The sequence below is a fragment of the Pseudarthrobacter sp. MM222 genome (assembly GCF_947090775.1).
GTDB lineage: Bacteria > Actinomycetota > Actinomycetes > Actinomycetales > Micrococcaceae > Arthrobacter.
In genome coordinates this window covers 1,034,755-1,148,982 of record NZ_OX352321.1, presented here as the reverse complement: position 1 = coordinate 1,148,982, position 114,228 = coordinate 1,034,755, and the positions used below count along the sequence as shown (strand labels likewise).

Genomic DNA, 114,228 nt, shown 5'->3' with positions numbered 1-114,228 from the left:
TCTCAACAGTCCTAACTTACCCGAGGTGGCCGGATTGCCGCCTACCGGCGTCGGCAGCCGCGGATTCCATGACTCCGGCGCGCTGTGACAAGAATTGACAAAGTGCTTTACTAGTTCGTCAATTTGACGTAGTTTCATTCCCATCGCAGCGGCCAACCCTTGGCGCCGCCCCGCTTTCCACCGGTTAGGACAACCATGAGAACACCCAAGACTCTGGCCACCAGCCTTCTCGCCCTCTCGGCCGCAGCCCTGCTTGCGCTGAGCGCTGCCGGAGCGGCCACCGCCGCCCCGGCGCCCGGGAAGGCACCGACCGAAACGTCGGGCGTCACGAGCCATACCGTCACCGAGACCGGTGCGGCCGACTACTGGACTGAAGAACGGATGCGCAACGCGATCCCGGGCGACATCCTGGCCGGCAAGGCCATGCAGCGCGCCAACAATTCCAAGGCGGCCCTGAACCGTCCGGTTGAAGCGGGCGCGCCGAGCAGGATCGAAGCGGCGGGGACGAGCACTGCGGCCGGCGCTGCGGCGGCGGCCCCGGCGGCGGGGGCGGCGCCGGGGCTTCAGGCGCCGGACGTCCAGACCAGGGCCAACGCCAGCGAATCCCCCGTCCCGCGCATCGGCAAGGTTTTCTTCACGCTCGGCGGCGCCAACTACGTCTGCTCGGGCAACTCGGTTTCCGCCGGAAACAAGAGCACCGTCTCCACGGCCGGGCACTGCGTCAACGAAGGCCCCGGCGCGTTCGCCACGAAGTTCACCTTTGTCCCGGCCTACCTCAACGGCTCCGCTCCCTACGGCAAGTGGACCGCCCGGGCCCTGTACGCCCCCACCCAGTGGAGCTCGTCCGGGAACATGCAGTACGACACCGGGTTCGCGGTGATGTCCACGCTCAACGGCCAGTATCTGTCCGACGTCGTGGGGTCCTCGGGCCTGCAGTTCAACGCGGCCCGCGGCCTGAGCTACAAGGCATACGGCTATCCGGCGGCTGCGCCATTCAACGGCGAGTCCCTTAAGAGCTGCAGCGGCACCGCCACGAACGATCCCTACAACCCGCAGTTCAACTCCCAGGGCATCCCCTGCAACATGACCGGCGGTTCCTCCGGCGGCCCCTGGTTCATCGGCACCAGCTCCTCGGGCTACCAGAACTCCGTGAACAGCTACGGGTACGGCAGCAACTCCACCACGATGTACGGCCCGTACTGGGGCTCGGTCATCCAGTCGACCTACACGTCGGCTGCCGCTTCCTAGCCCAGCCGGACCAGCGCACGACGGCGGCCGCCCCCATCCCGGGCGGCCGCCGTTCGTGTGCGCCCGCCCATCCGCCTGACCTTCCCCCGCCACTGGACATGCCCCCGCTCGCCTCCCGCACCACTGGACATGCCCTCCCGCCGCCTCCCGCACCACTGGACATGCCCTCCCGCCGCCTCCCGCACCACTGGACATGCCCTCCCGCCGCCTCCCGCACCGCTGGGCATGCCACACGCTCGTCCCTTGGAGTGGACATACTCCCCATATGTCCACTCATCGCCCCGAAGAATGAGGATGCCCCCTCGAGCGCGGACGCCAAAGTGCCCGTAATTAGCGCACAGAAACTTTGCATAATTGCCAGATCTCGGTAATCTACGTGATTAGGTAAGCCTAACTTCGGCTTCCACGAGCCGAGGTGCACTACCAAAATGACCGCAAATTACCTGATTGGCCTCCGCGAGGGCCTGGAGGCGACGCTGATCGTCGTCCTGCTGATGGCCTACCTGGTCAAGAGCGGCCGCTCCCATCTGCTCCCCGAGCTGTGGGCCGGCGTCGGCATCGCTGTCGCTGCGTCGTTCGGCTTCGGCGCGCTGCTCAGCTTCGGGCCGCGCGGACTGACCTTCGAGGCGCAGGAGGCAATCGGCGGCAGCTTGTCCGTCCTGGCCGTCGGCCTGGTCACCTGGATGGTCTTCTGGATGGCCCGGACTGCACGGACCCTGGGCAGCGAACTCCGTTCCCGCGTGGACCAGCAGGCTGGCCGATCCGGATGGGGACTGGCCCTGGTCGGCGCCGTGGCCGTGGGCCGCGAAGGCCTCGAGACCGCCCTCTTTCTCTGGGCCGCGGCGCAATCCGCGGGCTCCTCCAGTTCGCCCCTGATCGGGGCGCTGCTGGGGATGGCCACCGCGGTAGCGTTCGGCTGCTTGCTGCACCGCGGTGTCCTGACGATCAACCTCGGGAAATTCTTCACCTGGAGCGGCGCCGCACTGATCGTCATTGCCGGCGGCGTGCTGGCCTACGCCATCCACGATTTCCAGGAGGCCGGCATCCTGCCGGGCCTGCACAACCTGGCCTTTGACGTCTCAGCAGCAGTACCGCCGTCGTCCTGGTACGGCACGCTGCTCAAGGGCACCCTGAACTTCTCCCCCGCCACGACGTGGCTTGAGGCGGCCGCCTGGCTGCTGTACGTCCCGCCGGTGGTGTTTTTCTACCTCCGTTCCAACCGCCGCAGCCACCCCGCGGCGGCTACCCCGGAGCTCATCGGCACCGTTGCCGCCGGCTCCTAAAGCACTCCCCCACTACCCGCAACGCACCCCCGAAGGAATCCCCGTGCCCAATTTCCCCAAGACCACCCGCTTCCGATCCCTGCTGGCGGCCGCCTTCCTGCCGCTGACACTCGCCGCCTGCACGGACAACAGCGCCCCGGCCGCCACCGGGCCCATCAAAGTCTCCAGCACCAACGATGCCTGCACCCTCTCGAGCGGGACCACCAAGAGCGGCAACCTCACCTTCGCCATCCAGAACGAAGGCAACCAGGTCACGGAGTTCTACCTGCTGGCCGAAGACGGACTGCGGATCATCGGCGAAGTCGAGAACATCGGACCCGGCCTGACCCGCAACCTGGTAGTCACGGCGCCGGCCGGAAAATACACGACGGCGTGCAAGCCCGGCATGCAGGGCGACGGCATCCGCGCCGCCTTCGAGGTCACCGAGTCCGGCGAGAAACCCGCCGACGACACCAACGTCCAAGCCCTCGCGGACAAGGGCACGGCCCAGTACCTGTCCTACGTCAAGGACCAGACCGAGCAGCTCCTCGCCGGCACCAAGGACTTCGCCACGGCGTACGCCGCCGGTGACACGGCAAAGGCCCGCGAACTCTACGCCGCAACCCGTATGCACTGGGAGCGGATCGAGCCCATCGCGGAGTCCTTCGGCGACCTTGACCCGAAGCTGGACGCCCGCGAGGCGGACCTTGCCCCGGACGAAGAGTGGACTGGCTGGCACCGGGCCGAGAAGGACCTCTTCCCGCCGGCGGGTTTTGCCGCCCTGACGGCGCCCGAGCGTGAGAAGCTTGCCGCGCAGCTGGTCGCCGACACCGAGGATCTGGCCACCCGCACCCGCACCGTGGAACTCTCGGCGGACAATCTGGGTAACGGGGCCAAGGAGCTGCTCGACGAAGTAGCCACCGGCAAGGTCACCGGCGAGGAGGAGATCTGGTCCCACACGGACCTCTGGGACTTCCAGGCCAACGTCGACGGCGCACGGATCGCTTTCGAGAACCTCAAGCCCGTGCTCGAGCAGAAGAACCCCGGGCTCGCCACGTCCCTCGACGAAAAGTTCGCCGCCCTGCAGGCCGAGCTCAAGCAGCACACCCGCGGCGAGGGCTTCGTGTACTACAACGAGCTGAGCCCGGAGCAGGTCCAGAAGCTCGCCGCCCTGGTGGATGCACTGGGCGAGCCGCTGTCCAACCTCACCGCCGCCGTCGTCCTGTGAGCGGATGCCCTTTCGGCGGCGGCCAGCAGGACGCCCAGCCCGGCAGCCAGCCGGGCGCCCAGCCCGGCGCTGAGCCGGGCGTCGCCCATCAGCCCGACGCCGGCGCTGCGGCTTACGCTACCGGTGACGCTCCGGCGTCGCGCCTTTCCCGCCGGGGACTGCTGTCCCTGGCCGGCGTCGGCGGCGCCGGAGCCGTGGCCGGCATCGCCGCCGGGCTGCTCAGCCACGACGCACTGGCGGCCGCGGCGGCCCCCGCCCAGGTCGAGGGCGATGTCGTGCCGTTCCACGGACCGATCCAGGCCGGCATCATCACCGCCGCGCAGGACCGCCTGCACATGGCCGCTTTCGATGTCATCACCGAGGACCGCGCCACGCTCATCCAGCTCCTGAAGGACTGGACGGCAGCCGCCGAGGCCATGACCCAGGGCCGCGAAACCGGAGCCACCGGCGCCGCGGACGGGCCCTACGACGCTCCACCGGAAGACACTGGCGAGGCCCTGGGGCTTAGCGCCGGGAAGCTCACTGTGACCTTCGGGTTCGGGGCCAGCCTGTTCGAAAAGGACGGCAAGGCGCGCTTCGGCCTGGCGGGCCGTCGTCCTGACGCCCTGATCGAACTGCCGCATTTCCCCGGAGATGACCTCCAGGCCAACCGCAGCGGCGGCGACATCATTGTCCAGGCCTGCGCCGACGACCCCCAGGTTGCGGTCCACGCGATCCGCAACCTGGCCAGGATCGGCTTTGGCCGGGTCCGGGTCCGCTGGTCCCAGCTGGGCTTCGGCCGGACGTCTTCCACGTCCCGGAACCAGCAGACGCCCCGAAACCTCTTCGGCTTCAAGGACGGCACCAACAACCTCAAGGCCGAAGACACTACGTTGCTGAACCAGCATGTCTGGGCCGGGCCGGGTTCCCGCCCGGAGGAAGCATGGATGCAGGGCGGCAGCTACCTGGTGGCGCGCCGCATCCGCATGCACATCGAGATTTGGGACCGCACCTCACTGCGGGAACAGGAGCAGCTGATCGGGCGGACCAAGTCCGAGGGCTCGCCGCTGTCCGGCGGCAAGGAATTCACAGCGCCGGACTTCTCCCTCCAAGGCAAGGACGGCGAACCGCTGATCGGCATGGATTCGCATGTGCGGCTCGCCCACGCGGACCAGAACGACGGCGTGCGGATGCTCCGCCGCGGATACAACTACACCGACGGTTCCGACGGGCTCGGGCACCTCGACGCCGGCCTGTTCTTCGTGGCCTTCGTCAAGGATCCCCGCACGCACTATGTCCCCATGCAGATGGCCATGGCCAAGCAGGACACTCTGGCTCTGGAGTACCTCAAGCACACCGGTTCGGCCCTGGCCGCGGTACCCCCTGGCGTTGAGCCCGGCGGGTTCGTCGGCGAAGGCCTCTTCCAGTGATGGCGGGCCCGGGGTGAGCGCCCCCGCGGTGCGCCCGGCACTGTCCCGGCCCGGTGTTCTGATGCCCGTCCTCTCGTTGGCGGCAACAGCTGCGTGGGGCGCGTCCGTGGCGGTGGGCTCGGCGCTCACGTTCGACCCCGGCGTCCACAGGTTGGCCCTGGCCGCCCACGTCCTGGCCATGGTGCTGGCGTTCGGTTCGGTGATCGTGGTCGACTGGGTCGGGTTTCTCTGGCTGATCGGCAAGCGCAGGCTGCACGACACCAGCCGCCTGGAATCAGCGGCCGCCCCGCTGATCTGGATCGGCCTGGCAGGCCTGCTGTTCACCGGCGCCTTCATCCACCCTGACATCACCAGTTCGGCCACACAGCTGAAGATGTGCTGCGTCCTGGGCCTGATGCTGAACGGAATCTCGCTGATCCCGGTCATGCGGCGCCTGCATGCCCTGCCGGATGGCACCAATTTCAAGGAAGTGTGCGGCAACCTGCGCGCACGCCTCCTGGTGGCATTGGTGCTGTCGCAGGCGTTCTGGTGGACGGCCATCATTGTCGGCTTTGCAAACAGCATGAGCCGGCGCTAGGACTGGCGTTGGATGTCCCCCGGCTGGAGGCGGTGACAGGGGTTCCGCGTTCCAGAGAAAGATCTTGTCCATTCGAGTTAGGTTACGTTTCCCTATTAAGGTGCGTCAGTGATTGAACCAACTTTGGCGGGTGTCTCATTCGCCGCCGGCCTGGCCGCGTTCGGAGGCCGGACCGCCGTTCGCGTTGACGGCGGGTCGGTAACGTACCGCGAACTGGCTGACCAGGTTGACGCCACCGCCCGTGCCTTCGGGCCCGTGCGGCGTCTGGTGGCCCTGGAAGCGGACAATTCCCTGCCCTCGCTCGTCGTGTATCTGGCTGCACTGTCCTCCGGTCATCCCTTGCTAATCCTGCCTGCGGGTGGAGGGCAGGCCTCGGAGTCGCTCGTTGCCGCCTACGATCCCGATATTGTCGCCCGCGCGGTGGGTGGTGAGTCGGTGCTGGAGATACGACGGGACGGGACGCGCCACGAACTGCATCCGGAACTGGCGCTCCTGTTGAGCACCTCCGGTTCCACGGGCGCTCCCAAACTCGTGCGGCTCTCTGCCGACTCCGTCCAGGCCAACGCGGGCGCAATCGCCGAGTACTTGCAGTTGCGCCCCGACGATAAGGCCGCAACCACACTTTCCTTGTCCTATTGCTATGGAATGTCGGTGGTGAACAGCCACCTCTCGGTCGGAGCATCGGTTGCGCTCACCGACCTCTCCGTTGTGGACCCCTGCTTCTGGGAGCTTGTCCGCAACGAGGGCGCGACGTCGTTCGCAGCCGTACCGTACACGTTTGACCTGCTGGAGCGGGTGGGATTCGAGAGCATGGAGTTGCCGAGCCTGCGGTACATCACGCAGGCGGGAGGCCGGCTGGAACCGGAAAGGGTGCGCGCCTACGCACAGTTGGGGCGGCGCCGGGGCTGGGACCTGTTTGTCATGTACGGGCAGACCGAAGCAACGGCCCGAATGGCCTACCTGCCGCCCGACCTCGCCGCGGAACATCCACAGGCCATAGGCGTGCCCATCCCGGGCGGCGCGTTCAGACTCGCCCCGGTCCCGGGGCTCGATGATTGCGAACTGGTCTACAGCGGGCCCAACGTGATGCTGGGCTACGCCGAACGCCCGGAAGACCTCGCCCTGGGGCGCACAGTAACGGAACTTCACACCGGGGATCTTGCAAGGGGCACGGCTGATGGCCTGTACGAAATCGTCGGGCGGCGGAGCCGTTTCGTGAAAATCGTCGGGCTCCGGGTTGACCTCGGACAGGTGGAGCGGATCCTTGCGGGCCTAGGCGTTCCCGCGGCGGCGGCCGGCGCGGATGGCCATGTGGTCGCCGCTGTCGAGGGGGGCCATGACCTTCCCCTGATCGCCAAGACGCTTGCCCAGGACCTGGGTGTCCCGCGCGGTGCCGTCCAGCTCCGCTCCGTGACGGCCATCCCGCGTTTGAGCAGCGGAAAGCCGAACTATCCCGCCGTCCTGGCCCTGGGCGTGGAAGACAAGCACGCTCAGGAAAAGGCCGACGACCCCGATACACCCGGAGCTTCGGAGGATGCGCGGAGCATCTTCGCCGACGTGCTCGAACGCGACGACGTCACCGGGACGGACACGTTCGTGTCCCTGGGCGGAGACTCGCTGTCCTATGTCGCGGCATCGGTCCGGCTTGAACGCGCGCTGGGCGACCTTCCGCGCGGATGGCACCTGATGCCCGTCTGCGAGCTCACCGCCCCTGGAGGTACGCCGGACTTAACGGGCGGTGGGGCCCCCGTTCCGGCCGGAGGGTCGCTCCGGAAATGGCGCCAGCGGTTGCTCGCACCGATGGAAACCGGGATCGTGCTGCGCGCCGTGGCCATCTTCTTCATCATTTCCACCCACGTCGGGTGGTTCTCCTGGGAGGGCACGGCCCACGTGCTGATGGCCGTCGCCGGATTCAACTTCGCCCGCTTCCAGCTGAGCGGCCCGCCCCGGGCGCGGCTGGGACGGCAACTGCGCAGCATCGCCCGGATCGTGGTGCCAAGCGTTGCTGTGATTGGCTTGGCTTTCGCCGTGACCGACACCTACAGCTGGGCCAACGTTTTCCTGCTCAACTCCCTGCTCGGTCCCGAGGGGTGGAACGACTTCTCCCGCTTCTGGTTCGTGGAGATGCTGGTACACATCCTGCTCGGCGTCGCTGCCCTCCTGGCGATACCGGCGGCCGACCGCGCCCAGCGCCGGTGGCCGTTGGCCTTCCCGCTTGTCCTTTTCGGGGCGGACCTGCTGCTGCGCTTCCGCATCATTGACCTCCCCTACCCGGGGCAAGGCCCGGTGCTGTGGCTTTTCGCCCTTGGCTGGGCGGCAGCCGCGGTACGCAACGTGTGGCAGCGGGCCGCCGTGACGGCACTGGCCCTGCTGACCATCCCCGGGGCGTTCGACGACGAATACCGCAGTGCCACAATCCTGGCCGGATTCCTCATCCTGCTCTGGCTGCCAACGGTGTTCGTGCCCCGCGTGGTGCACCGGCTCACGGGCCTCCTGGCCAGTTCATCCCTCTATGCCTACGTGACGCATTGGCTGGTGTATCCGCTGTTCGATCAGGCCGGCAAAGGCTTGGCGGTCGCGGCGTCCCTGGCGGTCGGCATCGCCTACTGGCTGGTGGCTAGCCGTGCAATGAGCGCGGCCGAGCGCCTGCTTCGGGCCCGGCGGCGCAAAGCCGCCTCCGGGCTCCCGGCTTCGTCGCCCGATCTTGGTTAAAGCCCGACGGCGGCCGGGCCGCCACACGCGGCCGGGCCAGAGGCAGCCTCCGCCGAGGCCGCCACGGGATTCTTCAGCGGCGCTGCCTCGCCAAAGACGAACAGGTAGGTCACGCACGGACCAGGGCACGATTTCCCGGGCTGCGACAGACAGGGTGGACCACTCATGCGCGCCCGATCCCCAGCCGCCACTGGACATGTCCTCCGTTCAGCGCAGGGAATGGACATATGCCCATTCTGCCCACTCGCCACCACGAAAAATGGACATGCCCCCCGGGAACGGGAGGGCATGTCCATTCTTAGTGAGCGCGGAGCCCCTGATGAAGCAGCAGCCCCTAGTGGAAGAAGTGGCGTGCTCCGGTGAAGTACATCGTGATGCCGGCGGCGTTGGCTGCGGCAACGACTTCCTCGTCCCGGACGGATCCGCCGGGCTGGACCACGGCACGGACGCCGGCGTCGATCAGGATCTGCAAGCCGTCGGCAAACGGGAAGAACGCGTCCGATGCCGCCACGGCACCGCGGGCGCGCTCGGGGGCCCCGCTCGCGTCGGCGCCGGAAGCTCCGCCGGCGGCATCGACGTCGGAGGTCACCGTGACGCCCAGCGAGTTGGCGCGCTCCACGGCGAGCTTGCAGGAGTCCAGCCGGTTGACCTGGCCCATGCCGATGCCGACAGCCGCGCCGTCGGAGGCCAGCAGGATGGCGTTGGACTTGGCCGCGCGGCACGCGGTCCAGGCGAAGGCGAGATCCGCCAAAGTGGCCTCATCCGCCGCCGAACCCGCGGCGAGGGTCCAGTTGGCCGGGTTGTCACCGTCGGCGTCGACCCTGTCAGTCACCTGGACCAGCACGCCGCCGGAGACCTGGCGGATCTCGGACGGGTAGCGGCCGTAGCCCTCGGGCAGCGCGAGCAGGCGGATGTTCTTCTTCTTGGACAGGATTTCCACGGCCTCGTCCTCGAAGCCGGGGGCGATGACGACCTCCGTGAAGATGTCCGCCACGGTCCTGGCCATCCCGGCGGTCACTGTGCGGTTGGCCGCGATCACGCCGCCGAACGCGGAGACAGGGTCGCAGGCGTGCGCCTTGGCGTGGGCGTCGGCGATCGGGTCGGCGGCCGAGGCGGAGCCCACCGCCACGCCGCAGGGGTTGGCGTGCTTGATGATGGCCACGGCCGGCTCGGCGAAGTCGAAAGCGGCGCGCAGGGCCGCATCGGCGTCGACGAAGTTGTTGTAGCTCATGGCCTTGCCGTGCAGCTGGTCCGCCTGCGCGATGCCTGCCGGCGCGGCCTTGTCCACGTAGAGTGCAGCCTGCTGGTGCGGGTTTTCGCCGTAGCGAAGCACCTCGGAGCGCTCCAAGGAGAGACCGGCGTAGGCGGGCCAGTCGATCACGCCGTCGCCGTCCTCATCGAGGAACTGGCTCGCGGTCCAGGTCGCCACGGCGTTGTCGTACGCAGCGGTGTGCGCGAAGGCCTTCGCGGCGAGCCGGCGTCGGGTCTTCAGGTCAAAACCGCCGGACGCGGCGGCAGCAACGACGTCGTGGTAGGAGGACGGGTCCACCACGATCGCGACGGCGGCGTGGTTCTTCGCGGCCGAGCGCACCATCGCGGGGCCGCCGATGTCGATCTGCTCGACGACGTCGTCCTGCGCGGCGCCGGACTTCACGGTCTCGACGAAGGGGTAGAGGTTCACGACGACGAGGTCGAACGGCTCGATGTCCATCGACTGCAGGGTTTCCATGTGCGCCCGGACGCGGCGGTCCGCGAGGATCCCGCCGTGCACGCGCGGGTGCAGCGTCTTGACGCGGCCATCGAGCATCTCGGGCGAGCCTGTGACTTCCTCGACCTCCTGGACCGGGATCCCCGCAGCGGCGATCTTCTTGGCGGTGGAGCCGGTGGAGACGATCTTGACGCCGGCCGCGTGCAGGCCCGTGGCGAGCTCCTCCAGACCGGTTTTGTCGTAGACCGAGATGAGGGCCCGGCGGATGGGAACACGGTCGATGGATTCACGGTCAAGCTGCGTAAAGCTCACAAAAGTCTCCGTCTTAGATCGCGGCGCGGCCGCGGGTGGTGGGGATGCGGCCAGTTTATCGCGTCCCGGCTCCGGGGCTTCCCGCGCGCCGGAGTGTGAAGCGCTCACCGGGGGCCGGCGACTCAACGTAGAGTTTTCTCAGGAGGCTTTGATGAACACATACACAACTGTGCCCAGCGGCGAACAGGTGGTGCAGGAACTGCCCTGGCGCTGGAAAGTGCAGGGACGGATCTTCCTGATCGGCGGCCTCGGCTTCATGTTCGACGCCTGGGACGTGACGCTCAACGGCATCCTCATCCCGCTGCTCTCCTCACACTGGCAGCTCAGCCCGGGCGAGGCCGCCTGGATCGGCGCCTCCAACCTCATCGGCATGGCCCTGGGCGCCTTCATCTGGGGCACCATTGCGGACACCATCGGACGCAAAAAGGCCTTCACGGCCACCTTGCTGATCTTCTCGGTCTTCACCGTGCTGGGTGCCTTCTCCCCCGATTTCCTCTGGTTCTGCATGTTCCGCTTCCTGGCCGGCTTCGGCCTGGGCGGCTGCATCCCGGTGGACTACGCGCTGGTGGGCGAGTTCACACCCCGCAAGCAGCGCGGCCGGGTCCTGACGGCTATGGACGGCTGGTGGCCGATCGGCGCGGCCCTGTGCGGCTTCGTCTCCGCCGGCCTTATCGCTGCCTTCGCGGACTGGCGCCTGACCATGCTCGTGATGGTGCTGCCGGCCCTGCTGGTGTTCTGGGTGCGGCGCAGCGTCCCCGAGTCGCCGCTGTTTTTGATCCGGAAGGGCCGCCGCGAGGAGGCCGCCAAGGTGATCGACGACCTGGTCGACGCCACCGGCGCCGAGCCGCGCGCCTACAGCCTGCCGGAGGCCCAGGACGCCCCGCGGCTTTCCGCCGGGAGCGCGTGGACGCAGCTGAGCCTGCTGTGGAAGTTCAACTGGAAGATTACGACGGCGGCCTGGTCCCTGTTCTTCAGCATCCTGCTGGTCTACTACCTGTCGCTGACCTGGATGCCGCGGATCCTGATCGGCGCCGGCTTCGCGGAGTACAAGGCCTTCCTCACCACCGCCTCGATGGCCGCCGTCGGGCTCCTCGGCGTCGTGGTGGCGGCCCTGCTGGTGGAGCGCGTCGGCCGGAAATGGATCCTGGCGATCACCGGCCCGCTGTCCGCCCTGACCCTGGTGATCGTGGCGATCGTGGTGGATATCCCGACGGCGGCCGTGTTCTGGCTGCTGGTGTTCGGCTTCGTGGTGCAGGTGGCCATCCCCGTGCTCTACGCCTACGTGTCCGAGCTGTACCCGACGGAACTGCGCGGCTCGGGCTTCGGCTGGGCCTCGACGTTTTCCCGGCTCGGCGCCGGCTTCGGTCCGCTGATCTTTGCCGCGTTCCTGTGGCCCGAACTGGGACTTGCGACGTCGTTCGCCCTGGCCGGCGGGCTGGTGCTGGTCTCCGTGCTGTGGATGGCCTTCTTCTCCCCCGAAACCAAGCAGCGCCGGCTCGAATAGGGTCCCCTCACCCGCAAGAGATGAGTGTGGCGCGGACCGGAACGGACGACGGCGCCCCTCAGCTTCGTTGCTGAGGGGCGCCGTCGAGTTTGTGGCGGACCAAGGAACTACTGGATGCAGGTGACGTAAACCGTCATCGTCCCTGCGCTCCTTTGCGTAACAGTCCAGCCCGTGGGCGTCGTCCCGCTCATCACCGGCTGACTCGACATCGCGTTATTGTTGTTGCCAGTCAGGCTGTAGCCGCCCGAGACGGCGGTCTTGCCTCCGGTACAGGACGCCGTCACCGTAAGGCCGGGTCCGGTCGCGGTGACCACAGAGACACTCGTCGACGCGGCCGCACCGGTGGCTCCGGTTGCCCCGGTTGCCCCGGTTGCCCCGGTCGTGCCGACCTCTCCCGCGGGTCCCGCCGGCCCGACGGCGCCCGCGGCACCGGTCTCGCCGGTTGCTCCCATGGCCCCGGTAGCCCCGGTCTCTCCAGTGAGACCGGTAAGCCCCATCAGACCCTGTGGTCCCGTGGCACCGGTCTCGCCGGTATCACCCTTGTCACCCTTCTCCCCCTGGATTCCCTGAGCACCGGTCTCGCCGGTATCACCCTTGTCACCCTTCTCCCCCTGGATTCCCTGAGCGCCGGTCGCCCCGTCGGCCCCGGCGGGCCCCATGGCCCCGGTCTCACCCGTGAGACCGGTAAGCCCCATCAGACCCATCAGACCCTGTGGCCCCGTGGCACCGGTCTCGCCGGTATCACCCTTGTCACCCTTGTCACCCTTTTCGCCCGTCAGACCCATCAGGCCCTGGATGCCCTGGGCGCCCTCGGCACCATCGGCACCCGCCGGCCCCATGGCGCCGGTAGCGCCGGTAGCCCCGGTGTCGCCTTTAACCCCGGGGAGGCCCTGGATCCCCTGGGTGTTCCAGGAGACCGCTGTCTCCTTCTTGGTGTCGCAGGAGCCGCCGGGCGACAGGAGCCGCAGCGCACCGCCATTGTTGATGTTGTAGCAAGCCTTGATCTCGCCGGCGGCCGTGGTGGACACGGCGTAGGCAGCGGTAGCGGCACCCGTTCCGAGCACGAGCACCGCGGTGAGACAAAGGACTTTGGGACTGGTTTTGGCAAGGCTGAACCGAGACACGAGGAACCCTTCTGAAAGCGTAAAAGGAAACTAGGAGGGCGTCAGCCTATGTGCCGGTTTTCAGTTCACCCAGCGCTTTTGCGAGGGACAGATACCCGACTTCTCAGAGGTTGTACGTGTCTTTTGATAGTGAGTACTCGGTTTAAAGGGGCATTACGTGCTTGCCCCAGAGTGGGGGCTAGCTGGGTGAGGCTGCGGCCTTCTGACCCGCGGCGAGCGAGGCCAGGGTGGAGACGAGCAGCCGGCGCTCCACCACCTTGATGCGCTCGTGCAGCGACTCCTCGGACTCGCCGTCGCCGATCGCCACCGCCTCCTGCGCGATGATGGGGCCGGTGTCCACGCCAGCGTCGGCCCAGTGCACCGTGCAGCCGGTGACTTTCACGCCGTAGGCAAGGGCATCGCGCACCCCGTGGGCGCCGGGGAAGGACGGCAGCAGCGCCGGGTGGGTGTTGAGGTATTTGCCGCCGAAGGCGTCGATGAAGTCCGCACTGACAATCCGCATGAACCCCGAGGAGACGACGACGTCCGGCTGGTACGCGGCCACGGCTTCGGTGAGCGCTGCGTTCCAGGCCGCCCGGTCCGGGTAGGCCTTGAAGTCCACCACGAAGGTCGGAATGCCGGCCGCGGCCGAGCGCTCCACCCCGTAGGTCCCCGGCCGGTCCGCACCCACCGCGGCGATGTCGACGTCCAGCCTGCCCTCTTTTACGGCGTCAATGACGGACTGGAGGTTGGAGCCGGTGCCGGAAACGAGGACTACGATGCGCATTGTCCTAGCTTATGGGGCCGCTCGCGTAGGCTGGAAAACATGAATCCCCCGAACGACTCCGACACCGGCCAGCGGAGCCAGCAGCCGCTCAGCGACGCGGCCAAAGACTCACTGGTGAAGACACACAATCTGTTCCGCACCTTCATCGTCGTGGTCCTGGGATCGTTCTTCGTGTACCAGCTGGACATCGACTACCTCTGGCTGAGCGCCATCCTGACCGCGGCCTCCATCGTGCTCGGCATTATGGTGCTGGTCCGGGCCGTGAAGCTCAAGGAGTCCCGGCTCGTGCTGATCGGCGCGATCTGCGGACTGGTGGTCGCGGCTGTGCAGGTGCTGCTGGTCGTGTCCTCGGCGTTGTTCTTCAGCCAGGTGCGGGACTACCAGCAGTGCGCCCGCCAGGCCCTCACCCAGCAGGCCGCCTCCCAGTGCCGGACCCAGCTGGAAAAGTCGATGCCGGTGCAGCTGCGCTAGCTTAGCGGCGGGCCAGCCGCGCCCGCCAGACCCCCTCAGTTGGCGGCGGGTTCCAGGTCCGCTTCGCGCAGTTTCTGCTGGCGTTCCAGCCAGGGTCCCGCCGCGTAACCGATGACGACGCCGATCCCCACTTCCGCGGCCACGAACAGCGCCGTCCGGAGCGGGTCCGGGCCGATCTCGGTCAGCCGCCCGATGCCGGCGGAGCCCCGGGCCAGCCAGGCCAGTCCCGCGGCGAGCAGCCCGGCAACGCTGCCGATCATGACGCCCAGGACGACGGTCGAGACCGCAGCCGTGAACCAGCGGGCATGGATCTTGATCGACAACCATTCGTCGAAGTGGTTTTCGCCCTCGCGCAGGAACCACCAGCCGGCCAGGATTCCGGCGAGCACCGGCACCACGAGGGCCGCAAAGCCCAAGTCCAGCGAACCGGCGGGCAGGGCCGCGAAGACCGGGATGGAGGGCAGCGGACCGACGGCAGTGCCCAGCGCGCCCGCCTGCGAACCCACCCCCAGCGCGAACCCCGCGCCGGAGATCCAGGCCAGGGCGAACACCACGAGGTTGGGCAGGAAGCCGAGCTGCGCGATGGTGAGCACCGCGCCTCCCATGGCGCCGGCGTCGAGCGCTTCATAGACGGCGACGATCAGGTTCCAGTGGATGAAGAGGTCGACGGCGAGCATGAGCGCGGACATCGCCAGGCTCGCCATCAGCGCCACGTAGCCGGCCTTGACCACGGAGCCGAGGTAGGAACCGGCCCAGCGCGAGTGCTGGCTGGTCCGGGAGAGCCAGGCCACCGCGTCGACGCCGATCAGCCGGCTCCAGGAGCCGGCCTCCCGGCGGGCGCCGACCACCATCCCGAGCGCGAACGGGACCAGCGGGGCGAGGGCAGCAGACCAAAGGCTGATGCCGACGTCGGACGTGCGGCAGACGAAGCCCGTGGTCAGGCCGAACCCGGCGTAGGCGAGCCAGGAGCCCAGCAGCGCCTGCCAGAGCTGGTCCGTGTACGAGGCCCGGGCCAGGCGGCGGCCCGCACGCCACGCCAGCAGGAACGGAATAAGCGTCAGCCCCAGCGGGATCAGCGAGAGGACGCCGGATTCCGGACGGGCCGCGGCGCCGGATCCCACGGTGTCCAAGAGCAGCGGAACGCCATGGATCAGGAGCCAGGCCTGGCCGGCGAGACGGGCCAGGACATCGGCGCCGCCGTTCTGGAAACCGGCGGTGGCCCACACCGCAATGATCGGTGCGACCACCACGAGGGCCGAGATGACCGCAGCCTGTGCGGACTCGAGGGCTCCCTGCAGCCACAAGGGCATCGGAAGTCCACGTTCTCCGGTCTGATCAGCGCGCAGTTTCATCGTGTTCCATGGTGCCACGCGAGGTCGTCCGGGACCGTTGCGACAGGCTCAAACGGCCGGATTTCCGCCCTGTGACGTTGGACGTTGGCGGAGCTTTTTCCGGGGGGCCGCCGTAAAATTGTAATGTCCGCAATCAGTGGTTGGAGGCAGAAATGACAACCGCATCTCCACATGCACACGGCGTTCACTTCGGACGGACAGATGTTCAGAATGTCGGCATGGGTGTGGGTATTGTCCTGATAATCGTGGGCATCCTGGGGTTCATCCCGGGCATCACCACGCAGTACAGCGAACTGAGGTTCTTCGGGCCCGATTCCAGGGCCATGTTCCTGGGCCTGTTCCAGGTGTCGATGTTGCTGAACATCGTCCAACTGGTAATCGGTGCCACCGGCGTTGGCATGTCCCGGAACGCCATGGGTGCAAGGAACTTCCTCATGGGCTTCGGCCTGCTGTACATCGTCCTTAGCATTTACGGGCTTATTGTCGGCGTGGGGTCGGCTGCTAACTTCCTGTCGCTGAACACCATGGACAACTGGACCCTGATGGTGCTGGGCATCGTGATGATTGGCGCCGGTTGGCTGATGGCAAGGCATCTGGCTGACGACGCAAGGACCCGGTAATGCAAACAACCGGGATAAAGGGAGCCGCGAATGAGTAACGTTTCATAGCAATCTGAAAATTCGTACTACCTGCTGGTGTAGTTGTTCCGCGGAAACGCAGCGGCTGCACCAGCTTCCTTATGTCCTGAGCCTCTATGTCAGTGGGAGCCGCAGGATGCGCGCAGTACCAGCTCGGCGGGGAAGATTTTGGTTTGGGCGTCCTGTCCGGGATCCGGAGTTAGGAGAGCGTCCAGGGCGGCCTGCGCCAAGTCCTTTAAGGGTTGGGCGACAGTGCTGAGCCGGGGCCAGGTGTATTCAGATTCGGGCGGCCGTCGAACGAGAACACACGCACCGCCTTCTCGGAACAGCCGGGGCGGATCGCCGTCCCCGAACTGGACCCGGAGCGGGACTACCGGGTGAAAGCAATCTTCCCGGCCCCGGCCGATGCAGACTACGCGCACACCTTCACGCAGGTCCGCCCCCGGCCTGGCTGGCGGACGGTGCCGCCGCCAACGGGCGGTTCCTTGCCGAGGTCGGACTGCCCATGCCCGCCCTCAACCCGGAACACGCTGCTTCAGATTCTGCGACCATGGCCAGGACGTTAAAGAGGAGTCGACCCACCGGATCGTTCGGATCGTGGACGGAGCCGCCAATGCTGAGCTTGACTTCGCGGAGGGTGAGCTCGTCCTCAATGTCTTTAGCGTCACGCAGCGACCGGCCTGCGGGCACTCGCCCCCGTGCCGGCCCCTCAGTCTCCTATTCGGCTTCCGGGATCATGCGGAGCCCCGCCGCCACCAGTCGTCGCAACATCTCTGGTGGGACGCCGTCATGCGCACGGAGAGCGAGTCCCTCGGAGATCATGTTGATGGCGTGCGCGAGTGCGAGAGTGTCAGTGCCCGCGGGGATCTGCCCGTCTCGGATACCGAACTCGAGTTTGCCTTGAAAACGGCGAACCCCGTCATCGCCGATAGCTGCAAGTGCGCGCGCGACGTCGCTGTCGCGGTCCTCCAAGCTCACTGCGGACTGGACGACGAGACATCCGAGATGGGTCCCCGGGACCGATATCACGCCCACGAAGTCGTTGAAGAATCGACGGAATGCATCTACGACCTGCGGTTCTTGACCGAAGGCGTCCCACACTGGATCCCAGAAGGTCCGCTCGTAGTGGTCAACGACGTCTATGAACAGCTGTGCTTTGCTGCCGAACGCCGAATACAGGCTCGGCGGGTTGATCCCGATGCCCGCGCACAGCTGGCTCACCGAGGTCCCCTCGTAGCCGTGCACCCAGAACATGTCCATTGCGGCCTCAAGTGCCTGCTTCTCGTCGAAGCCCCGGCGTCGCCCGCGCGTGGGGTCTCGCGGCTTAGCGGTGGACATAGGTTCCTCCCGGAGTTGACCACTTACTGTAGTGACCACTACAGTAACATTTGTAGCGACCGCTACAGAATACGACTGAACGCAAGGAGTGAAGGTGTCCGAGAAGACCTACGTCCAGGAATACAACGCAGTGCTGGAGACCCTGTCCAAGTACATTGAGGGCTGCGCAAAAGCCGACGGCTCGATCATGCGGCCTGCCTTCCACGCTGACGCGGTGATGTTCACGACCGCCGACTCCGCGGTGACCCGCGTGTCCGCGCACAATGCACTGTTCGACGGGATTGACAACGACTTCAAGCCATCGAACCCGAACTCCGCGGTCGTGACCGTGGACATCGTGGGCGATGTGGCCAGTGCGCGGGTCGATACCGACGACCTCGACGGGTTCCGCTTCAGCGACTTCTTCCACCTGCTCAAGGCGAACGGTGAGTGGCAGATCGTGGCGAAGACGTTCTACACGCACTCCACCCCCGCGGGCTGACGCCCGCCGGCATCGGGGCGGCCTCTTCGTGCCGCCCCGATGTCCTCCTCGTTCCCGACGGGAAATGAAGAATGAGGGCTGCGCTTGACGTGGAACCCACTCGGTAGCCCTCCCCCAAAAAAAGCATTACCAACACAACATGACCGTGCTGTCGGCATCCGCCATGTCTGACACACGCTCAATCCATCAGCCTGTCACTGGCCCTTTTAAGGAGCTTTCTTGTCTACAACACTTCTCGAGTCCTACACGATCCGCGGGGTGTCCTTCCGGAACCGCATCGCCATGTCGCCGATGTGCATGCACTCCGCGACGGCCGAGGGATTCGCCACCGACTTCCACGTCATGCACTACGGATCCCGCGCCCTCGGCGGTGCGGGCCTGGTCATGACCGAGACCGCAGCGGTCACTCCCAACGGCCCGATCGGCCCTGGCGACCTCGGGATCTGGGATGACACGCACATCCCGAACCTCCGCCGCATCGTGGACGCCGTCCACCTGGTCGGCGGCCGGATGGGTGTGCAGATCGGCCACGCCGGCCGACAGCTCGGTCTCCCCGAGCTGACTGCCGTCGCTCCCTCCGCGATCGCGTGGGGACCGGGCTCCCGCATCCCGGAGGAACTCACTCAGGAGGGTATTGCGGAGATCGTCGAGGCGTTCCGTACCGCCGCCGTGCGCGCGACGGAGGCAGGGTTCGACGTCATCGAGGTGCACGCCGCCCACGGCTTCCTGTTGAACGAATTCCTCTCCCCGATCTCGAACAAGCGCACCGACGAGTATGGAGGCGATCATGCCGGACGGTACCGCATCGTCCGTGAAGTCCTCGACGCCGTCCGCGGCGTCTGGAGCGGGCCGCTCTTCGTGCGCATCTCCTCGACCGACTACGTCGAGGGCGGCAACACCCCGCAGGACTTCGTGATCTTCGGCACTTGGATGAAGGAGCAGGGCGTGGACCTCATCGACGCCTCCTCCGGCGGCACCGCGCCCGTCAAGGTGTCCTCGTTCCCGGGATTCCAGGTTCCCGCTGCGGAGCTCATCCGTCGGGAGGTCGGTATTCTCACCGGCGCCGTCGGCCGCATCGAGACCGGCCAGCAGGCCGAGGACATCCTCCGCAATGGACGCGCCGACCTCGTGTTCATCGGCCGCGAGATGCTCAAGGACCCGTTCTGGGCACGCACCGCCGCCGACGACCTCCGGCAGCCGATCCAAGCTCCGGCCCAGTACACCCGGTACGGCTCTGCGTGGCAGCGCACCCAGCCTCCGCTGCCCGCGGCCCCGCTCGACGAAACGGTCGCTGCGTAAGATTCACACCGCTCGTGCGGCCCGCCCGGGGGGAAATCGAACATGGTGAAGCACGCTTGACCGGCGAACTCCCCGGGTGCGGCACTGAAATGAAGCGCCACGGAATCCCGGGATCTAGGCCGCCGTGAGACGGTGTTCCGACGGTAGCCATGCTTCTTCACTCCTGCTTTCGGCATCGGGGTCGGTGAGCTGCCCGGCAGGACTCTCCCCCAAAGAGGTCCTGCCGGGCGGTCTGGGTCAGCTCCTAGAGCTCGATGCGCTGTACTTGGTATCGGGATAGCCTCGCAACGCATACCGGGCTCGACTTTAATTGCTGGAATTTTTGGCCATTTGATGGCAAGGGCCATTAGGCGTTCAATTTGGCCAAATCCAGGGCATTTTCGATGTGGATGAGCCGGCGATGACCGTTGAGGGGAAGGATCCAGACAATCTTTCCGTCATCCGTTTTGTCGTCGACGCTTCCCTCGAAGAGTACTTTGCCGCCGGTACCGACCTTGACGAGTTCGTCGCGGTCAAAGTGCTGCCACGGGCCGGCGACTCCTAGTCATTTCTGTTGTCTTCCTGAAGCGGTGGCCGAGGGGCAGCCGCTTCGGCGTGTTGCGAGGGTGAGAGCGAAGAGGGCACCCCCCGGCTGATACGACGCAGCTTAGTTCGGTGACAGCCTCTTTGAGATCGAGTGGCAGCACGAGTCCCGGCACAAGGCCGCCGAGGACAGCGCCGGTGATGGACGTGCTCACAGCCTCAGGCACGGGGGCTTGTCGCCGCGGTGCACTGAAACGCAGAGAGAGGACAGAAATTCAACGCCGAAGCCGCAGAAGTTTATGCCCTCAGATACGAGGCGCCGTTAAGATCGATGACTGCACCGGTGGCCCACATTGCCTCGGTGGACGCAAGGAAATATACGGCCGCAGCTATCTCCTCAGGTGTAGCCACACGACCGAGTGGGCTTTGACTCAGAATATCGGCGGCCTCGGCCCCTGCGAGTCGCCCGCTGTTCCTCTCAGTGGCGACGAACCCGGGTGCCACAGTAGTAACGGCAACATTGTGGGGGGCGAGGGCCACGGCCATGGACTGCCCCATGGAGTGCAGCGCCGCTTTGCTTGCGCCGTACGCCGGATGCTCCGGTTCGCCGCGAGACGCTCCTCTGGAGCCAATGTTTATGATGCGGCCTCCGTCGCCTTGAAGAATCATCTGTTGAGCAGCGCAGTAGGTAATGTTGGCGGCCCCTGTCAGGTTGACTTCCAGCATGGCTTTCCACGAGTTTTGCCAGTCCTCGAAGCTGACCTTTTCAATGGGGTGGGCGACCATGGGAGCCGCTGCGCAGTTAACGAGAACGTCTACGCGGCCAAGTTGCTTTACGGTCTCGGCCACCAGTTCCTGAATCTGCCGGGGATCCCGGAGGTCGGCGCTGAACAACCCATGTCCCTGGCCGGGCAGGTGTTGGACGGCGTCCTGGGCGGCAGCGTGGCTTTGGCCGTAATGCAGCATCACGATGTCGCCGGAACGCGCGAACTTGTCGGCTACTGCTTTTCCAATGCCGCGCGCGGCACCGGTGACGAGAATGGCTCTGGACAGGGGAATCAACTCATTTCTGACTGGACAATTCGAGTGCTTTGGGCGTGAAATGCCTTGTTCGGGGACTTCTCCGCGCATTACCGCCCACGATCATCTTGGCGGTATACACCTCCGCGCGTTTTATCAGAGTTTTGTGCGCGACCGCCAAAGCCACCGTTTCGGCGGCGTCCGCCTGCGAAGTCGCTGTCCGCAGGTGGTGCAGGCAGGATCGATTAGACCCAGGTCTAGGTTCGGGAGGCCGGCAGCACCGACTCCTCTGCTTCCTGCACGACCAGAACCGTTTCTGGTCCGGGGAGAGCAGCTGTCTTCCGACCGTTACGGATTCTCTTCTCCACGACGGTGGCGAGCCTTGAGAGTGCGAGGTTGATTGAAATCATAACTGCGGCGATTACGAGCAAGGCCGGGATGTAGTTGGCGTAGGCTGAACCGGCCTGGATACCCTGTCGGACGGCCTCGACGTAGGTGATTTGGTAGCCCAGCGCGGTGTCCTTGAGTGCTACGACCAACTGGGCCACGAGTGGTGGGAGCATGGCGGTGATAGCTTGCGGGAGAAGGATGAGCCTGGTCGTTTGGCCGCCACCCAAACCGAGGGCCATGGCGGCCTCCTGCTGCCCGCGGGGCAAAGCGCGTATCCCGGCTCGTACGATTTCCGCAATGACTGCGCCGTTGCTAAGGGTCAAGCCGGTAACGACAGCTGCCAATGCGAGGTTCTCTGAGGGGAATAGGGAGTTGTTGGCAAAGAGCTGGAAGCAAAAGATCATCAGGATAAGCAGTGGAATCGCCCTGAAGAACTCGATAAACGCTCCAGAGATGTAGCGGAGCGCCCGATTTGAGGCCAGGCGTCCGACGCCGAGCAGTATTCCAAGCACCATGGCCAGCACTACGGACAGGGCGGCGGCCTGCAGAGTCCCGAGGATGCCGGGAAGTAGGTAGGTTCGCCACATGTCGGCCGTGATGAAGGGCTGCCATTTATCGGCCGAGAGCTGCCCTTTCTCATTGAGAGCCGCCATGACCCAGAGCACGCCGGCGGTGATAGCCAATAGACTGACCGCGCTGACGATGAGGTTTACCGCGCGCCCGCGGGGTCCAGGCAGGTCGTAAAGGGTCCTTATTGCGGGGGCTGCGCTCATCGGCGTATCTCCAGTTTCTTGCTGAGGTACCCAAAGACGGCACCTGTCGGAATCGTCAAAATCATGAACCCCAGGGCGAAGATCAGGCCGACGATGATCAGAGCCGAGGTGTTCTCGATGACTTCCTTCATCAAAAGGGAGGCTTCGGCGACGCCGATGACCGAGGCAACTGTCGTGTTCTTGGTCAGGGCTATAAGTACACTGCCCAGGGGGCCCACGACCGAGCGGAACGCCTGAGGAAGGATGACGTGCGTCAGGCCTTGAGTGAAGCTAAGACCCAGCGATCGGCCGGCCTCCGATTGTCCGACCGGGATGGTGTTGACCCCCGCCCGCAGAGCCTCACACACGAAGGTAGCGGTATAAAGCACGAAGGAGAGAACCGCGAGCCTGAAGGAACTGTCTGTGATGGAAGTGGTTGATTTCGGGTCGACCAACGTGATCCCCAGCTGCTGGGCTAGTCCGAAGGAGGCAAAGAGCACCACGAGCGTCAGAGGGGTGTTTCTGACTATGTTGACGTATCCGGTGGCAAGAGTCCTGAGGGCCCAAACCGGTGAGACCCGCATGGCGGCGAGCAACGTTCCGAAGATGAGGGCGCCGAGGGCAGAGAGAACTGTCAGCTGGATGGTGGTGGCGAAAGCCTTAAGCAGCTGGGGGCTGTATTCGCTGAGGATTTCCATAATGGTCCGCGTTCGGCGTTGCCGTTAGTACCTGTCGACGGCAGGTGCAGCCGGCATGGCGTAGCCCGATGGTCCCAGGTTGGACTTGAATGCCGCTTCCCAAGCGCCGTCCTTGACCATGGCTTCAATGGCATCGTTTATCTTTCCGCGGCCCGATGAGTCATCCTTCTTCAGACCGATGCCATAGTTTTCCTTGCTGAACGGCTTACCGACGACCTTGAGCTTTCCTTGGTTGACCGAAGCATAACCGGCAAGCTGGATGTCATCGGTGGTCATCGCGTCGACGGCCCCGCTCTTCAGGGCTTCCACACAGGCGGAGGGTGTGTCGTATTCCTGCAGCTGGGCATCTTTGCTGTAGTTCTTCTTGATGTTCTGAGCTGGTGTTGAACCCGTCACGGAACATAGCTTCTTTCCGCCATTCAGCGACTCGGGTCCCGTGATGTCAGTGTTGTCCGCCCGGACCAGCAATGACTGGCCTGCAAGGAAGTACGGTCCGGCGAACGCAATCCGTTCCTTGCGAGCATCATTGATGCTGTACGTGTTTACGATGTAGTCAACCTGGCCGTTCTGGATCAGATTCTCCCGCTGGGCTGGCGGCGCTTCCTTCCAGGTGATGGCCGATTCCTGGACGCCCAGTTTGCCGGCCACGTATTTGGCGATATCGACGTCGAAACCCCGGAGCGTTCCGTCGGGGTTCTTCATTCCGAGTCCCGGCCGGTCGAAGGAAATTCCGATGGTCAGTTTTCCGGCCTTGGCGCTTGCTTCTAAGCCCTTGGCTTCAGCGGCGGCCGAGCCGCATCCGGTGGCAGACAGCGTAAGCAGGACGGCCGCGGAAGACATGGCGGCGAACGATTTGAAATTCATGGTGGTCTCGTTTCAAGTGTGGTGGGAAAGGCTAGTGGCTAAGAATTTTGCCGAGAAAATCTCTTGCCCTGGCTGTGGACGGCGTGGAGAAAAATTCTTCGGGCGTCGTGTCCTCGAGGATCTGCCCGTCGGCCATGAAGACAACCCTGTCAGCGGCCCGGCGGGCGAAGCCCATCTCGTGAGTGACCACCAGCATCGTCATGCCGCCTTTAGCCAGCGACGTCATGACTTCCAGAACCTCGGTGACCATTTCCGGGTCAAGGGCCGAGGTTGGTTCATCGAACAACATGACCTTGGGTTCCATCGCGAGTGCACGGGCGATCGCCACTCGCTGCTGCTGTCCCCCGGAGAGCTGGGCGGGCAATTTATCTGCCTGGTTGGCGATACCGACCCGGTCCAGCAGCTCCATGCCCTTGGCACGCGCTACGGCTTTGGGGAGCTTCCGGACCTTCTGCGGTGCCAACATGACATTTTCGATAATTGTCTTGTGGGCAAAGAGGTTGAATGACTGAAAGACCATGCCAACGTCGGCCCGATACCGGGTCAGGGCTTTACCCTCGTCAGGCAGGCGGCGCCCGTCGACAGAAATCGTTCCGGAATCCTTGACTTCAAGGCGGTTGATCGTGCGGCACAGGGTGGACTTTCCGGACCCTGATGGACCCAGAATGACAACCACCTGCCCACGGCCGACCTCAAGGTTGACGTCACGCAGGACATGAAGGGGACCGAAGTGCTTGTTCACACTTCGCAGCGAAATCATGGCGTCAGCATCTCTGTCTAGCCCGCCCGCTACCTCGTTGTGGATTTCCATAACTACCGTTCGTTTCTGTGAGACGCAGGCAGCCATGCACCGCCACTGCGTGGTGGCAACAGCGCCTATGTTCTAGGTTAGGAATGTTAACATTTGTACTAGATGAAGAAAGATGATGCAAGTCACAATTTGTTTAGATGCCCGCGGGGTCCGTCAGGGGGCCGCGGTTGCCGCCGGCGTGGTGTCCCCGGAACCTCGGCGGCAACCCTTGGACCGGCTCAGCTGCCCTCGGCTGCGGCGTCGCTGGAGAGAGCAGCATTGTCCATATCGGCTTTCAGACGCGTGAAAGCGGTTTCGATGTGAGTTCGCACCAGCTCCTCGGCCTGGTCCGCCCTTTTGTCCCTGACGACCCGGTACATATCCCAGTGTTCCGGACCGATCAGATCACGATAATCGTCATGTCCGTGCTGGCGGTTCAGAAGCAAGAGGGCGATCTGGGAGCGCATACCAAGCCAGACGTTCGTCAGCCGTTCGTGGCCGCCACAGGCATAGACCGCGTCGTGGAAGGCCAGGTCCGCCTCCAGCATCCTTTTCCGATCGCCGCCTTGCGTAGCGCGTTCGATGTCCTCGGCACACGCCTTGAGAACTTCGAGATCTGCGTCGGTGCGGTTTTCGATGAGGCGCTGCACGGCGAGCAGTTCCGTGATGTAGCGCAGCGAATAAATCTCATCAAGGTCTTTCCGAGTGAAAACAGTGACTCTCGAACCGCGATGCCAGTCCCCCTGCAGTAGCCCTTCCTGGCGCAGCAGCACGATAGCGTCCCGGACAGGCCCGCGGCTCACCGAGAGCGAAGCAGCCAGGTCCACTTCGTTGAGCCGCACCCCGGGAGCTATTTCCCCGGCCAGAATCGCGGCCCGTAGCCGATCGGCGACGTCCTGGGCCATGCCCCGGCGCTTTAGGGGAGCACGCAGCGCTTTGCTCTTGACATTTCCATCCATACCAGATTCCATAATGTTAACATTCTTACAGCTTGAGGTTCGGGCCGCTAGTGCGGGTTATCCCAACTTATCCCACCGACTTCGACCCCACAGCAGAGTGCAGTGACTCAGCGCCCCCACATCCATCCCGGAAGGCAAGTCGTCTGTTCCCGCCGCGGCCAGCCGTCCTCCGGAAGAGTCACGCCGCTGTTACTTCCACCTACATCCCAAGAGCGAGAGAGACACCGTGAACGCCCTCAAGAACCTGCAACTCCCCAAAACCGACCTGTATATCGGTGGAGACTGGGTTTCGGCCTCCTCCGGCGCCGCCATCAAGGTGGTCAACCCAGCCACTGAAGAGGTCATAGGCGAGGTGTCCGACGCCGGCGTCAGCGACGGCTTGCTCGCCCTGGACGCCGCCGCAGCTGCGCAAACCTCGTGGGCGGCTACCCCAGCTCGTGAACGGGCTGACGTACTACGCTCCGCCTATGAGGCAATACTGGCCAGGCGAAACGAATTTGCAGCCATAATCGTCGCCGAAATGGGCAAACCATGGGCAGAAGCCCAAGGCGAAGTCGACTATGGCGCCGGGTTTTTCCGCTGGTTCGCGGAGTCTGCCGGCCGACTGCACACAGAAGGCCAATTCGGCGTGGAACCCGGCGGTGAATACCGCATCGCGGTGTCAAAGCGTCCCGTCGGTCCGTGTCTTCTCATCACTCCCTGGAATTTCCCATTGGCGATGGGGGCGCGAAAAATAGCCCCCGCGCTGGCGGCTGGATGCACCGTCGTCCTGAAACCCGCGGCACAAACCCCGTTGACCAGCCTGCTGCTCGCCGAGGTACTCCATGATTGTGGCGTCCCTGCCGGCGTAGTGAACGTCGTTACCACCAGCGACTCCCCTGCGGTCGTGTCCGCGATCATGGAAGATCGCAGGTTGAAGAAGGTGTCCTTCACAGGATCGACCCAGGTGGGACAGATCCTCCTGCGGCAGGCTGCAGATAGCGTGCTCAACACCTCCATGGAGCTGGGAGGAAACGGACCACTCATCGTCTTTGATGACGCCGACCTCGACCAGGCACTCGAGGGTGCCATGGTGGCCAAACTCAGGAACGGAGGCGAATCCTGCGTGGCAGCCAATAGGATCTTCGTCCATCGGCCCATTGCGGCAGAGTTCATTCGCCGGTTTACCGCCAAGATGCGTCAAGTCGTCATGGGTGATGGCAGCAATCCAACGTCGGGACTGGGACCGCTAATTGACGGTAAGCAGCTCGCGAAGGTCAGCTCCCTTGTCGATGACGCTGTAAACAAGGGCGCAGTCTGCGCCCTGGGCGGCAACATCGCTGACAGGGCCGGCTACTTCTACGAACCCACCGTCATTCACGGCATCCCGTCCGACGCCGATATCCGCACAGAGGAAATCTTCGGACCTGTCGCAGCAATCTATGAATTTGATACCGAAGACGAAGCTGTCGACGAAGCCAACAACACTCCCTACGGCCTTGCCTCCTACGTATTCACTCGGGACGTCAACCGGGCACTCCGCGTGGCCGATGCCCTCGAAACAGGCATGACCGGCATCAACCGGGGAATTGTGAGCAACCCTTCGGCACCGTTTGGTGGCGTGAAGGCTTCCGGTCTGGGCCGGGAAGGTGGCACCGAGGGCCTCGACGCCTACCTCGAAACCAAGTACACCGGCATCCAGATCTAGCAGGCAGACCATGACCATAAACACTGCATTCTCCCCACCAGTAGGCAGCCGGGAGTCTGGCGCCCCTCTGGAAGCGGCCCACCAACAGCTCGCCGAAGCCATAGAACTGCTCGGATACTCTGCCGGCCAGCACGCCATGCTTCGGGCACCCCGCCGCGAAATGACCGTGAGCATCCCCCTGCGTCGGGACACCGGGGACATTGAGCTGCTCACCGGGCACCGCGTCCAGCACAACATCTCCCGCGGCCCGGCCAAAGGCGGCATCCGCTACCACCGCGGCGTCGATCTGGATGAAATCCGCGCCCTCGCCATGTGGATGACCTGGAAATGTGCCCTCATTGATGTTCCCTACGGAGGCGCCAAGGGAGGAATCCGGATCGATACGGCCCTGTACTCCCAACCCGAGCTCGAACGGCTCACCCGTCGCTTTACCAGTGAAATCATGCCGATCCTCGGACCGGAAAAGGACATTCCGGCACCCGATATCGGCACCGACGAGCAAACCATGGCCTGGATCATGGACACCTACTCCGTCAACAAGGGACACACCATCCCCGCCGTGGTCACCGGCAAACCTATCAGCATTGGTGGGTCATTGGGGCGGGCGTCAGCTACCTCTCGAGGTGTTGTCCACTGTGCGCTTGCCGCCATGGAGGACCAGAAAATCCGGGCGTCCGGCAGTTCCGCATCCGTCCAGGGTTTCGGAAAAGTCGGTGCGGGCGCGGCGGAGTTTCTGAGTGACGCGGGACTGAAAATCCAGTACGTGAGCGACCAACACGGCGCCCTTCACGCCAGTGGGGGCATAGATGTCCAGCTGCTCGATGACCACGTCAAGCTGACCGGCAGCGTGGTGGGTTTCCGCGGCGCCGAACCGGTCCCACACGATGCAGTCCTGGAAGCAGACGTGGATGTCCTCGTCCCCGCAGCGCTGGAAGGCGTCATCACGGCGGATAACGCAGCCGACATAAAGGCGCGCATAGTCGTGGAGGGCGCCAACGGCCCCACCACTGTTCTCGCGGACCAAATGCTCGCAGATAAGGGAACGCTTGTCGTTCCCGACATCCTGGCCAACGCCGGAGGCGTCCTCGTTTCGTACTTCGAGTGGGTCCAGGGCAACCAGGCCTACTGGTGGACCGAGGACGAAGTTGAGGAGAAACTCGCAGCCCGGATGACTTCGGCATACCGGGAAGTTTCTGCATATGCCAAGGACCGCCGGCTCAGCATGCGCTCTGCCGCCACCGCACTGGCTGTCCACCGCGTGGCCGAAGCGCATACGCTCCGCGGTCTCTACCCCTAAGTCTGGGAAAATCCCCGGATCTCAACAGACGCCGATCGTCCCGCCCAACAGGCCCCAACCAAAGTTTCATTACTGGAGTCCCCACATGAGTACAGCCACCACCAGTCTCGGCCGCCCCGCCGAGCGGTTGAGTAAGATCAAGCCATCCCCCATCCGACAGATATTCGACAAAGCCGCCGCGCTCGACGCTGCCGGCGAGAAAGTCTTCCACTTCGAAATCGGGCGTCCTGATTTCGACACCCCGGACGTAGTGAAAGCTGCCACCGCCGCGTCGCTGGACCGCGGTGAGGTTCACTACGGTCCAAACGCCGGTACACCCGACCTTCGCGCGGCGATCGCCGAGTATCTTCGGTCCCGCCGCAACACCGAGTATGACCCTGACACCGAAGTCATAGTGACCATCGGCGCCAATGAAGCGGTCTTCCTTGCGCTGATGGCATTCTGCGGTCCCGGCGACGAAGTGATCGTCCCCGTCCCGGCATGGGCCCACTACCAGTCCTGCGTTCGTCTCGCCGGGGCAACCCCTGTGCCGGTCCCGCTGAACGCCGCCGATAACTTCAGCCTGGACCTGGACGCTATCGCGGCTGCCGTGACTGAACGCACCCGCATGGTCATTATTTGCACCCCCAACAACCCCACCGGCGGCGTGGCTTCGCACAGCGAAATCGAGAAACTCGCCCAGATCCTCGAACCAACTGATGCGCTCCTAATGTCCGATGAGATATACGCCGACCTCGTCTACGAAGACATCGAGCACGTCTCCCCCGCCGCTATCGGCAACCTCCGGCGGCGGACGCTTGTCATCGGGGGGTTTGCCAAAGCCTTTGCCATGGACGGCTGGCGGCTCGGATGGCTCGCGGGACCCCGCGAGCTGATCACGCCGGCCCTGCGCGTCCGCCAATACACCACTGTCTGCCCGCCAACCTTTCTCCAGCCCGGCGCGGCCACCGCACTCCGCGCGGCACGCGGGGACGCCGAAGACATGCGCCGGGAATTTGAAGACCGCCGCCGCGCGGGCCTGAAAATCCTTTCCGCTGTGGCAGGAATCTCCGTGAGTAAACCGGACGGGGCCTTCTACTTCTACGTTACCTACCCTCCGGCACTGGCAGAACCCGCTGAAGAACTGGCCATGCGGCTGCTCGAGACCGAACGCGTCGCCGTCGTCCCTGGCACCGCGTTCGACCCCGAAGGCGGAACGCATGCCATCCGAATTTCCTACGCCTGCAACATCGATGACCTGACAGAGGGCCTCAAGCGCATCGCACGGACCCTCACGCCCACCCAGCCCGAAGGAGCAAAGCAGTGACAACCATTACCCAGGACCGCCACCAGGAGGTGATCAATGCCATCACCTCACTCTCCCCGGACGGTATTGCTTACGTTCCCAGTGCCAGCATCGCGCCCATCATCAACGGACTCTTGGAGGCCGGCCGCGCCGACGGAGGACCCAATGTCTTTCCCGTCTCCCGCGAAGAAGAAGCAGTTGGAGTTGTCGGAGCGTACCCGTTCGCCGACAAATTCGGTGTCATCGTGATGCAGGACAACGGCTTCGGAAACGCACTCACCGCACTCACGACCATGGCCGTGTCGTACCACTTGCCCATGCTGATCGTCGCCAACACGCGCGGCGGCCTCGGCGAGTACAACTCCATGATTCACAGCATCTCCGAGCCCGTCCCGGAAATCCTCCGCTCATCCGCCATCCCGGTCTTCCGCATTGACCGTCGGAACTCGGCGAAGGATTGGGGCGCAACCGTCCACGAAGCCGGCCAGCACGCCCGCATGACCTTTCGGCCCGTCGTCGTGCTCATGGAATTCTTTGACCACACCGATGCAAAGGCAAAAGCATGAAACGCATTGAAGCACTCCGCACCATCGTCGCCGCCACTCCGGATCTTCCCGTGGTCGCCACCTGCGCAGCCACGAGCCGTGAACTAGCCTCGGTCGAAGACCGCGACAACCACCTCTACCTGCTCGACGCTATGGGCCTGGCCGTCTCAGTCGCCACAGGTATCGCCCAAGCTGTCAACGGCACAGCCGTGACGCGGTCTGTCGTGATCGAGGGCGACGGTTCGCTGCTGATGAACCCCGGCGCAGCCCTCACAGCCGGCTATCTGCAGCCGGAAAACCTCGTCGTCGTCCTCCTTGACAACGGGGTCTACGCCTCAACGGCAAGCATCCCCACCCACGCGCAAAAGCTTGACCTCGGGCGCATCGCAGAGTCAGTGGATCTAAAAGTTCTACGCGCCAGCACACCTTCTGAACTGAGCGACGCCCTGCAGAAGTCGCTCACCGAACCCGGGCCCTGGTTCATCCACACCCGCACGGAACCCGGCAACGAACCGGGGACGAAACTCCTTCTCATTGACCCGGTGGTCCACGGTGACCGGTTCCGCCGCTGGCTCACCGGCCGCATGGGACAAGCCGCCTAAAGCAAGGACCGGCATGTGCCATCTGCCCGGGCTAATCCAGCATGCCCGCAGCGGCTCAACCGATTGACCAAGGGACCGGGCCCGCACCAGTTGGCCCGGTCCCTCCCCTGCACCTATGGTGCGAGGGGACGCCGTCGACGCCGACACACCGACATTTCAGGGTCGGACCCCAAAGGATGGTACGGTGATTGTCGTAGTACGTTAGTTATCGTACTACGCAATAATCTTCAAGAAGGGACAACATCTGTGGGTGTTCTTGATCCAATTACGTTGAGGGGGCTGACCGTACCCAACCGGGCATGGATGTCGCCAATGTGCACGTACAGCGCCAATCCGGAACCAGAACGGGCGGGCCGGCCGACGGACTTCCATCTGGGGCACTACGTTGCCCGTGCAGCCGGTGGAGCCGGACTGGTAATGATCGAAGCGACAGGTGTCTCCCCGGAGGGCCGGATTTCGCCTTATGACCTCGGGCTCTGGAGCAACGACCAGACCGAAGACTTCCGGCGTCTCGCATCCGCCATTTCGGCCGCCGGCGCTGTGCCCGCGATTCAGCTGGCACACGCAGGCCGCAAGGCCTCAGTAGACCGTCCGTGGCGGGGCGGCGCGCCACTGGCAAAGGACGCCCTGGGCTGGCCGTCCGTCGGGCCGAGCGGTGTCGCCTTTCCCGGCTACCCTGCCCCGCATGAACTGACGCAGGCAGATATATCGGACGTCGTGGAGGCATTTTCCCAGGCAGCACGGCGCGCCCGTAGCGCAGGATTCGAGGTGGCAGAAGTTCACGCGGCACACGGCTATCTACTGCACTCGTTCCTCTCCCCCGTTTCCAATCTCCGGACCGACGAATACGGCGGCTCACTCGAGAATCGTGCCCGGCTGGTCCTGGAAGTCGTTGATGCAGTCCGCCGAGTGTGGGCAGACGACCGGCCCGTCTTCCTCCGGGTTTCCACCACCGACTGGATCGCAGAGAACCCCGCCGACAACCGGTCATCCTGGACCATTGAGGACACCGTGAAGCTTGCCACCTGGGCCACCGAGCATGGTATCGACCTGGTCGATTGCTCCTCGGGCGGAACGGACTCGGTCCCCATTCCCCGCGACCGGGACTACCAGACAAAGTACGCACGCCGAGTACGCACCGAGGCCGGAATCACGGTCGGAGCAGTTGGCCGCATCGCCGACCCCGCTTACGCGGCAGAACTGGTCGAGACGGGCTCCGCCGACGCACTCTTTATCGGACGGGCATTGCTGCGCGACCCATCGTGGGTCAACAACGCCGCCAGCCAGTTCGGGGCGACACCACGCTTCATCGAGCAATACGACTACGCGCTCTAGGAGGGCCACCAACATGAAAATATTCATCATCGGAGCCGGCGGAGGAATCGGGAGCCGTTTGAGCCGGATCCTCTCCACTGGCGGAACCCAGGTCAGCGGCATGTTCCGCAACCCTCGCCAGGCTGATGCCGTCAGTGCCACCGGCGCAACACCCGTCGTTGGTGACCTCATCGCTGACTCGGTCGGAGAACTGGCCGAAAAGTTCCGCGGACATGACGCCATTGTTTTCTCCGCCGGCGCTCACGGAACGGGCATGGACCAGACCACCGCCATTGACGGGCGCGGGCTGGAAAAAGCAGCAGACGCTGCCGCTAGCGCTGGCGTAAGCCGTTTCGTTCTGATCTCGGCCTTCCCCGAGTCCGGCCGGGAAAAGGAGCCCGTCGAGAGCTTCGAACACTACATGCGCACCAAAAAGACCGCCGACGTCTACCTGACCCACACCGACCTGGACTGGCTCATTGTTCGTCCCGGCATCCTGCGCGACGAACCCGGCACCGGCCGCGTTTCGGCCGGGCTGGCCATAGAACACGGCGACGTGTTCCGGGACGATGTCGCGGAGTTCATTGCTGCCGCCGTTAGCGAACCCCTACTGACGAGGCTGATCGTCGAACTAACGAGCGGCGACACGCCTATTGACGCCGCTGTCTCCCGCCTTGCAACAAGCACTGCCCCTCACCGCGCCTGACGACGGCGACGCCAGCAACCAAAGGAAGTCACTGCTGGAGATCAGCTTCGGCGCGAACCTCAGAGCGAACTACAGCCGGGTCCACCTCTTCGCGGCCCGGCTCGTGCCGCGCAGCCAGCCCGTTTCACCGCATCCCTTAGTATGATTAGCGACGTATAAAGAAGCCGTCGGAGAGAACTAGATGCGAACCCTCGACCACCCCAGCATGCAAGACGTACAGCTCGACACTGTACTGGCTGCCCTGTCCGATCCAATCCGTCGACGAATCGTCGCGCAGCTGGCAGACGGACACGACGACCAGGCGTGCATCGCATTCGAACTCCCCGTCAGCAAATCGACCTCGACACATCACTTCCGCGTTCTACGTGAAGCGGGCATAATCGACCAGCACTATCGCGGGACTTCGATCCTCAACACGCTCCGCACAGAGGAACTGGCGCAACGCTTCCCGGGCCTGCTGGACGCGGTCATAGCGGCCCATCACGCATACGCGTGACGGGCCCGGTATAGGGCAGCGCCATCCGCCAGCCAGTTCGACAATGATGGCTGTCAGGCGGGTTGGTTGCGCGTTAGAAACGCAAGAGCGAGTACGGCAGGCTGGGCAGGTTTCCCGCCGTCCAGGGCCGTTCCGATTTTTCCTCCGGAACCTGACCACGGCCGTCGCGGATGACAACCACCACCGTGCCGACAACGCCGAACAGAACCACCGCTGCCAGGATGATCAGAAGGACTGCAATTGATCCAGTCATGTCCAACACCTCTGAGTTAATTTTACCGCCGTTCACTCCTGCGAGAATGGCCAGATGACAGCCATCATCCTGGGGTGGAACCCGGAAAACTGGGACCGCTGGAACTACCCGGCAGCGGCCGGCGAGGTCCGGGCCGGCGGCCTGATCGTCGAGCGCTGGGGCGTTGGCCAGCAGCCGAGCAATCCAGCCGGAGCCGACGCCTGGCTGGTCCTCCAGGGGAGCCACGCCGGCGGGCTGATCGGACACGGCGTGGTCGTCTCGGAGCACCCCGAGCCCGTTAAACTGCCCGAGCCCGGACAGACCGGACCCCAGGAGCTAAGCGTATTGGTTGCGTTCGACGCCCTGCTCCCCCTCGGCGAACAGGTCCCCGTTCAGGTTCTTCACGACGCCGCCCCGCGGATCCCCTGGGACGACCTTCCAGGCTCCGGGCTGCGCGTCGCCCCGGCAGAGGAACCCACCATCCGCGGCCTCTGGGGCGAGTTCGGACCCCGGCCCGGACCGGACCCTACCCGGCCGGTCCCAGGCACCTACCCGCAGGACGCCGTCACCCGGGCTCTGGTGAACCGCTACGAAGAGGACGAGGAAGCCCGGCGGGCCTGCCTTGCACGCCATGGCACCAGCTGCGCGGCTTGCGGGTTCTCGTTCGAGCAGAAGTATGGCGAGGCCGGGACCGACTTCATCCAGGTCCACCACATCGTCCCGGTGGCCCAGCTTGGCAGCGGCTACCAGCTGGATCCCATCACAGACCTTGTGCCGCTCTGCGCCAACTGCCACGCCATGGCGCACCTGGGCGTCGGCACTCCGCGGACGGTGGCGGAGCTGCGCCGAATCATCGGCGAGGCCGGCTACCTGCGCGGCAGCACCATTTCCCCCGAGGAACTCGAAGCCCAGCGCGAGGCACGGCGGATCCTGGGGACGTAGCGGGCGCGCCGCAGCTAACCACCGCCCACTCCGACACGAAGCCCCCACCAGCGGCGGACCAAAATTCCCCCGCCCCGCTATGGACTTCCCGACAATTACCGACTCAGACTGTCTACAACAGCTGACTTGGCGGCCCCGCATTCCGCACTCAAGTCCGGCCGGGTTTCATCAGCGGCATCGTTGGGGGCTTTGCCGCAGACCTTTTCCAGCATCGTGAAAGGACCTGTTAATGCCGGACGTTTCAGCATTCATGCCGCTCATCACCACCCTCGTCGGGGCGATCCTCGTCATCGCCGTCATCTGGATTGCCACCAAGCTGATGTGGAAAGTGGCCGAACCCAACGAGGCGCTCATCATTTCGGGGCTGACGCGGGGCACCCTTGATACCCGGGCGGGCATGGACTTCAAGATCGTTACCGGCAAGGGCGCATTGGTCCTGCCCGGGCTGCAGACAGTCAGGACCTTGTCCCTGACCCTCAATGAAACCGAACTCAAGGTTTCCTGCGTGACGTCCCAGGGCATCCAGGTGATCGTCGAGGGCGTGGTCATTTACAAGATCGGAGATGCGCCGCCCTTCATAGCCAACGCCGCGCGCCGGTTCCTCGGACAGCAGGCCAAAATGGAAAGCCAGGTCTACAACGTCTTCGAAGGCCACCTGCGCTCGATCATCGGCAGCATGACCATGGAAGAAATCATCCGCGAGCGCGACAAGCTCGGCTCGCAGGTCCGCAGTGCCAGCGGGGTCGAGATGGAAAAGCTCGGCCTGGTGGTGGATTCGCTGCAGATCAAGGACCTGCAGGATCCCACCGGCTACATCCAGAACATCGCCAAGCCGCATATTGCCCAGGTCAAGATGGAGGCCCGCATCGCCGAAGCCACCCGGAACCGGGAAGCGGCGGAAAAGGAAGCCGAGGCGGAGGCGCTGATCGCAGATGCCCAAAGCATCTCGGCGATCCGGCAATCCGTGGCGCAGGCGAATGCCGAGCGGGCCAAGGCCAACGCCGCCCAGGCCGGCCCCCTCGCCGACGCAACCGCCCGCCAGCAGGTGGTGGTCCAGGAGACGGAGGTGGCCAAGCTCGAGGCGGACCGGGAGGAGCAGAAACTGCAGACCACCATCCGCAAACCCGCGGACGCGAAGGCCTACGCCAAGCGCACCGATGCCGAAGGCCAGAAGTCGGCCGACATCAGCGCCGCCGAAGCGCTGGCCCGGCGCACGGAACTCGAAGCGCAGGTGAACGCCCGGCGGACCGAGCTCCAGGCCCAGGCCAACGCAACGGCGGCGGCCGCGGCTGCCGGCGCCACCCGCGTCACCGGCGAAGCCGAGGCTGCGGCCACCAAGGCGCGCGGCGATGCTGCCGCCTCGGCCATCAAGGCCAAGGCCCTGGCCGAGGCGGACGGCATCAAGGCCCGCGCCGAAGCCCTGGGCACCAACCAGGACGCCGTGATTTCCCAGCAGCTGGCGGAGAACATGCCGGCCATCATCGCGGCCGCAGCCGAGCCGTTCTCGCATGTGGGTCAGATGACGGTGCTGAATGGCGGCGAAGGCGTCAACCGGATGCTGGGCGGGATCCTTGCCCAGGTGGGCGATTACCTCCCGGCCCTTCGATCGGCTCTGAAGAACGGCAGGGAGGATTCCAAGCGGCCACCAAAGGCTCCAGATGCATAGGGACGTTGACCGGAGCCTCACCGGCAAGATCGCAAGGGTCACCGGACGGATCGGACCGGGCACCATCGGCGAAGTCATGTTGCCGTACCGGGGTGGCACCAGCGCGTTCCACGCCCATCCCTTTGACAGGACCAGTGTCTACGCGGTGGGCGAGGAGGTCCTGGTGATCTACTACGAGCCGCCGCAAACCGTCTACGTTGACGAGCTCCCGGACGTGCTCAAGAAGGACTAGTTGTACTTACGAGGCCAATCGCTCACGTGCTTTGTGATCAGAGCCGGTCGGTTCAACGCCGCGTTGGGGCTGGTTGATCTCGGCCCACACCGCATCGAGGGAGAGCCCGAGGACATCTGCGATCGCAGCGATGGTCGGGAAGGAAGGGGTGGCTACGCGGCCCGTCTCGATCTTCCGGAGGGTCTCCGGTGAAACACGGGCATCGAGCGCGATGTCGAGCATCGAGCGCTCTCCCCTGGCGCGACGCAACATGGCACCGAGGCGCTGTCCGCGCTCGACTTCTGCGAATGTAAGCGGCAATCTGACCATAGCTCCGATTATACCGGGATAATATGGCCGGTATAGTTATTGGAATTTGTGAGAAGGGCGCCGCATGATCGAGATCCTGAACCCCACCGAACTGTCCCGGGCAAAAGAGACCGGTGCCGTCGTCGCTGACATCCTGCAGACGCTGAAGAGCCGAAGCACGGTCGGCACCAACCTCCTGGACCTTGACCGGTGGGCCGAGACCATGATCGTCGAGGCTGGAGCGCGGTCCTGCTACGTCGACTACGAGCCCTCCTTCGGACGCGGGCCGTTCGGACACTACATCTGCACAGCCGTCAACGACGCTGTGCTCCACGGACTGCCGTACGACTACACGCTTGCCGACGGCGACCTGCTGACTCTCGATCTCGCCGTCTCGAAGCGCGGAGTTGCAGCAGACTCTGCGATCAGCTTTATCGTGGGCGAGTCTAAGCCCCCGGAGAGCGTCGCGATGATCAGCGCCACCGAGCGCGCATTGAGCGCAGGGATAGCCGCTGCCGGACCGGGGGCCCGCATCGGCGACATCTCCCATGCCATCGGCTCGGTCCTCAGCGAGGCGGGTTATCCGATCAACACCGAGTTCGGGGGTCATGGCATCGGATCGACGATGCACCAGGACCCGCACGTTCCAAACACCGGACGGCCAGGCCGTGGCTACAAACTGCGCCCCGGGTTGCTGCTCGCACTGGAGCCATGGGTCATGGCGGACACTGCTGAACTCATCACCGACGCCGACGGGTGGACGCTCCGAAGTGCGACAGGCTGCCGGACAGCACACAGTGAGCACACAATCGCTATCACCAACGACGGAGCCGAAATCCTTACCTTGCCGAGGCAGGCGCACTCGTAAGCCCGGAGCCTGACCGATCAGTGAGTTCGCGCCTCGCTCAGGTCTCTTGGTCCACGGTGAAGCGGTGGATCAGCCGTTATCTCGCTGGCGAGTCCATGAAATATCGATCGTCGCAGCCCGGCAAGCGTTCATGCATAGCGCCGGGGCCCGCCGTCGCGCCACTTGGTTGGTAGCGTCGTCGCGGCGCAGTTGCACAGCGCGGTCGCAGGTGACCTCTATGATTTCCTCTGGGGAGGAACGTCCATGGAATATCGGTCTCAAATACACGCTCAGGTGGCCGCGTGACCGCGGCACAGCACCCGGGCGCGCACGCTTCCGCAGGTACAGCGCGCGACTCCGGCAGCGACGGCCCGGCAATCAGCCCGGGAAACAGCCCGGCAACCAGCCTTGCGCCGTCCTCCCAGGCCGTGCTCGAGTCCTGCCCGGACGCGCTCCTGGTGGTCTGCGAAGACGGCACCATCCGCATGGTCAACGCCGCCACGGAACGCATGCTCGGCTACACCCGCGAGGAGCTCGTGGGCCAGGACCACCGGATCCTGGTGGCAGAAGGCTTCCGCAGCGGTTTTCAGCGGTTGCTCTTCGCTCTCCGCCGGGACCCCGACGGCGGCCCCCTCCCCCCGGTGGAGGCCTACGGGCTGCGACGGGACGGCTCGGAATTCCAGGCGGAGATCACCTGCGCGCTCGTGTCCCCCGGCGCAGGCAGAACCGCAGCAGGCCCTGAGGACGCCGACGCCAACTCCGGCATCTGCATGGCGGCCCTGATTCGGGATACCTCGCACCGGCTCGAAGCAGACACGGAATTGCGCGCGGCGATGTCGCTGTTGACGGCCACGCTCGAATCCACCGCGGACGGCATCCTCGTGGTCAGCGCCGATGGTCAGATCGCGGGCGTCAACAACCAGTTCACCGCCATGTGGGGTATCCCCCGGGAACTGCTGGCCACCCGGGACGACGACGCCGTGCTGGCCTTCGTCCTGGACCAACTGGTGGATCCCGCCCAGTTCATCGAAAAGGTCACCGCCCTCTACGCGGACCCTGGCGCGGAAAGCCATGACGTCCTGGACTTTCGCGACGGCAGGACCTTTGAACGCTACTCCCGCCCGCAACTCGTCGCCGATGAGGTGGTGGGGCGGGTCTGGAGTTTCCGGGACGTCACCCCGGCCAGGATCGCCCAGGACCAGATCAACCAGGCCATGGCGGATCTCGCCGAGCAGGCCGCGCAGCTCAAGGACCTTGCCTTCAAGGACCCGCTGACCAGGCTCTCCAACCGGCAGCTGTTCAACGACCGCCTCGCCGGCGCGCTGCAGGGGCCGCACGGCACCGCCGTCGACGTTTTGTTGCTGGACCTGGACGACTTCAAGGAAGTCAACGACATTCATGGCCACCACGCCGGTGACCAGATGCTGATTGAGGTGGGCCGGCGGCTGCGCGCCTGCGTCAGCCCGGACGACGTCGTAGCACGGCTGGGTGGCGACGAATTCGTCGTCCTGCTGGTCGGCTCAACCGATCCCGAGGCCACCGCCGAGCGGATCGTCTCAGCCCTGAAAGTCCCGCTGTGGATTGACGGGACCATGCTGCGGCCCAGCCTCAGCCTGGGGCTGGCCTCCATCACTGAGGACGCCGTGGACGCGTCCGAGCTGTTGCGCCGGGCCGACGTCGCCATGTACGCGGCCAAGACCGCGGGTAAGAACCGGTACCTGCGGTTCCGCCCGGAGATGATGGCGGCCCTCGTGGAGCGCACCGAGATGGAAGCCGGGCTGCGGCTCGCCGTCGACAGCGGCGAGATCGCGGTGTACTACCAGCCGATCCTCTCGGCAGCGCACGGCGCCGTCGTCACGGTCGAGGCCCTGGCCCGCTGGGAGCGGGACGGCGAACTCGTGCCGCCGCAGCAGTTCATCCCCGTGGCGGAACGCAGCGGCCTGATCATCGAGATCGGCACCGAGGTATTGCTCACGGGCTGCACGGAGATGAAGTCCTGGCTCGCAGAGGACCCGGTCCGGTCGCTGGCCGTCAACGTCTCCGGGGTGCAGCTGCAGCACGGCGACTTCGCCGAGCTGGTGCTGGCCGTCACGGAGTCCTGCGGCGTCGACCCCCGCCAGCTGGTCCTGGAGGTCACCGAAAGCGTGTTCTTCGCCGACGACTGCCACGTGATCCAGCAACTGGTAGCCTTCCGGAAGGCCGGCGTCCGGGTGGCCCTGGACGACTTCGGGACCGGCTATTCCTCGCTGGGCAGGCTCCAGGACCTCCCGGTGGACACCCTGAAGATCGACCAGTCCTTTGTCTCCATGATCCACACCGGTGCCGAGAAGCTGCCGATCCTCACATCGATGATCAGCATGGCCCGCGGCCTGGGCCTGACGGTCACGGCGGAAGGCGTGGAGACCGAGCAGCAGGCCAAATACCTGCTGCGGCTGGAGTGCGACTCCCTGCAGGGGTTCCTGTTTTCCCGCCCCGAGCCGAGGCCCCTGCTGGAGTCGGCCATCGGCCGGTCGGCCGCCGCATTCAGCACCCTGCGCCGGGACCGGGTCTCCGGCAACCGGTAAACCGCCCGTGCTCCGACTGGAATCTGTCCAGCCGCCGCGAAAAAGCCGGGCAGAGGTGCTGGACACAGGGCTGGGGAACTCTATGATCAGTGGTACGCAGTGCCCACGGTGTCGCCGCTGGGATTCATCTACCTGAGTTGGAACAACCGTCGCTATGGGAGCCGGAATCGCCGTGGGAACTGGGTTCGAAGAGACCCTGCTTGAGCAGGGTCCAGATGCCTTCTTGCTGCTCACCGCAGACGGCACCATCGCGTACGTCAACGCCGCCGCGGAGGCCCTCTTCGGTTACCCCCGGGAGCAACTGCTGGGCGTCCAGCACACCATCCTGCTCTCGGAGGACGAACGCGGCGGATTCCTGCGCATCTTCGGCCGGTTAGGCCGCGGCGGCCAGGCCGCCAAGCGGCCCTTCCGTGCGGCAGGCCGCCGTCGGGACGGCATCGAAATCGCTTTGGAGATCACCTGCTCCCTCGTGACGTTCAACGCCGGCGCGGCCATGGCGGTCGCCGTCCGGGACGCGGACCATCGGAACGACGCCGATTCCGGGCGGCGCCTGGCCGTTTCGCTCCTGGACGCTACGCTGGAAACCACCGCCGACGGGATCGTGGTGGTCTCCTGCGAGGGGCAGATCACTGGAATTAACGACCAGTACCTGAAGATGTGGGGCATGCCGGCGGAGCTGGTTGCAGCCGAGGACCCGATGGTCCTGATCAGGTTCATCGCCGGGCAGCTGGCCCACCCCGAGTACTTCCTGGACAAGGTCTCCACGCTGTACGCCGACCGGTCGCTGCAGAGCCATGACGTGCTGGAATTCAAGGACGGCCGCACGGTGGAGCTGTACTCGCGCCCGCAGAAGGTCGCCGACACCATCATCGGCCGGATCTGGAACTTCCGGGACATCACCTCCCGGCAACGCGCCCAGGACCAGGCCCGCCACGCCATGGAAGAACTCGCCGAGCAGGCGGACAAGCTCAAGGAGCTCGCCTTCCAGGATCCACTGACCGGCCTTGCCAACCGGATGCTGTTCAACGAACGGGCGGCCGCGGCGCTGCTCACGCCCGAGCCCGTGCATGTGCTGCTGCTGGACCTTGACGACTTCAAGGAAATCAATGACGTGCTCGGCCACCATGCCGGTGACGAGATGCTGGTCGAGATCGCCCGGCGGCTGCAGAGCTGCGTGGGCCCGCATGGCACCGTCGCGCGGCTCGGCGGTGACGAGTTCGTGGTGCTGCTGGTCGGCTGCCGGGACTCCGACGCCGTCGCGCAGCGTGTGGTGAGCGCTTTGAACGCCCCGGTCTCGATCGAGGGCACCCTGATCCGGCCGGGCCTGAGCCTGGGCGTGGCGTCGCGGAACGACGGGTCAATGTCCTCCTCGGAACTGCTCCGGCAGGCGGACCTGGCGATGTACGCCGCCAAGGAGGCCGGGAAGAACTGCTACGTGCACTTCCAGCCCGCGATGCTCGCGGCGCTGCTGGAACGCACCCAGCTGACGGCCGGGCTGCGGCGCGCCGTGGAGCTGGGCCAGATCACCGTGCACTACCAGCCCGTCATCTCCGCGGAGCGGCTCGACGTCGTCCAGTTCGAGGCGCTGGCCCGCTGGGACTGGGGCGGCCAGCTGATGTCCCCGGACGACTTCATCCAGACCGCCGAGCGCAGCGGCCTGATCCGGGACATCGGCGCCGAGGTGCTGCGGCGCGCCTGCTCCGAGCTGCAGCCCTGGCTGGCGGCGGATTCCTTCCGGAGCCTCGCCGTCAACGTCTCCGGCGTGCAGCTGCAACACCGCGACTTCGCCGAACGGGTCCTGGACATTGCGGCCTGGAGCCGCGTTGATCCGCACCAGCTGGTGCTGGAAGTAACGGAGAGCGTATTTTTCGACGCCGACACGCACGTCATTTCCCAGCTCTCCAGCCTGCGCGCGGCCGGGGTCAGGGTGGCGCTGGACGACTTCGGGACCGGGTACTCGTCGCTGGGCCGGCTGCAGGATCTGCCGGTGGACGTCGTCAAGATCGACAAGTCGTTTGTGTCCATGCTGCGCACCGGGGTGGAGAAGCTCCCCATCCTGACCTCGATGATCCACATGGCCCGCAGCCTCGGCCTGAAGGTCACGGCCGAAGGCATCGAGACGCCGGCACAAGCGCGCTACCTGATGGAGCACGGGTGCGATGCCCTGCAGGGCTACCTGTTCTCCCGGCCGGTGCCCGCATCCGAGCGGCAAAACGCGGTGCGGAAGTCGGCCGCGGCCATCGCCGCAATGGACGGCATCCCGCTCCCGGGGTAGCGACTTATTCGCCCTCCACCTGCACCGGAACATGCCGAGGTGTCCCGCACCACATATGATGCTGGAAGCGCAGCCCACGGTGTCCTTCATGTGGTCCCTGCAACTCTTAATCTGACGCTTGGGGGCAGGCAAACATCTTGGAATCTGGATTCGCACAAATTCTGCTGGAACACAGTCCGGATGCGCTGCTGCTGCTCGCTCCGGACGGATCCATTTCCTTCCTGAATGCTGCCGCGGAGGAACTCTTCGGCTACTCCCGCGCCCAGCTGCTGGGCGCCGATTCCAGCCTGCTGCTGGCTGAGGCCTCGCGCGAAGACTTCCATGGTGTGCTTGCCGGCCTGGGCGGCACCGCCGCCCGCACCCGCCAGCCCTTCGCCGGCTCCGGCCGCCGCGCGGACGGTACCGTGGTCCCCGTCGAGATCACCTGCTCGGTGCTCCCCGCCGCGGCGGACGCCGCCCTTCCTGCCGGGACCAACGCCGCCGACGGCGCACCACCCGCCACCCCATCCGGGCCCACCGTTGCGGTCTCGGTCCGCGGCGCCGGGCACCGGCAGCTTTCCTCGTCCGGCAGTCCGCAAAGCCGCGCCGCCGCACCAGCGGACGCCGCTGTGCCTGCCACCACCCAGCACCGCCGTCGTACGCCTGCGGGGTTAGCTGCGGGGTCAGCTGCCGCTCCGGCGGTTTCCGCGGCCTATGCCGACCGCGATGACCAGCTGCGCGCCGGGGCGCTGCGGGACCAGCTGACCGCGTTGCCCAACGGGACGCTGTTCAACGAACGCCTGGCCGCCGCGCTGCGCCGCCCGGACCCCGTGGATGTGCTGCTGCTGAACGTCGATGACCTCAAGAGCCTCAACGACATGCTGGGCCGTTCGTCCGCCGACGAGCTGCTGGTGGAGGTCGCCAGCAGGCTGCGCAACTGTGTCCGGCCTCACGACACCGTGGCCCGCCTCGGCGGCGACGAGTTTGTGGTGCTGCTGACCGAATGCCTCAACGCGGACGCCGTGGCCCGGCGGATCGCGGATTCGCTGCTCGAGCCGATGCGCGTCGCAGGGACCCTGGTCCGGCCGGGGGTGAGCATGGGGCTGGCCTCAAAGACCGCGGAGACCCTGGACGGGGCGGAGCTGCTGCGCCAGGCCGACGCGGCGCTGGCGGCGGCGAAGGCCGGGGGTCAACCCAACTGGCTGAGGTTCCGGCCGGAGATGCTGAACACCGCGGCCCACCGGACCGGCGGCGAAACCGGGTTGCGGCGGGCGGTGGAACTGGGACAGATCTCGGTCCACTACCAGCCTGTGGTGTCGCCTGGGCTCGGCGCGGTGGTGCAGTTCGAGGCGTTCGCGCGCTGGGAACGGCACGGGACGGTGATTCCGCCCAACCAGTTCCTGCCGGTGGCGGAGCAGAGCGGGCTGATCCGGGAAATCGGGGACGAGGTCCTGCGCCGTGCCTGCGCCGAGATCCGCCCGTGGCTCGCCGGGGACGCCGCCTACAGCGTCGCCGTGAATGTCTCGGGCCTGCAGTTCCAGAACCGTGATTTCGCCACGGATGTGCTCGCCATTGTGGCGTCCGCCGGCGTGGATGCCCGCCAGCTCACGCTCGAACTGACCGAAAGTGCCTTCTTCGACGCCGACTCGGACGTGCTGCGGCAGCTCCGCCAGCTGCGCGAGGCGGGCGTCCGGATTGCGATGGACGACTTCGGCACCGGCTATGCCTCGCTGGGCCGGCTCAAGGAGCTGCCGCTGGACGTGGTCAAGATCGACCGGTCCTTCGTGGCAATGATCAGGACCGGCCAGGAGCAGCTGCCGTTCTTCAACACCATGGTCAACGCCGCGCACGCCCTTGGCCTGCGGGTCACGGCCGAGGGCATCGAGACCCCAGCGCAGGCAAAGTACTTGATGGACCGGGGCTGCGACTCCCTGCAGGGCTACCTGTTCGCCAAGCCGGCCCCGGCCAGCGATCTGGCCGGGACCATGGAAAGCGCGCTCACGGCCATCGACAAGGTGGACGCCGCCCGCTAGCTTCTTCGGAGAATCTGCGTTCTCCCCAGGGCCTTTCCCAGCCACGAGCCTAAGCGTGCAGGACGAGCCTGGATTCCCGGCGGCAGCTCCCGGTCCAGGTCCCAGGACTTCACTCCGAACTCCTCCCAAATGCCGAGGAGCTCCTCGGAACGGTTGCCGTTCCTGTACTCGGCCTCCTCCGGGTAGACCGGCAAAGCGTCGAGGAAGACAACATGCCGGCCATCCTGTAGCCGCAGTTCCGGGATCAGGTCATCCGGGCGTTCTGTGAGTATCCAGCCGGTGAACTTCCGCCCCCTGATGACCTTCCAGTCCCCACTGATGAAGGAGCCGTGCTGCGGCACCCCGTTGCTCTTCCGGATGCTCATGGCCGCATCGGCAAAGGCCTCCAGCACCGCCGAGTCGCCAGATTTCACGCCGACGAAAAGCTCGACGGCGTGCTGCCGTGCCCCGGGTCCGTGGTTGCTGGCCCCTGCCGAAGCGTAAAAGTGGACGCCAAGGCGGCTGGAGCCTTTGGGCCACTCGAAGACGCCGATGGAATCCCCGGACCGTGTGTGTAGGTCGTGATACACCGGCTCGCCGGTCACCATTCTTTTGTAGTGCTCACGGAGCTCGTCAACGACCATGCTGAACCCCCTCTGCAATTCCCTGGCATTGCACGACGACGCGTTCTGGCTGCCGGGCGTCATCCCCCCAGATACTGATGGGGACGTCCCGGGACCTGGTGCGGAAACGGGCGATGCTGTCGAGGTAGACGGTATGGATGTCCACGAGCCGCCGGCTGGAGTGAAGCACTCCCTGGTGGAGCAGGGCCAGAGCCGGGTCGTCGGGCGGATTCTTTCCGATGCGGAGCAGGACGTCACCTTCGGCAACGTGCTGGACCGCCTGGGCCCAGACGCTGGCGGTGGACCAGAAATTGGCGATCCCGTCGATGTCGGGGATCTCCGCCTGCTTGTAGTCCTCTGCGATGAGCAGCATCAGGGCATTGGGGAAGGCGACGCTGCCCTCGTAGATGTAGCTCATTTCGTACGTCCGCACATGGGTCGATTCTGCCCCATCGCAACCGCAGAAGCGGTGAGCCGTGCGGCGGTTTCTTCAGCGGCCCGGCCAACGGGGCGCAACTTCTTTGGGAAGCACCGGCGGGGCCGAGTCACATGGAGTTACGCCGGGGAATCCAGCTTGTCGAGATCCTGCGCCACCATCGCCTCGCTGCGGTCCCACAGCTCCCGGGCCAGCTCGGCGTCGTACGCCTGCTTGTTGGCCTTCGCGAGGGCCCGCTTGGCGTAGTACGCGCCGGAGACCCAGTCCTGCCCGGGCGTCGCGGTAGCGAGCCACACCAGCGTGTCCGCGCCCTGCTCCGGGCTCAACAGGAAGCGGTTGAGGAAGGTCTTATACGCGTGCCGCATCGGGCTCGTCGACTCCGCCGAGAAGTTGGTGGCCACCACGCCGGGGTGGAAGGCCGCCGTCGTGATTCCCACGGCGCCGTAGCGGTGGTTCAGCTCGGTGGTGAACAGAATGTTCGCGAGCTTGCCGGTGCCGTAGGCACGGTTGGTGGAGTAGTTCTGCGCGGAGTCCAGGTCGTCGAGGTCCAGCTTGCCGAAGCCGTTGGCCGCGCTGGCGGTGTTGATGACGGTGGCGTTGCTGGTGGTGAGCACGTCCATCAGCTCGGTGGTGAGCAGGAACGGCGCCAGGTGGTTGACCTGGAAGGTCTTCTCGTGGCCGTCCACGGTGAGCTGCCGGGGGCCCATGATCCCGCCGGCGTTGTTGGCCAGGACGTCGATCCGCGGGTACTTCTCCTTCAGCTGCCGCGCGAGCTCGCGCACCTGTGCCAGCTCCGCGAAATCGGCAACGAAGTAGTCCGCACCGATTTCCTTCGCAAGCGATTCGGTCTTCTCGGCGGAACGCCCGACGACCACCACCCGCTCCCCCTCCTGGCTCAAGGTCCGCGCGGCGGACGCGCCGATGCCGTCGCTGGCTCCGGTGATAACGATGGTCCGAGCGGTCATGAAATGTCCCTTTGATTGGAAGCGGCTGCCGCACGTACAACGGCGACCGGCCGGGTAATGTTCCCCTGGCCGGCCGCCGTTGCTTGCGGACTTAGCTGAGTCAGATGCGCAGCGGCGTCCGGAAACTCAGCGCGGTCCCGGCGTTGAGCAATTTCGGTCCGATGGCCAGCATTTCTTCAGTGGTCCGGAGCAGGGAGTAATGATTGTAGTTGCCCGAGATTACGGTGCCCGGGATCACGGTCGGTGCCACTATGAAATTGGGTATCGGGGTATCCTCGTCGAAGACCACGAAGATTGCCATTCGCTTGGACAGGTAGCTGGGACTGTTCAGGATGACCGGCAGCCATTGGGAGAGCCAGGTGTCGCCGGTGGCGATGCTGCAGTCATGCATGTTGTTGCAATCACTGGGCACCACCACAGAGAAATTCGGCAATGTGTTGTTGGTGAGATCGCTCTTCAGGTGGCCCGCGCTGGTGTTGCCCAAGGGCACGTTATTGATCGCACAGGCGGCCCTGTCCCCCGGCCCCTGGTAGTAGATCTCAGGGTTGTGCCGCTCCGCATAAGGATAGGACGCGGACAGGAAGCAATTTGAGGGCATGTCCTCCATATAGCTCTTATAGGACTGCCCCACAGACCGCACTTGCCGGAAGATGTTGTTGGCCGTAATGGTTGGCAGGCCCGATGGGCTGGAATTCGTGGTGACGCCTTGCGTGCTGCCCGAGGTCATGGCTATATAGTTCGGCAGCGAAGGCAGCCCGGTGCCGGCGTCAGTCCAGCTGGAGACCGATGCGCACTGGTTCGCCTTGGTGGTCATGTAAGGCGCGTTGGGGCTCCCGATGACCTGGGAATAGGTCTTGTTCTCAAAGATCACCCACATGACATGGTCGTATTTCGCGGGCGGGACGGTCGCCGTACCGCACGGGTTTGCGCCGGGGGGCGGCGGCGGCGGTGGCGGCGGAGGAGGAGGCGGCGGTGGCGTCGTACTGGTGGTCACTGTCAATAGGGGCCGTTGACTGGTTACCGAGGTCTCCTTCGAGCTGTAAATCACGCCGTCGGAGGATGTGGTGCTGATGCGGAAGGAGTACGTCCCGTCGCGCTTGATCACGCTGAAGAGGTCAAACTCCACAAAGGTGTTGTCGGCAACAGCGCCGCGGGAAGCCACAATGGGCGTCTCCGCGACCGGCGCGTTGTTGAATGTGATTGTGTTCTCACTCCAGGTGGTGTTCAGCACTCTGCGGAATTGACCGCCCGAAGAGGAGGGATCCGTAGCGAATAACCTGAGCTTGGCGCCGGTCACGGTGCTTCCCGCAGTGCCGGTCACCGTGAACTTGAGAAAAATCTGTTCCACCGGCGAGTTATCAGCCTTAAGGCCTATCGCCGTGCGGAAGTTCGTGGTGGGACTATCGCGCTTGACTACGGCATCCGCCGTAGTTGAAAAGGTCAAGGTGGCTGCCTGGGCCGGGCCGGCAATGAGAGAAATAGTGGCGGCTACGAGGAAAAAGATTGAGGTCAGGGAAAACCATCGGTGCAACGATGGCGTGCGGCTAAGCCGATGCTTTTTGGCACCGCTTTTCCCCACGGCAAATCCAGATTTGAGGCTCATCTCAGGACTCCTATTCGGTCCGATCGACGCACTCTAAGCCATAAAGGCTGATAGGAATCCAAACCCTAGCGTGCGAAATAGAGCCTCACAATGCCCGACGCCGAAATAGATTGCCGGGTTAAAGGTATTCCCAAGGTTCTATCGACCATTCGCTGGGCCAGACGAAGGGCCCAAGGGGGTGTTAAATGGCTCAGGCCCCGACGTTTGTGTCGGGGCCTGAGGCTTAATGTTTGTCCGGCGGTGACCTACTCTCCCACACCCTCCCGGGTGCAGTACCATCGGCGCTGTGGGTCTTAGCTTCCGGGTTCGGGATGGGACCGGGCGTTTCCCCCACGCTATGACCGCCGTAACCCTGTTACCCGTCCCCCGGGCGCCTGGGCGTCGGGGGTGGGAAATCTTTGTGGTTACAACATGTGCTCCCGCCCGGTTGGGGGCGGGGGTGGTGTTGTTATTCAGTTGTGGTTTCTTGTTCCCGTGGCAACAAAGCCGGCGGGACCGGGTTTGTTGGTTGGGAACCACATAGTGGACGCAAGCAGTCTTGTTTCTTTGTACCACCCCTTTGGTGCGAACCCCTTTTGAACGGGTTCGCGGGGTGGTGTGTGGTGTAAGTTATCGGCCTATTAGTACCGGTCAGCTTCACGAGTCGTTAGTCCTCGCTTCCACATCCGGCCTATCAACCCAGTGGTCTGGCTGGGGGCCTCTCACACACAAGGTGTATGGAAATCTCATCTCGAAGCGAGCTTCCCGCTTAGATGCTTTCAGCGGTTATCCCATCCGAACGTAGCTAATCAGCGGTGCACTTGGCAGTACAACTGACACACCAGAGGTTCGTCCGTCCCGGTCCTCTCGTACTAAGGACAGCCCTTCTCAAATTTCCTGCGCGCGCAGCGGATAGGGACCGAACTGTCTCACGACGTTCTAAACCCAGCTCGCGTACCGCTTTAATGGGCGAACAGCCCAACCCTTGGGACCTACTCCAGCCCCAGGATGCGACGAGCCGACATCGAGGTGCCAAACCATGCCGTCGATATGGACTCTTGGGCAAGATCAGCCTGTTATCCCCGAGGTACCTTTTATCCGTTGAGCGACGGCCATTCCACAATGTACCGCCGGATCACTAGTCCCGACTTTCGTCCCTGCTCGAGATGTCTCTCTCACAGTCAAGCTCCCTTGTGCACTTACACTCGACACCTGATTGCCAACCAGGCTGAGGGAACCTTTGGGCGCCTCCGTTACTTTTTAGGAGGCAACCGCCCCAGTTAAACTACCCATCAGGCACTGTCCCTGACCCGGATTACGGGCCGAAGTTAGATGTCCAAAGTGACCAGAGTGGTATTTCAACGATGACTCCACCCGAACTGGCGTCCGGGCTTCAACGTCTCCCACCTATCCTACACAAGCCACTCCGAACACCAATACCAAACTATAGTAAAGGTCTCGGGGTCTTTCCGTCCTGCTGCGCGTAACGAGCATCTTTACTCGTACTGCAATTTCGCCGAGTTTATGGTTGAGACAGCGGGGAAGTCGTTACTCCATTCGTGCAGGTCGGAACTTACCCGACAAGGAATTTCGCTACCTTAGGATGGTTATAGTTACCACCGCCGTTTACTGGGGCTTGAATTCTCAGCTTCGCCTTGCGGCTAACCGGTCCTCTTAACCTTCCAGCACCGGGCAGGAGTCAGTCCGTATACATCGTCTTGCGACTTCGCACGGACCTGTGTTTTTAGTAAACAGTCGCTTCCCCCTGGTCTCTGCGGCCCCTGCACGCTCCGGACAGCTTGTGTCCATCACGATGGGGGCCCCCCTTCTCCCGAAGTTACGGGGGCATTTTGCCGAGTTCCTTAACCATAATTCTCTCGATCGCCTTAGTATTCTCTACCTGATCACCTGTGTCGGTTTGGGGTACGGGCGGCTAAAACCTCGCGTCGATGCTTTTCTCGGCAGCATAGGATCACCAAATCCCCCCATACGGGGGTCCCATCGGGTCTCAGGCATCATGAACGGCGGATTTGCCTACCGTTCGCCCTACATCCTTAGACCGGGACAACCATCGCCCGGCTTGGCTACCTTCCTGCGTCACACCTGTTAATACGCTTGCCTCCCAGGATCAGGTCCCGCGCTCCACCAAAACCCTTCCACCACAAGGGCGGTCGGGCAGGTCTCGGGCGGTTAGTATCCCCTGTTCAGCATGGGCGGTTTTTCGCCGGTACGGGAATATCAACCCGTTGTCCATCGACTACGCCTGTCGGCCTCGCCTTAGGTCCCGACTTACCCAGGGCAGATTAGCTTGACCCTGGAACCCTTGATCATTCGGCGGACGGGTTTCTCACCCGTCTTTCGCTACTCATGCCTGCATTCTCACTCGTGTAGGCTCCACCGCTGGTTTACACCGCGACTTCACTGCCCACACGACGCTCCCCTACCACTCCAGACGCCTGAACCACGAAGGCTAGGCTACTGTCTGAAATCCACAACTTCGGCGGTGTACTTGAGCCCCGCTACATTGTCGGCGCGGAATCACTTGACCAGTGAGCTATTACGCACTCTTTTAAGGATGGCTGCTTCTAAGCCAACCTCCTGGTTGTCTTCGCAACTCCACATCCTTTCCCACTTAGCACACGCTTAGGGGCCTTAGTTGGTGGTCTGGGCTGTTTCCCTCTCGACTATGAAGCTTATCCCCCACAGTCTCACTGCTGCGCTCTCACTTACCGGCATTCGGAGTTTGGCTGACGTCAGTAACCTTGTAGGGCCCATTAGCCATCCAGTAGCTCTACCTCCGGTAAGAAACACGCAACGCTGCACCTAAATGCATTTCGGGGAGAACCAGCTATCACGAAGTTTGATTGGCCTTTCACCCCTACCCACAGCTCATCCCCTCCATTTTCAACTGAAGTGGGTTCGGTCCTCCACGACGTCTTACCGTCGCTTCAACCTGGCCATGGGTAGATCACTTCGCTTCGGGTCTAGATCACGCCACTGCAACGCCCTATTCAGACTCGCTTTCGCTACGGCTTCCCCACACGGGTTAACCTCGCGACGTAACACTAACTCGCAGGCTCATTCTTCAAAAGGCACGCCGTCACAACTACAAGGTTGCTCCGACGGATTGTAAGCACACGGTTTCAGGTACTGTTTCACTCCCCTCCCGGGGTACTTTTCACCTTTCCCTCACGGTACTGGTCCGCTATCGGTCATTAGGGAGTATTTAGGCTTATCAGGTGGTCCTGACAGATTCGCACGGGATTTCTCGGGCCCCGTGCTACTTGGGATACTTCACCAGGCGGTACACAACATTTCGGTTACGGGGCTCACACCCTCTCTGGCCGGCCTTTCAAGACCGTTCACCTATGCCTGTACTACTCACCCCACTGTCCCGGCAGAGACAGAATGGGAAGTCCCACAACCCCGACCATGCAACGCCCGCCGGCTATCACACATGGAACGGTTTAGCCTGATCCGCGTTCGCTCGCCACTACTGACGGAATCACTATTGTTTTCTCTTCCTGCGGGTACTGAGATGTTTCACTTCCCCGCGTTCCCTCCACGCACCCTATGTGTTCAGATGCGGGTCACCAGGCAGCTCGCGCCCCTGGCGGGGTTTCCCCATTCGGACACCCTGGGATCACAGTCCGGTTATCGACTCCCCCAGGCTTATCGCAGATTCCTACGTCCTTCTTCGGCTCCTAATGCCAAGGCATCCACCGTGTGCTCTTTAAAAACTTGACCACAAAAGATCAAAAACGCTATTTCGAGAGAACCACGAAAACCACCCGGACACCACCACCACAACCCAAAAGGGCCACAGCACGCAGTACCCGGACAGATCCAGGTTCATATTCTTGGAAATTGCTTCTTATAAAAGATGCTCGCGTCCACTATGTAGTTCTCAAACAACAACCCCGTACCACACACCCCACACGAACCCCCACAAAAGGGGGGCCAAACCGTGCGCTCGGTGCAGCCAGGAAACCAGAAACAAACCAGTCCCGGAAGTTACCTCCCGGTCCTGTTGTCTCAGGACCCAACAGTGTGCCAAACACTAAACCGCCCGTACCCGCCCCCGCACCGTTCCAGGACACTCTCGAGAGAGCAGTCCGTACTGGGTGCCGGGAAAGAACCGACGGCCGCTATTCGTTGATATTCCACCCGTGAGCACCCGCCGCAGAACAAACGTCTGCGCAACGGGCGTACTCCTGACAACCCCACCACACGGGCATGCGCCCGGCAGGGTGGTTGTAGGTGCTCCTTAGAAAGGAGGTGATCCAGCCGCACCTTCCGGTACGGCTACCTTGTTACGACTTAGTCCCAATCGCCAGTCCCACCTTCGACAGCTCCCTCCCACAAGGGGTTAGGCCACCGGCTTCGGGTGTTACCAACTTTCGTGACTTGACGGGCGGTGTGTACAAGGCCCGGGAACGTATTCACCGCAGCGTTGCTGATCTGCGATTACTAGCGACTCCGACTTCATGGGGTCGAGTTGCAGACCCCAATCCGAACTGAGACCGGCTTTTTGGGATTAGCTCCACCTCACAGTATCGCAACCCTTTGTACCGGCCATTGTAGCATGCGTGAAGCCCAAGACATAAGGGGCATGATGATTTGACGTCGTCCCCACCTTCCTCCGAGTTGACCCCGGCAGTCTCCTATGAGTCCCCGCCATAACGCGCTGGCAACATAGAACGAGGGTTGCGCTCGTTGCGGGACTTAACCCAACATCTCACGACACGAGCTGACGACAACCATGCACCACCTGTAAACCGACCGCAAGCGGGGCACCTGTTTCCAGGCGTTTCCGGTTCATGTCAAGCCTTGGTAAGGTTCTTCGCGTTGCATCGAATTAATCCGCATGCTCCGCCGCTTGTGCGGGCCCCCGTCAATTCCTTTGAGTTTTAGCCTTGCGGCCGTACTCCCCAGGCGGGGCACTTAATGCGTTAGCTACGGCGCGGAAAACGTGGAATGTCCCCCACACCTAGTGCCCAACGTTTACGGCATGGACTACCAGGGTATCTAATCCTGTTCGCTCCCCATGCTTTCGCTCCTCAGCGTCAGTTAATGCCCAGAGACCTGCCTTCGCCATCGGTGTTCCTCCTGATATCTGCGCATTTCACCGCTACACCAGGAATTCCAGTCTCCCCTACATCACTCTAGTCTGCCCGTACCCACCGCAGATCCGGAGTTGAGCCCCGGACTTTCACGGCAGACGCGACAAACCGCCTACGAGCTCTTTACGCCCAATAATTCCGGATAACGCTTGCGCCCTACGTATTACCGCGGCTGCTGGCACGTAGTTAGCCGGCGCTTCTTCTGCAGGTACCGTCACTTTCGCTTCTTCCCTACTGAAAGAGGTTTACAACCCGAAGGCCGTCATCCCTCACGCGGCGTCGCTGCATCAGGCTTGCGCCCATTGTGCAATATTCCCCACTGCTGCCTCCCGTAGGAGTCTGGGCCGTGTCTCAGTCCCAGTGTGGCCGGTCACCCTCTCAGGCCGGCTACCCGTCGTCGCCTTGGTGAGCCATTACCTCACCAACAAGCTGATAGGCCGCGAGTCCATCCAAAACCACAATAAAGCTTTCCACCCCCCACCATGCGATGAGGAGTCATATCCGGTATTAGACCCAGTTTCCCAGGCTTATCCCAGAGTTAAGGGCAGGTTACTCACGTGTTACTCACCCGTTCGCCACTAATCCCCCCACAAGTGAGGTTCATCGTTCGACTTGCATGTGTTAAGCACGCCGCCAGCGTTCATCCTGAGCCAGGATCAAACTCTCCGTTGAAGTAAAACAAAAACAGACACAACCACCACCCCCGGGAAAACGGGAGAAAATGGCCGCACAAAATTTGAAACCAGCTGTAAAAACCAGACCACACCACGGGGTGGCATAATCCAGTCAATTCAACCAATTAATAATAAATTGGTATCAACAAACTTGGCACACTATTGAGTTCTCAAACAACAGACACACCCGGCACCACCACAACATCTCAGCCGTGGATCGCTCCGGAGCAACTTTTCAAACTTACCCGGTTTCGAGGAGCTTTGCAAATCGGCGTTTCCGCGATTTCCATTTCCACGAGCGGGTCCCCACCAGTAACTAGCGCGCAAATTTGCGTGCCATTTTCAGGCTGTTTATCAGGGGGTCGGTCGCTATCTTTCCGCATCAGCGGCGGCGACTCGAATTACTTTACACGGCACCGGGACCCTGCACAAATCGCCCCTAAGAGGGTCCCCAGGGGCCGAAACTCCCGTGTTCGCCCGGATTTCTGCCGCGAAGTCGGCCCTCGCTCCCCTCGTCGGCCAAATCGGATTCCTGTGTACTGACTCACATGACCTGCTGTGAGTGCCTGTCGAGCTTCAGAGCCCCTATCAGCTCCACTGTGCGTGCTTGTGCACGGCGTGAGCGCCCTTGGACAACCAGCATGAGCCCGTCGACACGCGTTTGGTCATGAAGCTCTTCCATGCTGTCTGCCACTTGAGCCGCCGGTCCGTGAAGTGCACGGTCGGTGTATTCCTCAAGGACCTGTCTCTCGCGGTGCTCGCTCGATGCGGTGCCAAGGAGCGCGCCAACCGCGCCTACGCCCGCAAACGGGACACGCCTGCAAGCTGACCGGCAGAAGCGGATTCCACTCCGATTGAGCAGAAAGACAGCGGCTTCGGACCAACTGTTAATCGACTGTGGCGGTTATATCGAAGCTCTGAATTGCGCTTTGATATGTAGGCGTTTGCAGGGGGAATCAAGTGAATCAGCGTGAGGGTTCCCGGCTGAGTTGAGCGGCGAAGTGGCGTCTATATTCCGTCGGTGTGGTGGAAAACGCTCCTGCGAAGTTCTGTCGGAGGGTCACAGCGCTGCCAAAGCCGCAGTCAGCTGCAACCTGATCAACGGACCAGTCGGTGGTTTCCAGCAGCCGCCGGGCAGCGTCGAGCCGTCGGGTGCGTATCCACGCCGACGGCGTCGTCCCTGTTGAAGCCCGGAAGGTACGGACAAAGGTTCGACGACTCATGTGCGCCTGGGTGGCGAGGCGATCGACGCTGAGGGGTTCACCCAGGCGACCCAAAGCCCACTCGAGCAAGCGCGCCATCGGGTCGTCTGAGGAGCGCGGCGGAACTGGGTGTTCAATGTACTGCGCCTGTCCGCCCTCCCGGTGTGGGGCGATGACCAGACTGCGTGCTACCTGGTTTGCTGCATCCGCCCCGAGGCGGGCCCTCACCAGATGCAGGCACGCATCCAGTCCGGACGCGGTGCCGGCCGAGGTCAATACGTCACCGTGATCGATGTAGAGCACCGTTTTATCGAGGAAAACATCAGGGTGCCGGACAGTAAGTGCATCGAAGGCTTGCCAGTGCGTGACTGCCCGGCGCCCGGAAAGTAGTCCTGCATCTGCTACGGGGATAGCGCCAAGACAGAGTCCCAGGATTGTCGCGCCCCGCTGGTGCGCCTGCTGAAGGACCCGGCGTAGGGATTCGCCGGGCGCGCGGCCGTCGTCGAACCATGAGGGCACCACGACGACGTCGGCATCTAACGCGTCTTTGAGGCCCCGGACCTCTCCCAGCTGATAACCCTCTGTCGTTCGGATATGTCCCGCCTGATCGGAGAAAAGAATGGTCTTCCATTCGGCGAGTCCCTGGCGCGTGACCTCGTCGAAAACCATCTGCGGAACTGCGAGGTGAAACATCGTCACGTCATCGACGGCGTACACCGCGATTCGCATTCGGCCCCTCCTTCTCATTTTGGCCTGAATCAATCGTATGCGGGCGTCCGTGCCACTGGTGGTCGCGGTGTGGAAAGCGAAAGATGGAAGGGTTGCCGCAAGGCGGCCAGCTAACCACTATCCGGGAGAACATCATGAGCACCCCTCGTCGCGCCCTTATCCTCATCGACGTCCAGCAGCAGTACTTCAACGGACCTCTCGAGATCCAGTACCCGCCGCACCAGGACTCCTTGGCGATGATCGTGCGGGCTGTCGACGCTGCGGCCGCCGCAGGCATTCCCGTCGCGGCCGTACAACACAGTGCAGGCGAAGGCGCACCGGTCTTTGCGCCGGGCACACCGGAATTTGAACTTCACCCCGACATCGAACGCCGCAGGACAGATGCATGGAAGGGCGTCATCAAGCAGTACGGCTCCGTCTACGCTGACACTGACCTGGCCGGTTGGCTGCGCCAGCATGACATCGACACCGTCACCCTCGTCGGCTACATGACCAACAACTGCATCCTCGCCTCGGCCGTTGAAGCGGAGTTCCTCGGCTTCAATACCGAAGTTCTCTCAGATGCCACCGGGGCCATCAACCTCGCCAACGACGCAGGTTTCGCCGACGCAAAAACAGTGCACACCACCCTGCTCACACTGTTGAACTCAAACTGGGCCGCCGTCAGCACCACCGATGCCTGGGCCGATGCCATAGAAGCCCAGCAGGCTCTGAAAAAGAGCGATCTCGGAAGCTCGGCAACAGCCGGGGCCGCACGCCTGACCCGGGCATAACGCGACTGCCTCGGCTCCTCCACAGGAGGTCGGGCCGAGAACCCCGGCCAACACGGGCCATCACCCGGCAGTCGCGCCCGGGAAGACCAAGTCATCGTAGTTGCCGGATACATCGCCTCTTTCGCTTTCCTTGCAGGAGTCCTCCGGGCTGGCCTGGCTTTGGGGGTTGCCTACGGTATCTGGGCCGCTCTCGGCGTGATTCTCACCGTGCTGCTGGCAGCAGCCATCTTCGGCGAACCACTGACTCCGATGATGCTCGTGGGAGTCACCTTGGTCATCGGCGGGGTGCTTTTTCACCGTTCGATCGGGTGGTCACAGCATGCACGAATGGTGCGTGTGTGTCTTCATGCGGCAGTGCTAGTCGCCGGAGAGCTCCTGTGGCGTTACCCAGACTTCGTGGTCCTGGCACACCTCGAATATCTGGCAAGGATGTTCTGCGTCGGCTGCCAGCCATAGAGAGCAGAGGAGTCCCGGCGTGACGTCTTTCCCGGCGTTGTTTTAGGGGACGGAAAGGGCGCGTGTGAGCTGCTGCGCTGAACGCTGGACCATGTGCGCGAGGGCCTCTACGTCGAGCTCGGGCAGGCGGAGTCTGGTGACGGTGGCGGTGATGGATCCAGCGACGTTGCCGTCAACGAAGTAGGGGGCACTGACGCCGAAGGCGTCAGGAATGCGCTCACCCTCGCCGGTCGCCCATCCGCGCTCCCGTATGGTTTGGAGATCGTTTTCAAGGGCTCGCGGGTCTGTTTGGGTGCGTTCGGTGAGGGGTTCCAGCGTGAGCGCGTCAAGATCACCGGGGGGACAGTGGGCGAGAATGGCTTTCCCGCCTGCGCCGGCGTAGAGCGGAATAGCCACACCTGAAGCAAGACCGTAATGCAGGGGCCGGACCCCGTCCACCACCGTCGTCATCACGGCCTGTCTGGTGTCGGCATGGAATTGAATGAGTCCGATGGTTTCACCGGATTCCTCGGCAAGTCCGCGGAGAATCGGATGTGCGACAACAGCTGTGTCCACCGCAGGACCCAGATGGGCTGCCCAGTGAAACAGGCGGGGGCCAGGGTGCAGTGTGTCGTGGCGCTGCAAAGCCAGTCCTGTAGTCAGGGCGGTGGAGATCAGGCGGTTGGTGGTGGCTATGTTGGCTCCAATTCCGCGCGCGAGCTCGTAGCCGGTGGGCAGCCCATCGGGTTCGGCTACCAGCGCGGTGACTAGGCGGGCAATGCGTTCCACGGCAGTGGAACCGGCAGGGTACGTGATGGGTTCCAGATTGCCTGGTGCTTGATTTCCCGCACACGCGGCTTCGATGGCGTGAGCGGCTTGCCGCGCCATCGGGCCGAATCGGGCAAGGTCCTCATCGCCGGTGAGAAAGCGTGGACGGGTGATCGAGACGGATCCGGTCAGCCCGTGACATTGGAATGACGCGGCAGCACCAGCGGCCAGGGGAAATTGCTGTCCGACGCTGATTGTGTATCCGGCGCGGCGGTCCTCGGTGAGGAGTCTTTCAAGTTCGGCACGCTCGGTGACGGTATCGGGAGTGTGCCACTCCAGCTGCCGGTCACCCAAGGCACTGATTCCTAGTCGGCCCAGGATCGAGCGGCCGGTTGCGCCGGCGTGGAGGGGCAAGACCGTCCCGGGCTCGAGGAGATACTTGATAGGTCCGGGCCGCCGCCGACAAGCGACAACAACGGCGCTGGGTCGGGGCGCGTCGTGAACAGCGATAAGGACAGTGGCATCGGATTGTTCGCCCAGGCGTTCAATGATCGCTTCAGCGCTGCGCAACAGCGGGTGGCGTGCGTGCAGTGCGGCACCCAGGACACGCAGCCGCGGTCCGACCTGATAGTTTCCGTTGCCGCTGACGGCAGCCAGCCCGTGTTCCTCCAGGCCCAGCAGGACACGGTTAACGGTGCTGCGGCTCGCGCCCAAGGCTAGTGCGAGTTCACGGACGCCGGTCGCATCTGCGCGGGTCACCAAGGCGTGCAGGACCTCAACAATGCGCTCGTTCCCTGCTACGGCACTTTCGCTCACCACGGTTCCACCACTCTCTTGATACTCCGGTTCCCCCTCGGGGCCGGAACTGCTTTCACCACGCTACCGTCAGCGAACGCGGGCAGTCGTGAGGACGAGACACATTCCTCCCCGCCATGAGCGCTTGACAGCACACCATGGCGCACATCACACTTGAAATACATATTAGGACAATGTCCCATTTTTTATAGGAGCAAAGATGCCCCAAGTTAGTCAGTCCGTTCCCCAGGTAGCGGATGCCGTCCATCAGAAAAAGGCGAAGAAGGCTACCGCTGTCGCCGCGTTCGGCACCTTTATCGAGTACTACGACTTCAGCGTCTTCGGCTACGTGGCCGCGACGATCGCAGTCGTGTTTTTCCCCGGCGGTGATCCCGTGGCAGGCCTGCTCAATACGTTCCTGGTCTTCGGTACGGCCTTCCTGGTCCGGCCGCTGGGCGCGATCTTTTTCGGACGCATCGGGGACCGCTACGGCCGGCGTGCCAGCCTGGTTGGTTCGGTCATCCTGATGAGCGCAGCTGCCGGGCTTACAGCGCTGCTGCCGACCTACGCGCAAATCGGCATCTTGGCACCGATCCTGCTAGGCCTGCTCAGGATGCTGCAGGGCCTCTCTGCAGGTGGAGAAATCGGCGGGGCGGCCACCTATATCCGAGAATGGGCACCCGTCGAGCGCCGTAACCTCTACATCTCCTTCATTCCCAGCGTTGGTGTCCTCGGCAAGGCCGGCGCTGCGGGACTGGCTGCTCTGGCGGCCACTTTTGTGCCCGCGGCGGAGATGGAGTCGTGGGGATGGCGGATCCCGTTCCTGCTCGCGATCCCGCTGGGCATTCTGTGCCTGATTATGCGGCTGAAGATCGAGGACAGCCCGGAGTTCACCGAGAGTGCGAACAAGGGACAGACGACCCAGGCCCCGATCGTTGAGCTGTTCCGCAACCACCGTTCGCGCCTGACGAAGGTCTTTTTCATCGCCCTCGTCCAGAACATCGGCACGTACATCGGTACCGTCTACGTGGCCGTTTACTTCAGCACGGTCCTGGACTTCTCGAAGGCCGAGGCCGCAACCATCGTCCTGATCGCCGTCACCGCCGCGGCGCTGCTGATCCCCTTCGCTGGCCAACTGGGCAGCCGCATCGGAAGCAAGCGGCTGCTGACAGCTTCCTACATTGCCTACATCGTGGTCACGTTCCCCTCCTTCATGCTCATGAACGCAGGCTCGTTGTCGCTGGCGATCTTCGGTCTGCTCCTCGGCATGGTCCCCTACGCCCTCTGCCAGGCAGGGACCTACGCCGCCATGCCCGAGTTTTTCCCCGTGGAAGTCCGGCACAGCGGCGTCGCGTTCGGTCACAGCGTCGGGGCCGTTCTCGGCGGCGCTGGCGCCCCGTACGTGGCTACCTGGCTCATCGACCAAACCGGCAACACCATGATTCCGGCTTACATGCTGATGATCTTCGGCGCCCTGGGCCTGGCCGTGCTGCTGGGCACGGTACGCAACAACACCCTGACCGCAGCCTCCCATCTCTACCGCTAGGAAAACCGTGCCGACCTTTTACGTCTCTGACGAAATCCACACCGATGTGCTGGCAGAACTCCAAACCCTGGGACTGGTCCATCTGGGCTACGGCCCGGACGCCGTCCGCTACGACGACGTCCGCGACGACATCGACGCCGTCCTGCTCCGCGCCGAACGCTTCGACCGGGAGAAAATTGATGCTTCACCACGGCTACGCATCATCGCCCGCCACGGAGTAGGAACCGACAACGTCGACATCGACGCGGCAACCGACGCAGACATCTGGGTAACCACCACCCCGGGCAGCAACAGCCGCGCCGTCGCCGAGCACGTCTTCGCTCTCCTGCTCTCATTGGCAAGGAGAGTCCCCTACGGAACCGCCCAAACCACGTCCGGGCAATGGGCAGCAGCCAAACCCCACATGAACGGCTTCGAACTGCACGGCCGCACTCTCGGGCTCCTCGGCTTCGGCAACATCGCCCGCATGGTCGCCACTATCGCCCAGGGATTCGGCATGCACGTCCTGGTCCATGATCCCTTCGTGCAGGATTCCGCAATCCAGGCCGCAGGTGCCGCGCCCGCAACAGTCGATGAGGTAATTGCTGGCTCGGACGTTCTTAGCCTCCACATGCCGCTGACCGAACAGACCGCCCAAATCATCGACGCAGACGCCCTTGCCAGGATGAAGCCAGGATCGGTGCTGATTAACACCTCCCGGGGCGGTCTCATCGACGAACCCGCCCTGGCCCAGTCACTCCAGAACGGCCAGCTGGGCGGGGCCGGGCTCGATGTCCTTGAAGGGGAGTCCGTGGACATGAAAGACCCCATCGCACACTCAAAGATCCAGATCGCAGATGTGCCGAACCTGATCGTCACCCCGCACGTCGCAGGGCAAAGCAAAGAGGCCTTCCTGGCCGCTGGAACCGGCGCCCTGCAGGCCATCCGGCAGGCCCTCGCGGGTCAAAGGCCAGAACACGCAGTGAACACCATCACCGCCTGCGCCCCCGCGTAACCAGCCGAACAAACCCGTACCGGCAACCCGCCCGCCCTCCGGGCATCAACACAAGAAGCCACCCGCGGGTGTGAGAGCGGCCAGAATCCGCACCATACGAGCCACTGAGAGACAACATGTTTATCGACGCAGCAACTACTTCACTCACCGTCGGCGCCCGTCACACGAACTCTGCCACTGAGTTTGTTGAAGGCCTGAAGCGGTACCCCACAGCCAATGTCGGTGATGCCATGGACCGGCTCAACCTCATGGACACAGGCATCGCATCACAGTGGGCCGATGCCCGCTGTGTGGGTCCGGCACTGACCGTGCTGACCCGGGAGGGCGACAACCTGGCCATTCACCGCGCCCTCGACGACGCCGAAGCCGGTGATGTGCTGGTCATCAACGCCCTCGGAGGAACAACACGGGCCGTATTCGGAGATCTCCTGGCCGAAATCTGCCTCGCCAAAGGCATCGCCGGTGTCATCATCGACGGACTGACCCGCGACCGTGCGGCAATCAAGGAACTGGGCCTGCCCGTTTGGGCCCGCGGGGTTTCGCCAGCAGGACCAGCCAAGTACGGCCCGGGAGCCGTCTCGGTGCCGGTGGCCTGCGGCGGCACCGTCGTCAACCCCGGCGACCTCATCACAGCCGACGATGACGGGGTCGCCGTCATACCCATCGAACGCGCCCAGAGCGTCCTTAACAGGCTCGCAGACATCGACAAATTCGAGGAAGATCTCCGGGTGAGGATACGGAACTCCGCCGCACATGAAGCAGCGCCGGCCATGGCAAGCACCAACTAGGAAACCCAGCGGCGCTCATCGCCTAACCCCGCCGCCATCAGCACCTCCCCGACTCCCAGCTGGCATGTCACCGACAGACACACACCGGTGGCCTCTGTGGCATAAGCCCCAGGGGCCACCGCGGGCCACCACCGGCAGGGTCACCCTCCGGACCGCATCCGGTCCCCACCCGCATCGCCCACTACGACCGCGAGGAACGAAAGATGACCAGATACCGCCATCACGAATGGGCGCGGCTCATCGGCGCCCCGGTCGAAATCCAGAAACAGGGTGAAGTCATCCGCACGGGGATCGTCGACGACGCGATGCCCGACTCCTCCATGATCTGGATCGCATCAGACGAGAAGTCCACCAGGACACTCTTCGAAGCCGCCCAAGGCTTCCAGGTCTGGGTTGAACCCAGACAACTCGAAGGAATCTTCTCCTACCGCATGACCACTAGGGCCCTTCACAACTAAACCGCTTCGAGTCGGGGCGCGGCCAGCATGTCGTGAACCGTCCCACCGGATAGTCGACGGAACGAACTCTCCTGCGCAGCACCGGGGAAGCCCGGAACCCGCTTCCGCCCTAATCCGACTCGCTGCCTCGAAACCTCTGTGTCCGTGACTGTGATGGTCATCGGCACCAGCAGCTGCAGCCAGATCTCGGGTTCGGCGCTCTGGAGGGAGACGCGGAGGTCGTAGGCGGGGCCGCCTGCGAAGGGACACGGCCAGGTAACTCCATTTTGGTTACCTTGCTAGAGCCCGGTGGTTTAGCGTGTCGAACGCCCGCGGTTGGCGGCTGGGAGGCGTCCGTTGCGCCACTACGGCCGCGCTCGCTAGGCTGGAAGATAAGCATGCTTAGCATGCCGTCCGTATGCAGACCAACCATCGGAGGAGCACCATGACTGACCAGTACACGTTCAAGAACCCGGTAACCGCGTACGACCACATCGAACCTCCCAAGCAGCACCAGCCGGAGCCCGGGCTGGACGCGAAGCTGACGCCCAAGGCGGACCTCGGCGAAGACACCTACCGCGGCACCGGCCGGCTGGAGGGCCGCAAGGCCATCGTCACCGGCGCGGACTCCGGCATCGGCGCCGCCACGGCCATCGCCTTCGCCCGTGAGGGGGCCGACGTCGTACTCTCCTACCTGCCGGAGGAGGAAGAGGACGCCGCCCGGATCGCCAACCTGATCGAAAAGGCCGGCCGCAAGGCCGTCAAGGCTCCCGGCGACCTGAAGGATGCGGCGATGTGCCGGGAGCTGGTGGAGATTGCCCTGCGCGAGCTCGGGGGCCTGGACCTCCTGGTGAACAACGCCGGCAAGCAAGTGGCCCAGGAGGACATCGAACAGATCAGCGACGAGCAGTTCGACCACACGCTGAAGACCAACGTCTATGCCATGTTCTGGCTGACCAAGGCCGCCGTCCCGCATCTGCCGGCGGGTTCCACCATCATCAACACCACCTCCATCCAGGCGTACAGCCCGTCGGAGACCCTGGTGGACTACGCCACCACGAAGGCAGCCATCAACAACTTCACCAAGGGCCTGGCCCAGCAGCTGGCGCCCAAGGGCATCCGCGTCAACGCCGTCGCGCCCGGGCCGATCTGGACACCGCTGCAGGTCAGCAGCGGCCAGCCCAAGGAGGCGCTGCCCGAATTTGGCAAGAGCACTCCCCTGGGCCGGGCCGGTCAACCGGCCGAGCTGGCCCCGGCCTACGTGTTCCTGGCGTCGGCGGAGTCCAGCTACGTGGTGGGCGAAACCCTCAACGTTAACGGCGGCAACCCCACGCCATAGGCGGGCCCGCACCCATTTCGGCGATTTAACACAGGCGGGCTCCTCCCCGCGCGGCCACCGTGCTGCATGGGGCAGAGCCCGCTTTGTCGTGCTGTTCTCTTGTCGGGAGCACACTGCTACCGTGACTGGATGGAACGATCAATGGTTCGACCCAGGAACGGCAAGGTCATCGCGGGGGTCTGCGCAGCCCTCGCCGACCGCTTCGGCATCTCCAGGACGCTGGTCCGCATCGGCTTCGTACTCTTCGGCCTGTTCGGCGTCGGGGAGCTGGTCTACATCGCGCTCTGGATCATCATCCCGAAGGGCCAGTAGCCGAGGCACCAAAGCCCCGCACCGGACGTTACTAGCGCGCGGGCACTTCGTCGACGAACGCCACCTGGGCCACATATTGCTGGTACAGCTTCAGCGCCTCGTCGGTGTCGATGCGGCCGAAACTCAAGGTGTCCCGCAGCCCCTCCAGTTGCGCGTTGGCGGTCTCCGCCGCGCTCACCCGGTCCGCAATCGAGTGCGAATTGGCGAAGTTCGTGGCCAATGCGGCGGCGACGGACAGCAGCACGGCCCCGAGGCACAGGACGCGCCAAACGATCGAGTCATCACCCAGGGAAAAGACCCCCTGGAGTGCCTGGGTGAAACCGGTGCCCCCGAATGCTGGACCGGCGGTGAGCATGGCGGCCAGGGCACTCCCGACGACGCTGATGTTGGACAGCTTGTTCCGTTTGGGGCGCTCCCGTCCCAGATAGGACCGGACTGCCTGTTGTTTTTGTTCGATCCGGTTGGAAAGCAATTGCCGCGTATCCGATGTGTCATCCATGACCTGCTACCAGCCTCCCTCGCCGATGGCGCATGGGTCCAGATTCCCACCGCCCCTTTGATGTGTCCAGACTCGGCGAGGGCTGCCAGCGGGTCTAACGCAGCCACAAAGCCAGCGGGAGGATCCTGGACGCCATCGAGTACGGTTCGCTGGGCAGGTCGCCGGCCTGCCAGGGTTCCTCGGACCGCACGTCCGGGGTGTGGCCCCGGCCGTCCCTCAGGACGGTGATGAGCGTCCTTGGGACTACGAAGAGCATTGTTCCGGCAAGCAGGACAGCCAGTACTTCCATTGTTGATTCACCTTAGATGGTGGGTGGATTGGATGAATCCAGTGTCTTCAGCGGCCGTGTGAGCAAGCGTGTGAAGCTCCAAAGGGGCCGGACTTTGGTGGCCCTTTGGCGGCTTTTGTGACCGCACAGCCTCGCCAGGGCAGCCGGGGTCCTCGGCCGCACCCATGAGTTTCCCGCACCGCGCCGGTCTATACTCTGGAGACCGACTGACGGAAGGCTGGCGCCATGCGGAAACTGATCTACGGCATGAACCTGACCCTGGACGGCTACATCGCTGCGCCCGGCGACGACATTGGCTGGAGCGGGCCGAGCGACGAACTGTTCCAGTGGTGGCTCGACCAGGAGCGGGCAAGCGGCCTATCGCTGTACGGGCGCAAGCTCTGGGAGACAATGAGCTCCTACTGGCCGACCGGCGACCAGCAGCCCAACGCCACCCCGGCGGAGATCGAGTTCGCGCGGAACTGGCGGGACACGCCGAAGGTGGTGTTCTCCTCGACGATCGACAAGGTCGACTGGAACACCCGCCTGGTCACCGGCGACGCGATCGCCGAGATCACTCGGCTCAAGGCCGAGGACGGCGGCCCGATGAGCGTCGGCGGCGCAACGCTCGCCGCGGCGGCTATGCGGGCCGGGCTGATCGACGAGTACATGCTGGCCACCCATCCGGTCCTGGTGGGCGGCGGCACACCGTTCTTTACCGCGCTGGACAGTTGGGTGAACCTGGACCTGGTGGAGACGCGGACGTTTCCCGGCGGCGTGGTCCTGACCAGGTACGAGAAGAGGCGCTGAGCGCGATTCCTCCGTGTGGTCGGGGAAGTACATCCACCACCAGCGGCCCCAGTGGCCGACTGCCGAACACGGAAATCGGATCGGACTGATGGGTGCGGTCAGCTGTAGATCGATCGGTTGAGATCGACGAGATCAGCCGAGCTGAGGGTCACGCCTGCCTCGATTTTTTCCATGATGGCGGCCATCGCAAAATCCCTGCGCTGCGGAATGAGGTCTTTCTTGGCGGAGTTAAGGGCTGGGGGGATTTGGTGCTCAGTGAGGTCGGTGCAGTACGTGGGCGCTCCGGGCTGCTGACGCCATGAATCGGCAAGCGAGCCGGTGTCGACGGCATCGAAGCCGGTGTCTTCCACCAGAGTCATTGCCACTTTCCTGTCTAGCTCCCGATCTGCGGCGACGGGAATGGCGATACGGTTGGGATCTCCTGCGGCTGTGCCTTTGGTCTGGAAAGATTCCGCCAAGATTGCATTCCACGCCTTTGCCACTGGGCGGCCGAGTTGTTCAGTGATCCATACGCTTTCGACCTGGCCTTCATCGAGTGCCTGCACCTGCCCGTCGCGCATGGGGTAGTAGTTCGAGGTATCGATGACGACCACGTTCTCCGGAACGTCAGCGATGAGGTCCTTCAGCGCGGGGATACGGCTCAAGGGTACGGAGATGATGAGGGTGTCGATGTCGGCGATGACGTCGGTGGCTTCGACTGCCCTGGCACCAGACGCCACGATTTCGGGGGCGATGGTCTCCGGGCCGCGTGAATTGGCGACTTTGACCTCGTGTCCTGCGCCACTGAGTTTACGGGCCATAGTCGCACCGATGGATCCGGCTCCGAGGATGCCAATTTTCATGTGATTCCTTTCATTGATTTTGATTGGTCCCGTTCTGGGACGTTGTTCTGCTCGTGTTGCCAACACAGGGTGAGTGGAGGGGAACTGGGAAAATCAGGAAAGCCTCGGGTCCGGGCCATACTGCGCAGGGGCGCCGAGATGACTGCGGAGGGTGGTGCCCTCGTAGTCGCTGTGGAACAGGCCCCGTTCCTGCAGCAGCGGAACAACCTGGTCAACGAATGCGTCGATTCCGTCGACGTAAACATCGATGGCCAGGGAGAACCCGTCGCAGGCTCCGGCTTCGAACCATTCCTGCATGTGATCGGCGACGTCAGCGGCGGGGCCTGGCACGACGGGGTGATAGTCGATGACTCCGTGTGCAAGCACATCCCGCAGGGTCCAGCCCTCCCGCGCCACCTCGAGTGCGTGGCGGGCCCGGGCGTCTCCCGGGTTCGGACGCGCCTCGGCTTGCTGTTGCGGGGTGAGTGGCTCGTCGAGCTGGGCGGGCGAAAGGGCCAGGCCGATCATTGACCCCAGATACCGGACCCGTTGATCCAGGTCGACCGACTCGTCAAGCTTCTGCCGCCGGTCAAGAGCCGCGCGTCGGGATCCGGCGATGCTGGGCATGAATCCCGCGAAAAGCTTCACCTCATCAGGGTCCCGGCCCACGCGTTCAGCGGCTGAACGCAGGGCGTTGCGCTGCGCACGCCCTTCTTCGATAGTGAACGGATTCGCGTACACACCGGTGGCGTAGCGGGCAGCGACCTCCATCCCCTGAGTCCCGCCGCCGGCCTGAAAAATGACCGGCTGACCCTGCTCCGACGGCGGAATGGGCAGCGGCCCTGCCGCGGAGACATAACGGCCACGCAGATTCACCGGCTGGATCTGGGACATGTCGGCGAACCTTTTCCCCTCAACGTCACGGATCCAGGCGTCAACACCCCAACTGCCCCAAAGCCCCTGGACAACCTGGATGACCTCGTGGGCGCGCTCGTACTTCTGCCCCCGGGGCGGCAAAGTGATCCCGTAATTAGCCGCCGCAGCAGGGTGTGAGGTGGGAACCGCGTTCCAGCCGGCGCGGCCGTGGCTCGCCACATCAAGTGCCTTGAACTGGCGGGCAATGGTGAACGGCTCATTCAGCGTTGTCGAACTCGTAGCGACAAGACCAATCCGCTGCGTCCCCCGTGCCATCGAGGTGAGGACCACGAGCGGATCGATGGCGTGATGGGGCGCCTCACGCTCAAGATCCACGTCCAGAACAGGGGTGTCCGCCAAGAAGATCAGCTGGATTTTTCCCCGTTCCGCTGCCTGGGCGTAGCGGACCAGAACATCCATGTCGACGTAGCTTGAGGGATCGACCCCGGGCATGCGCCACGCACCGGGCTGAGAGCCGTAACCATTGGCTACCTGCAATGCCAGGAGCATCTGGGTGTCAGGGGAAGGGGACATGAGGGGATCCTTTAGCTGCAATCAACGGGAAGGGGTGCCGCACCAAAACGCTAGGCAAATGACAGGGAAACTAAAAGGAGATAGTCTCCTCTTAGGAAGAAACCATACGGAGGCTGTCTCCGCTTTGTCAATGTGAGGGTGAATCCATGTCCACACCGCCTATAGGTCAAGGCCGCAGTCCGCGGGCTGACGCCCAGCGCAACAGGGACCACATCCTCGACACCGCCGCTCAATATTTTTCCGAGCACGGCGTCGCGGGGTCGCTCGACGCGATTGCCAAGAAGGCTGGAGTCGGCGCAGGAACCTTGTACCGTCACTTCCCCAACCGGGAGGCACTGCTCGCTGCCCTGCTCACCGCGCGCGACGAGGAGCTTGTGTCGCGACGGAATGCCATCCGGGCAGGAACGGCAGACGCTGCGAGCGGCCTTGAAGATTGGCTCACCGCCCTGATCGAGTGGGCAGGCGCGTTCGATGGGTTGCCTGAGCCGCTCCGCGCCGCGACCAGCTCGCAGTCCTCCCCGCTGGGCATCACATGCCAGGGATACATCACCACGACCGATGAGTTCCTGCTGGCTGCCCAACAAGAGGGCAGCGCACGTCACGAAGTGCGGGGACGGGATCTCTTCCTTGCCGCTTTGGCCACCAGCTGGGTACGCGACGCAGCCATGGCGGACGAATTCTCGGCTCAAGCCCTGAATTCGCTCACCAAGAACGGATGGGCTACATCCATCGGCGGAGAACTTGGACGCCCAGCCTCTTCGACGACACCTCACGCCGCGAAGACCCCGCCGCGGCGCTAAAGCACTGGCGTCTCCCGCCGACAGTGCCCGGTGGAGCGGCGACGCCGTCAGTCCCCGGCGTAACATGACCGGTATGGCCGAGACGTGGATCCGGCTCCTCGGTCCGCCTGCGATCGAGTCCCCTGGCACCGCTCCCCCGCAGCCCAGAGGCCGCAAGGCCTGGGCGGTGCTGGCGTACCTCGCCCTGCAGCCGGAGGGCACCGGGCGCTCCCGCACCGCCGCGCTGTTGTTTCCCGACGCCGCGGATCCGCTGGGCGCGCTGCGCTGGAACCTGTCCGAGCTGCGCCGGACCCTTGGCGGCGTTTCCATCACCGGCGATCCCTTGCGGCTGGAGCTGGTTCCGCCCTGGCGCTGCGATGCGCTGGAGCTTGTCGGACCGGCCGGCAACGGCGGCCTCGATCCGCACAGGGTCAGCGGCCAGTTGCTGGAGGGGCTCGTCTTTGCGGACAGCCCCGTCTTCGACTCCTGGCTGGCGGACCAGCGGTACCGGCTCGAGAACTGCGTGCAGGGGCTGCTCTACGAAGCCGCGCTGGCGGCCTTGGCCTCGGGCGCTCCCGGGGACGCGGTGGAGCTGAGTTCGCAGGCGCTGCGCCGGGACCCCTTCAACGCCGACTGCGCCGCGGTCCTGGTGAAGGCGCTCGTGGCGGCAGGCGAGCACCGGCGGGCCCGCGAGCAGGTCAGCAAGTTCGAGGACCTCTACCACCGGGAGCTCGGCCTGCCACTGCCCGCGGAGGTCCGGCGGGCCCTCGCAGCGTCGGGTCCGGCCGCGGACCCAGGGATCCCCGCGACCCTGGCCACAGTACGGTCCTACCTCGACGCCGGCAGCGCCTCACTTTCGGCAGGCGCCGTCGACCGCGGGCTCGATCAGCTGCGACTCGCCGTCGTGCTGGCTCAGCGCCAAGGTGACCGTCACCTCATCGCCGAGTCGCTGGTGACGCTGTCCGGGGCCCTGATCCATCAGGCGGGCGGCCGCGGCGCCGAGGTTGCCGATTTCCTGCACCGTGCGCTGTCCGCCGAGGCGGCCGACGGCGTCTCCCGGACCGCCGCCGCGGCCTTGCGCGAGTTGGGCTATCTTTCCGTCCAGCGCGGGGTCCCGGACCGCGCGGCCGGCTGGCTGGACCGGGCGATGCAGGCCGCGCAGGGAATCCCGGACGAACAGGCGCGGATCCTGGCGATCCAGGGCATGCTGGCCTCGGACACCGCGCACTACGAGGACGCGGTGACGGCCCTTACCGAATCCGGAAGGCTCGCGGAGGCGGTGCGGAACCGCCGGCAACAGGCGTTCAGCGCAGCGTTGTTGGGCCGTGTGCATCTGCTCAGGGGTGAGCTGGGACCGGCGGCGGCATCTTTGGATCAGGCGCAGGAAGGCGTTAAGGCGGAGCACTGGACGGCGTTCGAACCGTTTGTCGACGGCGTCCGCGGCGAGACCTACCTTGCCGCGGGCCGGCTGGAGGACGCCGAGGCCCTGATCGACCGTTCCTGGGTGATGGCCGAACTCGCCGGCGACCACTGCTATATGGCGCTGGCAGCAGGCGCCGAAGCCCGGCTGTTCCTGGCCCGCGGGGATTTGGCCGCCGCCGAACACTGGATCGGCCGGGGCATGGAACCGAAGCCGTGGTACCTCTGGTATTCGGCCCGGCTGCTGGATGCTGCTGCGGAGGTCGCGCTCGCCACGGGGTCGCAGCGGGCGTCGGAGTTCGCGGACCGGCTGGCGGCGCTGGCCAGCCGCAGCGGCATGCGGGAGTTTGTGGTGCGGGCCCAGTCGCACCGGGCGGTGCTCGGGAACGACGCCGCCGCGCAGGCGGTGTCGTGGCTGGCCAAGGAGATCGACAACCCTGCACTGACGGCGTTCCTGACCCAGCGGCACGGTGCTTGAGCGGTCCGGCGTGGCGCAACTGCCCCACGACGCGCAAAATGCCTGTCGCTACTGGAATTCCCGTAGCGACGGGACCTTTGCGCATCGCCAGGTGGCATGCGAGCCGCCAGCTGAGTGGGCCCGAGCCGGCACACCTGGGTTAAACAAAAGCAGGGCCCGTCAATGACGGACCCTGCTCGAAACCTGTAAGGTTCCGGACTCAGAAGAGTTAGCTGGAAGCTAAGTCTTAGAGAGCCTGGATGTTTACGGCCTGGGGACCCTTGGGGCCCTGCTCGGTTTCGAAGGAGACCTTCTGGTTCTCTTCGAGGGAGCGGAAGCCGGAAGAGGCGATCGCGGAGTAGTGTGCGAAGACGTCCTGTGAGGAGTCATCGGGGGAAATGAAGCCGAAGCCCTTTTCAGCGTTAAACCATTTGACGGTACCAGTAGCCATTATTTTTTGTCCTTCGTGAAGGTGGAGGAAAAGTCCCGACTTTCGGGTCCTCCGGTGTGGGGTGCTCAAAACCGCTGCTTCAGAAGAACAAGGTCTTTCAACCTTGCGTACTGCCTGAACTACGAACTGCATAAACACAACAACAGGATCAACCCTACAGGAGATTTCCGGGACGGATTACCACGCCGGTTGCGGGGCTGCCCCGGCCGCCCCGTGAAGGACCTCCCCGCGGGAGGTCTCCGGCTCTAGAATGGCGGCATGACACCGCAGGAGGTGGCCAACCTGACGCATCTCCGCCGGGCGCGGGACCTGATCGACCGCGACTACGCCCGGCCACTGGATGTGCCCACCATGGCCGCAGGCGCCCTCATGTCCCCGGCGCACTTCTCCCGCCAGTTCAAAGCGGCCTACGGCGAGACGCCCTACAACCACCTCATGACCCGGCGGATTGAACGCGCCATGGCGTTGCTGCGGGCCGGCGCCAGCGTGACGGATGCCTGCATGGAGGTCGGCTGTACGTCGCTGGGATCGTTCAGCTCCCGGTTCACCGAGATCGTCGGCATGCCGCCCAGCGAGTACCGTTCCAGGCAGCACGACGCCGTCAAGGCCATGCCCTCGTGCATTGCCCGGACGCGCACACGGCCCGCCCGCAAGCCGAGCAGGATTGAAGAAGCGCCCCCGCAGCCGCTGCAATAGCGTGGAAGGCATGAACATCTCACTGCAGTACTCACAAATCACCGTCAACGACCTCGACGAGTCGCTCGCGTTCTACCGGGACGTGCTCGGCCTGGAGGTGCGCAACGACGTCGGCTCGGACGGGCAGCGCTGGGTCACCCTCGGCAGCGCTGCCCAGCCGGATCTGGAGCTGGTGCTGTCCGTCCCGCACGCCGGCCGCTCCCAGGACGACGGCGACGCCCTCCAGCAACTGCTCGTCAAGGGCGCCCTCCCCATCCTCGTGTTCCGCACGGATGATCTGGACGCCACGTTCGAAGCGGTTCGGGCTTCCGGCGCGGAGGTCCTCCAGGAACCCATCGTCCAGCCGTGGGGCCCGCGCGACTGCGCCTTCCGCGACCCGTCCGGCAACATGGTCCGCTTCAGCCAGGCCTGACGCATCAACTCCCGAGCAACGGCCAGGGACTCCATCCGCCGGGCGCCTCCCGCAGCCGGATTTCGGCGTCGTGCAGGCGGGCGACGCTGGTTGGGGCGGGTTCGCCCTGGCCGCTTTCTGAACCGGACCCGTCGAACGCGGTCAGGGCATATTCACTCCACCGTTTGCGGCCCACCGGGTAGCGTTCGCTGTATCCGCCGGCCGCGACCGAAAGCACCAGCCTTTCCAGCCGGTCCGCCGTTGTCTCCACCGTCTCGTCGCAGGCATCGCAGCCACAGACCGGGAACGGGAAGTCGTGCAGCACTCCGGCGTGCACCACAACTCCCGGGTACCCGGTCAGCACAAACGTCAGGGCCGCCGCACCTGGACGCCGCGGGGTGACTTTGACCGCCTGCCGCACGTCCTGCCGCTCCATCAGCAGCTCCCGCGCGTGGGCCGGATCGGTCTGGACGTCGACGTCGTACACGGCCGTAAGGTGGCCGATCAGAGCGCGGGCGACGTCGTGCAGTCCGGCGAAGCGCTCGGGGTGGCTGTCCACGCTGTAGGAATCCGGGTCGGGTCCGTCCTCTTCCCACTGCCGGCCATAGGGAATGGGCTCCCCGTTCCGGGAGTAGTAGGTGGCGGCTGGCAGGTCCGGCCTTACATAACGGGGCTGTCCTGCCGCCGGGGACATCGGGAGCCGCATTGGCGGTGCCTCGTCCGGCTCTTCCCGGGCCCAGTCCAACAACGTGGCGACGAGCCCACGGACGGCAGCGTCGTCGGCGATGCGCAGCGCCTCTAGCAGCCGATCCGTCTCGAACCGCTTCTCCCGGTTTCCCACCGTGGAGGGGGCTCCTTCGTAGGCGGTCCACTCCGCGTCCGGTCGCAATCCGGCGATCGTGTTCCCGGCGAAGACGGCCGCCGCGGCACTGAGCGCACTGTCGTCTGCAATCGGGGAGCCGAACCTGCGCAGGAACCAGATAAGCCGCTCAGGATCCGCCGCGAGTTCCCCGGCCCGCACTCCCTGCGCGGCGCAGAAGTCCACGAACGGGGCATAGCCTTTCAGGTGCCGGACAATTGCGGGGCCCGGTTCTGGCCGGTACAGCGCCCTGCCGCGCGATATCGGCTCCGGCAAACCCCTGGGCTGCCCGTCAAACACGTCCTCGTTTGTCCCCATAGCGCGATCCTAATCCGAAGCAGCTGTAGAGTCGCTGCGGCGCATCCAGAAGGCCTCCGGCACAGCCGAAATCCTGGCCGACCTCCGCGGGGACCGTTGATCATCTACATGGACACGTCCGCTGTCCTCAAACTCGTGCTGAGGAGACGGAATCATCCGCTGTTGCCGAGTACCTTTCGGTAGCGGCGGCCCGCGGTGACAAGCCGGTGGCGTCCATGCTGCTCTACACGGAACTTCATTGCGCTGCGCACCGGCGCGGGCTGCCCGGCGGGCTGGTCAATGCAGTACTCCGTGGGATCAACCTGGTGGATCTGGCGCGCTCGGACCTTATGTACGCGGCCGCCCTGCCCGGCGGTTTGCGGAGCGCAGATGCCATCCATCTGGCGGCGGCCATCCGGCTGCAGGCAGACTTCCTGATTGCCTACGACGCCGAACTGCTGGCCGCCGCGGTGGACGCCGGCCTCAACGTGCTGTCTCCGGGCATCGGCGACAGGCCATAAGCCGCGGCTACCTAACAGCGTTGTTGGCGTTCACGCGGCCGTGTTTCCAGTAGGTGCCGGTCCCGGAAATCTTGTCGGCGGTTGATTCGACGTTGGCCCGGACGGACGTGTTCGTGGCGCCGGTGTGGGAGCTCCAGGCAAGCGCGGCAGTGGCAGCGACGATGGGTGCGGACATCGAGGTGCCGTTGCCGACGTCGTAACCGAAAGAGCGGTTGTTCTGCGTCCCGAGGACAAACGTGTGGTTCGGGAACGTGGAGTAGACGTTGACTCCGGGTGCTGCGACGTCCACCCAGCTGGCTCCGTAGGTTGAGAACGATGCTTTGGCGTCGGTGTTGTCGGTCGCGGCGACGGCAATGACGTTGGGGTAAGCGCCCGGGTAGATCTTGGTCTGGCCACCGCCGTTGCCTGCCGCGGCAACCAGCACCACACCCTTGCTCCAGGCGTTGTTGACGGCAGTTTCGAGGGTGCGTGACGCCCGCACTCCGAGGCTCATGTTGATAACCTTCGCACCGTTGCTGACGGCCCAGTTGATGCCGTTCGCCAGGGCTGAGCTGGACCCGACGCCGCTGTCATTGAGGACCTTGCCGTCCAGGATGGTGCATCCCGGACACACGCCGGCAACGCCAATCGTGTTGTTGGCGGTGGCGGCGACAATGCCGGCCACGTGCGTGCCGTGCCCATAGTTGTCTTCACCGGGTTTCCCATTGCTGAAGTTGGCGCGTGCAACAACCTTTTGTGTGATGTCGCCGTTGTCGCTGGCGACACCTGAATCAAGCACGGCGACTTTGATGCCGGTACCCGTCGTGACGTTCCACGCTTCGACGGCGTCCACATCAGCGTCCGCTGTGCCCCCGGCTACAGACAAGGTGCTGGCGGTGTTGGTGAATGGTTGGCCGTTGTTTTGCAGAGCGTACTGGCGCGGGAAGTACTCGTCAGTTGTAGCGGCAGTCACCGGCTCGTCCGGCTCGGCGTACTCGACGGCGGGGTTCCGGCTTAATGCTGCGATGAGCCGGACTTCCCTGCCGGCCGGTACGTTGATGAGTTGAGCGCCGGTGCTGCCGATACCAGGGCCCTCCCTGAGGCCGTGCTGGCGCAGCACGCCGGCAGCCGAGCCATTGTCGCGGAATTTGACCATGATTTGCCCCGCGATGGGTGATGACGGGGCAGCCGCGTTGCTCGGGACTGCCACGGTGATTCCGCCGAACCCCAAGGTTACGGCTGCCAAACCCGCTATAACGACCTTTTTCATTCAGCCATTTTGCTTCACTCTTGGCGGGCTAGATAGTGCCTGCCGGCACCCGTAACACAGGCGGCCGGCTGCAGCTTAAGACCCCCGGGGGGGGTGCGCCCGCCAAAAGTCCGGAGTAATTTCCGGAAGTTTTTGCCCATAACCCATCCGACATGCGGCAACGCCCGAATAACTGACATCACCTTTGGGTCGGCGGGCAATGTGAACCGGCCGATCCGGAGACTCAAACCGCATCCAGGAGATCACTATGGCAACACACACCAGCACCGGCAGGGCAACCCGCACCAACGTCCAGAAGGCATCGATGGTTGTGGGTGCCGTGTTCCTGCTGGTCGGCGTCCTGGGCTTCGTGCCGGGAATCACCGCCAACTACGACCAGCTGCACTTCGCGGGACACCACTCCGAGGCCCTGCTGCTTGGCCTCTTCCAGGTCTCGGCCCTGCACAACATCGTCCACCTGCTTTTCGGCGCCGCCGGCCTCGCGCTGGCCCGGTCAGCGGCCGGTGCACGTTCCTTCCTGCTCTACGGCGGCATCATCTATCTCGTCCTGTTCGTGTACGGGCTGGTCGTGCCCCAGGATTCGGCCGGGAACTTCGTGCCGCTGAACGGCTTTGACAACGTCCTGCACCTGCTGCTCGGCGTCGGCATGGTGGCCCTGGCCCTGATCCTTACCAAGGGCCGCACGAACCGCACACGGTAGCCCACCCCGGCGGCGCTGGCTGGCGCCGGCGCAGTCACAGTTCAACTACAGCCACAGAACTACTGCCGATGGCGGGAACCACCGAAACGTGGTTCCCGCCGTCGGCGTTTGCGGCCGGTGCCAGCGCTCCCCTGCTCCGGCTGAGAGGACCTATGCAGGGCCTCTGTACGCCGGTGCCGGCTAGTGCTTTCATGGGAATGGTTCCTTGCGAAAGGTGGCATCATGCCTTCCATCCCCGGCTACACCTTCGGCAGCGAGTCCCTCGCCCCGAGCCCCGTGTCCCTCGCAGACCTCGCCCGGCTCGAAGCGGCTGTCCTGTGGACCCAGGATGACGCGAGCGCGCTGCGGCGGGCGGGCGAGATTCTTGGACCTCAAACGGATCGCATCCTCGACGTCTGGTACGGCTTTGTTGGCAGCCACGATTTCCTTATTGCCAGTTTCGCCGGTGCGGACGGAACGGCGAATCCGGACTATCTTGAAGCCGTGCGGTCCAGATTCGCCCAGTGGATCAAGGACACGTGTTCACGCGACCGGGATCAGCAGTGGCTTGACTACCAGCATGAGATTGCCCTCCGCCACACGGCAGAGAAGAAGAACCGCACCGACGGCGTGGGTTCGACGGCGTCCGAGATCAACCTGCGCTACATCATCGCTTTCATCGTCCCGTTGACGGTCACGATCCGACCTTTCCTCGCCGAGCAGGGCGCGGACGCTGATGAGGTGGAGGCGATGTACCAGGCGTGGTGCAAGGCCGTCACCCTGACGGCGGCCCTTTGGGCCGAGCCGTACTCATCGTCCTGGTGAGCCAGCCGAGCCCCTACCCGCGGTGTCCCGACATCGCCTCCGCCATCGCCCGGACGGGTGGCCCGTAGCGGGATTCCGGGCGGGCGGCGCTGCGGATCCGGCGGCCCACCGCGCGCCCCGCGGCCACCGAAAGCCGGTGGGAGGGTTGTTCCACGTAGCGGTAGAACAGTTCGGCCGCCACGAACGAGGCGGCCACGGAGACGGCGAGCGCCAGCGGAAGCGAGACGGAGCGCAGCAAGGTGACGCCGGCCAGGATGATCGGAAGGTGCACTAGGTACAGGCTGAAGGAAACGCGTCCAAGCCATTGCACCGCGGCCGCGTCACCGAGCCTCTTGGCCGAACGGCAGGACACGAACAGTAACACGATCAGCGTCGCGCCCGCCGTAACAGCGGCCTCGACGCCGGGGATCGGCTGCTCGGGGCTGATCCATTCCGCGTTGGCCAGGAAGAGGCCCGCGGCGGCCACGACGAACCAGCCGAAGCGAGGCCAGGACTGGGTCAGCTCACGGATCCGCTCACGTTCAGTGCCTAGGATCGCCCCGATGGCGAAGATCGGCAGATAGGACAGCCAGTCCAGGTCCATCAGGGCTCCCACTACCGCCAGCAGGAACGCGATGCCGATTTTCACGTGCCAGAAGCGCCGCCAGCGGAGGGCGAGGAGGACGTAGGCCGGGAGCAGGAGGGAGAACGCGACTTCCCATTTGAGGGACCACAGCGGGGTGTTGATGGTGCTCGCGTTCAGCAAAAGCAGGGAGTCCTTGAGAACCTGGCCAGCGCTGGGGTGGGTCACGTACATGTCCGCCCACGGGCTCTGCAGGGGCGACGCTGACCGGGGAATGATCGCAATCAACGCAACGGCCAAGGCTAAAGACGCCCAGGCTGGTAGGAAGAGGCGGAAAAAGCGTTTGGCGTAGTACTGCGCCCAGCTCCTGACCGCACCCGGCCGGGTGAACGGCAGGACCAGGACGTAGCCGGAGAGCACAAAAAAGACGTGGACAGCCGGAGTGCCGTTCCAGAGGACGTGCAATGGAGAGAAGACGGCCCACGTCTCAGCGGTGGTGAGATCCGCGGACCGGTTGCCACTGACGGCGCTCCCGATTCCGGGGAGCGTCGACACCATGTGGCAGGCAACGACAACCAGGGCGGCGAGCCCCCTGAGGCCGTCCAGCTGCGTGACTCTTGATTGACCAGACTTAGAGCGCATTCACCTTATGTTACCACTTCGTTACATTTCCCCCGTGGGGCAGCCCGTGGCTCCAGCACGTGCGGGGGGCCGCGGCCGCTAGGCCGGTAGGCCGGTTGGAGACAGGGTCAACCAGCTGAATGGCTGCCGTCATACCCAAGCGCGAGGCTTGCTTCCAGGCCCGCGCGGGCCACCACGGGCCCGAGCCGGTCGACGTCGGCGGGCCCAATCCGCTGGGTCGGGAATCCCAGGCCTACGGCGCAGGCGAGCCGCCCCGCGTGGTCGAACACGGGTGCGCTGATGGAACCCACGTCTTCGTTCCGTTCGCCGAAAGCCGCATAAAACCCCTGCTCCCGTGCCACCGCCGCCTGCTGCCGGAGCAGTTCCAAAGAGGCCGGCGTGTCGGGGGTAAAGCGGTCCAGTCCGTGTTCGTCCAGGGCGCCCCACGACTCGGGGTCGAATGCCAGGAAAATCTTGCCCGGCGCTCCGGCATGCAGGGGCATAACCATGCCCACCATGAACGGCCGCATCACCACATGGCGCGTCTCGGCCACGGCAACGATGGTCCGGAACGCACCGTCCCGGACATACAGGCATGCCGTTTCACCGGTCTCGTCGCGCAGCTGCTGCAGGACCGGCTTCACCAGCCGCACCACGTCCAGCCCGAACGTTCCCGGCGTAGCCCAGCGGACCAGCCCGATGCCGATCCGGTACCGGTCGCCGTCGCGGTCCAGAAACCCCTCCCGCAGCATGTTCTGCACAAGCCGCTGGCAGGTGCTGGACGGCAGGCCCGTCATCCGGATGATCTGCTGCAATGTCGGTTCCGGAGCCTGGACCGAAAAACAGTCGAGAATCTCCGCCACCTTGTGCAGCACCAGCAGGGGTGACGCCCCGGCGCCCGGCTCCGTCGCCACAGTTTCAACATCCCTTCATTACTTTTCTTTAGCAGCCTCCAGCTTAGTAAGCCGGAACGGGCCCCGGAACGTGACCCATTTGACATCCTACTCCTGTGACCCACATCATGGGAGTCGAACCCACCTTGTGGGTCTCACCCCTAAGCCCCCAGCACAACGACGTGGAGAAATCATGAGCATCCCCGAAACCACCTGCGAAACCGCGCCGGAGCCCAAGCGCCCGGGCTCCTCCAGGGTGGGACTGATCGTCCCCAGCTCCAACACCACTATGGAGACGGAGCTGCCCGAGCTATTCCGGCGCCAGGCCGAGGCAACCGGCCACAGCTACACCTTCCACTCCGCCCGCGCCGGCATGAAGAAGGTCACCCGGGAAGAGCTGCTGGCCATGGTGGGTAAGGCAGCTGGCTGCGCCGAGGCAGTCTCCGACGCCGATGTGGACGTCATCGCCTACGCCTGCCTGGTCGCCGTCATGGCCCAGGGTCCCGGAGCCCACGAGGGCTCGGAGAAAGTCATCGCTGACGCGGCCGCCGGCAACGGGCACCCCGCCCCGGTCACCAGCAGCGCCGGCGCCCTGGTCCGCACGCTGCAGGAAATCGGCGCGCTCAAGGTGGCCATGATCACCCCCTACATGAAGCCGCTCACCAAAATGGTGGTGGACTACATCGAAGGCTCCGGCATCACCGTTCTGGACGCCATCAGTCTCGAGGTGGCGGACAACCTTGAGGTCGGCTGCCTTGACCCGCAGAACCTGCCCGCGCTTGCCCGGAGCCTGCAGCGCGAAGGCGCGGACGCCGTCGTGCTTTCCGCCTGCGTCCAGATGCCGTCGCTGGCTGCGGTCCAGGCAGTGGAGGACGAGCTGGGGCTGCCGGTCATCACGGCGGCCACCGCCACCACGTACGACATCCTCAAGGCTCTCGGCCACCAGCCCTCCATCACCGGAGCCGGCAGCCTGCTGTCCGGCGCCGGCGTCCTGACCCCGGCGAACTCCTAGGCGGACCGCACCGTGTCCCTGTCACTTATCGCGTTCCTGGTCCTGGTGGCGGCCTTTGCCATCGGTTCCTTCACCAAGATCAACGCCGGCCTGCTGGCCACCGTCGCCGCGTTCGGCGTCGGAACCCTCCTGGCCGGCATGTCCATCAAGGACGTCATCGGCCAGTTCCCTGCCGGGCTGTTCTTCATCCTGGTGGGCGCCACACTGCTCTTCGCCATTGTGCGGATCAACGGGACCATCGACCTGCTGGCCTACTGGGCTGAACGGCTCGCCGGCGACCGGAAGATCCTGGTCCCCATCCTGATGTTCCTGCTGACGGCCGCCTTGGCTTCGGCCGGCGCGTTCACCCCCGCCGCCATCGCCATTGTGGCGCCGGTGGGCCTGGCGCTGGGCATGCGGTTCGGCATCAGCACCCTGGCCATGGGCCTGGTCATTGTCCAGGGCGCCAACGCCGGTGCCTTCTCCACGGTCAACCCCTTCGGCGTGCTGGCCAACAAGATGCTGGACGGCGCCGGAGCCGCGGACGGTTCCTTTAAGCTGTACGCCTACTGCTTCGTCTTCAATGCCATTCTGGCCGTGATCGCCTACGTTCTGGTCCAGGCCATCATGAAGCGCCGCACGGCCAAGGCGGAGGCAGGTCACCAGGCCGGTGAGGCCGGGGGTGCAAAGCACGACGGCGGCGCTGCCGCTCCCGCCGGACGCCGCGCGTCAGCTCCGTCCGGGTCCGGAACTACTGTGCTCACCGCCCCGGCGCACACCTCTGTGACTGCCGCAAGCACCACCAGGACCGGCCCCGAGAAGGTAGCCGCAACGCCGATGCGGATCCTCACCCTGGTGGGCATCGCCTCCCTGCTGGTGCTCACCACCGTCCTGGGCCTGGACGTCGGAGTCGCTTCGCTGGTCATTGCCGCCGTGCTGATCGTCCTGGACTCGGGTGTGCAGAAGCCGGCAGTGGAAAGCATGCCGTGGTCCGCGATCATCCTGGTGACCGGCATCGTCACCTACGTGGGCATGCTGGAAAAGATGGGTGCGCTGAAGGAACTGCAGGAAGGCATCGCCGGCCTCGGCAACAGCTCCCTTGCCGCCCTGCTCACCAGCTATGTGGTGGCCATAGTCTCGGCCTTCGCCTCCACCACCGGCACCCTCGGCGTCATCAGCCCGGTGGTCGCACCCATCGCGATGGATCCGTTGCTCACGCCCGTCGGGGTAATCACGGCCATCGCCATCAGTTCGTCGGTGGTTGACGTGAGCCCGATGTCCACCAGCGGCGCCCTGCTGATGGCGAGCGCGCAGCCCAAGGACGAGCGGATGTTCTTCCGGGCGCTGCTGCTCTGGGCCATCGCCATGATCGGCGTGGTGCCGCTCCTCGTGTGGTTCGTGTTCGTCCAGCTGGGCCTCGGCTGATCACCGTACAGCGGAAGGGAAAGGGATGTCCTGCATGGCAGGGCATCCCTTTCCCTTTCTAGCTTTCCTCTTAATGCGGCCTGTCTTCCGCCGGGTTTCAGGCCTTGGGGCGGAAAGGCCCCGGCCAGTCCTTGAGCCGGATCCGCTGGAGGTCGTGGACGGTGGCCAGCGTGCCCCATTCGTCCAAGCCCAGCCGGGACAGCGGCTCCAGCAGGTCAATCCGAGGGTGTGTGCCGTCCAAAACTGCGTCACTCACGGCAGCGTGCGTCACTTCGCCGAAGACCAGGATGGAGTCTCCGATCGGCAGGACCGAGTGGAGACGGCATTCGAGCACCGCCAGCGATTCCTTAACCCGCGGCGCACGCACCGTGAGGCTCGGTTCCCGGGTGAGGCCGGCGGCGTCGAACTCACTGACATCGGGCGGAAAATTGGTGCCCGTGGCGTTGACCTCCTCCAGCAGCGCGGCCGGGGCGAGGTTCACCACGAATTCCTTGGACTCGGTGATGTTGCGGAGCGAATCCTTCTCCCCCACCGAGGTGAACTGCACGATGGGCGGATGCGTGGACGCCACGGTGAAGAACGAGTGCGGGGCCAGGTTGTCAACGCCCTCCGGCGAGACACTCGATACCCACGCGATGGGCCGGGGCACCACCACGGCGGTGAGCAGCCGGTAGAAGTCACGGGCGGACGTGGCTGTGGGATCGAAATCAGTGCGCATACTGCCAGACTATCGGGCAGGAAACATTGGGAAGGAAACAGGATATGACCATCCAGCCATACCGTTCACCGTCAACCGGGTGCGGGATACGCGCCGTGCTTTTCGACACCTTCGGCACAGTGGTGGACTGGCGTACCGGCGTCGCCCGGCAGGCGGCCGCTTTCGCCGCGACACATGGGCAGCATCTCGACGCCGAGGCGTTCGCCGATGACTGGCGTTCCCTCTACCAGCCGGCAATGGAGGCCATCCGCTCCGGCTCCCGCGAATTCGCCACCCTGGACGCACTCCACCGCGAAAACCTGGACCAGGTGCTCCGCCGCCACGGCTTCGATCCGGACCGGCTGGACGCAAGAACCCTGGAAGAGTTGAACACATCTTGGCACCGTCTGCCCCCATGGCCGGACAGCTTGGAAGGCCTGTCCGCCATCCGCCGTAACTACATCGTGGGCCCACTCTCCAATGGCAACACCTCGCTGTTACTGGACATGGCCAAAAACGCCGGCCTTCCGTGGGACGTGATCATCGGCTCGGACATGACGCGCACCTACAAGCCGCTGCCCACGGCCTACCTTCGGACTGCGGAGTTCCTGGACCTCAAGCCCGGTGCAGTGATGCTCGTGGCCGCCCACAACAACGACTTGCTTGCTGCCCGGGAGGCCGGGCTGGCGACGGCGTTCATCCCCCGCCCCACCGAATACGGCCCCGGCCAGGTCGCGGACCTGACGCCGGAGAGCGATTGGGACCTCTCGGCCCCGAGCATCACCGGACTGGCTCACGAGCTCGGGGTCTGAGCTGCATGCCCCAGCACTTCCGGGAGTTCCGCCAAGGACGCGACGGTGTAGTCGGGAGCAGCGAAATAGTCCGGGTAGTCGGCCCCGGTCCGGGTGATCCACGCCGTGCCCAGACCGGCCCTGGCGGCGCCGTGGATGTCCCAGGGATGGACGGCCACCAGCAGCATCTCTCCGGGTTCCACGCCGCAGGCCCCGGAGGCGAAGTGGTAAGCGGTCGCTGCGGGCTTCCACCCCGGGGCATCCTCCACAGAAAGCAGCCGTTCGAACTGGTCCCGGATCCCGGCGGGCACGATCAGTTTCTCCGCGACCCGGGTAGAGCCGTTGGACAGCGTGACCAGTCGGTATCCAGCTGCCCGCAGAGCCCGGACGCCCTCAGGGACGTCGGGATGCAGGCCGAGTCCTGCCATTCCCGCCATGACATGCGCCACCGCGTGGTCAAGGTCCATCCCTATGTCGTAGGCGGCAAGCAGCCCGCGCAGGACCTCCGCGCCGATCTCGGCGAAGGCGCCGTTGCCGCCGGCCGCGGTGAGCGCGAAGCCGTCCCGCAGCAGCGTGGCAAACCAAAGTTTCGCCAACTCGGCCGGGGCGCCGACTTCGGCGAACCGCTGGCCCATCGGCGACATGTCTGAAAGTGTTTCGTTGACGTCGAAAACGATGACTGACGGTGCGGTGTTCATGGGTTCCCCTTCGTCGTCACAATCTTTGTGGTTTACGAGGCGCAGCACGAGGGCCACGAGAAGTCCGTGCTTTAGGTCTGCGCGGCTATTCTCAGCCCTTCTGTCATGGTCAAGTATGGCGCCACAGGTGGGCCACCCGGGCCACCTCAGGCCTCCTGCCGTAGAAGTCAGCGGCGCGGAACCCTAGGTCGCGAACGCCGGGCGCCCGGTGACACGGAGGCGTCGTTTCCGATCCAGGACGGAGTTCCGGGGCTGGCGGCACGGGGGTAGAACCCTGATGGGGACAGGGCGCCTGTACCGTACCCGGCCCCTGGCATATCCTGCAGGAAGACCCATCCCGTCGTCACTGTTCTGGAGGAACTCCCATGGAAATGCCGAAAGCGTCCGATGCCGACAAGGAGCACTTCCGCTCGGTGATCCCGGACCATCCCGAGGTGGTCGTCAAGCCGATGTTCGGCAACCTCGGGGCGTTCGTGAACGGCAACATGTTCGCCGGTCTGTTCGGCCCCACCATCGGCGTGAAGCTGGCCCAAGCGGACAAGGAGGAGCTCGAAAGCACCGAGCGGACCGTTCCGTTCGGGCCGGCCGAGCGCCCGATGGGCGGCTACACCGGATTGCCGGAGATCTGGAATGCCGAGGGCGACGGCGATGAGGCGCGGGCCAAGGCCTGGGTGGAGAAGGCATTCGAGCATGTGAGCACACTGCCGCCGAAGACCGCGAAAGCCAAGTCCGCGAAGAAGTAACTAGCCCTCCCTAGCGGAACCGTCACGCCCACCGGCACCAAGTGTTGGCTGCCCGGCCTAAGCAGGCCGGGCAACCAGGAGGCCCGGCCTAAGCAGGCCGGGCAACCAGGAGGCCGGGCAACCAAGAGGCGCCCGCCTGAAGTCGGGGCAACCAGTGCCGTGACGCTTGGTGCCAGGTCAAGCCGAGGCAGCTGCTAAGCGGAGGCAGCTGCTGAGCGGACAGCTTCGGCGAGGGACAAGGCGGGGCGTCCGATCAGCGTCTTCAGGTCTCCGGTGCTGACCAGGAGGTCACCGCGGGCAATCCCCAGGTCAGAGTCGGCCAGGATTTCCGCGAAGGCCTCCGGCACTCCCACACCAGCCAGCATTCCGGCGTACTCCTGCGCGGGGAGGTCCTGGTAGGAGATTTCCGTGCCGGTCGCCGCGCTGATCTCCGCCGCGAGTTCATCCATGGTGAACGGTTCATCGCCGCCCAGCTCGTAGATCTTGCCGGCCTGGTCGCCGGCAACCAGCACAGCAGCTGCAGCGTGGGCATAGTCGGCGCGGGAAGCTGCGCTGACCCGCCCCTCCCCCGCGCTTCCGGCGATCCCGCCCTGTGCGAGCGTGCCGGGCAGCTGATCGGTGTAGTTCTCCAGGTACCAGCCATTGCGAAGGAGAACGAAAGGAACACCCGAATCCTGCAGGATGGCCTCGGTTTCCTGGTGCTCCCCTGCCAGCTTCATCTTTGTGGTGTCCGCGTTGGCGATGCTCGTGTAGGCGAGCAGTTCAACACCTGCTGCCTTCGCGGCCTCGATGACGGTGCGGTGCTGCTCCACACGCTGCCCCACCTCGCTGCCGGAAATGAGGAGCACCTTCTGCGCCCCTTTCAATGCCTCCGCCACGGAGGCGGGATCGGTGTAGTCCATGGCCTTGACCTGGACGCCGCGCGCGGCGAAGTCTGCGAGCTTTTCGATGGAGCGGCCCGTGGCCACGATGTCCTCCGCAGGAACGTTGCGCTCCAGCAGGGCCTCGACTACATGGCGGCCCAGCTGGCCGGTTGCGCCGGTGATTACGATGCTCATGGATTTCCTTTCGATTTGGTGTTTCTCACCGATCACAACCAAGGAATCCTCGCCTTACTTCCCGAAAGAGAGTACGCACTTTAAGGTAAGGTACTGGCATGGAAGTTAGTACCACCCATGTAGCCCCCGCCATGCGCCTTCCCGTCGGCCTAGCCGGCGGCGTTTTCCCGGCGGGCTGCCCCAGCCGCACAGTGCTCGATCACATCACCAGTAAGTGGGGCGTGCTGATTCTGCTTGCTTTATCCGAGGGCGAGCAGCGCTGGAGCGAATTGCGACGGCGTGCCGAGGGGGTCAGCGAGAAAATGCTGGCACAAACCCTGAAAACCCTAGAGCGCGACGGCCTGGTCAGCCGGAATGCCCAGCCGGTCATTCCGCCGCGGGTGGACTACAGCCTCACGGAGCGCGGCTATGAGTTGAGCGCCCTGCTGGTTCCGCTGGTTGCCTGGGCCTTCGAGAACGCGGACGACATCATCAACGGGCAGCCCACGGACTAACTAACGGGCATTAGCGGCGCCTCTGACACGCCTGGCTAGGGCAGCCGGTCCAGCCCTAGAAGTTTCTGCGGGGTGTGCCAGAGGACATTTTTCATCCATTGGCTGCCGAGTCCCCAGCCTTCGAGTACCTGAATTTGGTGGCTGTAGGAGTAGGGAATCGACGGAAAATCGGTGCCGAAGACGACTTTGTCTGACAGTCCGGCAAGGGTGTCCAGGTATCCGGGCGGAATCGGGGCGACCTGTTCCATGTAGGAGGTGCCGACCATGGTCGTGTCGAGGTACACGTGAGGATTGTTCGCGGCGAGGTCGGCGTACTCCCGGTACTCCGGCAGGCCTGCGTGCGCGATGATGAGCACCAGCGAGGGGTACCTTTTGATGAGTTCGCGGATGGGTTTAGGTCCGGTGTATTCCCCTGGGTGTGGACCGCTGCCGCAGTGGATGACAACCGGCGTAGCGGAGTCCTGGATGAGCTCCCAGGCGGGTGCCAGCTGAGGGTCCAAGGGTGAGAATCCTCCCACCTGGATGTGCACCTTGAAGATTCGGGCGCCCTGCTTCAAGCTGTCCGCGACGACGGTTTCCACGCCCGGCTCTGGGTAGAAAGTGGCAGAGTGGATGGCGTCTGCATGGCTTGAGGCGAAGGCTGTCGAGTAGTCGTTGAGCCACTGCGCCATGCCGGGGCGGTGCGCATAGTTCAGGGTGGTGAATGCCTTCACTCCCATATCCCGCAGCGTCCGCACCCGTTCCTCTTCGGAGTCCCGGTAGGTGATGGGCCAGGCGGGAGCGCCGCTGTCCGCAACGCGGTCAAAGAACGCCCACACCTTCTCCAGCACCTGGAAAGGCATGAAATGCACATGCAGATCAATAATCCCCGGCAAGCCCAGCGAGTCGAGGTACGGACGGACCTCCGCGTCTGAACGCGGTCCAAGTGCTACAGCCAAGACGAACCTCCTGCTTCCACATCTCATCGGCACCAGAGCGTCGTCAACCCCGATGAAGCCCGCCACGGCAGGAAGACTCCTGCGCGGGCGTGGCAGCCCTTTGCCCTGCTAAGCATATGTAGAGCACCGCTGCTGTCGCTCGGAACGGACGACGGCGTACTCGTCTTAGCAACGACCGCCAGACCTACCGGGCCGGGCGACGGGTGAAGACCAGATGGGAAACGCCGCTTGGAGAGGGGGTTGTCTCGATGTCAAAGCGTTCCTCGAGTCCTTCGAGTCCGTCCCAGAGCCGTTCACCCCGGCCCAGGACGATCGGCACGAGGACAAGGTGCATGTGGTCGATCAGGTCCGCCTCGAGGAACTGCCGGACCGTGCTGACGCCGCCGCCGATCCGGACGTCGAGGTCGCCCGCCAGGGCGCGGGCCTGCTTGAGCGCGGTGACGGGGTCGGCGTCGACGAAGTGGAAGGTTGTTCCGCCGTCCATCTCGAGTACCGGCCGGGGATGGTGGGTCAGAACAACGACGGGGGTGTGGAAGACGGGGTTGTCGCCCCACCATCCCTTCCATTCCTCGTCCGCCCAGGGACCGCGTTGAGGGCCGAACTTGTTGCGTCCCATGATCTCCACACCGATCCCGGTCCCCCACTGGCTGGCGAACGCCTCGTCGACGCCGAAGGATGCCTCCGACTCCCCGTGGAGGCCCATCGCGCGGAAGGTGCGCGTCCCGAAGGCCCACTTCATCAGCCGGGAGCCTGCGTGGCCGAAGGGAGTCTCGAGTTGCTGGCCCTCACCGGTGCCGAAGCCGTCGAGGGAAATCGAAAAGTTGTGCACGCGGACGAGGGACATGTCATCTCCTGGAGTGCTAGCCGTTGGCGATCACTTTATGGTCATCGAACCCGACGACTCAAGACCGCCGCTCCTAGGCCAGTGTGAAAACGCCCTCCGGGACCGTACGGGACTTCCCTTCCTTGCCATCCACTTCGCCGATCTGCGGGAGCTTCCCGTCGCGGTAGGCCACCGTGCTGCGCTTGAAGATCCTGCCAAAGAGCGAGACGTCCACGCCGGTCACGCCGGGATGCGCCGCGATTCCCTCCATTACCCCGCGCAGTTCCGCGAGGCTCCGGGTCGCGGTCTGGACGAGGATACGGCCCGAGACGTTGGCGGCCCAGCGTGTCGCCGGCAGGTCCGCAATGTACCGTCCGGCGGCGTCCAGCGCCGGGGCCTCGGCGCGCACGGTCAGGACGCCCTCGACGGGATACCCGATCGAAGCGGGGTCGAGGATCGCCCGCACAAATACAGCACCGTCTGCAATGAGTGTCTCGAGTCTCCGGCTCGCGGTCGCCTTGGACACCCCCAGGCCGGCGGCCAGCTCCTCGATGGTGATGCGGCCATTCGCGCGCAGGAGCTCGGCGAGGGCGCGGCTGGGCTCATCGAGGGGCGACATCCCCAGCTCCGCGTATCCTGCTGCGAACTGCGGGTGCTCGGAGGGGCTGAGCGCCTCGTACTGCTCCAGGGTAAGGAGGTCCGGCCGCCAGCCCGAGACCGTGCGGTAGTACTCGAAGACCGGTTCGAGCGAGAGGTTCCGCACGCCGTCGAGCGCGGCGAGCTCACCGTACAGGAACGGCCCCACGGCCTCCCGTTCGAGGGAGAGCTCGACGATGCACTCGCTCGCACCGGACAGCGCGCTGATCCAGTGCGTCTCGGGCCGCTCGGCGAGCCACGTCCCGATCGCCGGCACGGCGGACGGCGCCGCGGCGACCCGCAGCATGTAGAGGTCCACGGGTGCGAGCGCCGCGGGGCTCGGGAACGACTGCACGCGCACCTCCCCGGAGGCGAGGAGCCGGTTGCCCCGGCGGGCCACGGTTCGCTCCTGCTGCCCGAGCACGTCGGCAATATGCCTCCACGGCGCCCGGCCGTTGCGGATGAGGGCTGCCACGATCTGGCGGTCGAGGTCGTCGAGCATGCCTATCATCCTCTCATCCCGGGTGCCCCGCCCGGGCAGCCTCCCTCTTAGGGCGGCACCGCTTAAGGCGGGTGCACGACGGCGGGTGGAGCCCGCCGTCGTGCCTCCGCTACTTGCCGAGGTACTCGAGCAGCACCGCGAGCGCGGCACCGGTGCCGTTAACCACGGCGAGCTCGGCGTCGGGCGCGAAGTGCGGCGAGTGGTTGCCGGCGGGCGAGGCGCCGTCGGCAAACGCCTCGGCGGGGAACGCGCCGAAGGACCAGAAGACCACCGGGACGCCGATCGCGTCGCCGAGCCAGCCGGCGTCCTCCGAGCCCATGCCGAGCGGCTCGGCGATGACGGAGCCGGGGCCGAAGCCCCCCTCGAGCGCCGCCGTGGCGCGCGCGGTGTGTTCGGCGTCGTTGAAGAGGCGCGGGAAGCGGTTGATCTCCACGATCGCGGGCTCCTCGATGCCGGACGCGGCGGCCTCGGCGGCCACGATGCGGCGGATCGAACCTAGGACATGGGCGCGGACGTCCTCGTCAGGCGTGCGCACGTTGACGCTGAACTCCGCGGTCTCCGGAATGATGTTCTCCTTCAGGCCCGCGTGAAACGTGCCCACCGTGACGACGGCCGGCGTCATCGGGGCAAGCTCGCGCGAGACGATCGTCTGGAGGCGCAGGACCATCGAGGCCGCCGCGACGATCGGGTCGAGGGATTTCTCCGGCTGCGACCCGTGGGCCTGGCGGCCGCGGACGGTGATCCGCCACGAATCGGCGAGGCTCGCCATGTTCCCCGGGCGCAGCCAGAACTTGCCAGCCTCAAGCGGCATGACGTGCTGCGCGAGGACCACGTTGGGACGCGGCGCGCGGTCCCACAGGCCGTCGTCGACCATGGCCTTGGCGCCCCACGCCGTCTCCTCGCCGGGCTGGAAGAGGAGCACCGCGGTCCCGTGCCACGCGTCGCGATTGGCCGTGAGGTACTGAGCGGCGGCGAGTGCCGCGGTGATGTGGGTGTCGTGGCCGCACCCGTGCATGGTGGGCGCCTCGCTGCCGTCGGGCAGCGTGCCGGTCGCGGTGCTTGCGTAGTCCAGACCGGTGGCCTCCGCGATGGGCAGGCCATCCGTGTCCGCGCGGAAGCCGACCACGGGGCCCTCGCCGTTGGTCAGGAGACCGACGACGCCGGTCCCGCCCGAGCGGAAGTGCTCGATGCCCAGCTCGGTCAGCCGGGCTTCGATCGATTCGGCGGTCCGGTGCTCCGCCGAGGACAGCTCCGGCGCGCGGTGGAAACCCTTGTACAACTCGACGTGCTCGGCGACGAAGCCCGCGGGGACCTCGATGCCCGCGGCGAGGGTGACGGTGGTGGTGGTGTCAGTCATGGTGGCCTTTCGGGTCAGTCAGGTTCAGTGCAGGTTCGGTTCAGTTTGCAGGGCTCAGTGTCCGACGGACGCCGGCGCCTCCGTCTCCGTGGGCGCGGCGGTGCGCTCCCGGGCGAACCACGCGACGATGATCACGCCGACGACGGCGATCGCCGTCGCGTAATTGGCGAGCGCCGGCGCAAGCCGGATCACGCCGTAGACGACGATGGCCGAGACCACCGCGGCGATGATCGTGGTCCGTACGTTCTTCATCGACACGATGGCCTGGACCGTCACGGCGCCGAAGACGGCCGCGAGGATGTAGACGCGGGCCACCGCGATGAGCCCCGCCGGCAGGAGGCCCAGGAGCCACGTGCCGAGGAAGCCCACGAGGATGATGAGTGTGAGGATGTGGACGAATGCCGCGCCGATGATGGCGGCGCCCGCGATGAGCTCGGCCCGGCGGGTGCCCGGCTTCTCGCCGAGGTCGGTCTGGGCGATGAGCGCGGACGGGAGCAGCTTGTTGGCGATGTTGCCGATCATGAACGCCTGGTACATCGCGGAGCGTCCGAGGATCGGGTAGTACGAGATCGGTTCGACGACGGCGATGATGCCGAACGTCGCGAAGACGATGCCGAACGCGGTCCACACCTCCTGCCCCGTGATGCCGAGGCCCGTGCCGAACACCGTGAAGAGCGCTGCGGCGAGGGAGACCAGGAAGCCGAGGCCCAGGGTGATGGGGCCCCAGATGGACGTGGTGCGGTCGAACTGGGCGAGCCCGTCGAGTGATGTGGTCTGAGAGGACATGAGCGGTTCTCCTGGGATCGGGCTACTTGGCGGTGACAAGGAAGGCGGCGGCGAGGGCCACGAAGACCGCGATGCCGAGGCCCCATTCGCGCAGCCAGGGCTTGTTCAGGAACTTCGCGGCGGCGATGCAGATGCCCATCACGGCCGCCGAGACGAGCAACGTGAGGACGTGGACGCCCGACTTGGTGGTCTCGGTGAGCGCGAGCGTGATGAACGCGGCGAGGATCGCGGCCGTGGGGACCACGGTCATGACGGCGGGGTTGACCTTGCGCAGCGTCTTGTCGCCCTTGGCCAGGATGGGGGTGAGGATGAGCGCCGTGAGCATCCACACGAGGCCGCCGAGGGTCATCGCGGCGAAGCCGATCGCGAAGATCTTCTGGGTGTAGGTGGGGCCGCCGAGCTGCGCGCCCTGCGACTGGGCCGCCAGGCCCGCCGCGGCGACGTCGAACGCGGCGGAGCCGACCAAGCCGATGCGGGTCAGCACAGCAGGCGTGCTGAAGAGCGGCAGGAGCGAGATCGCGACGAGTGCGACGGCGAGCGAAGGGCCGATCGCGGCGATGCCGCCGCGGCGGACCGAGCCCATAACCTGCCCGTCCGTGAGGTTGGCCGAGCCGGCGGCCTTGCGGATGGCGCGCAGGTAGATGACGGACTGGAGCACGATGACCGCGAACACGGCTGCCGCACAGATCCAGAGGACGGGGTGGAACGAAACCGGGCTGATGTCAGTCGAACCGGGGTCGACGGCGAAGCGGTGCATCCGCACTCCTTGGGGTTACATGGGTTGGATCAGGTGTGATGTCGATCTGACGACGCTGTGATCTACGTCATTACCGATTTCCACCATGGAACGGCATCGGATGTCCATAAGTCAAGGGTTTGGTTTTGATTCTGTCGAAAATAACAATCGGCGGGGCGCCTGAGCGCGACCGCCTGTACCGGGGGCGGCTGCGGGCGTATCCTGCAGGAGCACCTGCGACCACCACGGAGGTATCCCATGGAAATGCCGAAAGCGCCGGCAGGGAGCACTTCCGCTCGACGCTCGAAAGCACCGAGCGGACACAACGTGGTGGACACCCTGGTGATCGGCGCGGGGCAGGCCGGGCTGGCCACGAGCTACTGGCTCACCCAGTCCGGCGTCGACCATCAACTGCTGGAGCAACGGCCGGAACTGGGCGGCGCCTGGCAGGACCGGTGGGACTCGTTCTACCTGAACACACCCAACCTGGCGTTCCTGCTCCCCGGCCACGCGTACGACGGCCCGGAGCCTGACGCGTTCCTGCCCCGCGACGCGGTGATCAAGCTGTGCCGCGACTACGCCGAACGGATCGCGGCGCCCGTGCAGCTGGAAACGGAGGTCAACCGGTAGCCAGGGCAGACGGCAGCTCCGCGGCGGACAGCGGCTTCGCCGTCGAAACCAGCCACGGAAGCTGGCTGGCACGGAACGTCGTCCTGGCGAACGGTGCCTACCAGCGGCCGCGGATGCCGGCGTCGTCCGCCAACCTCCCAAATCACATCCGCCAGCTGCACAGCCACGACTACCGCAACCCGGCGCAGCTGCCCGACGGCGCGGTGCTGGTGTTGGGCACCGGGCAGTCGGGCGGGCAGATCACCGAGGACCTGCTCGACGCCGGCCGGGAGGTGCACCTGTCAGTGTCGGCCTGCCCGGAGGCCGACACGGCGCTACCGCGGCCAGGACGTCTTCTACTGGCTCCTGCAGGTCAACCTGCACGGACCGGACCACGGCATCAACGGCCTGCAGGCAGACCAGCTCCCCTCCCCCGCCGCCTGGTTCCTGCCCAATCGGCTGATCTCCGGCAACAACGGCGGCCACAGCATCAGCCTGCGGGATCTGGGCCGCCGCGGCGTCCGGCTGATCGGCCACTCCGAGGGAACGGACGACGGCGTACTCCTCTTCAGCGACGACCTCCCCGCCCGTCTCGCACTGGTGGAGGCGACGTTCGGGCAACGGATGAAGGTGATGCTTGACGCGTACATCACCGCGGCGGGCGTCGACGCGCCCGCACCGGAGCCGGCGCCCGTCGACGACTGGCTGCCTGAGGAGTCCGGAGCCCGCCTCGACCTCGACGCCGAGGGCATCACCTCCGTCATCTGGAGCACCGGCAACGGGCTGGACTTCGGCTTCCTGGACATCCCCGTGCTCGACCAGTGGAACTACCCCCGCCATACGTGCGGCGTGACGGAGGTCCCCGGCCTCTACACCGTGGGGCTCCCCTGGCTCACCCGGCACGCGTCGTCAACGGTGTCCGGGGTCGGGGTGGACGCGGAGTACGTCGCTGGGCACATCGCGGCGCGGTGACCGGCAACGCCGGGTCACTTGGCGAGAACCCGCGCTGTCGCTACAGATAGTCTCCGGCCCGTTCGCGGGCGATCTCCAGCAGGGTGGAATGGAAGGCAACCTCTGCCGGGGCGTAAACCTTGTCCTGGCGTTGGGCCAGCAGTACGCGCCGCAGGGGTGCGGCGGAGCCGAGGCTGATGACGCTGACGTCGGGGTGTTGCAGGGCGACGGCGGTTTTGGGCACCATGGCGACGCCCATTCCGACGCTCACCATCGCCTGGGCTTCCTGGTAGTCGTTGGCCAGGAAGCCGATGGTCGGTTCGAATCCGGCTTCATGGGCGGAGCGCTGCAGCACTTCTACCACGGGGTGGGCCTCGGCGCGCACTATCCATGATTCCTTGCGGAGTTCCTCCATTCGGATCTCTTCGCGGTCGGCCAGCGGGTGCGAGCGGGATACCAGGAGGACCGTGCTTTCCTGGAAGACTTCCGTGATCCGGATGGAGTCGTCCTGAAAGCGGTTCCAGGGATAGTCCCAGAGCAGGCAGAGCCCGGTAACTCCGGACTGCAGGTCGGTGACAAGTTCGTCGAAGCGTGCACTGCGGACGGAGAGGCCGATTGCCGGGTACCTCTTCTTGAAGGCCCGGATCACAACCGGCAGGAACGAGCCGGCGAGGGTCGGAAAGGTACCCACGGTCAGGGAGCCGCGTTTGAGGCCGGCGATCTGGTCCAGGTCCGACTGGGCGGCCCGCATTTGCCGGACGATCTTACGGGCGTGGCCGGCGAGCACCTGCCCCGCTTCCGTGGGCACCACTCCGCGCGAGCGGCGGTTGAGGAGCGGTTGCCCGACTTCCTGTTCGAGCTTCCGGAGCTGCTGGGAGACGGCGGAGGGCGTGTACATCATCAGTTCGGCCGCGGCAGTGATCGATCCCTGCTCCACCACCTCCACCAGCAGCGCCAGGCGCCGGATATCAAATAAATCCTGATCTGGATCGTTAAGCAACGCTTTCCCCTTCTGTTGAATACGTTAATTCTATGCATTCTCGGCGTTCTGCGCGGGCGCGTGCGTTCAGTTTGGGATGTTGACCGGCTGAAGCATGGAGTCCAGCGGCCCCAAACGGCAGTGAATGAAGCAACGCTACATCCCTGTTCATATATCCAACCTTGTCTTCAATTGTGATTTGGCTCAATCTCGAATCAAGCCCATAAACATACCGGGCAGAACCGAAGCAAGGAACAGGCCATGAAGATCGAAGCGGAGTGGATGCGCGGAGGCACCAGCAAATGCTGGGTCTTCGAGACCGGGCAGCTGGACGAAACCGGCACCAGCCCGGACGTACTGTTGCCCCGGCTGTTCGGCAGCCCCGACCACAGGCAGATCGACGGAGTCGGCGGCGCCACCTCAACCACCAGCAAGGCGATGATCCTGCACCGCCCGGCCGGCGACGACGTCGACGTCGAGTTCACCTTCGCCCAGGTGGGCATTGAAGAGGCCGCCGTGGACTGGGGCAGCAACTGCGGCAACTGCTCCGCGGTGGTCGGCCTGTACGCCATCGAAAAGGGCTGGGTGGTCCCCACCGGCGACGTCACGCGGATCGTCACCCGGAATACCAACACCGGCCAGATCATCATCCAGCGGGTGTCCACCCCGTCCGGCGCCCTGCCGATCGTCCCGCAGGCACAGATGCCGGGCGTGCCGTTCCCCGGATACCAGGTGGGGCTCGGCTTCCAGGACCCTGCGGGCAAAACCACCGGCAAGCTGCTTCCCACCGGATCAGCCTCCGAGGTGACCACCGCGGGCGGAACCCGGTGGACGGTCTCCATGGTGGACGCCGGAGCACCGGTGGTAATCCTGCGCGCCGAGGAGCTTGGCCTTGACCCGGAGCGCTACGGCAGCTGGACTGCCGGACTGGAGCTGCAACTGGACACTCTCGAACACATCCGCCGCCAGGCAGCAGTGCGGATGGGTCTCGCAGCCACTCCGGGCGAAGCTGCCCGCGCGGTCCCCAAGGTCGCGATCGTGGCCGCCCCGGCCCGGTCCGACGCGGACAGCGACGTCAGCGTCATGATGCTGTCGATGGGCAAGCCCCACCCGGCCCTGGCCATCACCGGAAGCATCGCACTGACCCTCGCGGCCCGCACCTCGGGCACGGTACTCAACGACATCACCGGCGGCACGATTCATGCCACGCTGCGGCTGCGCACGCCGGCCGGGGTCATCGAAACCTGGAGCGAGGAACGGGACGGGTCGCTGCTCGTCGGCGTCGACCGCACCGCCCGCACTATCGCTTCCACCACCATCCACCTTCCCGAGGTCCTCGGCGACGCCGTCGACGCCTCACTTGCCAGCGCCACTCGATGAGGAGAGAGCACCATGACTAACACCGCAGAAAAGGTCGCAGAACAGACCGCAGAGAGCACCACCGCCGTCGGGCCCTCCGGGCGTCCCGACCGCCGCCGCCGTATCCTGCTGATGACGGTAGCCGCCGTCACTATCATGGGTCTGGCCGCCCTCCTGTTCGGAGGTGTCCTCTTCAACCCAGCGGCCGCCTCTGGATCGGAGCCGACCATGACCGCCACCCAGATCATCCCGCTGGTCATCCTCGTGGTGATGTTCGTCGTCGCCACGAAATGGCCGCTGAACATCGGCATCATGGGACTGGTGGCATCCTTCGGCGTCGGCTACTTCATGCTCGGCATGAGCGACAAAGAAATCCTGGCGGACTTCCCGGCCAGCATCGTCCTGACGATCATCGGCGTCACCTACTTCTTCAGCATGGCCCAGCGGAACGGGACCATCGACATCATCGTCCAGACCTGCGTGCGCCTGGTTCGGGGCAAAACGATGCTCCTCCCCTGGGTGTTCTTCCTCATGGCCGCCGGCCTGACCGCGCTGGGCACCTTCTCCCCGGCCGCCGTGGCACTGCTGGCACCGGCGGCGCTCGGACTGGCCTACGAATCACGCATCCACCCGGTGCTCATGGGCGCCTTCGTCATCAACGGAGCCCACGCCGGCGGTTTCTCCCCGCTGTCTGTCGCGGGCGTGCTGGTGCACGACATCTCCGTGAAGAACGGCTTCCCCATCGAACAGGGCGCGCTCTTCGTGGCCAGCTTCGCCCTGAACCTCATCCTGTCCGCCCTGACCATCGTGTTGTTCGGTCTCCTGGGCAAACTGCGGGACAAGCACGCCAACGAGTACGCCGGCCTCGACACGCCCCGCACCGGACGTCCGAAGGGTCAGCAGATCGTCACGCTGGCGCTGATCGCCGCGATCCTGGTGTGCACCCTGGGCTTCCACATGCCGATCGGCTTCGTCGCCCTCTCCGCCGGGCTCCTGCTGGCCTTCGTCAACATCAAGGAACACAAAACGTTCATCGGGGGCGTTTCCTGGTCCACCGTCCTGCTCGTGGCGGGCATGATCACCTATGTCTCCCTGCTCCAGCACGTCGGCGTCATCGACACCCTCGCCGAGATGGCCCTGGCCCTGGGGGCGCCGCTGCTGATCGCCCTGGTGCTCTGCTACGTCATCGGCGTCGGGTCCGCTTTCGCCTCCTCGACGGCGTTGCTGACCGCGTTCATCCCGATGGCCGGGCCGCTGCTGGCCACCAGTTCACTGAGCGCTTCCGGAACGGTCGCGGCCCTCGCCATCGCGGCCACCGTCGTGGACGTCTCCCCCTTCTCCACCGACGGCGCACTGGTAGTCGCCAATGCCCGCGACAACGACCGCCAGCGCGTGTACAAGCAGCTGATGATGTACGCCGGAGGGGTTGTCCTCGTGGCTCCCGCGCTGGCTTGGGCGCTGCTGGTACCGACCGGGGTTATGTAGGCTGCACGACTGGGGCCGCAGCACGCAGGCACGTCAGACGGCCGGACACACGTCCGGCTAGCGCACGGAATAACCTTGCACTCCAACGCAACAGAAAACCCGGTAGACGGGCGCAGGGAACGTCCCGTAAGCACCAAAGGCAGGACGGCTTTTACAGCCGCCCTGCCTTTGGCCTGCTGCGGAGGCTTGGGTCGCACCCGATGGCGACAGAGCGGCTAGCCCGCGGGGTCGCATCCGTCTGCGCCTGGCGGAGGCGCCGCGACGCTACCGCGGCCAGGGCATCTTCTATAGGTTTTGCCGGTCAACTTCCAGCGGCCCGACCACCGCAACAACGGCCGGCTGGCTGACGGCGTCGCCGAGGTCGCCAAGGTCGCCAAGGTCGCCAGAGTCAATGTTGCCGGAAACCTGGAAGCAGAAGGCGACGCGGTCCATGGCGACTAGTCCATACGGGGTCTTGATCAAACCGACTGTTCAACACGATCTAGCCAAATGCGCTGTTCTTAAACGTGACCTGGTACCCAAGCGAGCCGAACAGGCTGGTTAGCGTTGCCTTGGTATTCTCGGCAGCCCGCTCCCGTAGCTCGGACTTCTCCGCAGCGGCAGCCAGGTTGGTTTCGGCGAGCTTATAAAGCTCCGCCTGCTGCGGTGCATCGAACACATCTGCGATCACGTCGACCACGCCACGATCGTCTTTGTACACCTTGAACCGGTCGTGGTCGATGTTGGGCTTGTCGAGCACCGGTTCGGGCAGCCGCACCTCCACCGACTTGCCGTCCGGAGACAGGGTGAGGTCCTTTTCTGCCAAGCCTGCTAGATCGACATGAGCATTGACTGTGCCAGCCGCGACAAACAGCGTCCGCCGTCCAGCGATGATGTCCGGCATGCCTTCATCGTCGTCTCCGGTGTCTACTACCAGTTCAAAGGTGCCGATCGCGCTGTGGAGCTGGCTCACATCCTTGATCGACTTAAGAAGAACAGTCTGAATTCGCTCGCCCTGACTCGACGGGAATGGGCTGTACCCAAACACGTTCGCTATGCCAAGGACGGCCAGCGCCACTACCACCACGGACGCGACGCGCTTGAACAGTTTTGGTGCGGACATTGGACCCCTTTAGCCTCGAAACGGCTTAGGTTCCGTTCCTATCGGTTTGCCCGTCCGGCGAATGCGGGTCGGCAGATTCAGCATCAGTGTAGCGGTAGTGATTGACTCGGCTGGCGTCGACACGAAGTGCGATTCTTGTCCAAGACTCACTGGAATTCCTTTGCCAAGAATCAGCGCAGCACTGAGCAACAACTCGAGCTACCCGTCGTCCGGCACAGCGGGTACGTTGCTGCAGTTCTGGCGTTTTGATCTCGAACTGCCCGGACACACGAGACGGCGTCAGGCCCGGCTGACCCGATCACGAAGCTCGGAGATGATTTCCTTTTCGAACTTATTTACGGCGCCATCAACAGCGGCCACCCGGTCCGCCACGTCCAGGATGTCACTCAGATCCCCTGGCTCGGCATCCATGCGTCCCCACACCTCGGCGGGATCGACATCGACAAGACGAGCCAGTTGGTCGTCGACAACCTGATGCTGCTCCCGGACGATCCCTACCAAGTGGCGCATCAGCAGCGCTTCATCGTCGGCGATCTTGTGGTCCGCCATGATTACAAGCCATGCGACCCACAGCATCAACTGCGGGTGCTGACTCCGCCTGCTCAGGCCCTCGGCGAGTTCGATCACGCGCGCTTCGTTCCGGAAGACGGCTTGCGCGTGCCGTCCCGCGACCAGTGTCGTGTAGCGGTTCAGCACCACCGCGAGGGGAACGCCCACGAGTGGGATGCCGATCTTGATGACGTTGCCCTGCAGAAGGTACTTGCCGACGACGGGAAGACCTCTCGCGGCGGCCAGGACGCCTCTGGAATAGAAGCGCTTGATAAGAGGGCGCATGAGGGCCGGGACCACCCTCACTACGCCCTCACTCACAACTTCACCGCTCTTTATGGTGAAGGCTACCCGGACGAGCTTCCACATGTCATCGGGATCAGACAGATCGAGCGGGACCCGATAGAGGACCGCTATGTCATAAGCAAGACGGAGCTGAAGCTGGGTAATGAACGTTACGTCCACCATGACAGACACGACGGCGGCTGGGACAGTCGCCGGCGAGGCGCCACCAAGACTCCCGAGAGTGGCGATGATGGCTGCAGAATAAGCGCTGGCTGAGAGCCCACCTTCGAGCGCGGCATACCGAGAGGCCATCCTGATGCGCTGGTCAACGATGGCGTCCGCGGGAACGCCCTCATACTTTTCCTGGAAGTACTGCCAGTTGACCCTATCTGTGTATGAGCCCAGTGCTCGAGCGACAAGTTTGGTAAACCATCCGCCCGACTTGATGTCGTCCGGGCTCAGCCCCTTGATGAAGTCTCGCAGTTCTGCTCGCTCATCCTCGATGACCTTCCGGTCTGCATCGTCGGCGGCGTCGGCGCCGACAACATCATGGGCCTCGGCAGCATAGTCGGCGTCGACAGCGTCGATTCGAGCTTCGGGCATGGCAGGTCCTCCCAGGTGGGTTCAGTGTCTAGCTAGGTTGCCAAATTTGGTCAATCCCGCTGACGTCTGAACAGGGTAACCCGGCGACCAGCACATCCGTTGTTGGACGCCCCGTTGACCTGCAACACCGCGCGGCCGGTGGCAGCGGCCGGTCCTGAAGCAGAGTCCATCAGATGCAATCGGGGGGCGCAGGTCCCCGTCCATTTCGCCCCTCGTTTCCGCGAGCATCCGGCAAGGACAACATTTCGTCTGCTTATGGGGCGATCCTGGCCTGGTCACTCGGCTGCCGCGATGGTTTGCGGGTCCGGGTGCAGAAGTTCCGGGACGAGGGGGTTGTTCCAGTCTGCTTGGCACATGAGCCGTGCCGGCCCAACCATCCAACCGACTGTACGATCTCCCTGAGCACTGGAAGGCAGCAGGTCCGTAGAGCTGACAATGATGGGGGAAGGTCAAAGATGCTGGAACTGACGCGCACTATTGGACTCGGCAGACGTTGAAGTAGGCGTACACGGCCGTGTCGGTGTGGCTGTTCGCCTCGGGCATCCTGTCTCTGATGCCGCAGGCAAACGGAGCCGGAGTCTTGCCGTCTTCCGGCACCCACGTAATCCGCGGTCTGTTCAACGGCGTCATTGCTGCGGTCACGCTGCCAGGCCTGTTCCTCATAATCCTGACAATTGCCTGCGCCGTCATCAACGCCCGGGACGTCCGGCGCCGGGATCCGGTGCGGCGCTTCACCCGCCAGCAACGCCGCGAGGGCATGGCCCGGGCCGGCGGACAGTGTGAGATGGAGGCGGGGTTCCAGCGCCGTTGTTCCCGGCCAGCCGTGGACAGCGACCATTTCTACCCCTGGTCCAAGGGCGGATCCACCAGCGTGCAAAACTTCGTTGCTGCCTGCGCCCGCTGCAACCGAGCCAAAGGCGCCCGAATTCCTGCGCCGGGCAAGCAGCAACGACTGGAACGACGACGGCGGGACTTCGTCTCCCCGGATGGCGTGGTTAGCGTCGGCCAACGCCAGTCGCTCGGCTAACGTCATCGCCAACAACTGCCGCTTCTAGTCCAAGAAAAACTGAGGCAGAGAGCAAAGATCTGGATGGCGGCGCCCGGCCCCGCTCAATCGCATGGAGTCGGCCGGATGAAGCCGTCGCATACTGTTGGGGACTAATCCCGGTGGCCCGCTTTCGTTGGTCGGAGTTTCCAGAGTCTCGCACTTTGAGGGAACTGGGCCTTTGGCGCTAAAGTCGGCTGGCCCGCCGCTTGGGTGCGAGACCATGCCCGCAACAAAGGGGTGCGGCACAAGCTTCATGGCAAAATTCCGCGCCAAAAAGGGCTCAAACGGCACGACCACGCACTGTCTTGTCTCGTCACTGTGGACTCTTCTTCCCTCCAATAAGGACTGAGGCAAGGACTGAGGCTCAATTTCGGTTATTGTTCATTCAAGTAATCGAACACAACCGACTGGGAACTCCTTGAAGACCAACCTCGCCGTTTTTGCAGTTGCTAGCGCCGCCCTAGTCCTATCGGGGTGTGCCGCACCCAGTGCAACCTCGCCCACCGCTCCTGTGGTCACTCCAGTGACGACTTCGACGTCCACACCTAGCGCCAGCCCTTCGCCCACTGCACCCAGAAGCGCCCGTGGCAACCTAATAAAAAAAGTCGGTCAACCTGCCAGTCTCAAATTGGCCTCCGGAGAGCTAACGACGTCTTTCGTGCTAACCAAAATGACCATCGATGCACCTTGCACCGCTCCGTATGCTCAACCATCCGAGAACGGACATTTTGTTGCGCTCACCTTCGACGTTGAAACAACGGCGGACCTCGCAAAAGACATCAATCAGTTCGTATGGTTTGGAGGTCAGTCGTGGAAGCTAATAGCAGATACAGGCACGACCTACAACGGTTCCCTGGACACCTCGCCCGCTTATGGGTGTCTGAACGACGAGGAGAGAATCCCCTCGGAGATTGGCCCGGCTGAAAAGGTTACAGGCACAATCGTCTTGGACGTTCCCGCCGCTTCTGGAACTTTGGTGTTTGAACCCGCTGGTTCAGGCGGCTGGGAATGGACATTCCCCGCTAAGTAGGAGGCCCGGTACCCCGCAGACGGCGGATGTCAGCGGGAGGGCCAGCGTGGTTCAGCCGTTGTTTTGTATTCATTCACGTGGCCCCAAGAACTAGGAAATAATGACAAATTACCGAGCCGGACAACCGGCGATCATGTCCGCACTCGCGGTTGCAACACTTTTTTTGGTCGGCTGCGGAGCGGCGACGGGACCCACGTCGAATCCAATATCCCCCGCGCCGGCAACCTCGTCGACTGCTGATGCGGCCAAGAAAGAACCGAGTCCGAACGTCGCCGCCTGCGCCCGCTTTGCGAAGGAGAACGCTTCTCTCGCTTCATATCTTGCCGATGGAAAGGGAGCTCTCACCGTCGAGGACTGGCGCATTGCGCAAAAGAACCAGGTGAAGGCCCTGGACGACGCTGCGCTAGGAGCTACAGGCCGAGTTGCTGAACGTATGGACGCCGCAGTTGAGCTGATCCCCGCGGTGCCTCTCGAAATGGTCCAGCCCAGTGGTTGGCGAACGGGCGAAGCTTACAATCTTGCGTTGACCAGAATCACCTCCGCTTGCGAAGCGGACGGCGCCCCAGTCAATTTTCGAGAAGTAACCCTACCTCCTGAAATTTTCCGCAAGTAATTAGGACGTCGGGCCAGAAGGCAAGCATTGTGGCAGCTGCTCATGGCCGCGGCCTCGAGAAGCCGGCCGCCGGCGGCAAATAAGCAGTCCCCCGCCGGCGTGGGCTCACCGGAAAACAATAGGTGCAGCACGCACTCCGCATTTCTACATTACTCGTCGGCGCGAGTATGGCTGTCGGGTAGGGCCCTCGGTGATGTGAAATAGGACCCGACTGGCAGGCCGCGACTGTCAATGACGTTGACAGGATCACCGGAAAATTGGCTCCTCACTGAAAAGGGAAACCCTGGAGATCCCGCTCGACGAGCGGAACCACCCTTGCCACCCCCGCGGTGCCACGGAGGTTCCTCTGCACGGTGGGGCTCTCCTAGCTACGGGGCAGGGTGGTAGTGGCCGGAGCCGGGCAGCTCCCCTCCCCTGCCGCAAGCAGCGACTACCTCCCGGGACGTCTGGAGCTGGGGAGGTCGGGTTCGGCCAGCGCCTGAAGGCGGCGGACATCGACGCCCCGGCCGCCGAACAGCCCCGGGACGACGCGTGGCTTCCCGAGGAGTCCGGCGCACCGCTGGACCAGACCACGGAAAGCGTCACGTCCGTCATCTGGGCCACCGGCTACGGCCTGGACTTTAGCTTCCTGGACATCCCGGTGCTGGACGAGTGGAACTACCCCCGGCACTCCCGCGGCGTCACCGAGGTAGCCGGGCTGTACGCCGTTGGGCTACCGTGGCTGACCAGACACGCCTCGGCCACCCTGGCACTGGTGGGCGCGGACGCCCGGTACGTGGCCGAGCACATCGCTGGCCGGTGACGGCGACCTACCAGAAGGGTCGCTACCCTGCGCAGGGCCCGTCGAAGTCCACGGGCGCGGCGAGGCCGGGCGAGCTGAACCATTCCATGGCCCAGGCCTGGACCGAGGGCACAGCGGGCTGCTCGGCAACAAGCTCCGGCGGCCCGTCGAACACAGACTTCCCCTCCTCCAGGAGGTCACCGGTGCCGCTGCCGGCGAGGAGCCCGAAGAGAGCAGGCTGGTCGAGGAACGGAAGTTTCCCGCCGTCGACGTCGGTCAGCACGCCCCAGCGCGAGGTGAACAGCGAAAACTCCTCCGGACGTTCCCCGTGGTCCATCACGAGCGGACACGCTTCGCCGTCGAGCTGGATCCGCCGGTAGTTGGGCTCCGATTCGTCGCGGGCCATCAGTTGGACGTCGTCCAGCCACGAAAGCCAGACCGCTGTGCACTCTCCCATCAGCGGATACGGGGCGGCGGCGATGTGGCCGGCCTTGCTCACGTGGGCAGAGTGGCCAACGGCGATGTTGTGGAGCTGCCCCCGGACCAGCGGCAGGACCGCGCTGACAGGCTGGTGGTGGCGAATTTCCGCCGCATCACGTCGGCGCTTGAATTCGAGCCGATGGAGACCACCAGGGACCGGGCTTCCAGCGGTGCCGCGCCGGCCTGCGCGAGGGCTTCATCCAGTCGGGATGGAAGCTCAAGGGGCCGGAATCCATTGCCATCCACTACACCCGCGGACGCAGGCGGGTCCCACGGATACAGCAGCCGATCGAGATGGCCGGCGCCGCCGGCACCGCTCAATCCCATGGGCTCGGCCGGATGAAGCCGTCGGCTTCATGCTAGAGACCAATCAAGGTGGCCCGCTCTCATGGCTCGGGACTTCCAGTGTCCCGCACTTTGGTTGAATTGGGCCTTCAGCGCTTAAGGAGAACCGGAACCCCGGAGATCGACGTCGTCTCCATGGACAGGTGGGACGGCTACGCCGCGTCGCGCCACCGCATCCTAGCGGCACCCTCAAGCCGACCCTCGTCTTGCCGAAACCAACCTGCGCATATCAGCCTGACAGCGCTCACTCGTCGAAGAAGGTGACCTGGACTCCGAGCGAGCCCAACGTGACCGTCATTATGGCTCTGGTGTTTTCGGCAGCATGTCTCCGAGGGCACTGCCGTTCTGGCAGGGGACCCCGACCTGATCAGCACTCTCCTTTCGCGGTTGGACGTTGACGCCAACCAGGCGGGGAAAGTGGGCAGGGGAACCGCCGATCTGGTCACGAATGCCACAGGGCGAGGCTCGGTCTTGTCGTCTTTAGACGGCAGCTGGGTGCAACTCACGCCCGAGTCTTATCAACGACTTGTCGAGTTGGCGAAATTCAATCTCTCCCAGGATGGCGTCTTCACCGGAGTGCTCCGTGGGGCGATAGGGCAGATAGATTCGTGCGCGCAGTTCACCACCGGCGGCATGAATCCGCTTGTAATATCCAACCTTGCGACCCTGACCGCAACGATGGCACTTAGAAACGCGGTCGCGTACCTTGAGGAACTGGCGCAAGCCATGGACGTCAAACTTGATCGCCTTCTTGACGACAACAGGGCCCGGGCCGTCGGCGACGTACAGGGCCTCACGCAAGTACTCCTTCGCGCATTCGAGCTATACGAAGAGACCGGCAAAATCACTGACACGGCGTGGTCCCAAGTCGCAGGTCATGCGACGGCATTGGCACAAGCTAGTTCGCATGCCTTGGCACAGATCGAGAACCTGACTCAGTCCCTGAATGGTCGTTCGAAGGCCAGCACTGCTGAGGCCGTTGCCGAAAAAGAACTTCGTTCAAGGCTCGTGATACTAGCCGCGTGCCAAGCGAATCAGCAGCGCCTCGAAACACTTGAGCTTGTTCATTGTGAACGTGATCCATGAGCGGTCGAGCCACATGCCTCGCCAATCCAAGGGTCCGTTGCCAGGCGGGAGCTAGCAGCCGCAAGCCAGCTGCAGTCGTTGCTGGATGCGTTGACATCCGCGGCCAACGTCAGCGATTTTGAGCGTCTTCGGAGTCCGCAGAAGAGTCGCTCGCTTCTGGACTCAGCTGAAAGCGCTAGCCGCCTGCTCGGCCTATTCGCGGAAAATATACGGCCTGAATGGCTTGCTAAGAGGCAAAGTTGAACGCGAGACGTGGCGGAAGTCGCTACCGGATTTCGCAAAAACCTATACGACGGCGGTTTCTTGAGTCGCCAAGGCAGTCCCGGTTGGGATCGCAAAGGTCGGCGGTGATGTTGTCATCCGCGCGGCGAGCCAAATAGAGGCCAAACGGTCACCAAGCACCGATGTTCCCGAATTGATGGATGAGAAGCCTGAAGAGGCTCCCTAGCCTGTCTCACTCAAGGGCGCATTCATTGGGTGCGCGCCCCGGACTGGGTGCACGAACTACGCTCCTTCCCGTGCGAGTAGCGCTTTTGCTCGGCGAGCGGCTCTCTGTTTTTGAAGAGTCCTCCCTTTGCCTGACGACTCGGTGTCTATGTGCGCGGCGAGTGCCGCCATTACTGGCGTTGCATCCCCCTCATATAGGAATTCTCGGATGATCTCGTTGAGGGCGGTTAGCCCCGACGGCTCGACAGTGACGACGGCGCGCCCCGCTTGCAGTAGCAACCCGTTGGCGGTCAACAAAGCCGCCCGTTTGTTGCCGTCAAGGAAAAATCTGTTTCGAACGCCCAAGCAATAGTAGGCTAGGGCTTTTTCTATAGGGTCAACCATTGCGTTAAGGAACTCGCGCGCTACTGCGAATTCCTGCCGGAGTTCTTCGCCTCCGTCATCGCTCTGTGTCGGGCAGAATGCGCTTCCAACTTGGAAGGTCATTGTTACGCCGGAGTGACCTTCGCCTCGAAACTTGCCCGGGTCAGCATCTTCATGCCGCAGGGCGATTTCGTGGATTATGCTCACTATCTTCCTATCCACAGTGAACGCTTGCGTGCCCTTAGGATCCCGATCACTACGCCTCCGTACGTAGCCGAATGCTTTCAGCAGGTTGACCACTTCTTCGTGGTCTTCAAGCCGGCGGCCGCCAACTGTCATGGCTGACTGCATAATGTGTATCTCCGGAAGCGTTATAGGATTTCCGTTTGCCGCAGTGATGTTATGGACGTAGCGGGGCGTTGCTTCCTCGAAGGAGTACAGGCGACCATTTCCTGCTTCGGGCACTGATCCCCAAGCAGGGTCCCAGTCCCAGGTGAAGCCCAAAGCCCCGAATTGCTCCTCGTGCGTACTCATGATCCAGGGTTGCCTTTCATGCGATTCGTGGTCCCTTCATATCGTCACTGAAATGTCCAGGTGGGGCCCCTCCGAACTTTGCTCTCATGCGCGCCGGTGGTAGTCCTCAAGGTCGCAGGTCCCGACCCACTGGCCACATCCTGGGATTCCGCGCAGTTCTCGGTCTTGAGCAGCACGCAGTGAACCAAGGGCGCACCAACATTGGGTTCTTCAGCCGCTTGCTCGACGGACAAAACCGTGCTTTGGCTTTGATAGCCGACCCAGCTGAAGCTGCGATCCATCGACTGACGAGCCGCAAAGTGCCCCTCTGGCGTTTCCGAGGGAAGGCCTACACTGTGCTCTATTTTTCGTTCGGCAGGGCGGTGGAGCGGTGTACTGTGGCCAACGGTCCCCCTGTTGCATGAACGGCTTGGATCCATTCCAGCTCTGGGTGGTCTCCGAGCAATTTGAACAGCGCGTGCGCGGCACTCTCACCGAATCTTTTAGCGTCCGGCGCGTTCTTGTCGATGTTGAGTAAGACCGTCAGCGATCCTTCCTGCTCGGCATCCATATCCATGACAAGACAGCCCCAGTTGTCGCCCACGATCCTGGCGGTGCACAACTGTTGCCAGGTCTTCACTCCAAACTGGGCGCGGGCGTCCCGATCAATATCATCCGCCCATGCAGCCAACTGCAGATCAGATTTTTCTGGCACAGCCGGCGCCGACGGCGTGCCCACAGTCTTCGCTGGCTGCTTCTGAGTCGGACTTGGGGCTTCCACGAGGCTCGGGGACGGAGCAGCGGGCGTCCAAGCCGGATTTACCGTGGTGCTGGTGGCAGCGCCGGGAGAGTCATCAGCCGGGCCCACGATCGAACCGACGGCAGCCAGGGCCAGAACTATGCCACTTCCCCAAAGCCATTTTTGTCTCTTCGTCAATTCTGAAAGCTTTATCATGCGGCGTCCCCCTAGTCCACGAAATTCACACCGGAAACTACCTTGCCACATCGATGAGACCAAGCGGCCTCATTGCACCTGATGAACTGAGCAAGTGTCGGCCCCATCCCGGTCCTCAGCGATCTGTGCTCTCGGAGCTGAGACGCTAGTTGATGGAGCGGGACGCCTACACGGCCAGATGCACGACATCGCCGCGCAGCTCAAGCCGCTCGGTGTCCACGCCGTACTGAAGGCCTTCATTGAGCCGAGCGGTGATGCCGGCGGTCCGCCGCTTTCCACCAAACCGTCGGATCGTCTCCCGGTGCAGTTCGCTGACGGAGATTCCACCGGACAGCCGCACGATCTCCGCCATCGCATTGCGAAGCTCCACCACGCTGATGTGTTCCGGCTTCCGATCAACGTCCTGCCCGTTAGTCCGGAACTCTGACCATTCCTCCCGGTCAATGGAGGCGTCCCAGATGAAGCCGTCATCGTCGCAGCGGTGCACAGACGTATCCAGGACATCCAAAACAGAATTGGCACGTTGGGCGTTTACCTTATTCAGGCTGAAGGCGGCACAGGCCAATCTAGCGAGCCGCTCCTGATGAATCGGTCCCTCAGCCTCCACGATGGCGCGAACCGCCTCCCGCACGGAAGCAATCGACCGACGCGACGGCAGGCTGTCCAAAACATCAATACTGCCGAACCGCCGGACCGCCCATGGCTCATACGCAGGACGCTCGGGTTCGACGACGGCCGTCGCGATCTTGGAGCCACCCACCTGTGCCGCCAGCAATGGCGCGGGAGAGGTCGCAGAAACATGGCTGAGGTCACCGCTCTGGGTGGGCGTCGGCAAGATGACAGCCGGCTCACCGCTCGGAAGTACATCAACGGAGCTGGACAGCGTCGGACGCGCCACCACCGATGCCGCCGCCTCAACGAACGCCATCTGCAATTTGTCCAACACTGCTTCGCGGTCGCTGATCCACGCTGGCAGCCAGACCCGCTGAACCGAAGGCCAGCGCATCATCCGGGTAAGAACGTCGCCCGGCAGGCCGTCCCTGTCCCCCGCAGTCCGCCGTGCGGCCCACGCCGGACTGTCCAGGAGGATGGCCATCAACGGCCGGTCCGGGGCATCCAGCGAAGCCAGACTGATGTCGACCTTGAAGTCGGACAGCCCAACGTCGGTGGCAACGGCGTAACCGCGGTCCCGGAGCGCGTCGGCGATTTCTTCCCGGTGAAGGTCCACTGCGATAGTGCGACGTCCGTCGTAGGGCAGCGCGCCGGTTCCGTGCTCGGCAAGGTCCAAATAGGAGCGCAGGTGCTTGATCCCGACGGAGCTCGTCTCCTCGGCCCGCAACTCGGACGGGCTGAAGCTGGAGAACACGATCACCTGCCGCCGCGCACGGGTCACGGCGACATTGAGGCGCCGTTCACCACCGGCCCGGTTCAACGGTCCAAAGTTCAAGGGCAGGTAGCCCTTGTCGTTCTTGCTGAATCCTGTCGAGAAGAGAATGACGTCGCGCTCGTCACCCTGGACGTTCTCGAGGTTCTTCACAAAGAGGCCTTCGGAGTCTTCGTCCAGCGCTTTGATGATGCGGGGATCGTCTGTGTCGCGCAGGAGGCTTTCAATCAAGGCCCGCTGCTGCAGGTTGAACGTCACCACTCCCACGGAGGGCGAATCAGTGCCGCCGTCGAACCGCCGCCGCACTTCCGCCACCACGGCCTTCGCCTCGATCGGATTGGTCCGCAGCACCTTCGAAGTTCCGGACCGATGGAACTGGCCGTCCACGCGCACGAAGTTCACGCCGTGACCCTGCAGTCCGGGGTCCGGGGCTCCGTGGGAGGGGCCGGGGAACGACGACAGCTTGCTCTCGTAGTACTGCTGGTTGCTGAACGCGATGAGCGATTCATCCTGGCTGCGGTAGTGCCAGGACAGCCACTGGCGCGGCACGCGCGCCTCAACGCATTCGGACAGGATGGACTCCATGTCCTCGACAGCGGTGACTTCGCTCTCCGCATCGTCGAGGGAATCGCTGGACGATTCCGCAAACGACGTCGGGGGCATCTGCTTGCTGTCGCCCACCACCACTACCGAGGCGCCTCGGCCGATGGCACCGACGGCGTCTGCCACCCGGATCTGTGAGGCCTCATCGAACACCACAATGTCAAAGAGGTCGGCTCGTGCCGGGAAGAACCGTGCGACGGAGTCCGGACTCACGAGCGTGCAGGGCATGATTTGGGTGATGAGGTCGGCGTAGCTTTCCATCAGCTTGCGGACGGTGAGGCCGCCGCGTTGCCTGGTCAGCTGTCGCTGCAGCTCCCCCATTCGTCCGGAGGTCGACGACGTCGATACTCGCCGTGAGCTCACGACGCCGGCGGCAAGGTTGCGCTTGAGGAGTTCGCGTACCAGCGTGGCTCGGGTACTGAACCGGTCAATTGTTCGCTCGTGGGCTTGAGCGTCAAAATCCTGCAGCCCGGTTGCTAGAGTGCGTTCTTCGAGGGAGCTTTCGGCCAGCCCGCGTTCGAATGCCGTGGCGGCGTCATCCGCGTCAAGCTCGCCGTCCAGAATTGCGGTGCGAACTCCGTGTAAGCCCACGGATTGCAGCGGCTCGACGTGGCGCAGCAGTTCCAGCCAACGCTCCAGGGTGCGGGACCCGGTGGCGTCGAGGCCGCGGGCGGTTCGGGTGCTGCCCCAGACACCCAGGAATCCTTTGTTTCCCGTCCAGCGGTCAACATCGGATACATCTAGAGCCGGGAGCTCCGTCAAGAGTTCCCAAGCTGACGCGAGCTCGTACAGCCAGGCAATCACGTTCTCATGAACCGGTTGGCCATCGTCGAGGAAGGCGCGCATAGCAGCTTGGAAGGTGACTTTGTTGTCGCCCGCGTGGGGTTGGACAGCCTGCGCGGCCCAACGCAGCCATCCCAGCCTGTGCTCCAGCGCTTGCTGCCCTGCCTCGGTCAACGGGTTCCAGCCCTGAGGGACTGCCATACCGGGAACGGCTTGGGCTTCAGTCTGAAGTCCGCGGATCTGCTGCTGCGCGACAACCAGGTTCTGCAGCAGTGGCACCAGCTCCTTTGGCCGGACATCCGCTCCCGGGCGCACCACGGCGTCAAGTTCCGCGACTACTGCCAACATCCGCTTCTTGCGTCCGAAGAATCCGCTGGCCGCAGCTTGCTCTGCGCGGCCGAGGATGTCCTGGAGCGGCAGGTCCATGGCCTCCGGCCCGACCTTTTCCAGACCGGGATGGTTTACCGCTGCGAAGGCTGAGACCAGCTGCTCCAAGTGCTGAGCTCCAGCGGACCACTGCCCAGACCTAACGACGTCGAGCGTTTCCACCGGCACGCTGCGGTCCTCGAGCAGCGCAGCAAGGACGCGGAGTTCGGAAGGAGACGTGGCGGACGAAACGACGCCGGTTAGCCCCTCGACGGAACGGACGACGTCGAGCGCCGCGTCGATGCGCTGTCCGGCGCCGGTCAGTTGATCGTTTGCGTCATCGCTGGCGGCGGAAGCGACGAACCTCCAGGGGTGATTCCCGGCAGGACGTGCCCGGTCGGTGTATTCGGGCAGCTCTCGTAGCACTGCACGGACGGGCTCGAGGACAGTCTCATTCGCGGAAGCCGTGAACTCCACAGTCAGTGGGAGCGCCGAGTTATCTGGATCGAACGTCAAGGCTTTGGTCCGGGCACTGTACAGGGAGAGCTGTGCGCCGTTTTCCTCGTGGAGACGGCTGGCATAGCGGACGAGACCGCGACGCGCGGAGGCGAGGTCAGTAGAAGCGGTGTCCAGCTGCTGGGCGTCGGAATCCAGACGCAGCTCCAACGCGTGCTTGATTTGGGCGCGGACGGCCGCGGGTTTACTGCCCTTGTCGTGGAGGTCAAGAGAGAAGGGGCCCATGCCCACCTCTTCGAGGCGCTTCTGCACAACATCCAGGGCGGCGCGCTTCTCGGCCACGAACAAAACACGCTTACCCTCAACGATCGCGCGGGTGAGCAGGTTGGTGATGGTCTGGGACTTGCCCGTACCGGGAGGTCCTTCGAGGACGAAGGTGTGGCCGGCTACCGCCGATGCGACAGCTTGCAGCTGCGACGAGTCGGCCGGAATGGGGCACTGTGCAGATAGAGCATCGAGGTCCGTTTCTTCTGCGACCTTCGTCGAATCGTTGAAGAGCTCCGTCGGGCTGCTTATGAGGTGGTCCACGAGGCGGTTTTTGGCGAACTGCTCCCAGCTCTCGTCCAGGTCCTTCCAAAGACGGAACTTCGCGAACTGCAGCATGGACAGGTCCACCGTGTTCTCCACCCGGAAGGCAAGTCCCTTGGCGGAGACGGCCTCCCGAACGGAATTGAAGGCCGCATCGAGGTCGATACCGGAGCCGTCCTCCGCGGGTTCGGCCAGCCCAGGAATCCGAAGCCCGTGCGTCTGGGCAAGCTTTTCCAAAAGGCAGTAGTTGGGCGTGGACTGCCCGGCCTCGTCCAGCGTGACCCGGTACAGCCCGTTCTTTCCGGCCGAGGTCAGGTTGACGGGGACGAGCACCAGCGGCGAGCGCAACGTTCGGCCATCGAGCTCCCACAGCAGGCTGCCGAGAGCCAGATAAAGATTGTTGGCGCCCGTTTCTTCTGCCTGGGTCTTGGCCTTGTAAGCGAGGCCGCGCATTTTGGAGTTGTAGGCCTCCTCAGTCACCTCGGCAAAGACGGCTTTCTTCGAGCTGAGCATGCTAATCAGTTCGTTCTGCGGAAGGTCCCGGCCGAAGCGGATGCCGCGTTCCTGGTAGACGGCGCTGATCTGGTTGGACGGAGTCAGGCTGATGGGGGTGCCATTGTTGACGAGGTCTTCGAACGGGCCAATCCATGTGCTCGGAACGGCTAGCGGGAAACGTGCCGCGTCCGTGAAGTTGATGAGCCTGTTTCTGAGGCTGAGGTCCAGCAACGCGTTCTTCCACTGCGTGACGCGCGGCGGAACATTTGACGCGATGCCGTCAGCCCGGGCGACCTTGCCTTGCTTCTCCGGCACGACGGGGCCAGCTTTGGCCTGCGGGACGTAGTTGGAGACGACGTGCTCGCCGGACTCACCAGTGGTCCGAGCAGGCAAGGGGTGGATGCCATCAAAGCGGGCCCGCCGGATGTCAGTAACCGCCTGAATCTTCTCTTGTCCCGCTTCGATGTAATCGGACTCAGGGCTGCTGCGTAGCGACGCTGGCGTGATGAGCTGACGGCCGGTGAGCATAGTGGTTTCGATCAGACCGATGTAGCCACGCTGAACAAGGCTGATGAGTTCGGGCACATCATCGGAAGCTGCGGTTGAAAGCGATGCGTCCTCCCGCCAGTACCCAAGGAAGGCGTGCCCGTTGACGAGCCACAGGAGCGGTGCGATGCCGCAGAACTCCAGTGCGGCTGCCATGACAATCGTCGTATCTAGGCAGGTTCCGAGGCGGTCTTCCAGAACCTGAGCAGGGGTTCGGATCTGTTGGCCCTGAACGCCCCAACTCGCGGGTGGCATGCTGTAGCGGATGTCGCGATTGCTTGCTGCCCGGGCAATCGCGAAGACAATTTCGTCCACCCGCTCGGCGCTGTCCATATAGCCGTCGAGGCCGCTGCTGCCAGTAGCACTCTCCAGAAGGTCGGCGGCCTCGGAGACCAGCTTGGAAATGGCCGGGTGATGGGGCTGCACGAAGGCAGCCAAGAATTCGTAAGAGACCAGACCCCTGCCGGCTATCCATAGCTGGGCCGGGAGGAGCTGAAGGCGGGCTTCGGCCTTGCCTAGTTCCGTTGCCGCCGGACCGGCCGCACCGGACTCGATTGTGACAACCACTCTGCCAGGCTGCTTATCCGAAAGCTCGTACATCGTGGCGGCGGACACGTGCACGTCAACATCGTCCAAGACGATTGCCTGCCCAGCCGCGAGGTCAACGTACTGCTGGAAGTCCTCTGAGATCCTGCCAGTGCTGGCAAAGACCTCCACGCGGACTACAGCGCCTCGGACCTCCGTGCCCGGGTTCGTGATTTTGATCTGCCGTACGAACCTGAAGCCGTTGTGCACCATCGCATAGCTGAGCGACTCGGCGGCGGTGATCTCAACGCTGACGGGATGCTGCTTGGTAGGGTGCTCGAGCGGCTGGGGTGGTTCTGGTTTCTCTTCTGCTGCACTCCCGACGCCGATTTCCGAGGTTTCGCTTGCGCTTTCTGAGGTATCGCCCAACCTGTATTCATCGAGCAGGGCGCTGAGTGCTTGGGCTGCGCCATCCAGCCCCAGGTGCTTGGCCAGCCGGCCGGCCGTATCCAGCGCGCGGAAGGTGTCCGCGTCGTTGAAAGTCTCGTTGTGGGCCCAGAGGTTACGTATCTGGCGAAGCTCCGAAGTGTAGCTGCGAGCGTCGTGGCCTAGGTTGAAGGGGTAACCGAGGGATCCCAGAGACTCGGTCATGACGCGGAGCTGCACGCTCAAATCCGTGGACGAGTACGCTATCGGCGTTCTGCCGGCGCTGGCGTCCTTGTGCTCCAGAAGCTTGGGCCAGGAAATGCCAGGCGCAACACCTTCCAGAACTGTTGCAATGTAGGAACCAAGGCTGGTTGCCAAGGTGTCCAGAGCGCGGCCGACATACTCGCGGTTGGAAAGCCCCATTGTGTTCCCCCATCTGCGGCATATTCGCCACAATCAACTCAGCTCAGAGTAGTGCCCGTCGGGGTAACCCCCAACCTCCTAGCCCACGAACCTCATGTGCTTGGGGAGGGGCAACTGACGGGTGGAGGATTTCGCGCTACGATACGGATGCATTCACGAGAACCGCGGATTGCGCCAAAGAAATGAGTCCAACTCTGGCGGTACGCGGGCAGCCACTACTTTCGGGGGAAAAATGAGAGCAATTACAGATTCCGGGACTGCCGTTCTCCTTAACCAAGATGGCACGTGGGCGCCCGCAGATCTTGTAATTTCGCAACCTCAAGAGGGTTTCAGGAAAGCACCCTGGGGTGCCTCGCCGTCGGCCGTGAAGGCCTCAGAAGGCGGCGATCCCGGGCTAGAGCAGGACGGCTACCTAGATTTTGAGGTGAGGCTCGGGCGGTTCCGCTGTCTTGCCATCTACATATTCGTTGCTGGCCAACTCGTTCGTGGGAAATATCTTGTTCTTGAGGAATACCAGAATCTGAATAACCACCTTCATGACTACGACGAGCTCAAAGCTTCCGTGGCGAAAAAATATGGCACGCCGACGAAGGACGATACCTATTGGTCGAATGACTTGTACGAAGACGACTACGCGGAATGGGGCATGGCCGTCTCATGCGGGCACTTGAGCAGATTCGCCCATTGGGGCTCTGCCGAGTCCGAGATCAATCTTGCGGTATACGGAGAGAACTTCAAGGTGACGGTCTCGGTTGAATACGCCAGCAAGACGCTTGCCGAGCTGGAGTCGACCGCTAGAGATGCTGAACTCCTAGGGGATCTATGATTCAGCCGCGTTCCGGCACCGCATTTTTGGACCCAGGAGCCTCGCAAGAACGCCGCCACTTTGAAGCGGCGATCGCTTGTCAAGTCTTC

At 64.3% G+C, this 114,228-nt stretch carries 104 protein-coding genes, 3 rRNA genes and 3 pseudogenes; 61 read left to right on the top strand and 49 right to left on the bottom strand.

Annotation, left to right across the window (positions count from 1 at the left end; translation table 11 throughout):
- Positions 1–195 precede the first annotated feature (195 nt).
- The 6 genes from OM977_RS05240 (at position 196) to OM977_RS05215 (ending at position 8,436) form a co-directional block, all read left to right on the top strand.
- Entirely contained in the window at positions 196–1,248 is a 1,053-nt protein-coding gene (locus OM977_RS05240) for a trypsin-like serine peptidase (protein ID WP_264356475.1), read from the top strand.
- Positions 1,249–1,676: 428 nt separating this feature from the next.
- Entirely contained in the window at positions 1,677–2,531 is an 855-nt protein-coding gene (gene efeU, locus OM977_RS05235) for an iron uptake transporter permease EfeU (RefSeq protein WP_264356474.1), read from the top strand.
- A 43-nt stretch (positions 2,532–2,574) separates the two neighbouring features.
- Positions 2,575–3,738: an iron uptake system protein EfeO gene (gene efeO, locus OM977_RS05230; RefSeq protein ID WP_264356473.1), complete on the top strand. Its 1,164-nt coding sequence runs from the start codon at positions 2,575–2,577 to the stop codon at positions 3,736–3,738.
- Positions 3,735–5,147, top strand: coding sequence for an iron uptake transporter deferrochelatase/peroxidase subunit (efeB, locus tag OM977_RS05225; protein WP_264356472.1), 1,413 nt, complete (start codon positions 3,735–3,737; stop codon positions 5,145–5,147). Before efeO ends, efeB begins: the two co-directional genes overlap by 4 nt.
- Positions 5,148–5,160: 13 nt before the next feature.
- Positions 5,161–5,724: a hypothetical protein gene (locus OM977_RS05220; RefSeq protein ID WP_264356471.1), complete on the top strand. Its 564-nt coding sequence runs from the start codon at positions 5,161–5,163 to the stop codon at positions 5,722–5,724.
- A gap of 108 nt (positions 5,725–5,832) precedes the next feature.
- Positions 5,833–8,436 carry an AMP-binding protein gene (locus OM977_RS05215; RefSeq protein ID WP_264356470.1) on the top strand — a complete coding sequence of 868 codons (2,604 nt, stop codon included), beginning with the start codon at positions 5,833–5,835 and terminating at the stop codon, positions 8,434–8,436.
- Between the two features lie 334 nt (positions 8,437–8,770).
- Here the strand turns inward: OM977_RS05215 and purH are convergent, their stop codons facing one another.
- Positions 8,771–10,456, bottom strand: a complete 1,686-nt coding sequence (gene purH, locus OM977_RS05210) for a bifunctional phosphoribosylaminoimidazolecarboxamide formyltransferase/IMP cyclohydrolase (RefSeq protein WP_264356469.1) — start codon at positions 10,454–10,456, stop codon at positions 8,771–8,773.
- Between the two features lie 151 nt (positions 10,457–10,607).
- Between purH and OM977_RS05205 the strand changes: the two genes are divergently transcribed.
- Positions 10,608–11,960, top strand: coding sequence for an MFS transporter (locus tag OM977_RS05205; RefSeq protein WP_264356468.1), 1,353 nt, complete (start codon positions 10,608–10,610; stop codon positions 11,958–11,960).
- Positions 11,961–12,067: 107 nt separating this feature from the next.
- On the opposite strand, the gene OM977_RS05200 is transcribed toward OM977_RS05205, so the two are convergent.
- The gene (locus OM977_RS05200) at positions 12,068–13,084 is read right to left on the bottom strand and encodes a collagen-like protein (RefSeq protein ID WP_264356467.1); all 1,017 of its coding nucleotides are present in this window, start codon (positions 13,082–13,084) and stop codon (positions 12,068–12,070) included.
- Between the two features lie 178 nt (positions 13,085–13,262).
- On the bottom strand, positions 13,263–13,850 hold the full coding sequence (gene purN, locus OM977_RS05195) for a phosphoribosylglycinamide formyltransferase (RefSeq protein WP_264356466.1): 588 nt from the start codon (positions 13,848–13,850) through the stop codon (positions 13,263–13,265).
- 39 nt (positions 13,851–13,889) lie between these two features.
- On the opposite strand from purN, the gene OM977_RS05190 reads away from it, so the two are divergent.
- A complete protein-coding gene (locus OM977_RS05190) occupies positions 13,890–14,321 on the top strand; it encodes a hypothetical protein (RefSeq protein WP_264356465.1) in 432 nt (143 codons plus the stop codon).
- Positions 14,322–14,356: 35 nt separating this feature from the next.
- Here OM977_RS05190 and OM977_RS05185 read toward each other — a convergent pair whose 3' ends face one another.
- Positions 14,357–15,673, bottom strand: coding sequence for a cell division protein PerM (locus tag OM977_RS05185; RefSeq protein WP_264356464.1), 1,317 nt, complete (start codon positions 15,671–15,673; stop codon positions 14,357–14,359).
- A gap of 218 nt (positions 15,674–15,891) precedes the next feature.
- On the opposite strand from OM977_RS05185, the gene OM977_RS05180 reads away from it, so the two are divergent.
- On the top strand, positions 15,892–16,293 hold the full coding sequence (locus OM977_RS05180) for a DUF4383 domain-containing protein (RefSeq protein WP_264356463.1): 402 nt from the start codon (positions 15,892–15,894) through the stop codon (positions 16,291–16,293).
- 323 nt (positions 16,294–16,616) lie between these two features.
- Positions 16,617–16,843 (top strand): annotated as a pseudogene (locus tag OM977_RS05175) (alpha-galactosidase); the annotation flags it as partial.
- On the opposite strand, the pseudogene OM977_RS05170 reads toward OM977_RS05175, so the two are convergent.
- Both OM977_RS05170 and OM977_RS05165 read right to left on the bottom strand, forming a co-directional pair.
- Positions 16,843–16,989: pseudogene (locus OM977_RS05170) on the bottom strand (recombinase family protein); the annotation flags it as partial. The pseudogenes OM977_RS05175 and OM977_RS05170 sit on opposite strands and share 1 nt — an antisense overlap.
- Positions 16,990–17,028: 39 nt before the next feature.
- Positions 17,029–17,649 (bottom strand): TetR/AcrR family transcriptional regulator, encoded by a 621-nt coding sequence (locus OM977_RS05165; RefSeq protein WP_264356462.1) that lies wholly within the window; start codon positions 17,647–17,649, stop codon positions 17,029–17,031.
- A 94-nt stretch (positions 17,650–17,743) separates the two neighbouring features.
- Between OM977_RS05165 and OM977_RS05160 the strand changes: the two genes are divergently transcribed.
- From OM977_RS05160 to OM977_RS05150, 3 genes are all read left to right on the top strand, one after another.
- Positions 17,744–18,130 carry a nuclear transport factor 2 family protein gene (locus OM977_RS05160; RefSeq protein WP_264356461.1) on the top strand — a complete coding sequence of 129 codons (387 nt, stop codon included), beginning with the start codon at positions 17,744–17,746 and terminating at the stop codon, positions 18,128–18,130.
- A gap of 219 nt (positions 18,131–18,349) precedes the next feature.
- Positions 18,350–19,429, top strand: coding sequence for an NADPH dehydrogenase NamA (gene namA, locus OM977_RS05155; protein WP_264356460.1), 1,080 nt, complete (start codon positions 18,350–18,352; stop codon positions 19,427–19,429).
- 400 nt (positions 19,430–19,829) lie between these two features.
- Positions 19,830–19,973, top strand: a complete 144-nt coding sequence (locus OM977_RS05150; protein ID WP_264356459.1) for a hypothetical protein — start codon at positions 19,830–19,832, stop codon at positions 19,971–19,973.
- Between the two features lie 275 nt (positions 19,974–20,248).
- Here the strand turns inward: OM977_RS05150 and OM977_RS05145 are convergent, their stop codons facing one another.
- The 6 genes from OM977_RS05145 to OM977_RS05120 all read right to left on the bottom strand — a co-directional run bounded on the left by OM977_RS05145 (position 20,249) and on the right by OM977_RS05120 (position 25,436).
- The gene (locus OM977_RS05145; RefSeq protein WP_264356458.1) at positions 20,249–21,013 is read right to left on the bottom strand and encodes an SDR family NAD(P)-dependent oxidoreductase; all 765 of its coding nucleotides are present in this window, start codon (positions 21,011–21,013) and stop codon (positions 20,249–20,251) included.
- A gap of 215 nt (positions 21,014–21,228) precedes the next feature.
- Complete coding sequence (locus OM977_RS05140; protein ID WP_264356457.1) at positions 21,229–22,134, bottom strand: amino acid ABC transporter permease; 906 nt, start codon at positions 22,132–22,134, stop codon at positions 21,229–21,231.
- Positions 22,131–22,811 (bottom strand): amino acid ABC transporter permease, encoded by a 681-nt coding sequence (locus OM977_RS05135; RefSeq protein ID WP_270103229.1) that lies wholly within the window; start codon positions 22,809–22,811, stop codon positions 22,131–22,133. Before OM977_RS05135 ends, OM977_RS05140 begins: the two co-directional genes overlap by 4 nt.
- Before the next feature lie 24 nt (positions 22,812–22,835).
- Complete coding sequence (locus tag OM977_RS05130; RefSeq protein WP_264356456.1) at positions 22,836–23,675, bottom strand: glutamate ABC transporter substrate-binding protein; 840 nt, start codon at positions 23,673–23,675, stop codon at positions 22,836–22,838.
- A 31-nt stretch (positions 23,676–23,706) separates the two neighbouring features.
- The gene (locus tag OM977_RS05125; RefSeq protein WP_264357297.1) at positions 23,707–24,435 is read right to left on the bottom strand and encodes an amino acid ABC transporter ATP-binding protein; all 729 of its coding nucleotides are present in this window, start codon (positions 24,433–24,435) and stop codon (positions 23,707–23,709) included.
- Between the two features lie 269 nt (positions 24,436–24,704).
- Entirely contained in the window at positions 24,705–25,436 is a 732-nt protein-coding gene (locus OM977_RS05120; protein WP_264356455.1) for a GntR family transcriptional regulator, read from the bottom strand.
- Positions 25,437–25,650: 214 nt separating this feature from the next.
- Between OM977_RS05120 and OM977_RS05115 the strand changes: the two genes are divergently transcribed.
- The 8 genes from OM977_RS05115 (at position 25,651) to OM977_RS05080 (ending at position 33,356) form a co-directional block, all read left to right on the top strand.
- Entirely contained in the window at positions 25,651–27,111 is a 1,461-nt protein-coding gene (locus OM977_RS05115; RefSeq protein ID WP_264356454.1) for an NAD-dependent succinate-semialdehyde dehydrogenase, read from the top strand.
- 10 nt (positions 27,112–27,121) lie between these two features.
- Complete coding sequence (locus OM977_RS05110) at positions 27,122–28,408, top strand: Glu/Leu/Phe/Val family dehydrogenase (protein WP_264356453.1); 1,287 nt, start codon at positions 27,122–27,124, stop codon at positions 28,406–28,408.
- Positions 28,409–28,493: 85 nt separating this feature from the next.
- Positions 28,494–29,714, top strand: coding sequence for a pyridoxal phosphate-dependent aminotransferase (locus tag OM977_RS05105; RefSeq protein ID WP_264356452.1), 1,221 nt, complete (start codon positions 28,494–28,496; stop codon positions 29,712–29,714).
- On the top strand, positions 29,711–30,259 hold the full coding sequence (locus OM977_RS05100) for a thiamine pyrophosphate-binding protein (protein ID WP_264356451.1): 549 nt from the start codon (positions 29,711–29,713) through the stop codon (positions 30,257–30,259). The genes OM977_RS05105 and OM977_RS05100 overlap by 4 nt, the downstream gene beginning before the upstream one ends.
- Positions 30,256–30,840, top strand: a complete 585-nt coding sequence (locus tag OM977_RS05095) for a thiamine pyrophosphate-dependent enzyme (RefSeq protein ID WP_264356450.1) — start codon at positions 30,256–30,258, stop codon at positions 30,838–30,840. Before OM977_RS05100 ends, OM977_RS05095 begins: the two co-directional genes overlap by 4 nt.
- Positions 30,841–31,152: 312 nt before the next feature.
- The gene (locus OM977_RS05090; protein WP_264356449.1) at positions 31,153–32,175 is read left to right on the top strand and encodes an NADH:flavin oxidoreductase/NADH oxidase; all 1,023 of its coding nucleotides are present in this window, start codon (positions 31,153–31,155) and stop codon (positions 32,173–32,175) included.
- A gap of 13 nt (positions 32,176–32,188) precedes the next feature.
- On the top strand, positions 32,189–32,860 hold the full coding sequence (locus OM977_RS05085; RefSeq protein ID WP_264356448.1) for an SDR family oxidoreductase: 672 nt from the start codon (positions 32,189–32,191) through the stop codon (positions 32,858–32,860).
- Between the two features lie 181 nt (positions 32,861–33,041).
- Positions 33,042–33,356, top strand: a complete 315-nt coding sequence (locus tag OM977_RS05080) for an ArsR/SmtB family transcription factor (protein WP_264356447.1) — start codon at positions 33,042–33,044, stop codon at positions 33,354–33,356.
- A 73-nt stretch (positions 33,357–33,429) separates the two neighbouring features.
- On the opposite strand, the gene OM977_RS05075 is transcribed toward OM977_RS05080, so the two are convergent.
- Entirely contained in the window at positions 33,430–33,609 is a 180-nt protein-coding gene (locus OM977_RS05075) for a hypothetical protein (protein ID WP_264356446.1), read from the bottom strand.
- 54 nt (positions 33,610–33,663) lie between these two features.
- Between OM977_RS05075 and OM977_RS05070 the strand changes: the two genes are divergently transcribed.
- From OM977_RS05070 to OM977_RS05060, 3 genes are all read left to right on the top strand, one after another.
- Complete coding sequence (locus OM977_RS05070) at positions 33,664–34,530, top strand: HNH endonuclease (protein WP_264356445.1); 867 nt, start codon at positions 33,664–33,666, stop codon at positions 34,528–34,530.
- A gap of 229 nt (positions 34,531–34,759) precedes the next feature.
- Entirely contained in the window at positions 34,760–36,196 is a 1,437-nt protein-coding gene (locus tag OM977_RS05065; RefSeq protein WP_264356444.1) for a flotillin family protein, read from the top strand.
- Positions 36,189–36,428, top strand: a complete 240-nt coding sequence (locus tag OM977_RS05060) for a hypothetical protein (protein WP_264356443.1) — start codon at positions 36,189–36,191, stop codon at positions 36,426–36,428. Before OM977_RS05065 ends, OM977_RS05060 begins: the two co-directional genes overlap by 8 nt.
- Before the next feature lie 6 nt (positions 36,429–36,434).
- Here the strand turns inward: OM977_RS05060 and OM977_RS05055 are convergent, their stop codons facing one another.
- Positions 36,435–36,737 carry a helix-turn-helix transcriptional regulator gene (locus OM977_RS05055; RefSeq protein ID WP_264356442.1) on the bottom strand — a complete coding sequence of 101 codons (303 nt, stop codon included), beginning with the start codon at positions 36,735–36,737 and terminating at the stop codon, positions 36,435–36,437.
- Between the two features lie 64 nt (positions 36,738–36,801).
- On the opposite strand from OM977_RS05055, the gene map reads away from it, so the two are divergent.
- The 5 genes and pseudogenes from map to OM977_RS05035 all read left to right on the top strand — a co-directional run bounded on the left by map (position 36,802) and on the right by OM977_RS05035 (position 44,414).
- Entirely contained in the window at positions 36,802–37,584 is a 783-nt protein-coding gene (map, locus tag OM977_RS05050) for a type I methionyl aminopeptidase (RefSeq protein WP_264356441.1), read from the top strand.
- Between the two features lie 13 nt (positions 37,585–37,597).
- Positions 37,598–37,703 (top strand): annotated as a pseudogene (locus tag OM977_RS19730) (IS481 family transposase); the annotation flags it as partial.
- 162 nt (positions 37,704–37,865) lie between these two features.
- The gene (locus OM977_RS05045) at positions 37,866–40,127 is read left to right on the top strand and encodes a putative bifunctional diguanylate cyclase/phosphodiesterase (RefSeq protein ID WP_333474006.1); all 2,262 of its coding nucleotides are present in this window, start codon (positions 37,866–37,868) and stop codon (positions 40,125–40,127) included.
- 154 nt (positions 40,128–40,281) lie between these two features.
- The gene (locus OM977_RS05040) at positions 40,282–42,402 is read left to right on the top strand and encodes a putative bifunctional diguanylate cyclase/phosphodiesterase (RefSeq protein ID WP_264356440.1); all 2,121 of its coding nucleotides are present in this window, start codon (positions 40,282–40,284) and stop codon (positions 42,400–42,402) included.
- 137 nt (positions 42,403–42,539) lie between these two features.
- On the top strand, positions 42,540–44,414 hold the full coding sequence (locus OM977_RS05035) for a putative bifunctional diguanylate cyclase/phosphodiesterase (protein ID WP_264356439.1): 1,875 nt from the start codon (positions 42,540–42,542) through the stop codon (positions 44,412–44,414).
- On the opposite strand, the gene OM977_RS05030 is transcribed toward OM977_RS05035, so the two are convergent.
- From OM977_RS05030 to OM977_RS04995, 8 genes are all read right to left on the bottom strand, one after another.
- Positions 44,411–45,100 (bottom strand): suppressor of fused domain protein, encoded by a 690-nt coding sequence (locus tag OM977_RS05030; RefSeq protein WP_264356438.1) that lies wholly within the window; start codon positions 45,098–45,100, stop codon positions 44,411–44,413. The genes OM977_RS05035 and OM977_RS05030 overlap by 4 nt on opposite strands.
- Complete coding sequence (locus tag OM977_RS05025) at positions 45,027–45,449, bottom strand: hypothetical protein (RefSeq protein WP_264356437.1); 423 nt, start codon at positions 45,447–45,449, stop codon at positions 45,027–45,029. Before OM977_RS05025 ends, OM977_RS05030 begins: the two co-directional genes overlap by 74 nt.
- 122 nt (positions 45,450–45,571) lie before the next feature.
- The gene (locus OM977_RS05020) at positions 45,572–46,417 is read right to left on the bottom strand and encodes an SDR family NAD(P)-dependent oxidoreductase (protein WP_264356436.1); all 846 of its coding nucleotides are present in this window, start codon (positions 46,415–46,417) and stop codon (positions 45,572–45,574) included.
- 100 nt (positions 46,418–46,517) lie between these two features.
- Positions 46,518–48,020, bottom strand: a complete 1,503-nt coding sequence (locus OM977_RS05015) for a CBM96 family carbohydrate-binding protein (RefSeq protein WP_264356435.1) — start codon at positions 48,018–48,020, stop codon at positions 46,518–46,520.
- A gap of 232 nt (positions 48,021–48,252) precedes the next feature.
- Positions 48,253–48,369: ribosomal RNA gene (gene rrf, locus OM977_RS05010) — 5S ribosomal RNA — on the bottom strand.
- A 250-nt stretch (positions 48,370–48,619) separates the two neighbouring features.
- Positions 48,620–51,746: ribosomal RNA gene (locus OM977_RS05005) — 23S ribosomal RNA — on the bottom strand.
- Positions 51,747–52,270: 524 nt separating this feature from the next.
- Positions 52,271–53,794: ribosomal RNA gene (locus tag OM977_RS05000) — 16S ribosomal RNA — on the bottom strand.
- Together the 16S, 23S and 5S rRNA genes form the textbook arrangement of a ribosomal RNA operon.
- 967 nt (positions 53,795–54,761) lie before the next feature.
- Complete coding sequence (locus OM977_RS04995; RefSeq protein WP_264356434.1) at positions 54,762–55,727, bottom strand: GlxA family transcriptional regulator; 966 nt, start codon at positions 55,725–55,727, stop codon at positions 54,762–54,764.
- Between the two features lie 134 nt (positions 55,728–55,861).
- Here OM977_RS04995 and OM977_RS04990 point away from each other — a divergent pair, with 134 nt between their 5' ends.
- Together OM977_RS04990 and OM977_RS04985 are read left to right on the top strand one after the other, a co-directional pair.
- On the top strand, positions 55,862–56,500 hold the full coding sequence (locus tag OM977_RS04990; RefSeq protein WP_264356433.1) for an isochorismatase family protein: 639 nt from the start codon (positions 55,862–55,864) through the stop codon (positions 56,498–56,500).
- Between the two features lie 93 nt (positions 56,501–56,593).
- Positions 56,594–56,956, top strand: a complete 363-nt coding sequence (locus tag OM977_RS04985; RefSeq protein WP_333474015.1) for a DMT family transporter — start codon at positions 56,594–56,596, stop codon at positions 56,954–56,956.
- A gap of 42 nt (positions 56,957–56,998) precedes the next feature.
- Here OM977_RS04985 and OM977_RS04980 read toward each other — a convergent pair whose 3' ends face one another.
- Complete coding sequence (locus OM977_RS04980; RefSeq protein WP_264356432.1) at positions 56,999–58,519, bottom strand: IclR family transcriptional regulator; 1,521 nt, start codon at positions 58,517–58,519, stop codon at positions 56,999–57,001.
- A gap of 199 nt (positions 58,520–58,718) precedes the next feature.
- Here OM977_RS04980 and OM977_RS04975 point away from each other — a divergent pair, with 199 nt between their 5' ends.
- From OM977_RS04975 to OM977_RS04950, 6 genes are all read left to right on the top strand, one after another.
- Complete coding sequence (locus OM977_RS04975) at positions 58,719–60,044, top strand: MFS transporter (RefSeq protein WP_264356431.1); 1,326 nt, start codon at positions 58,719–58,721, stop codon at positions 60,042–60,044.
- Between the two features lie 7 nt (positions 60,045–60,051).
- On the top strand, positions 60,052–61,038 hold the full coding sequence (locus OM977_RS04970; protein ID WP_264356430.1) for a hydroxyacid dehydrogenase: 987 nt from the start codon (positions 60,052–60,054) through the stop codon (positions 61,036–61,038).
- Positions 61,039–61,154: 116 nt separating this feature from the next.
- Complete coding sequence (locus OM977_RS04965) at positions 61,155–61,826, top strand: RraA family protein (protein WP_264356429.1); 672 nt, start codon at positions 61,155–61,157, stop codon at positions 61,824–61,826.
- 203 nt (positions 61,827–62,029) lie between these two features.
- Positions 62,030–62,284 carry a hypothetical protein gene (locus OM977_RS04960; RefSeq protein ID WP_264356428.1) on the top strand — a complete coding sequence of 85 codons (255 nt, stop codon included), beginning with the start codon at positions 62,030–62,032 and terminating at the stop codon, positions 62,282–62,284.
- 424 nt (positions 62,285–62,708) lie between these two features.
- Positions 62,709–63,602, top strand: a complete 894-nt coding sequence (locus OM977_RS04955) for a glucose 1-dehydrogenase (protein ID WP_264356427.1) — start codon at positions 62,709–62,711, stop codon at positions 63,600–63,602.
- A 141-nt stretch (positions 63,603–63,743) separates the two neighbouring features.
- Complete coding sequence (locus OM977_RS04950; RefSeq protein WP_264356426.1) at positions 63,744–63,914, top strand: PspC domain-containing protein; 171 nt, start codon at positions 63,744–63,746, stop codon at positions 63,912–63,914.
- Positions 63,915–63,945: 31 nt separating this feature from the next.
- Here the strand turns inward: OM977_RS04950 and OM977_RS04945 are convergent, their stop codons facing one another.
- Together OM977_RS04945 and OM977_RS04940 are read right to left on the bottom strand one after the other, a co-directional pair.
- On the bottom strand, positions 63,946–64,413 hold the full coding sequence (locus OM977_RS04945) for a hypothetical protein (protein WP_264356425.1): 468 nt from the start codon (positions 64,411–64,413) through the stop codon (positions 63,946–63,948).
- Positions 64,414–64,507: 94 nt separating this feature from the next.
- Positions 64,508–64,702 (bottom strand): hypothetical protein, encoded by a 195-nt coding sequence (locus tag OM977_RS04940; RefSeq protein ID WP_264356424.1) that lies wholly within the window; start codon positions 64,700–64,702, stop codon positions 64,508–64,510.
- 225 nt (positions 64,703–64,927) lie between these two features.
- Here OM977_RS04940 and OM977_RS04935 point away from each other — a divergent pair, with 225 nt between their 5' ends.
- Positions 64,928–65,491 (top strand): dihydrofolate reductase family protein, encoded by a 564-nt coding sequence (locus tag OM977_RS04935; RefSeq protein ID WP_264356423.1) that lies wholly within the window; start codon positions 64,928–64,930, stop codon positions 65,489–65,491.
- 98 nt (positions 65,492–65,589) lie between these two features.
- Here the strand turns inward: OM977_RS04935 and OM977_RS04930 are convergent, their stop codons facing one another.
- Positions 65,590–66,333 (bottom strand): NADPH-dependent F420 reductase, encoded by a 744-nt coding sequence (locus tag OM977_RS04930; RefSeq protein WP_264356422.1) that lies wholly within the window; start codon positions 66,331–66,333, stop codon positions 65,590–65,592.
- Positions 66,334–66,426: 93 nt separating this feature from the next.
- Positions 66,427–67,761 (bottom strand): NtaA/DmoA family FMN-dependent monooxygenase, encoded by a 1,335-nt coding sequence (locus OM977_RS04925; protein WP_264356421.1) that lies wholly within the window; start codon positions 67,759–67,761, stop codon positions 66,427–66,429.
- Between the two features lie 146 nt (positions 67,762–67,907).
- On the opposite strand from OM977_RS04925, the gene OM977_RS04920 reads away from it, so the two are divergent.
- Complete coding sequence (locus tag OM977_RS04920) at positions 67,908–68,561, top strand: TetR/AcrR family transcriptional regulator (protein ID WP_264356420.1); 654 nt, start codon at positions 67,908–67,910, stop codon at positions 68,559–68,561.
- Between the two features lie 73 nt (positions 68,562–68,634).
- Positions 68,635–70,437 (top strand): tetratricopeptide repeat protein, encoded by a 1,803-nt coding sequence (locus OM977_RS04915; protein WP_264356419.1) that lies wholly within the window; start codon positions 68,635–68,637, stop codon positions 70,435–70,437.
- A 226-nt stretch (positions 70,438–70,663) separates the two neighbouring features.
- Here the strand turns inward: OM977_RS04915 and OM977_RS04910 are convergent, their stop codons facing one another.
- Positions 70,664–70,867, bottom strand: a complete 204-nt coding sequence (locus OM977_RS04910) for a cold-shock protein (protein ID WP_024365339.1) — start codon at positions 70,865–70,867, stop codon at positions 70,664–70,666.
- Positions 70,868–71,125: 258 nt separating this feature from the next.
- Here OM977_RS04910 and OM977_RS04905 point away from each other — a divergent pair, with 258 nt between their 5' ends.
- Both OM977_RS04905 and OM977_RS04900 read left to right on the top strand, forming a co-directional pair.
- Entirely contained in the window at positions 71,126–71,563 is a 438-nt protein-coding gene (locus OM977_RS04905) for a helix-turn-helix transcriptional regulator (RefSeq protein WP_264356418.1), read from the top strand.
- 10 nt (positions 71,564–71,573) lie between these two features.
- On the top strand, positions 71,574–71,975 hold the full coding sequence (locus OM977_RS04900; protein WP_264356417.1) for a VOC family protein: 402 nt from the start codon (positions 71,574–71,576) through the stop codon (positions 71,973–71,975).
- A 4-nt stretch (positions 71,976–71,979) separates the two neighbouring features.
- Here OM977_RS04900 and OM977_RS04895 read toward each other — a convergent pair whose 3' ends face one another.
- Positions 71,980–73,131: a DUF6226 family protein gene (locus OM977_RS04895; protein ID WP_264356416.1), complete on the bottom strand. Its 1,152-nt coding sequence runs from the start codon at positions 73,129–73,131 to the stop codon at positions 71,980–71,982.
- 215 nt (positions 73,132–73,346) lie between these two features.
- Here OM977_RS04895 and OM977_RS04890 point away from each other — a divergent pair, with 215 nt between their 5' ends.
- Positions 73,347–73,631: a hypothetical protein gene (locus OM977_RS04890; RefSeq protein WP_264356415.1), complete on the top strand. Its 285-nt coding sequence runs from the start codon at positions 73,347–73,349 to the stop codon at positions 73,629–73,631.
- 7 nt (positions 73,632–73,638) lie between these two features.
- Here the strand turns inward: OM977_RS04890 and OM977_RS04885 are convergent, their stop codons facing one another.
- Positions 73,639–74,880 carry a S8 family serine peptidase gene (locus tag OM977_RS04885; RefSeq protein ID WP_264356414.1) on the bottom strand — a complete coding sequence of 414 codons (1,242 nt, stop codon included), beginning with the start codon at positions 74,878–74,880 and terminating at the stop codon, positions 73,639–73,641.
- A gap of 247 nt (positions 74,881–75,127) precedes the next feature.
- Here OM977_RS04885 and OM977_RS04880 point away from each other — a divergent pair, with 247 nt between their 5' ends.
- Both OM977_RS04880 and OM977_RS04875 read left to right on the top strand, forming a co-directional pair.
- On the top strand, positions 75,128–75,580 hold the full coding sequence (locus OM977_RS04880) for a DUF4383 domain-containing protein (RefSeq protein ID WP_264356413.1): 453 nt from the start codon (positions 75,128–75,130) through the stop codon (positions 75,578–75,580).
- 222 nt (positions 75,581–75,802) lie between these two features.
- The gene (locus OM977_RS04875; RefSeq protein WP_264356412.1) at positions 75,803–76,384 is read left to right on the top strand and encodes a protoglobin domain-containing protein; all 582 of its coding nucleotides are present in this window, start codon (positions 75,803–75,805) and stop codon (positions 76,382–76,384) included.
- A 13-nt stretch (positions 76,385–76,397) separates the two neighbouring features.
- On the opposite strand, the gene OM977_RS04870 is transcribed toward OM977_RS04875, so the two are convergent.
- Both OM977_RS04870 and OM977_RS04865 read right to left on the bottom strand, forming a co-directional pair.
- Positions 76,398–77,588 (bottom strand): acyltransferase family protein, encoded by a 1,191-nt coding sequence (locus OM977_RS04870; RefSeq protein WP_264356411.1) that lies wholly within the window; start codon positions 77,586–77,588, stop codon positions 76,398–76,400.
- Positions 77,589–77,695: 107 nt separating this feature from the next.
- Complete coding sequence (locus OM977_RS04865; RefSeq protein ID WP_264356410.1) at positions 77,696–78,481, bottom strand: IclR family transcriptional regulator; 786 nt, start codon at positions 78,479–78,481, stop codon at positions 77,696–77,698.
- 172 nt (positions 78,482–78,653) lie between these two features.
- Here OM977_RS04865 and OM977_RS04860 point away from each other — a divergent pair, with 172 nt between their 5' ends.
- Positions 78,654–79,472 (top strand): maleate cis-trans isomerase family protein, encoded by an 819-nt coding sequence (locus OM977_RS04860; protein WP_270103204.1) that lies wholly within the window; start codon positions 78,654–78,656, stop codon positions 79,470–79,472.
- Between the two features lie 12 nt (positions 79,473–79,484).
- Entirely contained in the window at positions 79,485–80,876 is a 1,392-nt protein-coding gene (locus OM977_RS04855; protein WP_264356409.1) for an SLC13 family permease, read from the top strand.
- Positions 80,877–80,973: 97 nt separating this feature from the next.
- Here the strand turns inward: OM977_RS04855 and OM977_RS04850 are convergent, their stop codons facing one another.
- Complete coding sequence (locus OM977_RS04850) at positions 80,974–81,594, bottom strand: flavin reductase family protein (protein WP_264356408.1); 621 nt, start codon at positions 81,592–81,594, stop codon at positions 80,974–80,976.
- Between the two features lie 44 nt (positions 81,595–81,638).
- Between OM977_RS04850 and OM977_RS04845 the strand changes: the two genes are divergently transcribed.
- Positions 81,639–82,385, top strand: a complete 747-nt coding sequence (locus OM977_RS04845; RefSeq protein WP_264356407.1) for a haloacid dehalogenase type II — start codon at positions 81,639–81,641, stop codon at positions 82,383–82,385.
- Here the strand turns inward: OM977_RS04845 and OM977_RS04840 are convergent.
- Positions 82,367–83,062: a haloacid dehalogenase type II gene (locus OM977_RS04840; RefSeq protein WP_264356406.1), complete on the bottom strand. Its 696-nt coding sequence runs from the start codon at positions 83,060–83,062 to the stop codon at positions 82,367–82,369. The genes OM977_RS04845 and OM977_RS04840 overlap by 19 nt on opposite strands.
- Positions 83,063–83,427: 365 nt before the next feature.
- Between OM977_RS04840 and OM977_RS04835 the strand changes: the two genes are divergently transcribed.
- Positions 83,428–83,805, top strand: a complete 378-nt coding sequence (locus tag OM977_RS04835; protein ID WP_264356405.1) for a TfoX/Sxy family protein — start codon at positions 83,428–83,430, stop codon at positions 83,803–83,805.
- Positions 83,806–83,999: 194 nt separating this feature from the next.
- On the opposite strand, the gene OM977_RS04830 is transcribed toward OM977_RS04835, so the two are convergent.
- On the bottom strand, positions 84,000–84,863 hold the full coding sequence (locus OM977_RS04830; RefSeq protein WP_264356404.1) for an SDR family oxidoreductase: 864 nt from the start codon (positions 84,861–84,863) through the stop codon (positions 84,000–84,002).
- 98 nt (positions 84,864–84,961) lie between these two features.
- Here OM977_RS04830 and OM977_RS04825 point away from each other — a divergent pair, with 98 nt between their 5' ends.
- Complete coding sequence (locus OM977_RS04825; RefSeq protein ID WP_264356403.1) at positions 84,962–85,357, top strand: winged helix-turn-helix transcriptional regulator; 396 nt, start codon at positions 84,962–84,964, stop codon at positions 85,355–85,357.
- Positions 85,358–85,392: 35 nt separating this feature from the next.
- Here OM977_RS04825 and OM977_RS04820 read toward each other — a convergent pair whose 3' ends face one another.
- The 6 genes from OM977_RS04820 to OM977_RS04795 all read right to left on the bottom strand — a co-directional run bounded on the left by OM977_RS04820 (position 85,393) and on the right by OM977_RS04795 (position 91,156).
- The gene (locus OM977_RS04820; protein WP_264356402.1) at positions 85,393–86,295 is read right to left on the bottom strand and encodes an amidohydrolase family protein; all 903 of its coding nucleotides are present in this window, start codon (positions 86,293–86,295) and stop codon (positions 85,393–85,395) included.
- 184 nt (positions 86,296–86,479) lie between these two features.
- Complete coding sequence (locus OM977_RS04815; protein WP_264356401.1) at positions 86,480–87,139, bottom strand: dihydrofolate reductase family protein; 660 nt, start codon at positions 87,137–87,139, stop codon at positions 86,480–86,482.
- Between the two features lie 73 nt (positions 87,140–87,212).
- The gene (locus tag OM977_RS04810; protein ID WP_264356400.1) at positions 87,213–88,256 is read right to left on the bottom strand and encodes an Lrp/AsnC family transcriptional regulator; all 1,044 of its coding nucleotides are present in this window, start codon (positions 88,254–88,256) and stop codon (positions 87,213–87,215) included.
- Positions 88,257–88,365: 109 nt separating this feature from the next.
- The gene (locus tag OM977_RS04805; protein WP_264356399.1) at positions 88,366–89,613 is read right to left on the bottom strand and encodes an amidohydrolase; all 1,248 of its coding nucleotides are present in this window, start codon (positions 89,611–89,613) and stop codon (positions 88,366–88,368) included.
- Positions 89,614–89,667: 54 nt separating this feature from the next.
- Entirely contained in the window at positions 89,668–90,399 is a 732-nt protein-coding gene (locus OM977_RS04800; protein WP_264356398.1) for a hypothetical protein, read from the bottom strand.
- Between the two features lie 22 nt (positions 90,400–90,421).
- Positions 90,422–91,156 carry a DUF5058 family protein gene (locus OM977_RS04795; protein ID WP_264356397.1) on the bottom strand — a complete coding sequence of 245 codons (735 nt, stop codon included), beginning with the start codon at positions 91,154–91,156 and terminating at the stop codon, positions 90,422–90,424.
- 237 nt (positions 91,157–91,393) lie between these two features.
- Between OM977_RS04795 and OM977_RS19670 the strand changes: the two genes are divergently transcribed.
- From OM977_RS19670 to OM977_RS19660, 3 genes are read left to right on the top strand one after another with little or no spacing between them, the layout of a single operon-like run.
- Entirely contained in the window at positions 91,394–91,765 is a 372-nt protein-coding gene (locus OM977_RS19670; RefSeq protein ID WP_333474003.1) for an NAD(P)-binding protein, read from the top strand.
- Complete coding sequence (locus OM977_RS19665; protein ID WP_333474002.1) at positions 91,702–92,385, top strand: NAD(P)-binding domain-containing protein; 684 nt, start codon at positions 91,702–91,704, stop codon at positions 92,383–92,385. Before OM977_RS19670 ends, OM977_RS19665 begins: the two co-directional genes overlap by 64 nt.
- Positions 92,378–92,716 carry a hypothetical protein gene (locus OM977_RS19660; RefSeq protein ID WP_333474001.1) on the top strand — a complete coding sequence of 113 codons (339 nt, stop codon included), beginning with the start codon at positions 92,378–92,380 and terminating at the stop codon, positions 92,714–92,716. Before OM977_RS19665 ends, OM977_RS19660 begins: the two co-directional genes overlap by 8 nt.
- Positions 92,717–92,756: 40 nt before the next feature.
- On the opposite strand, the gene OM977_RS04785 is transcribed toward OM977_RS19660, so the two are convergent.
- Positions 92,757–93,695 carry a LysR family transcriptional regulator gene (locus OM977_RS04785; RefSeq protein ID WP_264356396.1) on the bottom strand — a complete coding sequence of 313 codons (939 nt, stop codon included), beginning with the start codon at positions 93,693–93,695 and terminating at the stop codon, positions 92,757–92,759.
- 240 nt (positions 93,696–93,935) lie between these two features.
- On the opposite strand from OM977_RS04785, the gene OM977_RS04780 reads away from it, so the two are divergent.
- Together OM977_RS04780 and OM977_RS04775 are read left to right on the top strand one after the other, a co-directional pair.
- The gene (locus tag OM977_RS04780; protein ID WP_264356395.1) at positions 93,936–95,054 is read left to right on the top strand and encodes a PrpF domain-containing protein; all 1,119 of its coding nucleotides are present in this window, start codon (positions 93,936–93,938) and stop codon (positions 95,052–95,054) included.
- A 111-nt stretch (positions 95,055–95,165) separates the two neighbouring features.
- A complete protein-coding gene (locus OM977_RS04775) occupies positions 95,166–96,518 on the top strand; it encodes an SLC13 family permease (protein ID WP_264357293.1) in 1,353 nt (450 codons plus the stop codon).
- 285 nt (positions 96,519–96,803) lie between these two features.
- Here the strand turns inward: OM977_RS04775 and OM977_RS04770 are convergent, their stop codons facing one another.
- From OM977_RS04770 to OM977_RS04760, 3 genes are all read right to left on the bottom strand, one after another.
- Positions 96,804–96,950: a hypothetical protein gene (locus OM977_RS04770; RefSeq protein ID WP_264356394.1), complete on the bottom strand. Its 147-nt coding sequence runs from the start codon at positions 96,948–96,950 to the stop codon at positions 96,804–96,806.
- Positions 96,951–96,999: 49 nt separating this feature from the next.
- Positions 97,000–97,620 (bottom strand): DUF4230 domain-containing protein, encoded by a 621-nt coding sequence (locus OM977_RS04765; RefSeq protein WP_264356393.1) that lies wholly within the window; start codon positions 97,618–97,620, stop codon positions 97,000–97,002.
- Positions 97,621–97,899: 279 nt separating this feature from the next.
- Positions 97,900–99,057, bottom strand: a complete 1,158-nt coding sequence (locus OM977_RS04760) for a hypothetical protein (RefSeq protein WP_264356392.1) — start codon at positions 99,055–99,057, stop codon at positions 97,900–97,902.
- A 514-nt stretch (positions 99,058–99,571) separates the two neighbouring features.
- Between OM977_RS04760 and OM977_RS04755 the strand changes: the two genes are divergently transcribed.
- From OM977_RS04755 to OM977_RS19655, 4 genes are all read left to right on the top strand, one after another.
- A complete protein-coding gene (locus tag OM977_RS04755) occupies positions 99,572–100,084 on the top strand; it encodes an HNH endonuclease (RefSeq protein WP_264356391.1) in 513 nt (170 codons plus the stop codon).
- Positions 100,085–100,775: 691 nt separating this feature from the next.
- On the top strand, positions 100,776–101,135 hold the full coding sequence (locus OM977_RS04750; protein ID WP_264356390.1) for a DUF4352 domain-containing protein: 360 nt from the start codon (positions 100,776–100,778) through the stop codon (positions 101,133–101,135).
- Between the two features lie 100 nt (positions 101,136–101,235).
- On the top strand, positions 101,236–101,748 hold the full coding sequence (locus tag OM977_RS04745; protein ID WP_264356389.1) for a hypothetical protein: 513 nt from the start codon (positions 101,236–101,238) through the stop codon (positions 101,746–101,748).
- 640 nt (positions 101,749–102,388) lie between these two features.
- Entirely contained in the window at positions 102,389–102,550 is a 162-nt protein-coding gene (locus tag OM977_RS19655; protein WP_333474000.1) for a hypothetical protein, read from the top strand.
- Positions 102,551–102,572: 22 nt separating this feature from the next.
- Here OM977_RS19655 and OM977_RS04735 read toward each other — a convergent pair whose 3' ends face one another.
- Positions 102,573–103,028, bottom strand: coding sequence for a hypothetical protein (locus OM977_RS04735; RefSeq protein ID WP_264356388.1), 456 nt, complete (start codon positions 103,026–103,028; stop codon positions 102,573–102,575).
- A gap of 713 nt (positions 103,029–103,741) precedes the next feature.
- Between OM977_RS04735 and OM977_RS04730 the strand changes: the two genes are divergently transcribed.
- The gene (locus tag OM977_RS04730) at positions 103,742–104,440 is read left to right on the top strand and encodes a hypothetical protein (RefSeq protein ID WP_264356387.1); all 699 of its coding nucleotides are present in this window, start codon (positions 103,742–103,744) and stop codon (positions 104,438–104,440) included.
- A gap of 504 nt (positions 104,441–104,944) precedes the next feature.
- Here the strand turns inward: OM977_RS04730 and OM977_RS04725 are convergent.
- The 3 genes from OM977_RS04725 to OM977_RS04715 form a co-directional block, all read right to left on the bottom strand.
- Positions 104,945–105,784 carry a Fic family protein gene (locus tag OM977_RS04725; RefSeq protein ID WP_264356386.1) on the bottom strand — a complete coding sequence of 280 codons (840 nt, stop codon included), beginning with the start codon at positions 105,782–105,784 and terminating at the stop codon, positions 104,945–104,947.
- 340 nt (positions 105,785–106,124) lie between these two features.
- Complete coding sequence (locus tag OM977_RS04720) at positions 106,125–106,718, bottom strand: hypothetical protein (RefSeq protein ID WP_264356385.1); 594 nt, start codon at positions 106,716–106,718, stop codon at positions 106,125–106,127.
- 166 nt (positions 106,719–106,884) lie between these two features.
- Complete coding sequence (locus OM977_RS04715) at positions 106,885–113,313, bottom strand: DUF3320 domain-containing protein (RefSeq protein ID WP_264356384.1); 6,429 nt, start codon at positions 113,311–113,313, stop codon at positions 106,885–106,887.
- A gap of 232 nt (positions 113,314–113,545) precedes the next feature.
- On the opposite strand from OM977_RS04715, the gene OM977_RS04710 reads away from it, so the two are divergent.
- On the top strand, positions 113,546–114,139 hold the full coding sequence (locus OM977_RS04710) for a hypothetical protein (protein ID WP_264356383.1): 594 nt from the start codon (positions 113,546–113,548) through the stop codon (positions 114,137–114,139).
- Positions 114,140–114,228 lie beyond the last annotated feature (89 nt).

Excerpts from the sequence above, each read along its gene's own strand:
- OM977_RS05240 (WP_264356475.1), top strand. The coding sequence starts at position 196 with ATGAGAACACCCAAGACTCTGGCCACCAGCCTTCTCGCCCTCTCGGCC.
- efeU (WP_264356474.1), top strand. The coding sequence starts at position 1,677 with ATGACCGCAAATTACCTGATTGGCCTCCGCGAGGGCCTGGAGGCGACG.
- OM977_RS05205 (WP_264356468.1), top strand. The coding sequence starts at position 10,608 with ATGAACACATACACAACTGTGCCCAGCGGCGAACAGGTGGTGCAGGAA.
- purN (WP_264356466.1), bottom strand. The coding sequence starts at position 13,850 with ATGCGCATCGTAGTCCTCGTTTCCGGCACCGGCTCCAACCTCCAGTCC.
- OM977_RS05190 (WP_264356465.1), top strand. The coding sequence starts at position 13,890 with ATGAATCCCCCGAACGACTCCGACACCGGCCAGCGGAGCCAGCAGCCG.
- OM977_RS05185 (WP_264356464.1), bottom strand. The coding sequence starts at position 15,673 with ATGAAACTGCGCGCTGATCAGACCGGAGAACGTGGACTTCCGATGCCC.
- OM977_RS05180 (WP_264356463.1), top strand. The coding sequence starts at position 15,892 with ATGGGTGTGGGTATTGTCCTGATAATCGTGGGCATCCTGGGGTTCATC.
- OM977_RS05165 (WP_264356462.1), bottom strand. The coding sequence starts at position 17,649 with ATGTCCACCGCTAAGCCGCGAGACCCCACGCGCGGGCGACGCCGGGGC.
- OM977_RS05150 (WP_264356459.1), top strand. The coding sequence starts at position 19,830 with ATGACCGTTGAGGGGAAGGATCCAGACAATCTTTCCGTCATCCGTTTT.
- OM977_RS05140 (WP_264356457.1), bottom strand. The coding sequence starts at position 22,134 with ATGAGCGCAGCCCCCGCAATAAGGACCCTTTACGACCTGCCTGGACCC.
- OM977_RS05135 (WP_270103229.1), bottom strand. The coding sequence starts at position 22,811 with ATGGAAATCCTCAGCGAATACAGCCCCCAGCTGCTTAAGGCTTTCGCC.
- OM977_RS05130 (WP_264356456.1), bottom strand. The coding sequence starts at position 23,675 with ATGAATTTCAAATCGTTCGCCGCCATGTCTTCCGCGGCCGTCCTGCTT.
- OM977_RS05125 (WP_264357297.1), bottom strand. The coding sequence starts at position 24,435 with ATGATTTCGCTGCGAAGTGTGAACAAGCACTTCGGTCCCCTTCATGTC.
- OM977_RS05120 (WP_264356455.1), bottom strand. The coding sequence starts at position 25,436 with ATGGAATCTGGTATGGATGGAAATGTCAAGAGCAAAGCGCTGCGTGCT.
- OM977_RS05110 (WP_264356453.1), top strand. The coding sequence starts at position 27,122 with ATGACCATAAACACTGCATTCTCCCCACCAGTAGGCAGCCGGGAGTCT.
- OM977_RS05105 (WP_264356452.1), top strand. The coding sequence starts at position 28,494 with ATGAGTACAGCCACCACCAGTCTCGGCCGCCCCGCCGAGCGGTTGAGT.
- OM977_RS05095 (WP_264356450.1), top strand. The coding sequence starts at position 30,256 with ATGAAACGCATTGAAGCACTCCGCACCATCGTCGCCGCCACTCCGGAT.
- OM977_RS05090 (WP_264356449.1), top strand. The coding sequence starts at position 31,153 with ATGTGCACGTACAGCGCCAATCCGGAACCAGAACGGGCGGGCCGGCCG.
- OM977_RS05085 (WP_264356448.1), top strand. The coding sequence starts at position 32,189 with ATGAAAATATTCATCATCGGAGCCGGCGGAGGAATCGGGAGCCGTTTG.
- OM977_RS05080 (WP_264356447.1), top strand. The coding sequence starts at position 33,042 with ATGCGAACCCTCGACCACCCCAGCATGCAAGACGTACAGCTCGACACT.
- OM977_RS05075 (WP_264356446.1), bottom strand. The coding sequence starts at position 33,609 with ATGACTGGATCAATTGCAGTCCTTCTGATCATCCTGGCAGCGGTGGTT.
- OM977_RS05070 (WP_264356445.1), top strand. The coding sequence starts at position 33,664 with ATGACAGCCATCATCCTGGGGTGGAACCCGGAAAACTGGGACCGCTGG.
- OM977_RS05065 (WP_264356444.1), top strand. The coding sequence starts at position 34,760 with ATGCCGGACGTTTCAGCATTCATGCCGCTCATCACCACCCTCGTCGGG.
- OM977_RS05060 (WP_264356443.1), top strand. The coding sequence starts at position 36,189 with ATGCATAGGGACGTTGACCGGAGCCTCACCGGCAAGATCGCAAGGGTC.
- OM977_RS05055 (WP_264356442.1), bottom strand. The coding sequence starts at position 36,737 with ATGGTCAGATTGCCGCTTACATTCGCAGAAGTCGAGCGCGGACAGCGC.
- map (WP_264356441.1), top strand. The coding sequence starts at position 36,802 with ATGATCGAGATCCTGAACCCCACCGAACTGTCCCGGGCAAAAGAGACC.
- OM977_RS05040 (WP_264356440.1), top strand. The coding sequence starts at position 40,282 with ATGGGAGCCGGAATCGCCGTGGGAACTGGGTTCGAAGAGACCCTGCTT.
- OM977_RS05030 (WP_264356438.1), bottom strand. The coding sequence starts at position 45,100 with ATGACGCCCGGCAGCCAGAACGCGTCGTCGTGCAATGCCAGGGAATTG.
- OM977_RS05020 (WP_264356436.1), bottom strand. The coding sequence starts at position 46,417 with ATGACCGCTCGGACCATCGTTATCACCGGAGCCAGCGACGGCATCGGC.
- OM977_RS05015 (WP_264356435.1), bottom strand. The coding sequence starts at position 48,020 with ATGAGCCTCAAATCTGGATTTGCCGTGGGGAAAAGCGGTGCCAAAAAG.
- OM977_RS04995 (WP_264356434.1), bottom strand. The coding sequence starts at position 55,727 with ATGCGAATCGCGGTGTACGCCGTCGATGACGTGACGATGTTTCACCTC.
- OM977_RS04990 (WP_264356433.1), top strand. The coding sequence starts at position 55,862 with ATGAGCACCCCTCGTCGCGCCCTTATCCTCATCGACGTCCAGCAGCAG.
- OM977_RS04975 (WP_264356431.1), top strand. The coding sequence starts at position 58,719 with ATGCCCCAAGTTAGTCAGTCCGTTCCCCAGGTAGCGGATGCCGTCCAT.
- OM977_RS04965 (WP_264356429.1), top strand. The coding sequence starts at position 61,155 with ATGTTTATCGACGCAGCAACTACTTCACTCACCGTCGGCGCCCGTCAC.
- OM977_RS04960 (WP_264356428.1), top strand. The coding sequence starts at position 62,030 with ATGACCAGATACCGCCATCACGAATGGGCGCGGCTCATCGGCGCCCCG.
- OM977_RS04955 (WP_264356427.1), top strand. The coding sequence starts at position 62,709 with ATGACTGACCAGTACACGTTCAAGAACCCGGTAACCGCGTACGACCAC.
- OM977_RS04950 (WP_264356426.1), top strand. The coding sequence starts at position 63,744 with ATGGTTCGACCCAGGAACGGCAAGGTCATCGCGGGGGTCTGCGCAGCC.
- OM977_RS04945 (WP_264356425.1), bottom strand. The coding sequence starts at position 64,413 with ATGGATGACACATCGGATACGCGGCAATTGCTTTCCAACCGGATCGAA.
- OM977_RS04940 (WP_264356424.1), bottom strand. The coding sequence starts at position 64,702 with ATGGAAGTACTGGCTGTCCTGCTTGCCGGAACAATGCTCTTCGTAGTC.
- OM977_RS04935 (WP_264356423.1), top strand. The coding sequence starts at position 64,928 with ATGCGGAAACTGATCTACGGCATGAACCTGACCCTGGACGGCTACATC.
- OM977_RS04930 (WP_264356422.1), bottom strand. The coding sequence starts at position 66,333 with ATGAAAATTGGCATCCTCGGAGCCGGATCCATCGGTGCGACTATGGCC.
- OM977_RS04925 (WP_264356421.1), bottom strand. The coding sequence starts at position 67,761 with ATGTCCCCTTCCCCTGACACCCAGATGCTCCTGGCATTGCAGGTAGCC.
- OM977_RS04920 (WP_264356420.1), top strand. The coding sequence starts at position 67,908 with ATGTCCACACCGCCTATAGGTCAAGGCCGCAGTCCGCGGGCTGACGCC.
- OM977_RS04915 (WP_264356419.1), top strand. The coding sequence starts at position 68,635 with ATGGCCGAGACGTGGATCCGGCTCCTCGGTCCGCCTGCGATCGAGTCC.
- OM977_RS04910 (WP_024365339.1), bottom strand. The coding sequence starts at position 70,867 with ATGGCTACTGGTACCGTCAAATGGTTTAACGCTGAAAAGGGCTTCGGC.
- OM977_RS04905 (WP_264356418.1), top strand. The coding sequence starts at position 71,126 with ATGACACCGCAGGAGGTGGCCAACCTGACGCATCTCCGCCGGGCGCGG.
- OM977_RS04900 (WP_264356417.1), top strand. The coding sequence starts at position 71,574 with ATGAACATCTCACTGCAGTACTCACAAATCACCGTCAACGACCTCGAC.
- OM977_RS04895 (WP_264356416.1), bottom strand. The coding sequence starts at position 73,131 with ATGGGGACAAACGAGGACGTGTTTGACGGGCAGCCCAGGGGTTTGCCG.
- OM977_RS04890 (WP_264356415.1), top strand. The coding sequence starts at position 73,347 with ATGCTGCTCTACACGGAACTTCATTGCGCTGCGCACCGGCGCGGGCTG.
- OM977_RS04885 (WP_264356414.1), bottom strand. The coding sequence starts at position 74,880 with ATGAAAAAGGTCGTTATAGCGGGTTTGGCAGCCGTAACCTTGGGGTTC.
- OM977_RS04880 (WP_264356413.1), top strand. The coding sequence starts at position 75,128 with ATGGCAACACACACCAGCACCGGCAGGGCAACCCGCACCAACGTCCAG.
- OM977_RS04875 (WP_264356412.1), top strand. The coding sequence starts at position 75,803 with ATGCCTTCCATCCCCGGCTACACCTTCGGCAGCGAGTCCCTCGCCCCG.
- OM977_RS04870 (WP_264356411.1), bottom strand. The coding sequence starts at position 77,588 with ATGCGCTCTAAGTCTGGTCAATCAAGAGTCACGCAGCTGGACGGCCTC.
- OM977_RS04860 (WP_270103204.1), top strand. The coding sequence starts at position 78,654 with ATGAGCATCCCCGAAACCACCTGCGAAACCGCGCCGGAGCCCAAGCGC.
- OM977_RS04850 (WP_264356408.1), bottom strand. The coding sequence starts at position 81,594 with ATGCGCACTGATTTCGATCCCACAGCCACGTCCGCCCGTGACTTCTAC.
- OM977_RS04845 (WP_264356407.1), top strand. The coding sequence starts at position 81,639 with ATGACCATCCAGCCATACCGTTCACCGTCAACCGGGTGCGGGATACGC.
- OM977_RS04840 (WP_264356406.1), bottom strand. The coding sequence starts at position 83,062 with ATGAACACCGCACCGTCAGTCATCGTTTTCGACGTCAACGAAACACTT.
- OM977_RS04835 (WP_264356405.1), top strand. The coding sequence starts at position 83,428 with ATGGAAATGCCGAAAGCGTCCGATGCCGACAAGGAGCACTTCCGCTCG.
- OM977_RS04830 (WP_264356404.1), bottom strand. The coding sequence starts at position 84,863 with ATGAGCATCGTAATCACCGGCGCAACCGGCCAGCTGGGCCGCCATGTA.
- OM977_RS04825 (WP_264356403.1), top strand. The coding sequence starts at position 84,962 with ATGGAAGTTAGTACCACCCATGTAGCCCCCGCCATGCGCCTTCCCGTC.
- OM977_RS04815 (WP_264356401.1), bottom strand. The coding sequence starts at position 87,139 with ATGTCCCTCGTCCGCGTGCACAACTTTTCGATTTCCCTCGACGGCTTC.
- OM977_RS04810 (WP_264356400.1), bottom strand. The coding sequence starts at position 88,256 with ATGCTCGACGACCTCGACCGCCAGATCGTGGCAGCCCTCATCCGCAAC.
- OM977_RS04805 (WP_264356399.1), bottom strand. The coding sequence starts at position 89,613 with ATGACTGACACCACCACCACCGTCACCCTCGCCGCGGGCATCGAGGTC.
- OM977_RS04800 (WP_264356398.1), bottom strand. The coding sequence starts at position 90,399 with ATGTCCTCTCAGACCACATCACTCGACGGGCTCGCCCAGTTCGACCGC.
- OM977_RS04795 (WP_264356397.1), bottom strand. The coding sequence starts at position 91,156 with ATGCACCGCTTCGCCGTCGACCCCGGTTCGACTGACATCAGCCCGGTT.
- OM977_RS19670 (WP_333474003.1), top strand. The coding sequence starts at position 91,394 with ATGGAAATGCCGAAAGCGCCGGCAGGGAGCACTTCCGCTCGACGCTCG.
- OM977_RS19660 (WP_333474001.1), top strand. The coding sequence starts at position 92,378 with ATGCTTGACGCGTACATCACCGCGGCGGGCGTCGACGCGCCCGCACCG.
- OM977_RS04780 (WP_264356395.1), top strand. The coding sequence starts at position 93,936 with ATGAAGATCGAAGCGGAGTGGATGCGCGGAGGCACCAGCAAATGCTGG.
- OM977_RS04775 (WP_264357293.1), top strand. The coding sequence starts at position 95,166 with ATGACGGTAGCCGCCGTCACTATCATGGGTCTGGCCGCCCTCCTGTTC.
- OM977_RS04770 (WP_264356394.1), bottom strand. The coding sequence starts at position 96,950 with ATGGACCGCGTCGCCTTCTGCTTCCAGGTTTCCGGCAACATTGACTCT.
- OM977_RS04765 (WP_264356393.1), bottom strand. The coding sequence starts at position 97,620 with ATGTCCGCACCAAAACTGTTCAAGCGCGTCGCGTCCGTGGTGGTAGTG.
- OM977_RS04760 (WP_264356392.1), bottom strand. The coding sequence starts at position 99,057 with ATGCCCGAAGCTCGAATCGACGCTGTCGACGCCGACTATGCTGCCGAG.
- OM977_RS04750 (WP_264356390.1), top strand. The coding sequence starts at position 100,776 with ATGACCATCGATGCACCTTGCACCGCTCCGTATGCTCAACCATCCGAG.
- OM977_RS04745 (WP_264356389.1), top strand. The coding sequence starts at position 101,236 with ATGACAAATTACCGAGCCGGACAACCGGCGATCATGTCCGCACTCGCG.
- OM977_RS04725 (WP_264356386.1), bottom strand. The coding sequence starts at position 105,784 with ATGAGTACGCACGAGGAGCAATTCGGGGCTTTGGGCTTCACCTGGGAC.
- OM977_RS04720 (WP_264356385.1), bottom strand. The coding sequence starts at position 106,718 with ATGATAAAGCTTTCAGAATTGACGAAGAGACAAAAATGGCTTTGGGGA.
- OM977_RS04715 (WP_264356384.1), bottom strand. The coding sequence starts at position 113,313 with ATGGGGCTTTCCAACCGCGAGTATGTCGGCCGCGCTCTGGACACCTTG.
- OM977_RS04710 (WP_264356383.1), top strand. The coding sequence starts at position 113,546 with ATGAGAGCAATTACAGATTCCGGGACTGCCGTTCTCCTTAACCAAGAT.